Raw genomic sequence first — 109,232 nt, 5'->3', positions numbered from 1 at the left:
CCCCCGAACTTGAGGGCCACATGGCGGTTCTCATGCCCGGCACCGGCTCCGACGACGACTTCATCACCCGGGCGTTCGGCCCCGCGCTCAGCGACGCGGGTGCCGCCCTGATCGCGGTACGTCCGGAGCCGAATGACCTGGTCAACGGCTACCTGCGGGTACTTGATCGGGCAGCCCGCAAAGGCCCGATCGTTGTCGGCGGGATGTCCATCGGCACCGCCGTGGCCCTGACGTGGGCGCTGCAAAACCCCGGGGCCACGGTGGCGGTGCTGGCGGCGATGCCCGCGTGGACGGGCAAGCCGGAAAACTCGCCTGCTTCGGTGTCCGCCCGGGTCACCGCGGAATCGCTGCGCGCCGACGGGTTGGCGGCGGTGACAGCCGCAATGCAGGCCAGCAGCCCCGCCTGGCTGGGCGCTGAGCTCGCCCGCTCATGGGCCGCCCAGTGGCCCGGCCTGCCCAACGCCATGGATGCGGTGTCGGCCTTTGTGAACCCGACTGCCGACGACATCCGCGGATTGGCCGTGCCGCTGGCGGTGGCGGCGGCCACCGATGATCCGATACATCCCCTCGCGGTCGGCCAGGACTGGGCGTCCTGGGCACCGCGCGGCGCACTGCGCACATTCACCCTCGATCAGCTGGGCGCGGACCCGTCCTGCCTGGGGCAGGCCTGCGTCGGTGCGCTGAGCGATATTTGAGTCAGAGTCCTCGTGCCGCCGGGTCGGCCGTGGCCTCGATCTTGAGCACCAGGCCGTCACGCACCGTCAAGGTGACGACCGCGAAGAGCCTGCGCTGCATGAAGGCCAGCAGAACTGGTTGCCCGAACGGCCCACCCACCAGGGTGGCGCCATGACCCAGGTACATGAGCAGATTCGTGGCGACATCGGTGCGTCCGTGGTTGACCTGCGGCGCCGGTGCGGAGTCTCCGATGATGGTGCCGACCCCCCAGACGCTGGAATCCAGCACCCCCATCAGCCCGGACAGATCGCCGTTGGCGCAGGCGGTCACGAACTTTTCGATCAGTTCCCGGTGCTCGGCACCGGTGACATCACCGGTGCGCGATGGGGACTGCTGGAATCTGATCCGGGCGCGCCGGGCAAGCTGACGGCACGTGCCCACCGGGCGGCCCACCGTAGACGCGATCTCCTCGAACGGGACTCCGAATACGTCATGCAAGACGAACGCGACCCGCTCGCCGGGACTGAGCGCTCGTAATACCTCCCAGAGGGCGCCTCGTACCTCGTCGTCCAGAGTGACTCTGTCGACCGGATCTGCGGTCACCGAAAAATACAGCGGTGCACCGGATTCCACTATCGATGTGATACCGGTCTGCTCGCGGCGCATACGTGCCGAACGCAGTTGGTCCAGGCACAACCGACCGGTCACCACCGATAACCACGCGCGCGGCTCGTCGATCTGCGTCTCATCCGCGCGGGCCAACCGCACGAACGCCTCTTGGGCGCAGTCCTCGGCATCGCCGACATCTCCGAGCATCTGATAGGCGAGATTCACCAGGTAGGGGTAATGCTCGCGCCAGGCCGCGGCCACCAGCGCGTCGTGCGTGGACGAGGAACTCATGTCACTACGACGATTCCACGGCCCGGAACGTTACCGATCCCGCCAGTAACTTTCCGCGCTCGCGTCCCGTCGTACTCATGTGGCCGCTTTGGCCGAAACATGCAGAGCCATCCGAACCTCCCGAATTGGAGTATCCGACATGACAATTCTCGTTACCGGCGCAACAGGCAATGTGGGGCGCCCGCTGGTGGACCTACTGGCAAGGGCTGGCGCCGAGGTGCGCGCGGTCACCCGCCACCCCGAGCACGCGGATTTCTCGCCGCAGGTGAAATCCATCGAGTCGGCGCGCGCCGGTATCAGCGGCGCCACCGCCGTCTTCCTGAATTCCCGGGCACTTGGGGAAGATCTCGCCGATTTTGTGGATCAGGCTGTACGCGAGGGAGTTACCCGCCTGGTTGCCCTCTCGGCGATCAACTGCGACGACGACTTCTCCCGGCAACCGTCACGGTTCCGTGGCGACCGAAACAAGGAGGTGGAGCAGTACGCCATCGATTCCGGAGTGGAGTGGGTGAGCTTGCGCCCAACCATCTTTGCATCGAATTTTCTTGGGATGTGGGCGGGCCAGCTCGCAGCGGGCAACGTGGTCCGAGGACCGCATGCGTCCGCCTCAAGTGCCCCGATCGCGGACCGCGACATCTCCGAGATCGCGGCCCACGCGCTGCTCACGGACGATCTCGTCGGGCAGCGCATTTCGCTGACCGGTCCGCAGGCATTCACCAACACCGACCTCGTCGCGGTACTCGGGGATGTTCTGCATCGGCCGTTGGAGTACCTACAGGTTTCCGACGATCTCGTGCGTCAGCACTTCACGGGTCTGGGGTTTGCGACCGAGTTCGCCGACGCGTATTTGGCGATGCAGGCCGCCACGGTCAGGGTGCCGGCGGTGGTCACGCAGGAGGTGAACCGGATACTTGGGCGTCCCGCGGAGACCTTCGCCGCCTGGGCCGACAGATTCCGGGCCGAGTTCACGCACACCGAGTCCGCACCGCGGAACCGGTGACATCCATGACCAGCATCCCGCCGCGGTGGCTCAAACCGATGAACAAGGTGGTGCGGGCATTTCACCGCATCGGCATCCCGACCGGCCCGGCGGTGGTACTGACGGTGCCCGGCCGCACGACGGGCCGTCCCCGTCCCACACCCATCACACCGTTCGAGATGGACGGTCACCTCTACGCGGTCGGGGGCTATCCGGGCTCGGATTGGCCGCGTAATGCCGCCGCGGCCGGCTCAGGAACCCTCACCCGGCGACACCGTGTCCAGCACGTCAGGATCATCAGCGTGCCGCCCGAGATAGCGCGGCGGGCGCTGCGGGTATTCGCCGTGAAGGTTCCCGTGGGCGTGCGGTTCGCGAGAAACGCCGGACTGGTGCGCCACGGAACTCCGGATGAGTTCGAGGCGCTGGCCGGAACGCTGTCGGTGTTCCGGTTCGATCCCGACTAGCCGCCGGTGATCGTGGACCGCAGCTGCTGCATGGCCGATCCCGAGACGCTGCGGCGGGCCGCCGGCGTTGGATCGTCCTGCGGTGCGGGCTCCTGAGCGCCGGACTCGGCTTCGGCCTGGGCCATCGCCTGTGCCTGCGCCGCCTGCAGCTGCTCCAGCATCGGTTCGGGCAGCGCGACCGGCAGTGGGGTCCGCACGGGGTACGGGCTGTCATCGCGACGGACGACGGTATCGGCGACCGCGTCGCGGGCCTCCTGCGCCAGTGCGTCGAAGGTCTCGGCGGGACCCTGCAGCACGCAGCGGATCATCCACCGGTATCCGTCGACGCCGATGAAGCGCACGGAGCCTCCCTCGGCGACTCCGACGACCTCACGGCCCCACGGACCGTCCGCGATGGAGACCTCGGCGGCCTCCTTGCGGAGCGATTCAGCCAACTCGCCCGCGATCTCGCGCCACAGGCCGGCGGATTTCGGTGCGGCGTACGCGGCCACCGAATAGCGCCCGTTGGGCGTGAGCACGAAAACCGCGCCGGGAGTGCCCGCGGCGGTCAGTTCGACCTGAATCTGGCCGGCCTCGGGCACCGGGATGAGTACCGAACCCAGGTCCAGGCGTCCGACTCCGGCGTCCTCAGGGCTGTCGAAATCCTCGATCTCGTATGGGCCGTCCAACGATTCGTCCGACCCCGAAGAGGCGTCGGCCGAATCGTCCAGGTCGTTGAGACCACCACTGCGGTGTAAAGCCATCACAAACTCGCATGTCCGCCGCTGGACCCGTGCCCACCCGTGCCGCGGGTGGTCACCGCCAGACCGGCCTCGTCAAAAGAATCCACTTCAACAAGCTCCGGTAACTCGACCTGCTGAACCAGCAACTGGGCGATCCGGTCGCCACGGGCAATGACGATCGGGGCCTCGGGGTCCAGGTTGATCAGGCTGAGCTTCACCTCGCCACGGTACCCGGCGTCGATGGTGCCGGGACTGTTAACGATCGAAAGACCCACGCGCGCAGCCAGACCCGAGCGGGGGTGCACCAACCCGACCATCCCCGATGGGATAGCCACGGCGATACCGGTACCCACCAGCGCCCGGCGGCCGGGTTCGATCACCAGGTCTTCGGCGCTATAGAGATCTACTCCCGCATCATCGGCATGCGCGCGGGAGGGCAGAGGCAGTTCGCGGTCCAGGCGAACGATGGCCAATCTCGTAGGTGTGGGCACGATCGCCCAGACTACCCTTGGCCGCGTGACGGACTCCCCCAGCGACGCGCCACCCATCCGCTACTCCGAGCGGCTCTGGGTTCCATGGTGGTGGGCGCTGCCCGGCTTCGGCGCGGCAACGCTGCTCGCGCTGGAGATCAACCAGAGCATGCGGCAGCTGCCCAACTGGGTGCCGTACCCAATCCTGTTCGCAATTGTCGCGGGAGTCCTGTTGTGGTTCAGCAGGATCCGCGTAGAGGTGACGACCGGCCCGGACGGCGCACCAGAGTTGCGCGCGGGCTCGGCCCACTTACCGGTCAGCGTCATCGCCAAGTCAGCGGCTATCCCGGCTAGCGCGAAAAGTGCGGCGCTCGGCCGCCAACTCGATCCCGCGGCCTTCGTCGTGCACCGGGCATGGATCGGCCCGCTGGTTTTGGTGGTGCTCGACGATGCCGACGATCCCACCCCCTACTGGCTGGTGAGCAGCCGCCACCCCGATCGGGTACTGGCGGCCCTGCGGAGCTAGTACGCGGCTGGGCCGCGACTAGCGCCGAACCTCAGGCCGCGCAGTCGGTGCAGATCAGCTGGCCGTTCTTCTCACTGGCCAGCCGGCTGCGGTGGTGCACCAGGAAGCAGCTCGAACACGTGAACTCGTCGGCCTGCTTCGGGATGACCCGAACCGAAAGTTCCTCGCCGGACAGGTCGGCACCTGGTAGCTCGAACGATTCGGCGGTTTCCGCCTCATCGACATCGACCACCGCCGACTGTGCTTCGTTACGACGAGCCTTGAGCTCCTCTAACGAGTCCTCTGACACATCGTCGGCGTCGGATCGCCTCGGAGCGTCGTAGTCGGTAGCCATGCGTCCATCCCCTTATCAACATCTCGTCATCAAGCTTCTGCATAGGCGCAGCAAGGCTTTGTACCAGGCTGAAACGGACATCACAAACTATTAGTGCCCGGATCTCGTCGGTTCCTTGTGTGATTTGCATCACACGGTAGTGGACGCCCAGTCTATTTCGTCGTCTGTCGCCGGGAAGTCCGCTGGCCTAGAGTGCCATCCGTGGTCGCAGACATCACCGAGGGCACCTCGGTAGACAAGTACGGGCGCCCGTTCCGCCGCCGGAACTATTTGCCAGCCCTATGTGTGGGGATAGCGCTCCTGGTCGTCACCGTGTTCGTCTGGGCCTCGGCGCTCACCCGGGAGGCGCCGGTCAAAGAGGCGACGGCATGTAACCCGCCCGCTCAGCAGACCGAACCCGGATCCGGAACCATCGGTAAGCCGGTGTCGCGGTCCTCGCTGTCAGGAACCAGCCCCGCCATGCTCAACGACGTCAAGGCGCGCGTCCTGAACGCCAACGGCCAGGCCGGTCAGGCCGGGGACGTATCCGCCACGCTGCGCGACCTGGGATTCCCCTCACCGACCGCCGATAACGACCCGTTCTACCCCAGCGGATCCCGCCTGAACTGCGTCGGGCAGATCCGCTTCGGGGAGTCCGGGTACGCCAACGCGCTGACGCTCTCGCTGGTCGCGCCGTGTGTGGAGTTCATCGAGGACAACCGATCCGACAATTCGGTGGATCTCGCCCTTGGCAGTGAGTTCACCGAGCTTGCCTCAGGCAATGCGGTCACCTCGGCGCTCAACAGCCTCAAATCCGGTAACCAGGCCAACTCTGATTTCATCCTCAAGGCTCGCCAGAGCACCTGTTAGCCGGGAATCGGCGTCATCGCGCCGATATTGGTGAGGAGATGACCGAACTCCTCGGCGATTCCGGGCGCCGCGGCCGAGATGAGCGCGCCGTCGGCGCTCACCGCATCCTTGCCCGGCAACACCAGTACGGCACCGGCCTCGCGTGCGATGAGGGCGCCTCCCGCCCAGTCCCACGGCCCCAGCCCATGTTCGTATTGGGCATCGACGCGCCCCTCGGCCACCGCACACAGATCCAGTGCTGCCGACCCGATCCGCCGTACGTCACGCACCTTGGGCAACACCTGCGCGACCAGCTGCGCCTGACGTTCCCGCCGCACCGCCGAATAGGCGAAGCCCGTGGCCACCAGCGCAAGCCGCGTCTCCCGGATCGGATTGCACTCCAACGGCCACTGCAGGCCATTGGCCTCACGCACAGTGGCACCGTGGCCTGACGCCGCCGAGAAGACGCGATCGGCCGCGATATCGGCCACCGCAGCCGCCACCGTAACTCCGTCGACCTGTGCGGCCACCGACACGGCGTAGGCAGGAATGCCGTAAACGAAGTTCACCGTGCCGTCGATCGGATCGATCACCCAGCGCACGTGCCCCGCGCCCGCCTCCGGCGACGAACCACCGGTCTCGCCGTCCTCCTCCCCCAGGATGGAGTCATCGGGACGCAACGCCGATAGCCGGCGACGCAGCAGCCGTTCGCAGTCGGTGTCCACCAGGGTCACCGGATCGGTGTCGGAGGTCTTGGTCCGTACGGACGTCGCCCAATCGGCGCTTCCACGACGATGCCGCACGAATTCGGCGGCCTCCGAGGCCAGCCGTATCGCCACCGAACGCAGCGCTCCCGCTTCGATTCCCACGCGTCTATCGCAGCACAGGCGCGAGCAACACGCGCGGCGTCCCCCGGGGCATTAGGGTGTCACTCGCATTCCGTGCATTCCGGCTGTGTTCGCGGCCCGCTCCGCGAACCAGGCAGACCCAGAACCAAGGAGCGCCGATGACCGCCACCGAATCCGGACTGGCCGCACCCGCGACGGGAGCCGGCACGTCCGAGCAGCGCGGTTTCGGAATCGACGTCGGCGGCAGCGGTATCAAGGGCGCGATCGTGGACCTGACAACCGGCGAGATGATCGGCGAGCGGGTGAAGTACCCGACTCCTCAGCCCGCCACGCCGAAGGCTGTCGCCGAGACCATCGCCACAGTCGTGCGTGATTTCTCGTGGACCGGACCCGTCGGTGTGACCTACCCGGGTGTGATCGTGCATGGCGAGGCACGCACCGCCGCGAACGTCGACAAATCGTGGCTGGGCGTCAACGTCCACGACATCATTAGCGCCGAATTGGGTGGCCAAACCGTTGCCGTGCTCAATGACGCCGATGCCGCCGGGCTCGCCGAGGATCGGTACGGCGCGGGCAAGGATCAGTCGGGCGTCGTCGTGCTCTTGACGTTCGGAACCGGGATCGGATCCGCGGTCCTGCACAATGGAGTCCTGTTGCCCAACACCGAGTTCGGACACATCGAGGTCGGCGGCATGGAGGCCGAACATCGTGCCGCGTCGTCGGTCAAGGAAAAGAACGACTGGAGCTACAAGCAGTGGGCGCCCGAGGTCACCAAGGTCCTGGAGGCGGTGGAGAACGCACTGTGGCCCGACCTGTTCATCGTGGGTGGGGGCATTAGCCGCAAGGCCGACAAATGGGTGCCGCTGCTGACCAATCGCACCCCGGTGGTGGCGGCTGCTCTGCAGAACACGGCGGGAATCGTCGGCGCGGCGATGGCCGCACACGCTGGCGTTTCACCTTAGCTTTTTCACAGGTTCTGCGGTGTTGTCGTTACAATGGCAGACAGCGATGTAACACCTAGCCGCACGCGGGTCCCCCACGTTCGCGGCGAACATCAAGCAGACAGCCGAATTCTCGATTTTGCATGCCCATGCTCGTCGACGAAGCAGCCAGGAAAGGGCGTCAGTGGCAGCCACGAAAGCAGCAGCTCCGGAAACCGAAGCGGCCAAGAAGGCACCGGTGAAGGCTGCCGTCAAGGCGCCGGCCAAGAAGGCGCCGGCCAAGAAGGCGCCCGCTAAGGCTGCGACCAAGGCCCCCGCCAAGAAGGCGGCGCCCGCGAAGAAGGCCCCCGCCAAGAAGGCACCGGCCAAGAAGGCTGCGGCCAAGGCAGTCGATCCCTCCCTCGAACCGCAGGGCAGCCCCGAGGACGCCGACATCGAGCCCGGCGAGGATCTGGACCCCGACCTCGCCGACGACGTGGACATCGAGGCCGACCTCGCCGAGGTTGCCGCCGATCCCGAGCCCGAGGCTGAGGCCGAAGGTGACGAGCCCTCCGAGAAGGACAAGGCCTCAGGCGATTTCGTCTGGGACGAGGAAGAGTCCGAGGCGCTGCGCCAGGCCCGTAAGGACGCCGAGCTCACCGCTTCCGCGGACTCGGTGCGCGCCTACCTCAAGCAGATCGGCAAGGTGGCCCTGCTCAACGCCGAAGAGGAAGTTGAGCTGGCCAAGCGGATCGAGGCAGGCCTTTACGCCACCCAGATCGTCACCGAGCTGGCCGAAAAGGGCGAGAAGCTTCCGGCCGCACAGCGCCGTGACATGTCCTGGATCTGCCGTGACGGCGATCGCGCCAAGAACCATCTACTGGAGGCCAACCTGCGTCTGGTGGTCTCGCTGGCCAAGCGCTACACCGGCCGCGGCATGGCGTTCCTGGACCTCATCCAGGAAGGCAACCTGGGTCTGATCCGCGCGGTCGAGAAGTTCGACTACACAAAGGGTTACAAGTTCTCGACCTACGCGACCTGGTGGATCCGTCAGGCCATCACCCGCGCGATGGCCGACCAGGCCCGCACCATCCGTATCCCGGTGCACATGGTCGAGGTCATCAACAAGCTCGGCCGCATTCAGCGTGAGCTGCTCCAGGACCTGGGCCGCGAGCCCACGCCCGAAGAGCTGGCCAAGGAAATGGACATCACGCCGGAGAAGGTGCTGGAGATCCAGCAGTACGCGCGTGAGCCCATCTCGCTGGACCAGACCATCGGTGACGAGGGTGACTCGCAGCTCGGTGACTTCATCGAGGATTCCGAAGCCGTGGTCGCGGTGGACGCGGTGTCCTTCACCCTGCTGCAGGATCAGCTGCAGTCGGTGCTGGAGACGCTTTCCGAGCGTGAGGCCGGCGTGGTGCGTCTGCGGTTCGGTCTGACCGACGGCCAGCCGCGCACGCTCGACGAGATCGGGCAGGTGTACGGGGTGACCCGTGAGCGCATCCGGCAGATCGAGTCCAAGACCATGTCGAAGCTGCGCCACCCGAGCCGTTCACAGGTGCTGCGCGACTACCTGGACTAAGCCTTTTCCGCTCCGCACGGGGACGGGATCTGCGGGTCTCACAGTGGGCTGGCAGGACAGTCACAGGTTTCGATCACGGTAAGAACAACCGGCGAATTCGGAACCTGCCACCTCTACTGTCGAAACTCCTGCTAGACGCACAAATACCCGCCAGGAGCATCTCCCGTGATCAAACTTCTCATCTTTACCCTCGTGGGTCTTGGCGCCCAGATCGTCGACGGGACGCTCGGTATGGCGTTCGGGGTCACGGCCACGACGCTGCTGGTATTTACCGGTGTCGGCGCCGCCCACGCCAGTGCCGCCGTGCACTTTGCCGAGGTCGCCACGACGCTGGCCTCGGGTGTCTCCCACTGGCGGTTCGGCAATGTCGACAAGCGGGTCCTGCTGCGGTTGGGCATACCCGGCGGCATCGGCGCGTTCCTCGGGGCCACCGTGCTGTCACGGTTGTCCACAGAATCCGCGGCACCGATCACGGCGGGGATCCTGCTGGCCATCGGCGTCTACCTCATCTACCGATTCAGCACCAACCCGCCGCGTGGGAACTACGCGCCGACGACACCGTTCTCGGCGAGGTTCCTGGCCCCGCTGGGCCTCTTCGGCGGATTCATCGACGCCTCCGGTGGCGGCGGCTGGGGACCCATCACGACAAGCACCTTGCTCACTAGCGGAAAGGCCGCTCCCCGCACGGTGATCGGCTCGGTGAGTGCGTCAGAGTTCATCGTCGCCGTCTCGGCGAGCATCGGCTTCCTGTTCGGCCTCGGCTCCGAGTTCTTCAACAACCTGATCGTGATCGCCGGGCTGGCCCTGGGCGGTGTGATCGCCGCGCCCATCGCGGCCTGGCTCGTCTCGCGCGTCAACTCGGTGGTGCTCGGCACCGCGGTCGGCGGCATCCTGGTGCTCACCAACGCCCGCACCCTACTGCGGTACTTCGATACTCCCGACTCGGTACGTACGCCCATCTACCTGGCGATCGTCATCGCCTGGGTGGCACTGGTCGCGTACACATGGCGCAAGGCCACACTGACCCCCGCCGAAGCCTCGGGAGATCTCAGCGAGATCGCAGCGAGCGCCGAACCCCAAGGGGCGCTGGCAGACACACCCGGCGAGGACATCGCTCCCGCACCCAAGTAGCACAGCCGACAACCAGGCCTGCACAGATCGAAGCGCGAATGGAGTAGCCCGCTACGCATGTCGAGCGGCCCCGCTCAGCCACAGCATGGTGCCACCCCGGTGATAGTCATCGGGCTGGAATCGAAGGACACACCATGACCGCAACACTCGAGAAGGAAGTGACCGCGCCGGCTCCCCTGGACGGCGAGGTCGCCGACCGGCGCAGCAAATTTCGCAAGCTGACCGCCGAGACCGCCAAGGACCCCTATGCAGAACGGGCGTTCCTAGCATCGAAGCTGGCTGTGCTGCAATCACATCCGAAGCTTTCGGCGGCCACCCGCCGCGAGGCCGAGGAAACACTGGCCGAGGCTGCCGGGGTGGCGGACATCGCCGAACTGGCCGCGGGGATAACCCCGCCCCCGGGCGGTGTCGGCTACGGCATGTTCTACACGAACAGCTTTCGCACCCGCTTCGCCCGCGGTACCTCGTTCTACTACGAGATCGTCTGCCCACACCAGCCCGGCGGAAACGTGGCCGACTACCTGTATCTGACCGCCACCAACCGGGCACAAAAGGGTGTCGAGGCGTTCGTCTCCTATCACGCGCAGGACATCGCCCGCTTCAAGGTGTTCGACTGGGCACGCTCGGATCACTGGCAGACCGACATTCCGTTCGCGAACCTGACGGCATACCTGCGCAGCACCTCCTCGCACGGCTGGGGTCTGCAGACCCTGCTCGTCTGGAATCAATCGTTCGAAATCGCACCGAACCGGTGGCGCAACGAGGTGCTGCTGCACAACCGTGCGGCAAACCGCTGGGATCTGGTGTACCGCTTCGATTATCAATCCACGACCGCCGAACAGACCTCCGGATGGGTGGGCAGCTGGGGACCGATCGTCGAGACGTTCCAGAACAGCTACACCAGCACCCGCTGGCTCGGATTCCTCAACACGATGCTGGTGGGCCGCGATGCGGCCGGAACCTGGGGCCAATGGGCGCTGCTGCGCGCGGCCGACTCGACGATTCGCAATGACGGACATGGATTCTCGCCACTATTCCTGGACCCGAATTACTCTTTCGTGGTCAAGAGTTGATCGAGCAGGAGCAGCCGATCATGAGTGATAACGGATCGCCTCCCCCTCCCGGTACCGGCCCCATCGCCGACCGTCGGCAGGAGTTCGAAGAACTCAGTCGCCGGCACCGGGAGAGGGCGGATGAGCGCGCGTTCATCGAGCACAAGATCGAGATCGTCACGAGCGATCCCGATCTCAGCGCCGAGGAAAAGGCTGCCGTGATCGCGGAGCTGCGGCGCGCGCTGGAATGACGGTCGCGACACCCCACGGCGCGGACCCACCGGCGGCGACAACCTGTCGGTGGGTCCGGCCATACTGGGCTGCGTGAGCACTGTCGGCCATTGCTTCTTCGACACCGCCATTGGCGCCTGCGCCATCGCGTGGAGCGACAACGGCATCGTCGCGTTACAGCTGCCCGAGCACGACGATGCGGCCACCCTGGCCAGGATCCGGCGTCCACCGGGAAGTGAACTGGCGCCGCCGCCCTTCGTGGCCGAAGCGATCGACGGCCTGAAGCGTGTCCTTGCCGGTGAGGACGACGATCTGCAATGGGTTCAACTGGACCTTGACGGCATCACCGATTTCGATCGCGAGGTCTACGCGGTGACAAGGGCCATCGGCCCCGGCTCGACCCGCAGCTACGGTGAGGTGGCAGCAGCCGTCGGTGCACCGGGCGCAGCGCAAGCCGTCGGACAGTCATTGGGCCGCAATCCGATTCCGCTACTTGTCCCCTGCCATCGCGTGCTGGCCGCCGATCACAGCCTGCATGGCTTCTCCGCATACGGCGGCGTGGTGACCAAACGGGAACTACTCAAGCTCGAACACACCCCAGGGTTCGACGACCCCACACTGTTCTGACGCGCGCGCAGCGCCACGGGTCTACGCTCTAGCGCATCAAGCTCCAGCTGACGCATCGGGAGAACCCATGACCAGTTTATATATCGCTGCCCTTCTCATCGGAATCGTTGCGGGCCTGCGCGCGATGACTCCTCTCGCCGTGCTGAGCTGGGCCGCCTTTGCCAAATGCCTTCTACTAGAGGGCACCTGGGCTTCTTTTCTGGCAAGCCTGATCGTCGCCATCGTCGCCACTGTCTTGGCCGTCGGTGAGATCGTCAACGACAAGCTGCCCAAGACCCCAAGCCGCAAGGCGCCGCCCGCGTTCGCGGCCAGAGTGGTGCTCGGCGCCTTTTACGGGGCGGTGTTCGGCACGCTGGCGGGCGGAACCTCCCCCGGGCTCATCATCGGACTTCTACTCGGAGCGCTCGGCGCGGTGATCGGCACGCTAGGCGGGGCGTGGGCACGCGGTCAGCTGGCCGCGGTCTTCGGTAAGGATCTACCGGCCGCGCTGACCGAGGACGCGGTCACCGTTGTCGCGGCAGTAGCCATCACCGTCGCGCTCGCCGGATGAGCGCACATTTTGACGCCGTCGTCGTCGGCGCCGGTCAAGCTGGCCCCTCTCTGGCCGCGCGCCTAGGCAACGCGGGGATGACGGTGGCGATCGTGGAACGACATCTCTTCGGTGGCACCTGTGTGAACACCGGCTGTCGCCCCACCAAGGCGCTGGTCGCCAGCGCGCATGCCGCCCACATGGCGCGAGACGCGGCGCGCTGGGGAGTGATCCTGGACGGCTCGGTGAGCATGGACATGGCCCGGGTGCGGGAACGCAAGGATTCGGTGATCTTGCCCTCGCGCAACGGCGGCGAGAAGTGGCTCAAGGACCTTGGCTGCGTCATCTATCACGAGCACGCGCACTTCATCTCCCCCACCGAACTCGCCGTCGGGGACGAGATCATCACCGCCGACAAAGTCTTCCTGAACGTCGGGGGCCGTGCGGTGGTTCCGGACTGGCCGGGTGTCGACGATGTTCCGCTGTTCACCAACAGCTCGCTCATCGAATACGACGGTATACCAGAACATCTCGTCGTCATCGGGGGCAGCTACGTCGGACTGGAGTTCGCGCAGATCTACCGCAGGTTCGGCAGTCAGGTCACCGTCGTACACCGGGGCCCGCGCCTCGTGGAACGCGAGGACCCCGACGCCTCCGCGATCATCCAGGAAGTCCTGGAACGTGAGGGAATCTCCTTCCGCCTCAACGCCTCTTGTATCAGCCTTTCCCGTCAAGACGACGGGGTCGGCGTCGGCGTCGACTGCACCCAGGGTGCGCCCGAAGTGATCGGGTCCCATGTGCTGGTCGCCGTGGGGCGTCGGCCCAACACCGATGACCTCGGCCTGGAGAACGCCGGGGTCGCCACGGACGACCGCGGGTACATCACGGTCGATGACCAGCTGCGCACCAACGTGCCGGGCATCTGGGCGTTGGGCGACTGCAACGGCCGCGGGGCGTTCACACACACCTCCTACAACGACTTCGAGATCGTCGCCGCGAACCTGCTCGACGATGATCCACGCCGAGTCACCGATCGGCTGCCCTGCTATGCCCTGTACACCGATCCGCCGCTGGGCCGAGTCGGTATGACCGAAACGCAGGCGCGTGCCTCCGGACGCACCGTGCTTGCGGGGCGCAAGCCGATGAGTCAAGTGGGTCGCGCCATCGAGAAGGGCGAAATCGACGGCTATATGCAGGTTTTGGTGGACGCCGATACCGACCTCATCCTCGGTGCGACCATCTTGGGCGTGGGCGGCGACGAGGTGGTGCACTGTCTGCTCGACACCATGCAGTACGACGTTCCCGCGCGAGCACTTCAACGCACCGTGCACATCCACCCCACCGTCGCGGAGTTCCTGCCCACGATCCTGGGTGATCTGCAACCGCTCGCTTGATCTCAAGGGCGCTTGAGACCCTAGCCTCGTGTCATGAAGATCCACGATGTGCAGATCACCGCTACCGACGTGCCCGCCGCCGCCCGTTTCTACTCCGAAACCCTGGGATTGCCGGTACAAGTGGATGACGATCGGGCCACGGTCCACGTCGGGGACAGCACGCTGACGATGGTTCCCGGTCCCGCGTATCACGGCGCGCATCACATCGCGTTCACGATTCCCGCCGGGAGCCTCGCAGCCGCAAAGGAATGGCTTTCAGCCCGGGTAACGCTGCAGACCGACGGTCAATGGCACGACGAATTCGGCTGCGCACCCAACTGGCAGGCCCGCAGCATCTACTTCACCGGACCCGATGACGCGGTACTCGAGCTCATCGAGCGCAACATTCTGGATAACCGCATCGACCATCCTTTCGACGTCAACGACATTCGTCATCTCAGCGAGGTCGGCTTCGGCGTATCCGATGTGCTGGAGACCCAGAGGCTCATCCGTGACAAGCTGGGAGTGCTGCCGTTCGGAGAACCAACCCCCGGTTTTGGTCCGGTCGGCGATCACGACGGCCTGTTGATCCTGGTTCCCTCGGATATCACCTGGCGCCCCGAATACCGGGTGCCTCCGGCCGCCGCGCCGACCATTGTCACCGCCGATGTCCGCACCGCACTGGACATCGACGAGCACTACGCGATTCAGCCGCTAGGAGCGTGAGTCCCGCCAGGCCAGCGGTGCATCGAGCACCGAGAGGTCATAGTCGGGGTCCGGGTTGATCCCGAGAGTGAACAACGTGGCCCCCGCGTCGGCATACGCATCCGCTTCCGCAGTGGTCAGGCCCTCCGGACCGAGTCCCCAACTGGTCGAGCGTTCGATCTCGTTGTGGTCCCTGCCGATTCGTTCCGCTTCGGCGATCAAGATGTCGTTCTTACGCCGATAGGTGTCAATATCGGCGAACGCATGCCAAATGTGCGCGTGGCGCGCCACCAACGGAATGGTGCGCCTCTCTCCCCCGCCGCCGATCAGGATGGGGATGGGCCGCACCGGTGGCGGCAACAGCTGGCCCAACCGGTTTTCGATCCGAACTAGGCTTTCCTCGAACAGATCGAAGCGTGAACCTGTCGTGCCGAACTCGTATCCATAGGTGGTGTAGTCCTTTTCGTACCAGCCGGCGCCGACCCCGAGAATCAGCCGGCCATCGCTGATGTGATCGACGGTGCGGGCCATATCGGCCAGCAGATCGGGATTGCGGTAGCCCACTCCCGTCACGAGCAGCCCGATCTCCGCCCGCGAGGTGACCTCTGCCCACGACCCCAGGGCGGTCCAGCCCTCGAAATTGTTGACGTCGGGCTGCACCTCGTCCAGCACCACTCCCTCGCTGCTGAGGGTGCCTGCGGGCCAATGGAAGTGGTCATAGCCGAAGATGACGTCCACTCCCTTGTCTTCGGCGCGCAGCACGGCGTCGCGCCACTGCTTGTAGTTCTGCGCCTTTGCGGGCCGCAGCTGAATTCCGATGCGTATGCGTCCGGTCACATCGCAGTGCAATTAATCGATCGCCGCCGGTATTCCCCGCCGCTTACGCTGCCGCCATGGAACGCGTGAACATTTCGTCAGGCGGCGAATGGGAAGCAGCGGTCGGCTACTCGCGCGCGGTCCGGGTCGGCTCGCACGTCGCCGTCGCCGGCACCACGGCGGCGCGTGAGGGCCAAGCGCCTGTCGGCGGTGACGACATCGCCGAACAGACCCGCGAGGCGCTGCGCCGAATCGAGTCGGCACTTAGCCAAGCGGGCGCCACCCTGGGCGATGTCATACGCACCCGCATCTTCGTCACCGATATCGGGCGGTGGCGTGAGGTCGGTTTGGCCCACGGCGAGTTTTTCGGCGATATCCGCCCGGCAGCCACCATGGTCGAGGTGTCAGCGCTCATCGATCCGGCGCTGCTGGTCGAGATCGAGGCCGATGCCATCACATTAAATTGGTCAGACCACTAGACCTCTTACCAATCGCGGTGCTACCGTGACGGCATGGCACTGCAGCCGATCGCCCGGCAGTCGATACCCGATGAGATATTCAGCCAGCTCGCGGCGCAGGTCCTCACCGGTGACCGCACCCCGGGTGACACGCTGCCCAGCGAGCGCGCCCTCGCCGAAGCCCTCGGGGTGTCTCGCACCGCGGTCCGCGAAGCGCTGGGCCGGTTGGAGCGCTCGGGCCTGATTCACATCCGTCAGGGCGGGTCCACGGTGATCCGGGATTACCGCAGCGACGCCGGATTCGACGTGCTGCCACTACTGCTCGCCTACGGCGGCGATGTGGATCGCCGCACACTGGCAAGCGTCATCGAGGCCCGGGCCATCATCGGCCCCCAGGTGGCGCGCCTGGCCGCTCAACGATCTCACCAGGATCCCGGTGTCGCAGATCGGCTGCGCGCAATGACCGCCGACCTGGAAGCGGAAAACGATCCGCTACAACGCATGTGGCAAGCGCTCGGGTTCTGGGAGCTAGTCATCGACACCGCCGACTCGATTGCCTTCCGGCTGGTGTTCAACACCATGCGCGACTCGTATGTGCGGGCGCTGGACGTGCTCGTCAACGTGATGGCCGCCGAAGTCGGCGACATCGGCCACTACCGCACGCTCGCCGATGCCATCGCCACGCAAGATGCAGACGCCGCGCAAGAGGCTGCCGTTGCCATGCTTGCCTTGGGCACCAAGGCATTTGACGAACTCCTGGAGCAACTTATGGACGAATCGGAGAACCAGAAATGACCCGTGCCGCACGTAAGTCGATGACTCTGCGCGATGCCCTTGTCGAATTCGTCAAGCACCCCACCCCATGGATGCTTGTCGTATGGGCCGCCGCTCTACTGGGCGCCCGACTCTCCGTCGGTGGCTGGACAATTGCCGATGCCATTACACCCGTTGTGCTGGTAGCGATCTCGCCCATCGCCGAGTGGCTGATCCACGTCGGGATCCTGCATTGGCGCCCGCGCTCGGTGGGTCCGGTGAAAATCGACTCGCGGCTCGCCCGTGATCACCGCCTGCATCATCAGGATCCGCGGGACATCCCGCTGGTGTTCATTCCCTGGCCGAGTCTGGTCGTGGTGATCATCGGATTGACTCTGGCCGCGCTCTTTGCGTTCCCGCGCACGGGACTTGGGCTCACCTTCGCACTCACGGTGGCGTTGTTCCTGGTGTTCTACGAGTGGACGCACTACCTCGTCCATACCGACTACAAACCGCGTCACGCGATCTATCGGGCGGTCTGGCGAAACCACCGGTACCACCACTTCAAGAATGAGAACTACTGGTTTACCGTCACCAGCTCGGGAACCGCCGATCGACTGCTCGGAACCTATCCTGATCCACAACAGGTGCAGTCTTCACCGACGGTACGAAATCTGCACGCGTCCAGCATTACTGGCTAGCTCCCGGCGTCCGGGCCGTAGCTGGCACCCGAGTAGCCGGTCTGTTGATGATCCGGGGCATCCGGGTGATTTCGCGGTCGGCTACCCGAATTGGTCACCACCAGGAATCCCAGCCCAACTACCAGCAGCACTGCCACCGTCGCTATGACGATGACAGCGGTCATCATGCCTCGGCCCGCTCCGGCCGTAATGCGAAGTAACGCAGCTTCTTTCCAAAGGCGATCTGAAGTTCCCGCCGCCCGCCGCGACGCACGAGCGCGATCCGGCGAAGACCCTCGGCAACCTCGCGATCCATCATCCAGTCGCGCAGACGCGGCAGCTCGTAGCTGTATGTGCGGAACTCTTTGGCGTCACACAGCACGCAGCACCGCATGGAGTGCAGGCGCGCGTACTGCTCGAATTCGTACTCCCAGTTGGGCAGTTCAGCGAGCCACGGCACCGCATTGGCGACATCGAAACGCCGCTTGCTGCGCAGCTGCACACCGGCGGTCAGCGCCGTGTACTCGTCGAAACCCGACGGGGCATTGCCGGCAAGCAGGTCCGACAGCACCGACAGTTGCCGACGCCGCAAGACCTCGCGGTTGTCAAGCATGAACAACACCGGCCTTGATCGCCTGGCGGACCACCGAAAGGTCAGCGCTCACGCTGGCTTCGTCGATCGACCCATCACGCTCGATCAGCACGCCCAGGCCGCGGCCCGAGGTGAGCACCACGAGCTCGGTGAGCAGATCCGCCACCGGATCGATGATGGTGTCGGAGTGGGTGTCCCAGTACAGGTCGCCCTCGAACCGGCCACCGGCGATGTGCACGTACGCGACACGCTCGATCGGGAAACGGCGCAGCATCGCAACAGGGTCGGTGCCCGAGGCCACCGCTGTCGCATACAGGTTGGGTACGTCGAGCACCAGCCAACAGCCGGTGCGCCGGGACAGTTCCCGCAGGTAGTCGGGCTCGCTCAGCTCGTTCTCGGGCCACTGCAAGGTGGTGGCCACATTCTCCAGCGCCAACGGCACACCGAGGTCGTCTTGCACTCGGGAAACGTTGTCCACCAACACATCCAAAGCCAATGTGGTGCGCGGCGGAGCCACCAGGTGCCCCGCCTCGAGCACCCCGTGCTGGCCCCCACTTTCGAAGCCTGCCCGCACGAACGCCACATGCTCGCTGATCATCGGAGCATTCAGTTCCGCGGCCAGGGCGGCCAGGTGCTTGACGCGCTTGGCGTCAGGCAGATCGGCTCCGGCAAGACCCAATGACACACCGTGCGGCACGACGATGGTGCCCGCCTCACGAAGGCGCATCAGTTCGAGAGGCAGCGCTCCCGGACGAAAGTTCTCGGCGACGATCTCGGTGAAGGCGAGGCTCAGAGCATCGTCCGTGACGGCACCCTGGTTGAACATCGCAGCAAGCTCTGGACGCCACGAGGCGCCAACCGCGGGCTCATCGGCCAGCACGGTCTTAAGCGGGTGATTTGAAGAGGCCACCGCGGTTACCCCCTTATCTCAAGACCGGCGAACTACGCCAGTCTAGCTACCACGTTGATAGCTTAGGAAGTGCTTAGGTGCCAGCGGCTCAAAAAAGCCATCCGATCCCGGCCGGAAGTTCGCCACGGACGTAACTGCGGCGATCGGCAGCGGTCCGTACAGATGAGGGAACAGCATCGATTCGGGGTCGCTAGGCACGCCCGGTTCCCAACGTACCGGAGAGTCCAGCAGATTCAGGGCAACAGACAATACGACCAGATCACACCTTCCGCGATACAAGCGGTTGGCCGGAAGGTGAACCTGGTACGGCTCGGAGAGGTGAATAAATCCCGTTTCGCCCAGTGACGTGGGCCGATGCTCCCCCTGTTCACCCGCCAACGCCCACTCTTCGTCGGAACAGATGTGAACGAGTTCGGGTTCACCCGGCGGCATCGACTGCATCACACCAGCCTGCCTCAACCCTGTAACACCCTCGACGTGAGCCGCGACACACCGGACACACGCGGGGAACAACCGAAACCCCCCAAACGTCTGACAAAGTACATACATAGGCGCCGAGCGGTTCACCGGACCGCAAAGCTCAGGAGAGATACGGAGGAGCCATGAACGCAACTCTGACCAGTCCAGAGCTGACGAAGGCTGACCGCTGCGATCGTTGCGGTGCGGCTGCTCGAGTCCGCGCCACACTCCCGTCGGGAGCGCAGCTGCTCTTTTGCCAGCACCACGCTAACGAGCACTCCGAGAAGCTGAGCGCGATGTCGGCGGTGCTGTACATCAGCGGTCCGGACGAGGATTAGTCACCGCGGTTTCACCCCCGGTAAGTACTGCTGACCATCCCATCAGGAATGCTGGTGTGGCCATGAGTGATAAGCCACGCCATTTCTCGTTCGGTCGAGACGTCTTGCACGTAATGCGCCGCACGGCCGTAAAGAGTTGGGACGACTCGATTTTCGCGCAGTCGGCGCAGGCCGCCTTCTGGCAGGTGTTATCACTACCGCCGCTTCTTTTGGGGATCCTGGGGAGCCTGACGTTCGTCGGGCCGCTGTTCGGACCGGACACGCTGCCCGAGATCCAGGAGCGAATCCTGCGGGTGGCCAACAGTGTTTTCAGCAAGAGCGTGGTCACCGAGATCATCGAGCCCACCATCGTCGACATCATGCGCGACGGGCGCGGTGAGGTGGTGTCCATCGGATTCGTCATCTCACTGTGGGCAGGGTCCTCGGCGATATCTAGCTTTGTGGACTCCGTGGTGGAGGCGCACGACCAGACACCCCTGCGCCATCCCGTGCGCCAGCGGTTCTTTGCGCTGGGCCTGTACGTCGCCGCGCTGGCGATGGCGGTGGTGACCTTGCCGGTCATCGCCCTCGGACCCAAGCGGATCGCCGAGGTGGTACCCGACTCGTGGAATGCGGTGCTGCGTTACGGCTACTTCCCGCTCTTCGGCATCGCACTGGTGGCCCTGGTGACGCTGCTGTACCGGGTATCCCTACCGCGGCCGCTTCCCTCGCACCGACTATGGATCGGTGCGCTGTTGGCGGTGACGTTCTTCGTGATCGCCAGCCTGGGGCTGCGGTTCTACCTGAATTGGATCACCCGCACCGGATACACCTACGGCGCCCTCGCGACCCCCATCGCGTTCTTGCTGTTCGCGTTCATGCTGGGATTCGCGATCGTGCTGGGCGCCGAGCTGAATGCCGCGATCGAGGAGAACTGGCCGGCCGGGGCCACCCACGCCCGGCAGCTGCGGGAATGGCTGAGCCCCCAAAACGGCGAGAACACCGCCGCGAGCAGCCCCGATGAGGCGGCTCCGGAGAAAGCCCCCGAAGGCTGCTAGTCCTTCTTCATCATTTCGTAGATGCGCTTGCAGTCGGGGCACACCGGTGAGCCGGGCTTGGCTGACTTGGTGACCGGAAAAACCTCGCCGCACAGGGCGACCACATGGTTTCCCATGACCGCGCTCTCCACGATCTTGTCCTTCTTGACGTAGTGAAAGACCTTCGGCCTGTCACTGTCGGTGCTCTCGTCGACGGTGGTGTCCGGACGCTCGAGCGTCTGCGTGTCCATTCCTACATTGTGACATCCTGGAGATATGAGAAAAGAGCTGTCGTTCGATGACGACGGCCACCCTGTACTCATCACAGCGGCCGCGGTCTCGGTCGAAGAACAACACCGCGCCCGGGTACGCCGCTATTTGACGCTGATGGCGTTCCGGATCCCGGCACTACTGGGCGCCGCCTGGGCCTACAGCGTGTGGCACAACGGATGGATCTCGCTGGCGATCTTGGCGGCATCGATCCCACTGCCCTGGATGGCGGTGCTCATCGCCAACGACCGTCCTGCCCGCAAGGCCGAGGAACCGCGGCGATACGGGCCCCAGGAACATCGGCACTCGCTGTTTCCCACGGCGGAACGCCGAGCGATTGATCCCGCGCCTCCGCCGCAACCGCGCACCCCGCCGGAAGGCTCCGCTGGCCCGTCTTAGGGACAGCTATGTCAATTCTCAGGACATTCTCAGCTGCTAACTCGAAATCCGCAGGTCAATGACGGCGCCATTTGGGAACCTCAGGAACTTTCTGGGCCACCCGGGCGTTGCAACTCATGAGACCTACGGATCAACTAGGAGGCAGCGATGGCAAACGCCACGACCCGTCCGGCCCGTACTACTGAGTCCGACGATCTGGACACCCAAAGTCCAGCCGCCGACCTCGTGCGGGTGTACTTGAACGGCATCGGCAAGACTGCTCTGCTCACGGCGGAGGACGAAGTCGAGCTGGCCAAACGGATCGAGGCGGGGCTGTACGCCCAGCACCTTCTGGACACCAAGAAACGCCTCGGCGAGGCCCGCAAGAAGGATCTGGCAGCCATCGTGCGGGAAGGTAGCGCCGCGCGCAGCCACCTGCTGGAGGCCAACCTGCGGCTGGTGGTGTCGCTGGCCAAGCGCTACACCGGACGCGGAATGCCGCTGCTGGACCTCATCCAGGAGGGCAACCTGGGCTTGATCCGCGCCATGGAGAAGTTCGACTACGCCAAGGGGTTCAAGTTCTCGACCTACGCCACCTGGTGGATCCGTCAGGCCATCACCCGCGGCATGGCCGATCAGAGCCGCACCATCCGCCTGCCAGTGCACCTGGTGGAGCAGGTGAACAAGCTGGCTCGCATCAAGCGTGAGCTGCACCAGCGGCTTGGCCGCGAGGCCAGCGACGAGGAACTGGCCGAGGAGTCCGGCATTCCCGTGGAGAAGATCGGGGATCTGCTGGACCACAGCCGGGATCCGGTAAGTCTGGACATGCCGGTTGGTACCGACGAGGAAGCGCCTCTTGGCGACTTCATCGAGGACACCGAGGCCATGTCGGCGGAGAACGCCGTCATCGCCGAACTACTGCACTCGGACGTGCGCAGCGTGCTGGCCACTCTCGACGAGCGTGAGCAGCAGGTCATCCGGCTCCGGTACGGACTCGATGACGGACAGGCCCGCACACTCGACCAGATCGGCAAGCTGTTCGGACTGTCTCGCGAGCGGGTGCGTCAGATCGAGCGTGAAGTCATGACGAAGCTGCGCCACGGCGACCGCGCAGAACGCCTGCGTTCGTACGCGAGCTAGTTGACCTACTACCCTGCCCTCGGGGCGCTGCGTTCTGGAAGCGCAGCGCCCCGATTTGCGTTGTAGATCGGTAGACTAAGCACGACCGTAAGGGGCGAGTGGTGAACGATCTTGTCGATACGACAGAGATGTATCTGCGAACGATCTACGACCTTGAAGAAGAGGGCGTGGTGCCGCTGCGTGCCCGCATTGCCGAAAGGCTCGAGCAGAGCGGCCCGACCGTGAGCCAGACGGTGGCGCGGATGGAGCGCGACGGCCTGCTGAACGTCGCCGGCGACCGCCACCTGGAACTCACCGACAAGGGCCGCGCACTGGCGGTCTCGGTGATGCGCAAGCACCGGCTGGCCGAATGCCTGCTGGTCGACATCATCGGGCTGCCCTGGGAAGACGTGCACGCCGAGGCTTGCCGTTGGGAACATGTGATGAGCGAGGATGTCGAGCGCCGACTGCTCACCGTGCTCAACAACCCGACCACTTCCCCGTTCGGTAACCCCATTCCCGGTCTCTCCGAGCTGGGTGTCGCCCCTGACCGGTCCGAGAATGCGAGCGCCGTGCGGCTCACCGAGATTGCCGGGGGCTCACAGGTTGCCGTGGTGGTGCGCCGCCTGGCCGAACACGTGCAGGCCGATACCGATCTGCTGTCGCGCCTCAAGGACGCCGGTGTGGTGCCGAATGCGCGCGTCACCGTGGAGTCCTCCCCCGATGGCGTCATCATCATCATTCCGGGGCATGAGAGCGTCGAGCTGCCGCACGAGATGGCGCACGCCGTCATGGTGGAGAAGGTCTAGCCCACACCTCGGACTTGCCTAGGCGGCAGGCTGATTCCCAGCTCGTGAGCCAGCCGGAAGCCGGTATCGGCCAGGGCACGAATCTCATCGGGGCGCATACCGGAGTGCAGCGCTGACATCAGGAGCTGCCCCAGACGATGGTCCGGCCGGGCCGTCAGCGCGGCATCCAGCGCGACACCAGCCAGTGGACCGTCGCCGCGCACATAGGCACTAAATCCCAATAACACCAACGCTTCCGCACGCCAGGGGTCAGGGAGCAATCGGCTCAGCGCCAGCCACAGCCGTTCCACATCGTCGGACAGCGCACCGACAGCCAACGCACACAACGTGTCTCGAACCCGCACGACCGTCAGGGAGCGAGCCATCGCCAGCAGCTCACGGTTGGACAGTGAATGGAATTCCGCTGTTCGGCACGCCGCCCGCATCACTCGATTCACGGCACGCTGGTCTGCCACGCTGGCCTCGCCTTGTCCCTGAGACGGCCGCCGCAAGGAGACGGCCAGCGCGCAGGTGCGCGCGGTGTCGGAGGGCGCGATCAGCGCCACGAGATCCTCCCTACGGCGATGCACCGTCCTGCCTGCCAAAACCGCCGCCGCGGTCAGCGGAGAGCACTCGGGATCGTCGACGGGCCCGCCCGCGCCGCATCCGTCATAACACCGCCACCAGCCCTGGGGCCCGACACGGTCTACCGTGTGGCCGGCAATTAACGAAATGCCCTGACGTTCTACATGTTTGGCTAGCCGCCGGATGATGTCACCGGCCTCCTGCTCGTCCATGTCCGCACTGATGACCACTGCGATCACCGCATCGGCCGGCCCCGGGCTCAACACCTCGGCCAGCACCTCGAATGCCGCGTAGTCGGTGCCGTCCAGGTCATGAAGGTCCCTGCGCAGTATCGCTTCGATGAGCCCACCGGCGAGTGTGACCACGACAAGGGAATCTTCCGGGATGAACCCCAACATCGCCGGTAGCGCGGCGATCAGGGCAGAGGGCCGATTCAATCGAAAATCGGGACGACCGAGCGGTCCGGGAATCAGTGATGTCATGTCCGCACCGTGACAGCCAGGACCGTCAACCCCGCGACAGCGACCTCGCGTTGTGCCGGCGCCTCCGGGAACCTGTGGATGCCGTCACAATTGTGGACAATGTACCCACGGTCACCGCCGAAAACAGGGCCGCCATTGCCGATCGGGTAGCATCAAGGCGTCGGTAATCTTGCCGACCCTCAGGGCAGACCACTCGCTGGATGTTGGGCTTACCGCCCCACCTCGATCCCGTCGCCTCCTCTGAGACTTCTCAGAGGATTCCATGTCGTCACTCACAAGCGGTACCCCTTTTCTCGATGCGTCCGAACGGAGCGAGGAGGTCCTTGCGGCCGTTCCCTTACCGATGCCTATTGGTTCCACCGCGATCGTCTACTGCGAGGGACAGTTCGGCGAGCAGGACGGCAAGACCGCAAACGGGCTGGTCCGGCACTCTGAGAAGTACGAGATCCTCAGTGTCATCGATAGCCTCCGGGCCGGAGTAGATGCCGGGAGACTCCTCGACGGCACGGCGAACGGCATCCCGGTGCTGGAATCGCTGGCCGAGTCCGTCGCTCACGCCGGCCACGTACCTGACTACCTGATCTGCGGGCTGGCGCCTGCCGACGGCCTACTGTCGAACGAGCAGCGGCTCGTACTGCTAGACGGTATCGCCCGCGGGATGCACATTGTCAACGGCCTGCACGAGTTCCTCAACGATGATGCCGAATTCGTAGCAGCAGCTGTGATCGCCGAAGTCACCATCACCGATGTACGCCAACCGAAGTCCAAGCGCGACCTGCACCTGTTCTCCGGCCGGATCTTCGACGTCACCTGCCCAAGAATCGCGATCCTGGGTACGGACGGGGCGATCGGGAAACGCACCACCGCCACCTTGCTGGTCCAGGCATTGAATGCACGCGGCATCAGGGCGGTCATGGTCGGCACCGGTCAGACCACCCTGATCCAGGGCGGAAAGTACGGCGTCGCGCTGGACGCGCTGGTCCCCCAGTTCTGCTCGGGTGAAGTCGAGCACCAGGTCGTCGCCGCGTTCGAGGGTGAAGCCCCTGATGTGATCGTGGTCGAGGGCCAGGGCGCGCTGAGCCACCCCGCGTACATCACGTCGGCCCACATCCTGCGGGGCAGCCGCCCGGCCGGCGTGATCGTGCAGCACGCACCAAAACGTAAGGTGCTCGGCGACTTCCCCATGGTGCCGATGCCGACCGTAGCCAGCGAGATCGCACTGATCGAGGCGTTCGCCGATACTCGCGTCATCGGGGTCACGATCAACCACGAGGAAATGACCGGTGACGAGCTGAACGATGCGATCTCCGAGCATCATTCGGAGCTCGGCCTCCCGGTCACCGACCCGCTGACACGCCCAGCTTCGGAACTGGTCGAGATGGTGCTGTCGGCTTTCCCTGTCCTCGCTGGGAAAGCCGACACGACCACCCCTGTGTGACACTTCGGCTCGAGACCGATCTCGACAAGGTCGAGCAGAACACGCGGATCCTGGTTGACCGGCTTACCGGGGTAGGCATCCGGGTCACCGGCATCACCAAGGCAGTGTTGGGCTCGCCGGGTGTCGGTGCGGCGATGCTGCGCGGCGGCGCCCGCGGACTCGGTGACTCACGGATACCGAACCTCGCTCGGCTGGCCAGCCTCGACTGCCTACCGCTGCGCACGTTAATCCGCTCACCCATGCTCAGCCAAGTGGCACAGATCGTTGACGTCGCCGATGTCAGTCTGAACACCGAGGCCGTCGTCCTGGCTGCGCTTGATAAGGCCGCGTCCCAACAGAACCGGGTACATGCCGTCGTGCTCATGGTTGAACTGGGCGACCTGCGTGAGGGCATCGCGCTGGACGACGCCCCCGACGCTGCGCGGGCCGTTCTTGGTCACTCCTCGTTGCGGCTCGCCGGGCTCGGTGCCAACCTCGCTTGTCAGAGCGGCGTCGTGCCCGACGACCGGAACATGGGCGTCCTTACGGGGCTCGCGAACGACATCGAAGCACTGCACGGGATCTCGCTCGAGGTTGTCTCAGGCGGCAACTCTGCGAACCTGAACTGGGCGCTACACACACACGACGTCGGCCGGATCGACGAACTCCGGCTCGGTGAAGCCATTCTTCTCGGCGTCGACCCGCTGTACCGAACGCCGATCCCCGGCCTGCACACGAATGCCTTCACCTTGAGTGCAGAAGTCATCGAGGTCGCGATGAAACCCGCTCAACCCTGGGGGCATCGTGCTCAGGCGGCATTCGGCGAAGCACCGGCCCGCACCGGCAGTGCGACTGTGCGCCAGGCAATCCTGGCCCTCGGCCGCCAGGACGTGGACCCGGATGGCCTGCAGCCACCCGAGGGCATCACGGTCCTCGGGATGAGCAGCGACCATCTGGTGGTTGACGTCGGTGATTACCAGGTGGTTGTCGGAGACGAGATCGCCTTCGGTATTGGCTACGGCACGCTCATGCGGGCGATGACATCGCCCTTCGTCGCCAAGATCGAGCACCTGGGCCGTTCCATCGCACCCCACGGGATACGGTCACTCCGGTAGCCCGCGATCAGTGGAAGCTGTCGTGCACCTTGAGTACAGCTGCGGTGAAGGCCTGATCCAGGAGCACCGCATCGGGCTCGGTGCCCTGAAAAGTCATGTAGGTGGCCTGGATTCGTATATCGGCGATCTGCGCGATGAGCGACAGGGTGGTTTGTGTACCGTTGCCTGCCCCGGACGGCGACACCGTTTGGTTGACCGCCACCGAGTCATCGGCGTTGATGGGCGGAGCCACTGCTTGGGAAGCCGTCACCGTGCTCGTGACCTGGTCCGGGTCGGTGAAGGTATACGAAGTACAGCGCTCCAGTTGCGTCTTGTAGGTGGCAAGCGGTTGCGGCACGCGAAGTACCGCCACCGTGATGGTCGAATTGTCGGACTCGTTGGTGCCCACCGCCACCGCTGCGTCCTGCGGCACTGCCGGAACGGGTTCCGGTGTGCATGTGGTGGGGGCGACGGTAGCCGCATCGGGCACGCCCCGGATGTCGCGGAGCGCCAGACCGGCGGCACCAGGATCCAGCGTGGTGGCCGGATATTGATGCGGGAAGTCCGTCGGCGCCAGCAGGAGCGCCCCCACCGGGCCCGCCGGTGCCCGCAGCGGCGCGGTGGTGGTGGTCAACGGGGACGATGCGCCACCGGATGACTCCATGGGCGTTCCGTCGATTGCCCGCGTGCATGCGGGCGATGTCGCGGCGCAGCATCCAGCCACAACCATCGTCGCTACCAGCCGCGATGCCGTCACGGTCACATGCTGCCATCGGCACGGCCCGGGTCCCCGGAGGCGCGCGCGAGATTCGGGAGGGACAACTGTTCATGTCACCGTGACACGGACGGCATGCACGGTTAGACGAATCGGCGTATTGAGTACACCCATGACCAACGGCCTTCGCGCAAGCGGCTCATCCACGGCAGCAGAAACCCCCACCTACGACCTCGTCGTCATCGGATCGGGCCCTGGCGGCCAGAAAGCCGCCATCGCCGCGGCCAAGCTGGGCAAGTCGGTGGCCGTGGTCGAACGCGACAACATGCTCGGCGGTGTCTGCACCAACACCGGAACCATTCCGTCCAAGACGCTGCGCGAGGCCGTCCTCTACCTGACCGGCATGAACCAGCGCGAGCTCTACGGCGCGAGCTACCGGGTGAAAGCGAACATCACTCCCGAGGATCTGCTGGCCCGCACCGAACACGTCATCCGTAAGGAAATCGAGGTGGTGCGTTCCCAGCTCCTGCGCAATCGGATCGACCTGATCAGCGGCATCGGACGGTTCGCCGATGAGCACACCGTCGTAGTGGAAGAACCCTCCCGGGGCGAGCGCACCACACTGCATGCCGAGTACGTCGTGCTGGCCACCGGCACCAAGCCCGCCCGGCCCGCCGGTGTGGCGTTCGACGAACGCCGCGTCCTGGATTCGGACGGCATCCTGGATCTGCGCTTCATCCCCGGATCCATGGTGGTGGTCGGTGCGGGCGTCATCGGAATCGAGTACGCCTCCATGTTCGCCGCCCTGGGCACCAAGGTGACCGTGGTGGAGAAACGCGACTCGATGCTGGACTTCTGCGATCCCGAAGTCGTTGAGGCCCTTCGCTTTCACCTGCGCGACTTGGCCGTGACCTTCCGTTTCGGCGAGGAGGTCACCGCCGTCGACGTCAATGATTCGGGCACCATGACCACATTGGCCAGCGGCAAACAGATCCCCGCCGACACCGTGATGTACTCCGCGGGACGACAGGGGCAGACAGATCAGCTCGACCTCGCCCGGGCCGGGCTGGAGGCCGACAACCGAGGCCGGATCTGGGTTGACGCGAACTTTCAGACCAAGGTCGACCACATCTACGCGGTGGGTGATGTGATCGGCTTCCCCGCGCTGGCGGCCACCTCGATGGATCAGGGCCGCCTCGCGGCCTACCACGCGTTTGGCGAGCCCTCCAAAGGCATGACCGATCTGCAACCGATCGGCATCTACTCCATCCCCGAAGTGTCCTATGTGGGCGCCACCGAGGTTGAACTCACCAAGAACGCGATTCCCTACGAGGTGGGTGTCTCGCGTTATCGCGAGCTGGCGCGCGGACAGATCGCCGGAGATTCCTACGGAATGCTCAAGCTGCTGGTGTCCACCGAGGACCTCAGGCTGCTCGGAGTGCACATCTTCGGCTCCGATGCCACCGACCTGGTCCACATCGGACAGGCGGTGATGGGCTGCGGCGGCACCGTCGAATACCTGGTCGACGCAGTTTTCAACTACCCGACGTTCTCCGAGGCCTACAAGGTCGCCGCACTCGACGTGATGAACAAGATCCGCGCGCTCAATCAGTTCAAGGCCTGAAGGATTTCGCGCTGGGCGAATGCCGCCCACATCCGGAATTTGCATCCCGCCTGGGCCGTTGAGGCCATAGGTACATTCGCCGTTTGCCTGCCAGTAAGGGACACTGGTGGGACGAGGACGCGAAGGGAGGCGAATCATGACAAGCAGTAACGACGGGGAGCAGCAGCCGTACAGACCCGATCAGAGTGGCATGTACGAGCTGGAATTCCCGGGTCCACAGCTGGCATCCGCCGATGGGCGCGGTCCGGTTCTGGTGCATGCGTTGCAGGGCTTCTCCGACTCCGGTCACGCCGTGAAGCTGGCGGCCGCGCACCTGCGTGACACGCTCGAAAGCGAATTGGTCGCGTCATTCGCCATCGACGATCTGCTCGACTACCGGTCTCGCCGTCCGGTGATGACGTTCAAGAGCGATCACTTCACCGAGTACGCCACGCCAGAACTCAACCTGTATGCGCTCAAAGACACCAAGGGCACACCGTTCCTGCTGCTGGCCGGGCTTGAGCCAGATCTGAAGTGGGAGCGTTTCGTCACCGCGATCCGGCTGCTGGCCGATCAACTCGGCGTACGCAAGACCATTGGACTGGGCGCGATTCCGATGGCGGTGCCGCATACCCGCCCGATCACCCTGACCGCACACGGAAACGACCGCAAGACCCTCGACGAGCACCCGGGCTGGATCGATGAGGTCCAGGTCCCGGGCAGCGCCTCCAACCTGCTGGAGTTCCGTCTGGCCCAGCACGGCCACGATGTGGTCGGCTTCGCCGTCCACGTTCCCCATTACCTGGCACAGACCGACTACCCGGAGGCCTCGCAACGCCTGCTGGAGGAAGTCGCCAGGACCGGCGATCTGGATCTGGATCTGCAGGCGCTTACCGAGGCAGCCGGCAAGGTGCGCAACCAGATCAACGAGCAGGTGGAAGGCAGCGAAGAAGTCGCTCAGGTGGTCCATGCGCTGGAACGCCAGTACGACGCCTTCGTCGCGGCGCAGGAGAATCGCTCGTTGCTGGCACGGGACGAGGAGCTTCCCAGCGGTGACGAACTGGCCGGAGAATTCGAGCGTTTCCTCGCTGAACAGGCCAAGTTCGGCGAGGATCCGTCCGGCGATGGGCCTGTTCTCTAAGCCTGTTGTCCGCTCGCCGCGCCAAATTTGCGGCGAAGGGTCAAAATACTTGACATGAATCCTCCGCCGCGGCTCCTGCATCCGGTGCCGGATACCGAGCACACCGAGGGTGCCGATGTCGGCGACAATGCTGAATCGGCCACCGACGCATCGACGCGTCCGCGGATGGCGTTCCGCACCATCCACGGGTACCGGCGCGCCTTTCGAATCGCGGGATCGGGACCCGCACTTCTGCTCATCCACGGTATCGGCGACAACTCCGCGACATGGGACAGCGTGCACGCGCAGCTCGCCGAGCATTTCACTGTGATCGCCCCGGATCTGCTGGGGCACGGCCAGTCGGATAAACCACGCGCCGACTACTCGGTGGCGGCCTACGCCAATGGCATGCGGGACTTGCTGGCCGTGCTGGACATCGAGAAGGTCACCGTCGTCGGGCATTCGCTAGGCGGCGGCGTTGCGATGCAGTTCACCTACCAGTTCCCCCACCTGGTGGAGCGCCTGATCCTGGTTGCGCCAGGCGGGGTGACCAAAGACGTCAACATCGTATTGCGTTGTGCGTCAATGCCCGTCATCGGAGATGCGATCGGCCTGCTCAGACTACCGCTGGCGATGCCGATGATCCGGCTGACCGGCGCAATAGCCGGCGCGACGTTGGGACGGGCCGGAATGGGCCGCGACATCCCCGACGTCCTGCGGGTTCTCGCCGACCTGCCCGAGCCCCGGGCCTCGGCCGCGTTCACCCGGACGCTGCGTGCCGTGGTTGATTGGCGCGGCCAGGTGGTCACCATGCTCGACCGATGTTATTTGACCGAGTCCGTTCCCGTGCAGCTGATTTGGGGTAGCGACGACCTGGTGATCCCGGTTAGCCACGGCCATTTCGCCCATGCGGCGATGCCCGGCTCGACACTAGAGATCTTCGAGCACTCCGGGCATTTCCCCTTCCACGACGACCCCGATCGATTCATCAGCATCGTGCGCCAATTCATCGACTCCACCGAGCCCGCCGAATACGACGAGAATGAGTTGCGCCGACTGTTGCGCACCGGCATCACCGAGCACACGATCAGTGGGGCCGCACGGACCCGGATGGCGGTGCTCGATGCCATGGGCACCGACGAGCGCAGCGCCACCTAGCCACGAGAGCTCAAGCGGTACCGAAGGATTGCGCAGTTCACGGGGTATCCCGGTGCGCGGCGTGCGCGAGACGTAGAGTCGACGCATGAGTGTTGATGTCGCGGTTGTCCGCGTATTCACCGATGAGACAGGCAACTTCGGCAATCCCCTAGGGATCGTTAATGGCGCCGACGTTCCAGCGTCGGCACGCCAGGAGGTCGCTACCCGGCTGGGTTTCAGCGAAACAGTTTTCGTCGATCTTCCCGCCGAAGGATCCAACACCGCACATCTGCGGATCTTCACCCCGGCCGCCGAGCTGCCCTTCGCCGGACATCCGACCGTCGGATTGGCGTGGTGGCTGCGTGAACGCGGGACACCGGTCAACACCCTGCAGGTTCCCGCAGGCGTGCTCCAGGTGAGCTATGACGACCGCACGTGGATACGCGCTCGGTCCGAGTGGTCACCCGAGACCGATTTCCACGAGCTGGACTCCCCCAGCGATGTGGATGCTGCCGATCCTTCCGACTACGCCGACGAACTACTGCATTGCGTCTGGGCGTGGCAGGACCGCAATACGAGTCTGGTGCGATCGCGGGTATTCGCGTTCGACCTGGGTGTCAACGAGGACGAAGCAACCGGGTCGGTGGCGGCGCGGATGACCGATCTGTTGAGCCGTGATCTGATCGTCAATCAGGGCAAGGGTTCACAAATTCTCACGCAATGGAGCCCGGAGGGCTGGGTGACGATCGGTGGCCATGTCGTCGCCGATCAATCATTGACGCTGGACTAGTGACGCGCGACACCGCCACCTGGGTCTAGGACCCGGTCGGTGCGTCCCGATGCGCGCGCAACGCGGCGATCTCGCGTTCGAAGTCCTCGGCAGAGCTGAATCCGCGGTACACCGAGGCGAAACGCAGGTACGCGACCTCGTCCAGGTCGCGAAGTGGGCCAAGGATGGCCAGGCCCACCTCATTGCTGGGAATTTCCGGAGATCCGGCCGCCCTGACGGCGTCCTCGACTTGCTGAGCAAGCAGATTCAGCGCGTCGTCATCGACATCGCGGCCCTGGCAGGCACGGCGTACGCCCTTGATGACCTTGTCGCGGCTGAACGGCTCGGTGACACCGCTGCGCTTCACAACGGCGAGCACAGCGGTCTCGACAGTGGTGAAACGACGGCCACATTCCGGGCACGATCGACGTCGCCGTATCGCCTGACCCTCATCCGCCTCACGGGAATCGACTACGCGCGAGTCTGGATGCCGGCAGAACGGACAGTGCATTACTGCTCCTTCGCCGGTTCTGGACTCCAAGTCGTTGGGCTGGGTGAGCTGACGCACAGCACAACGCGCCCAGACCGGTGTCGAGGATACCCGTGCTCCCGCACGTTCGAAGGTCACGCCCGTTCGCCGATCAGCCGACCGGAGAAACCAGCGTCTGACCGGCTTGCACTGTCGCCGAGTCGAGTTCATTGAGTTCACGGATCTTGGACACCACAGCCGAGCGCGGCGCACCCGGTGCGACACGCGAGGCCACATCGGCCAGGGTCTCTCCCGGAGCGACCTGGACAACCGCCACACGGTCCGGCACGTCAACTCCCCCGATTCCGGCAGCGCTGACCTGGCCGAGCATCAACAGCCACATGGTCGCCACGGCAGCACCCACCGAGACAACGATGGTGGCCTTAAGGCTCACCGGGCTACGACGGTGCACCCGATGTGGCACCGACGAGACTCGGATGCCGTTACCCCGGTACGCAACCGGCCGTCCGGAAGGCCTCCGGTAGGCGACGGTGCGCACCGGCAGTGCCCGGCGCTGGGTCAGCGGGTACTGGGCGCTGTACGCACGCGCCTGCGGGGCGCACTCGCGTGATGCGTGCTCGGCGGTGCGAAGACGCGGCGTGGTGAGAACGTTTGTGCTCATCGGTATGCCCTTCCTGTCCTGTCGATCGGTAAGCCCGTTCGCTCTTATGTTCGAATGTACTCGATCATGTGTTCGATGTCCGAACATGTGATCGATTTGTAGCATCCGCCACCGACAAGTGGTTCTGACCAGCATCGACACTCCAGATGGCCGGGCCAGCGACCGTCATTGACGACACGCATCGAACACATGTTTGATAAATGTCGTCGACAGGTCTAGATTCGGGTCCATGAGCGATACACCCAGCAAGGGACCCGCCACCGGTTCACTGACCGAGCGCCAGCGGACCATCCTGGAGGTCATCCGCGCATCGGTGAATGAACGGGGCTACCCCCCGAGCATCCGCGAAATCGGAGACGCCGTCGGGCTTACCTCGACGTCGTCGGTCGCCCATCAACTACGCACCCTCGAACAGAAGGGCTTCCTGCGGCGTGATCCGAACCGTCCACGCGCCGTTGATGTTCGGGGTATCGATGACACCCACACCCCGTCTGCCACCACCGATGTGGTGGGTTCGGGCGATCTGCCGGAGCCCACGTTCGTGCCCGTGCTGGGACGGATCGCCGCCGGTGGCCCGATCCTGGCCGAGGAGGCCGTTGAGGATGTGTTCCCGCTCCCCCGCGAACTTGTCGGCGAGGGATCGCTGTTCCTGCTCAAGGTCGTCGGCGAATCGATGATCGACGCCGCGATCTGCGATGGCGACTGGGTGGTGGTCCGCCAGCAGAACGTCGCCGACAACGGCGACATCGTGGCGGCGATGATCGATGGTGAGGCGACCGTCAAAACATTCAAGCGGACGACGGGTCAGGTGTGGCTGATGCCGCACAACCCGCTCTTCGAGCCCATCCCCGGTAACGACGCCGCCATCCTCGGCAAGGTCGTCACCGTTATCCGCAAGGTCTAGGCCGACCCGGGCGGCGGCCCGGGCGCAGAAGCATCCTCGACGGACGTTAAGAAGAGCTGGAAGTGCGCCACGTCGTGCCAGCTACCCAGCTTGTAACCGATGCGTCGATACAGCGCCACCTGTTCGAATCCCATTGCCAGGTGTAGTTTTTCGCTCGCCAGATTAGGCACTACGACAACGGCCAGCACGGTGCGATAGCCGAGAGAGCGCAAACGCTCCAACAGCGCCGCGTACAACTGACGACCCGCTCCGCGCTGCCGGCGCGCACCGTCTACATACACACTCACCTCGCAAGCCCACTGATAGGCCGTGCGAGACTTCCATGGCACCGCATAGGCGTACCCGAGAATCTCTCCGGCGTCCTCGGCGACTAGCCAGGCATGGCGGTGGGCCGCCGTCTGGATGCGTTCGGCAAGAACGACATCCGACGGCGGCACCTCCTCGAACGAAATAGCCGTCTCGGTGACATACGGCGCATAGATCGCTGCGCACGCGGCCGCGTCGGCGGCCGTGGCGTCACGAATACGCATCCGCGACTAGAGCGAACGCCCGATGATCTCCTTCATGATCTCGGTGGTTCCGCCGTAGATCGTCTGGATACGAGAGTCCATGTAGGCACGCGCCACCGGGTATTCACGCATGAAGCCGTAACCGCCGTGCAGCTGCAGGCAGCGGTCGATCAGGTGAACCTGCTTCTCGGTGCTGTACCACTTGGCCATCGCGGCCTGCTCGACGCTCAGTTCTTTCTTGTTGAGCAGCGTGATGAATTCGTCGACCATGATTCGGATCATGGTCGCGTCGGTGGCGAGCTCGGCCAGCACAAAGCGGCTGTTCTGGAAGCTCTTGATCGGCTTGCCGAACGCCTTGCGCTCGGATGTGTACTCGATGGTCGCCTCGAGCATGGTTTCCATCGCCGCAGCCGCGACGACCGCAATCGACATGCGTTCCTGCGGCAGGTTCTGCATGAGGTAGATGAAGCCCTGGCCCTCTTCGCCCAGCAGGTTGGCGGCGGGCACGCGAACGTCGGTGAAGGACAGCTCGGCGGTGTCCTGGGCGTCCAGACCCATCTTGTCGAGCTTGCGGCCGCGCTCAAAGCCCTCCATGCCGCGCTCGACGACGATCAGGCTGAAGCCCAGCGCACCCTTTTCGGGGTCGGTCTGTGCGACCACGATCACCAGGTCGGCGTTGATGCCGTTGGTGATGAAGGTCTTCGCGCCATTGAGAATGTAATGATCGCCGTCCTTGACCGCGCGGGTCTTGATGCCCTGCAAGTCGCTGCCGGTCCCCGGCTCGGTCATGGCGATGGCGCTGATCAGCTCGCCGGAACAGAATCCCGGGAACCAGCGTGCCTTCTGCTCGTCGTTGGCCAGATCCCGGAAGTACGGGCCCGCGACATCGTTGTGCAGGGTGAAACCGATACCCGACTGACGGGCCTTGGTGATCTCTTCACCGATGATCGCGTTGTAGCGGAAATCCACGAGCCCGCCGCCACCGAACTCCTCGGGCATATCGGTGCCCAAAAAGCCCTGCTTGCCGGCCTCGACCCACAGCGAGCGGTCGACGATCTTGTTCTCGTCCCACTCCTCGCGGTAAGGCTCTGCATGCCGTTCCAGGAAGGTCTTGAACGACTCGCGGAACAGTTCGTGCTCGGGTTCGAAGATGGTGCGTTTGAACTTAACGGCGCCGGCCATGATCACCTTCCGGTTTGGATTTACGTACTTGGCAGAATGTATACCAACCCACTGGTCGGTTGGTACTCGCCTACCCGGTTTCGACGGACAGAAAGCCTAGGCTGATTGAGGTGACCAGGCTGGCGCTTTCACATACCCACTGGGGTGCATTCACGCCCGAGGTCCGCGACGGCGAAGTGATCGGTGTCACGCCCATCCCGACGGATCTGGACCCCTCCCCGCTGCTGCAGAACATTCCTGGTTCGATCCGCCACCAGGCCCGGGTTACCGCACCGTCTGTGCGGCGCGGCTGGCTGCGGGACGGGCCCGGCCCCAGTACTGCCCGCGGCTCGGACGAGTACGTGGAGGTGTCCTGGGATGAGCTCACCGAACTACTGGCCGATGAACTGCGACGCATCGTCGACACCCACGGCAACCAAGCCATCTACGGCGGCTCGTACGGCTGGGCCAGCGCGGGACGATTCCATCACGCTCAGAGTCAGGTGCACCGGTTCCTGAAACTGCTCGGCGGGTATACCTTTTCGCGCCATTCCTACAGCCTGGGCGCCACCGGCGTCATCATGCCGCACGTCGTCGGCACCCACGATGGGCTCTTCAAGAGGTCGACGTCATGGGATGTCATCGTCGAGAACACCGATCTGCTGGTGGCATTCGGCGGCATCGCTCTCAAGAACACGGGGGTGAACCACGGCGGCACCACCGCGCATCCGGCCCGCGATGCCCTCGACAGGTTCCGTGCCCGTGGAGGGCGCATCGTCTCGTTCAGTCCGCTGCGCGATGACATCGACGGCGAGTGCGAATGGCATGCACCCGTTCCCGGGACAGACGTCGCGGTCATGCTCGCACTGGCCCATGTGTTGGCCACCGAGGGTCTTGCAGATCTCACGTTCCTGAACGCCTATTGCACCGGTTATGAACGATTCGAACGGTATCTGCTGGGCGCGGAGGACGGCGTGCCCAAGAGCCCCGAATGGGCGGCAAGCATCAGCGGCCTGAATCCTGACCAATTGCGCACCCTGGCCCGGCGCATGGCGGCCGGTCGGACCCTGGTGACGGTCAGCTGGTCGCTGCAGCGAGTGCGGTACGGCGAGCAGGCCCCATGGATGGGACTGACCCTGGCGGCAATGCTGGGTCAGATCGGCATTCCCGGAGGTGGCTTCGGCCACGGCTATGGCTCGATGAACGAGGCGGGACTCGCGCCGGTCAGCTGCTGCCTGCCTACCTTCCCGCAGGGACCCAACCCCGTCGAGAGCTTCATTCCAGTGGCGGCCATCAGTGAGCTGCTGCTGCGCCCCGGCGAAACACTCGCCTACAACGGCCAGACGCTCACCCTGCCCGACATCAAATGCGTTTACTGGGCGGGTGGCAACCCGTTCCACCACCACCAGAATCTGCCGCGGTTGCGCCGGGGCCTGGCCCGCGTCGACACGGTCGTCGTACATGATCCGGTATGGACGGCGATGGCCAAGCACGCCGACATCGTGGTGCCGTCCACCACCAGCCTCGAACGCGACGATTTCTCCGGAAGCCGCAATGACCCGCTTTTAGTGGCGATGAAGGCCGTCGCACCGCCGTATGCCAACTCTCGCGACGATTTCACCACGTTCTCAGCCCTGTCCGATCGGCTCGGATTCGGCGAGCAATTCGCCGAAGGGCGCACCGCCGCGCAATGGCTGCGCCACATCTACACCGAATGGGCGGGCGCTCTGGACTTCCCGGTGCCGACGTTCGAGGAGTTCTGGGAACAGGGGTACCTGCGGCTGCCCACCGACCCGGGTCTGACGCTGCTATCGGATTTCCGCGAGAACCCCGACGCACACCCGCTGCACACCCCGAGCGGACGCATCGAGATCTTCTCGGAAACCATCGATGGCTTCGGGTATGCCGACTGCGGCGGACATCCACAGTGGTACGAACCCACCGAATGGCTGAACGGCGAACGTGCCCAAAGCTTCCCGTTACATCTGATCGCGAACCAGCCCCGTACCCGGCTGCACAGCCAGCTCGATTTCGGCGGCACCAGCCAACGCTCGAAGGTTCAGAGACGCGAACCCATCCGCATGCACCCGACCGACGCCACCGAACGCGGTATCGCCGATGGTGACGTGGTGCGGGTGTTCAACGACCGGGGCACCTGCCTGGCGGGCGCTGTTCTCGACGAGGGCCTGCGGCGCCACGTGGTGCAGCTGTCCACCGGGGCATGGTTCGATCCGATCGATCCGGCCGACCCTGATTCGCCCTGCGCACACGGGAACCCGAACGTACTCACCGACGACGCAGGCACCTCGTCGTTGGCTCAGGGCTGCACCGGTCAGCACGTACTCGTGCAGATCGAACGGTTCGAGGGCACACCGCCGCCCGTGCGCGCGTACATCCCGCCACGTCTTGTCGAGCGCGACTAGAGCCGCTACTTCAGTTCCAGCAGGCTGGCGGCCAGCGCCTGCGGCACTCTGGCGATCACCCGCGTGCCGGCCGCGAGGTGCTCGGTGGATTGCACATGCCCGTCGGTATGGATCCGGGCCACCAAGTCACCACGCTCATAAGGGACGACCACGTCGACGGGCACATCGCCACGGGGCACCGTCTCGGCGAGCGCGTCGCGCAGCTTGGCAATGCCGTCGCCGGTGTGCGCCGACACGAACAGCGCTTTGGGCAGCGCACGACGCAACTGCGCCAGGGCAAGATCACTGGCCGCGTCGATCTTGTTGATCACCAACAGCTCCGGTGCCGCCGACGAATCGTGATCCGCGACGACGTCGCTGATGACCGCACGCACCGCTTCGATCTGGGCCAGCGGCGCCACGTCCGAGCCGTCCACCACATGGACCAGCAGGTCGGCGTCGGCCACCTCCTCCAGAGTGGACCGGAAGGCCTCGACCAACTGGGTGGGCAGGTGCCGTACGAAACCGACGGTGTCCGTGATGACGAATTCGCGTCCGTCGTCAAACGTTCCGCGGCGGGTTGTCGGTTCGAGTGTTGCGAACAGTGCGTCCTGGACCAGCACCCCGGCTCCGGTGATCGCGTTCAGCAGGCTCGACTTACCGGCATTGGTGTAACCGACGATGGCGATCGAGGGCACATCGCTTTCGAGCCGACGGCTGCGCTTGGTGTCACGCACCTTCTTCATGTCGCGGATCTCGCGACGCAGCTTGGACATGCGCTCACGGATTCGGCGCCGATCGGTCTCGATCTTCGTCTCACCGGGGCCGCGGGTACCCACGCCGCCACCGGCGCCTCCGGCACGACCACCGGCCTGACGAGACATGGATTCACCCCAGCCGCGCAGTCGCGGCAGCATGTATTCCATCTGCGCCAAAGACACCTGGGCCTTGCCTTCGCGGCTGGTGGCGTGTTGGGCGAAGATATCCAGAATCAGCGCGGTGCGATCGATGACCTTGACCTTCACCGCTTTCTCCAAGGCCACCAGCTGCGCCGGGCTGAGCTCGCCGTCGCAGATCACGGTGTCGGCACCGGTGGCCAGCACGATCTCCCGTAGCTCTATCGCCTTGCCAGAGCCGATATATGTTGCCGGATCGGGCTTTTGGCGACGTTGAATCAAACCTTCGAGCACCTCGGATCCTGCGGTTTCGGCCAGCGCGGCGAGTTCGGCCATGCTGGCGTCGGCCTCCTGGGACGTCCCGTCGGTCCAGACACCCACCAGCACAACCCGTTCCAGGCGCAGCTGCCGGTACTCGACCTCGGTGACGTCGGCAAGTTCGGTGGAGAGCCCCGCCACACGTTTGAGTGCCGCGCGGTCTTCGAGGGCGAGTTCGCCATCGGTGGGTGTCTGATAGGTCGTCGAATTCATGTCTCTGCTGTCTGCTCTTCGCGCGAGTCGCTCGTCGCGCACCGATGCTCCCACCGGTGGCTCATCGATCGCATCCGAATTATCCGCAGGAGCCAATGCCGCCCCACCATTCGTCGGAAATCTCACCGTCGGCCAACAGCATCGAAGGCCCGCGCAGGAAGCTGGACTCTGCGGTGACCGTCACCCGGACCTGTCCGCCCGGGATGTTGACGACGATCTCGCCGGTCGACTGCCCCAGGTGGCGCAGCGCCGCATAGGCGGCCGCCACGGTTCCCGTTCCGCAGGAACGTGTCTCACCGACACCGCGCTCGTGGACCCGCATGTGTACCGCACCGACGGCAGCGTCCGTGCCGTTCACGGGGGCCGTGAGCACCTCGATGTTCACCCCGTCGGGAAACAGGACCTCGTCAAAGCTGACCTGGGCACCCACGTCGAGTATGCGGAGATCCTCAACGGTCAGATCCGGGTCCGCACACGCCAGATGCGGATTGCCGACGTCGATGGCGAGGCCGGAGAACCGCCGACCGCCAACACTTGCCTCGCCGGCGCCGAATTCCTTCACCGGCCCCATGTCGACGGTCACATCGGCCGTGAGCTGGCTCCACGAGTTGATACGTACCGGCCGGGGCCCGGCCAGGGATGCGACCACGAACTCGTCCCGGTGTTCCAGCCCCACCGAACGCAGGTAGTGCGCGAACACCCGCACGCCGTTACCGCACATCTCCGCGATGGAACCGTCCGCATTGCGGTAGTCCATGAACCAGTCTTCGCTGCTCACTCCGGCAGGCTTCTCGTCCAGCACCCCACCCTCGAGGGCAGCGCCCACGGTGGTCACGCGCAGCACGCCATCGGCCCCAAGGCCGCGTTGCCGATCGCATAACGCCTGAACGGCGGGCACCGTCAGATCCCGCTTGGTGTGGATGTCGGGCAACACCACGAAGTCGTTCTGGGTGCCGTGGCCCTTGGTGAACTTCACGTATTCGAGGATAGGCGCCACCGCGACTCAATTTCGCCGCAGAGTGCTCCTGCATCGCCGCCGTCGCCCGCGAGCCACATGATGCGGTGATCGCGGCCGAACCACGATCGCTGACGACGCACGTAGCGCCGGGTGCCGATGAATGTCAGTTCCCGCGCCTGCGACAGATCATCGGAGCCTCCCCCGGCGTCCAAAGCCGCGATCACCTGGGCATATCCGATGGCCCGTGACGCGGTCACGCCCTCGCGCAATCCGGCGTCCAGCAGCTGCTCGACCTCCGCGACAAACCCCTGCTCGAACATCAGGTCGGTGCGCCGCGCGATCCGCTCATCGAGTTTCGAGGTCTCCCAGTCCAATCCGACGATCAGGGTGTCCCAGCGCGGGGCCCCGATGGTGGGTGCCGACGCCGCGAACGGCTGCCCGGTGAGCTCGATCACCTCCAGTGCCCGCACCGTGCGGCGCCCGTCGGTGGGCAAGATGATGGCTGCCGCCGCCGGGTCGCGCACCGCAAGTTCGGCGTGCAGCGCGGCGACTCCGATCTCCGCCAGCCGCTGCTCCCAGCGGGCCCGCACCTGCGCATCGGTGGCCGGAAACGCCCAATCATCAAGCAAGGCTTGGATGTACATCATCGATCCGCCGACGATCACGGGCACATGCCCGCTCGCCAACAAAGTGTCGATGGCCGCGACGGCCTTCTGCTGATAGGTCGCGACGGTGGCGGTCTCGGTCACCTCGAGCACATCGAGCATGTGATGGGGAATGCCCCGGCGGTCAGCCGTAGGCACCTTGGCCGTACCGATATCCATGCCGCGGTACAGCTGCATCGCGTCGGCGTTGACGATCTCGCCACCCAGTCGCTCGGCGATATCCAATGCGAGTGCCGATTTGCCTGTAGCCGTGGGGCCGATGACCGCGATGGGCCGCATCACGACACCTGCCAGGTGCCCGCGAAGTACCCGACCCCGTACGGGGAGCCCTGGTAGAGACACTGAGCTTGGACCTGATCGGACCCCACCAATCCGCCGAGCACCTGGTAGACGGAGCCCCCGGTGATGACATCCGATACGCGGTGCAACGCGGCCGCGTCCCCCTGGGTGAGCGCATCGACAAGGTCCTGCTGCGCGGCACCGGACTCGGGCCGGTATCCCCCGGGCGCCTTGTCGGTGAGGGTGTTGGCGCCGTCGGCGATGACGAGCACACCCGGAGGCGTCGGCATCGCGTGGATCTCGTCGCGCAATGCCCGCCCGATGGCGGCGCCATCCGTGCCCGAGACCAGTCGCGCCTCCACCGCAGCGGCTGGCACCTGCGCCCGCAGCCATCCGGCGATGAGCACCGGCAGTGGGAGTTGGGTGGGTCCGGATATCGTCGAAGACAGCGAAACACGCACGTCAACCCCGTATCCGGCGAATGTGCCCGATACTTCGCTGCCATACCGTCCGTCCCCCGCCCCAATGGCTATCCACTGTGTGGGCAGACTTCGCACCGCGATGATGGCGGCCTCGCGCAGCTCGGCGGTTTCCTGGGCAGCCTCTCCGCCCAGCTCGGGCACCAGCAGCGGGGTCGACGGGCAGATCGCTATCGAAAGAGCCACGGCGTTAGGAAACCTTCGGGGTCGTCGGTGGCGTATTTCCGGTCGTTTCACTGACCCGCGCCTGCAGGACCGCCTCGCTGCGCGCCAGTGCCGCCGTCGCAGCAACCATGATCACCACTGCGAACACGAGCATCATGGCGCCAAAGGTATTGGTGCGAAACGATTCACCTAGTACCAAGATGCCCAGCAACGAGGCGACCACGGGCTCGGTCACCGTCATCGTGGGTAGCGAGGCCACCAAAGTCCCAGCGTGGAAGGCGGACTGCTGGAGCGCCACCCCGGTAATGCCGACCGCCGCCAGCGCGTAGCTTTCCGGGTTGATCAACAGGCGGACAATGCCGTGGCCAAGCGAATCGACAACACCTTTGGTGAGAACGGCCATCAGTCCCCACATGATCCCCGACGCCACCGCCAGCAGCACCGCCCGGCGCGGCCCGGGCCACCGCCGGGCGCCCTCCAGACACAGCAGCGTGACGGGTCCGATGACGGCGGCAACCTGCATCCACAACTGCGGTGTGGCATGTGGCATGCCGGCCACCGGGTTGCCCACCGACACCACCACGGAGATGGCGCCGGCAAGCAGAATCGCGGCTCCCCACTGGTATCCGGTGACCCTGCGTTTGGCCCACCGCGACTCGATGACCAGCGCGAACAGCAACGAGGAAACCATGATCGTCTGCACCAGCACAACCGAGCCCACACCTAGCGCGGCAGCCTGCAGCCCGAAGCCCACCAGGCTGATCAGCGTGCCCAGCCACCAGGGCCAATGCCGCAATAACGTGGTGATGGGACCCAATGCGCCGATATCATCGGCGGGCACGGCGTGGGCAGTGCGCTGGTGGATGACATCGCCGAACGCGACAGCCGCGGCGGCTCCGACGGCGAGTGCCGACGCGATATCCGCCTGGGACATCGCGGCCTCCTTGCGGAATCATCTGGCATATGTTCGCCCGTGCGGCGATGACACCTGTTTGAATGAACGGTGTAGTGAGCTTAGGGCGCCGTGTTGCGCGGCAACAATTGTAGGAAGAGGTTTCATGTCCGATCAGACCCAGCCGGAACTCTCAACACAGCAAGAGAGCGTTGCCCCCGTCCCCCGGCCGGGGCCGAAACCTCATCCGATGCCGCGGCGTCCCGCGGCATCGGCGCCCACCCCTGCTGCTCACCACGGTGACCCGCACAAGTTCGGCCGCGTAGATGACGACGGCACCGTCTGGCTGATCACCTCCGCCGGCGAGCGTCAGATCGGGTCGTGGCAGGCCGGGGATGCCGACGCGGCGTACTCGCATTTCGGCCGCCGATTCGAAGACCTGGAGACGGAGATCCAGCTGCTGGAACTGCGGCTCGGCTCGGGTTCCGGCGATGCACGCAAGATCAAGACCGCTGCCGAGCACTTGGCGCAGACCCTGCCCACCGCCGCTGTCCTCGGCGATGTGGACTCGCTCTCGGCACGGCTGTCGGCGCTCGTGGAGTCCGCAGATACCCAGGCGGCAGCAGCACGCGCACAGCGCGATGAGGCGCGTTCAGCGAGCATCTCCCGCAAGGAGGAGCTTGCCGCCGAAGCCGAGGAACTGGCGACCAACTCCACCCAGTGGAAGGCTGCCGGCGACCGGATCCGCGCCATTCTCGACGAGTGGAAATCCATCCACGGCGTCGACCGCAAGACCGACGACGCCCTGTGGAAGCGGTACTCGACGGCACGCGAGACGTTCAACCGCAGGCGCGGCGCACACTTCGCCGAGCTCGATCGCGAACGCGCCGGGGCACGGGAGAAGAAGGAAGACCTGTGCAAGCAGGCCGAGGCACTCTCGGATTCCACCGACTGGGGTGCCACCGCGGCCGCGTTCCGGAACCTGCTGAATGACTGGAAGGCCGCCGGGCGGGCTCCCCGGGAGACCGACGACAACCTGTGGCACCGTTTCAAGGCTGCTCAGGACAAGTTCTTCTCGGCGCGCAATGCCGAGTCCGCCTCCCGCGATGCCGAATTCGTGGCCAATGCCGACGCCAAGCGCGCGTTGCTGGTCGAGGCCGAGAAGATCGATCCGGAGACCGATGTGGATGCTGCTCGGGCGGCGCTGCGGGCCATCGGCGACAAATGGGATGCCATCGGAAAAGTGCCGCGCGAGCAGCAGACCGATCTGGAACGGCGGCTGCGCGCGGTGGAGAAGAAGGTGCGCGAAGCCGGCGAGTCCGGCTGGGGCGACCCGGAGGCAGAAGCCCGTGCCGAGCAGTTCCGTGATCGCGCACGCCAGTTCGAGGAGCAGGCCGCCAAGGCGGAGGCTGCGGGCAAAGCCAAGGATGCCGAGAAGGCCCGTGCCAGCGCCAAACAGTGGCAGGAATGGGCCGATGCGGCGGTGGCCGCGGTCAAGAGCCGCTCGCGCTAGTTACTGCGCGCCCTCGTCGTCCTCGAAAGCGTCATCGAGGAACGTGCGCTGATCGCGTTTAGCGGCCTCGCGGCGCTGCTGCTCGGCCGCCAGCTGCACGGCGGTACGCGACCACACCACACGCGCCCAGTGGAAGGTCAACAGGATGACGGCGATCCAGGCGACCACCAAACCGATGCCCGGCCCGGGATGTCCGGCTCCGGCGGTCTGACGGGTCCAAATCGCAAGCATGCCAATCACACTGGCGACAAACGAGCCTGCCAGTGCGATCCAGGACAGCACCCAGCGGCGTGTCAGTAATGCCAGCATGGAAAACCCGACACCGAAGACCATGGCAAGCCAGACGAAGATCCTGGACGGCACCCGCACCGATTCCTGGTCTGCGATCGCGCCGTTGACCAGAACGTCGAACCCTCTGGCGTGTCCGGTATGCGGCAGTACGAAGGTCAGCAGCAAGGCGAAGACCAGGACAGCCACCACCATGGCGCGGGCGCCCGGATCGATCTCACCGGCGACTTTTTTCTCGGCCGCATCGATGTCCCTGCGGAACTCCTCGAATTCGGCGTCTTTTCCGGATTCCGCGTCACTCATAGCCCGCACCCTGCAACCTCAATCTGCTCTGCCGCCTTCGGGACTCCGATGGCCGGCATGCCCAAGCCAATTCCCGATGTGGACGGCTTCTTGCCGGTTTCGTGTGCATTACCCGCCTGGGTGCGCCGATGACTGAGCACTCCCCCGTCGGCGATCAGGTGATGCGGTGCCGCGCCGGTCACGTCGACGGTGATGACGTCTCCGGGCCGCAGTTCCCCATCGATGTGCCCCTGCGGCCGGAAGTGCACCAGCCGGCCGTCGCGGGCGCGCCCGCTCATCCGCGCGGTCTCACCGTCCTTGCGCCCTTCCCCGGTGGCGATCAGCACCTCGATCTGTCGACCGATCTGCTTTTGATTCTCTTCCAGCGTGATGGACTCCTGTAACAGGATGAGCCGGTCATAGCGTTCCTGCACAACGGCTTTCGGCAGCTGGTCGGGAAGATCGGCAGCAGGGGTACCGGGCCTGATCGAGTACTGGAACGTGAACGCGCTAGAAAAACGTGCCCGCCGCACGACCTCGAGTGTCTGCTCGAAGTCTTCTTCGGTCTCCCCGGGGAAGCCGACGATGATGTCGGTGGTGATCGCGGCGTCCGGCATGACCGCACGCACCTTGTCGATGATCGACAGGAAGCGCTCGGAGCGGTAAGAACGGCGCATCGCCTTCAGGACGCGGTCTGAACCGGACTGCAGCGGCATATGCAGCTGCGGACACACATTGGGTGTCTGCGCCATGGCTTCGATGACGTCGTCGGTGAATTCGGCGGGATGTGGTGAGGTGAAACGCACCCGTTCCAGCCCCTCGATGCGGCCACAGGCACGCAGCAGGTCGGCGAAAGCGCCACGATCACGGGCGATGTCGGGATCGGCGAAGTTGATGCCGTAGGCGTTGACGTTCTGCCCGAGCAGCGTCACCTCCAGCACACCCTGGTCCACCAGAGCCTGCACCTCGGCGAGGATGTCACCGGGACGACGATCGATCTCCTTGCCGCGCAACGAGGGCACGATGCAGAAGGTGCAGGTGTTGTTGCAGCCCACCGAGATCGACACCCAGGCCGCATAGGCCGATTCGCGCGTCGCGGGCAGCGCGGACGGAAAGTGCTCAAGGGCCTCGACAATCTCAACCTGGGCCTCGTTGTTGTGGCGCGCGCGTTCCAGCAGCGTGGGCAACGAACCGATGTTGTGGGTGCCGAAGACGACGTCGACCCATGGCGCCTTCTTGAGCATGCCCTCGCGATCCTTCTGCGCGAGGCAGCCGCCGACAGCGATCTGCATGTTCGGGTTGGCGGCCTTACGGGGCGCCAGGTGGCTGATGTTTCCGTACAGCTTGTTGTCGGCGTTCTCGCGTACCGCGCAGGTGTTGAAGATGATGATGTCGGCGTCGGTGCCGTCGGGGGCCTTGACGTATCCGGCCGCATCCAGGAGGCCCGACACCCGCTCGGAGTCGTGCACATTCATCTGGCAGCCGTAGGTGCGGACCTGGTACGTCCGGACCGCCGATTGATCGGAAGTCACGGTACTGGTCACGGACTTATGGTACGTGCCCGCGTTCAGGCCGTTTCTCGCGCCGATGGGCGGCGGTTCCGCCACCGCGGCGTCATCGCACCCCGCGCTCCGGAACATGCCAGCCCTGCCACCAATCGTCGATGCTGCAGACGGCGTTCACACCTATCCACATCCACCAGCCGGCCCATATCCACGACTCCGGGTGCCCGGGCGCGGCGAATGCTTCGAGAACACCGAGCACGACGACCATCACGATCAGCGCGGCGACGACCGCGAAGGAGATATCTCGCCGCGGCCGGGGCCGCTCGAGAATCTCGCTGTCGCGCAGATGCCGCCCCGCATCGACGGTCACCTGCCTCGATGGCGTGACCAAACGCATTAGCGAGCTGGGCAGCAGAAATAATCCGCAGACCAGCCCGAAACTCGCCGCGATCCAGCCCCAGGTCGTTGCCCCGTTGATCACCGCGACCGGAAAAGACGCTATGAACAGAACAGATGCGAGGACTCTTGCGGACGCCTTGATTCGCGGGCCTTCGACGGAAGACCGCCGTCGCGTCCACATGGCCCCAGTATTGCAGATGTTTGCTGACGTCGGTCAGGCGAGGTGCCGGATCGCGGACCGTCCTATTCGCGGACCCCGGCGTTCCACGCTGCAAAAGTGTGGGGAACCCGTATTGTCTGACCATGCCGGTGAGCACCGACACCTCAACGAGCGGGGAAAACGCCCCCGCAACAAGCATCCCGATGATCTCCCTTGAGCATGTCGACAAGCACTTCGGCGACTTGCACGTCCTCAAGGACATCACCCTGGAAATCCCACGCGGTCAGGTCGTTGTCATCCTCGGGCCTTCCGGCTCGGGCAAGTCGACCTTGTGTCGCACCATCAATCGCCTCGAACCCATCGACACCGGCACCATCCGAATCGACGGCAAGGCCCTTCCCGAAGAGGGACGCGCGCTGGCCAACCTGCGCGCGGAGGTAGGGATGGTCTTCCAGTCCTTCAACCTCTTCTCACACAAGACAATTCTCGACAACGTGACGCTCGCGCCCATGAAGGTGCGCAAGAAGGACAAGGAATCCGCGCGCAAGCACGCCATCGAGCTGCTGGAACGCGTGGGCATCGCCAGTCAGAAGGACAAGTACCCCGCACAACTGTCCGGCGGGCAGCAGCAACGCGTCGCGATCGCCAGATCGCTGGCCATGGGCCCCAAGGTCATGCTGTTCGATGAGCCCACCTCCGCGCTGGACCCCGAGATGGTCAACGAGGTTCTCGATGTCATGGTGTCGCTGGCCAAAGAGGGCATGACCATGCTGGTGGTGACCCATGAGATGGGATTCGCCCGTAAGGCCGCAGACCGCATCATCTTCATGGCCGACGGTGCCATCGTCGAAGACACGGACCCGGAAAGCTTCTTCACCAATCCCAAGTCCGAACGCGCCAAGGACTTCCTCGGAAAGATCCTCGGCCATTGATCGGCCGCTTACGCGAAGAAGCTCAAGCACTGATGCGACGGCACATCGCGCTGGTGGCGGCAGTTGCCTTGGTGACCGCCCTCGTCAGTTCCTGCGGCAGTACCGAGCCACGTCAGCTGCTTGGATCGATCCGGGGCGGAACCGTCGTCCTCGGTACGAAATTCGATCAGCCCGGGGTGGGCTTGCAGCACCCCGACAAAAAGATGAGCGGATTCGACGTCAAGATCTCCGAGTACGTCGTCAACGCCATCGCCGACGAACTCGGTGTCAAGCACCCGGCCATCCGCTGGTATGAGACGCCGTCGGCGCAGCGCGAGCAGCTCATCGACAACGGCACGGTGGACATGATCGCGGGGAGTTACTCGATCAACTACAGCCGCGCGCAGAAGGTGTCGTTCGCGGGCCCCTATCTCATTACCTACCAAGGGCTCCTGGTACGCAAGGCCGATGACTCGCTGACCACATTGGATGACCTCAACCGGGGCAAGAAGCTGTGTTCGGTGTCCGGATCGACGCCCGCACAGAACGTCAAGAATCTGCTGACCGGCACACAGCTGCAGGAGTTCGATTCGTACTCCTCGTGCGTAGAAGCACTGCGGCGGGGCAAGGTCGATGCACTCACCACCGACGAGACCATCCTGGCCGGGTACGCCAAGCGGTACGAGGGTGAGTTCAAGCTGATTCAGATGAACTACGAGCTGAGCAAGCCGTTGTGCATCGGGAAACCCAAGAAACAGAAGAAAAACGGTGACCCGTTCTCCAGGGAGGTGTACGGGATCGGTCTGGCCAAGGGCGATACCGCAGCCATCGAGGCCATCGACCGCGCACTCGACAAGATGATCGCCAGCGGAACCTGGGATGCCGATCTGCGGGAAGCTCTCGGCGACAGCACTATCGATGATTGGGAGAAGCGCGCCACCGGCGGCACCTACGCGCTGCGGCCCGATCCCTCACCGGCTGCGGTCGAGAAGATCACCGGTGTGAAGCCCGTCGCCGACAAGGCGTGTGAGGCCGCATGAACGCGCTGTGGGCGAACATGGGGCCGCAGCTATGGCCGGCGTTCTGGACGACGCTCAAGCTGACATTCTTTTCTGCGATAGGCGCCCTGGTGTGGGGCACACTGCTGGCCGAATGCCGGGTCTCACCGGTGCCGATCATGCGAATCTTCGGCACCTGGTACGTCAACCTGGTCCGCAATACCCCGCTGACCCTGATCATCTTGTTCTGTTCGGTGGGGCTATACCAGAACCTCGGCATCGCGCTGGCGCCCGAGAACTCCAACTTCATCAGGAACAACAACTTCTGGCTGTCTGTTCTCGGCTTCTCTTTGTACACGGCAACTTTCGTATGCGAGACGCTGCGCTCCGGCTTCAACACCGTTCCGTTGGGCCAGGCCGAGGCAGCCCGGTCCCTCGGATTGCCGTTCTGGAAGGTCTTGACGCTCATCGTGTTACCGCAGGCCATGCGGTCGGTCCTGGCCCCCATGGGCAGCGTGCTGATCGCGCTGGTGAAGAACACCTCGATCGCCTCGGCGATCGGGGTGGCCGAGGCGGCCCTGCTGATGCGGTCGGAGATCGAGCTGTTCGCCGATCAGATCGTCTGGATCTTCCTCATCATCGCGGCGGGATACATGGTGATCACGTTGACGATCGGACTGACCTTCGGATACTTCGCGAAGCGATTGGCGGTGAAGCGATGACCGGCAGCGCCACCGTCATGTACGACGCGCCCGGCCCAAAGGCCAGGGCGGTCAATCGGATCATCGCCGTCGTGTTCACCGCGCTGGTGGTCGCCGTCGGCGCGTGGGTGATCTGGACACTTATCGCCAATGAGCAGCTGACCGCCGAAAAGTGGTCGCCCTTCCTGCAGCCCGACACGTGGACGACCTACATCCTGCCCGGCCTGGTGGGCACCATCAGCGCGGCGGCGCTGTCGATCATCTTCGCGCTGGTCCTCGGCGCGGTGCTCGGCATCGGCCGGCTCTCCGAGCACCGGACGGTGCGCTGGATTTCCAGCGCCCTCGTCGAGTTCTTCCGGGCGATCCCCGTGCTCATTCTGATGGTGTTCTCGTACTACCTGTACGGGCAGCAGGCAGTGTTCCCGTCCGAATACCTGGCGTTCGCTGCCGTGGTGACGGGACTGTCCCTCTACAACGGCTCGGTCATCGCCGAGATCCTGCGCTCGGGCATTCAATCGCTTCCCAAGGGGCAGTCCGAGGCCGCGGTGGCGCTGGGCATGCGCAAGTCGCAGATGATGCGACTGATCCTGCTCCCCCAATCGATCGCGGCAATGCTGCCCGCATTGATCTCTCAGATGGTCATCGCGCTCAAAGACTCCGCGCTGGGCTATGCCTTCGGTTACATCGAGGTGGTGCGGTCGGGCATCCGGTCGGCGTCGTACTACGGAAACTATCTGCCGGCGCTCGTCGTGGTGGCGATCATCATGATCATCATCAACTTCGCACTCTCGTCGCTGGCCACCAACATCGAGCGGCAGCTGCGTGAAGGCCGAAAGAAGAAGAGTCTCTTAGAGGTTCCGCACGCACAGCCCGAGCCGGGATTGGTCACCAAGGACCTGTTGGAGACCCGCGGCGTGGATCCCGCTCATCAGGATCTACGCCGGGATTACGGGGAGTAACTACCGGATCGGCAGTGGCGACTCGTCACCGGCCGGGCGCGGACCGAAGATGCGGCGTTCCGTCTCGGCGATCGGGGTGTCGTTGATGCTGGCCTCTCGCCGTGACATCAGCCCTTCGGCGGTGAACTCCCATAACTCGTTGCCGTAGCTGCGCCACCACTGCCCGGCCTCGTCGTGCCATTCGTATTGAAAGCGCACCGCCATCCGGTTCTCCCGGAATCCCCACAGCTCCTTGCGCAGCGCGTACCCGTTCTCCCTGGCCCATTTGCGGGTCAGGAAGGCGACGATTTCAGCGTGTCCGGTAATGAACTCGTCGCGGTTTCGCCATACCGAATCTTCGGTGTAGGCGGTGGCGACGATCTCGGGATCACGTGTGTTCCAGGCATTCTCGGCGGCCCTGACTTTCTGGTGGGCAGATTCGATGTCGAACGGCGGCAGCGGTGGACGCATGATGTGTCTTTCTTTGTCAGAGAGGTGGGTTGGCGGGCGAGGGATCGGCTTCACCCCACCGTAAGGGGCTGGCGTTGACGGTCTCGATGGCCTCGTCGATGGTGAAGTCGACGGAGCACTGCGCACCGGGGGCGAAGGTGCTCTCATCCCAGTTGAGGCGTGCGGTTCCCGTGAGCTGCAGGGTTGATCCGTTGCGCCAGTTCGGTATCAGCAGACCGCACCGGGGATCGACGTGCAGGTTCCCCAGCGTCATGAACATGGAGTTGCCGAGGTAATCGGGCCACCGCAGCTCCTGTGGTGAGAGCACCCGCAGGAACCCTGAATTGCCCCCACGGTGTGACGCGTCGGCATTGCCTTCCTTATCGGCGGTGCCGATGATGAAGGTATCCGTTGCAGAGATCAGTTGCTGCTGTTCGTCGTTCAGGGCAGTCGCGTGGCGCGGCTCTCCGGGCAGTGCCGAGCCGATCCCAAGTACATCGCGTCGCGCGATGTACTTGGGGCAGTTCGAATACACCTGATCAGTGGTGACGATAAGACCCCGCCCTGACGGCACGGCGGTGCCGTTCACACGCATCCGGCGTCGGCGCTGCGGCTGCAACGCGATCATGCCGATCTTGCGCTCCGATTGCAGTGGCTCGGCCAGCGGGTCGTCGGGGTCCGGCACACCGTCAATCGCGATGGTCTGGGCATCGGTGGCATGCGCGAAACCCGGTGGCCCGACGATCTGGCTCGCCCACATCCGGCCAGCGTCATCGCGTGCCGACACGAAGACCAGGGGCTGGGCGGCCAGAAAGGCCGCCGCAAGCTCCGGTATCTGCGCCGAAATGATCCGCCCGACTCTAATAGCGCTGTCGGACTGCCCCATTCGGCGCTGTACGGCAAGCTCGCCGAAGTGGTACGTCATCTCAGAAGAATCCGCATGTCGGCGCGTCGCCGGCTGGCGCCCCATGCTGCTCGACGCCCGCCGACGCGAATACCTCGAGACGAATCCCATCGGGGTCGGTGAAGAAGATTCCACCCGAGGATGCGCCCTCCTGGTGCGCCACCACGCCCTCATGCACGAAAATCGTCGACAGTTCCTTCAAGACCGCCTCCACCTCACGCACCTGCTGCACCGAATCCACTTGGAACGACAAATGGTGCAAGCCCGGTGTGGCCGCCGAGAATTCCCCGTCGCTTTGCTCCCAGAGGGTGAGCACGGGTCCGTCATCAAATCCGAGGAAGGCGAACCGCTGTGCGCCGTCCTCGTTGGCCGCAAGTTGCTCGAATCCGAACGCCTGCCGATAGAACGCGACCGACCGCTCCAGATCACTGACGTTCAATCCGATATGACCGGTGGCCACACGAGGCGCGATGACAGTGCCCATAAGAGATCCTCTCTAACCAATAAAATTCTGTTACCGGTTAGACCGTAAGCGCGAAGCATCCCCAGTGTCAACCACCTATCAAGTTTTATCGGTTAGAATTCATGCAACACACTCCCCCAGAGAGGAGGCGGCTAGCCTCAGGCCATGTCCGATCCACGTCCCCATCTCGGCGAACCGCTCGCACTGGACCTGTTGAACACCCGGTGGATGAGCGGCGACGGACTGCAGGATCTGCTCAGCACGCTTGACGGCGTACGAATCTGGCTGCGTACCAACAATCTTCATGATCGATGCACCGCCAACGAGAAGACCCAGGAGGCGTTGCTCTTTGCGCGCGACGCCATTTATCGCGCGGTGAAGGATGATCAGGGCGACGAGATCAACGCGGTGCTCTCCCACGGCGCGATCCGCCGCTCACTGACCCCCGACGGGCCGGTAAACACCGCCGAGGTGCCCGAATCGCATTGGCTTCCGGGTTGGCTGGCGGCCGACAACCTATTGACCCTGCTATCCGACTCCTCCGATCGGATCAAGCAATGCGCTCACCCACACTGCGTTCTGTTCTTCTATGACACATCCAAGAACGGCGCGCGCCGATGGCATTCCATGGCGACCTGCGGAAACAGGGCGAAGGCCGCACGGCATTACGCCAAGAACACCTAAATAGCCTTCACAGCTGCATCACAGGACCGATTCTTACTCAACTATCACAATCGGAGTATTACGTAACAGGTATCACTTCGTTACCATAACCCTCATGCGAAACATCGTATTGGCCGTTGGCGTGTCCGCCGTTTTCGGAGCGGCGTGCGCAGGGGCTGCACTCACGGGTGCGCCGGTGGCCTACGGAGCTCCGTTGAACTTCGATTGCCTGCAGGTCGCGACACCGGTTGGAATGAATCTCACCTGCGTGAACCCGACTCCGTTCACCATGGACGCGCACTTCAAGGGGAATTGTGGTCCGCTCCCCATGCTCAATGAAGACACCGAGATCGGGCCATTCAAGACGATCTCCCGCCAGGTCCCGTGCCTGCCGGGCGTGCAGTCACCGTCGGCCGAAGCGTCGATGAGCATGAGATCCAACGCGCCGGACGAAGGCAACCCACCGCCCGAGGCCCCGGCACGTCCATTCGGTCTATAAGCAGTCTGCGCGCGCCACTACCCGACGTCGCGTCGGTCTTGTTCGGAAGCAAGGGCGTTCTTCACCACGTCATAGGCCATGGATTGGCCGTATCCGCGGCGCGCGAGCATGGCGACCAATCGCCGCGCGGCTTTGATACCCCCGTCGTCGAGATTTTCTGACCGGAGTTTTTTGGCGACAAGCTGTGCCGCACGTGACCGCTCGGCGTCCCCGTCGATCTGCGCAAGGGCCGCGGCCGCATTCTCGGCCGACACTCCCTTGGTCCGAAGCTCCGCGGCCAAGGCGCGCTTGCCTTTTCCTGCGTAGGTATGCCGGGACTGCACCCATTGAGTGGCAAAGTCGGCGTCATTGATCAGGCCGGCGGTCGCCAACCGTTGCATGATTCGCGTGGAAACCTCATCGGGGTACCCGCGCCGAGTGAGCCTTTCGGTCAACTCGGCGCGGGTACGCGCGCGACTTGTCAACAGGCGAAGGCAGTATGACCACGCCTGCTCGTCCCGCGAGTCAACCGGTTCACGCGTCGGGGCTTCGGGTACCGACGCGACCCGGGCTCGCAGTTCGTCTAGGGATTCCCTGGAAGGAGAATCAGAAATCGACTGGGGCCGGGACGACTTCGTCATCGGTCAGCACCGCTCCGATACCAAGCTTTTCCTTGATCTTCTTCTCGATCTCGTTGGCGACATCGACGTTCTCCAACAGGAAGTTGCGGGCATTTTCCTTGCCCTGACCCAACTGCTCACCCTCGTAGGTGAACCAGGAACCGGACTTGCGGATGAAGCCCTGCTCCACGCCCATGTCGATGAGCGACCCCTCCTTGGAGATGCCCTTGCCGTAGAGGATGTCGAACTCGGCCTGCTTGAACGGCGGCGACACCTTGTTCTTGACCACCTTGACGCGAGTGCGGTTACCCACCGCATCGGTGCCGTCCTTGAGGGTCTCGATACGGCGCACATCAAGACGCACCGACGAGTAGAACTTCAAAGCCTTACCACCGGTGGTGGTTTCGGGCGAACCAAACATCACACCGATCTTCTCGCGGAGCTGGTTGATGAAGATCGCGGTGGTACCCGAGTTGTTGAGTGCACCGGTCATCTTGCGCAGGGCCTGGCTCATCAGACGAGCCTGCAGACCGACATGGCTGTCACCCATCTCACCCTCGATTTCGGCACGAGGCACCAAAGCCGCCACCGAGTCGATCACGATAAGAGAGATGGCGCCGGAACGCACCAGCATGTCGGCGATTTCCAGAGCCTGCTCACCGGTATCCGGCTGAGAGACGAGCAGCGAGTCGGTATCGACACCGAGCTTCTTGGCGTATTCGGGGTCGAGCGCATGCTCGGCGTCGATGAACGCAGCGATACCGCCGGCGGCTTGCGCGTTGGCGACCGCGTGCAGCGCGACGGTGGTCTTACCCGAGGATTCCGGTCCATAGATCTCGACCACGCGGCCACGAGGCAGGCCACCGATACCAAGCGCCACATCCAGCGCGATGGATCCGGTCGGGATCACGGAGATGGGCTGACGCACCTCGTCACCCAGCCGCATGACCGAGCCCTTACCGAAGCTCTTGTCGATTTGTGCGAGCGCGAGTTCAAGCGCCTTCTCGCGATCCGGTGCCTGCGCCATGGTGTTCTCCATTTCGTCTCGGTGTTCGAAGATCGGTCCGATTCGGTTGCCGATCGGTTGAGGTGGACGCTAACCGACCCCACCGACAAGCGATCTACCTGCACGGATCGTCTCTTCGACTGCAATCAGAGTAAGGCGAACATCTGTTCGAATCAAGCAGGCGCGCCGATGCGGCGTGTCATCGAGTCATCACCACTGATCGCGTGGGACATCGAAATCGGCACATAGCGCCCGCCACACATCCCGCGGCTCCACCCCGTCTTCGACTGCCTGCGACGCCGTCCGTCCACCGAGGGCGGTCAACACATGGTCGACCAGTACCGACGAGCCGTAGACCCGACCGAATCGACCGGTGACAAGCTCATGAAACTCCGTCAGACGCACACGGTCACCTTAGGGCCGCCACCACGTCCTGGCACACCCGTACCGGATCTGTGACGTCCGCGGCACCGGCAGCAGCCCGGCGTGCTGCCTCGGTGTAGCGCTGCTCACCCAGCACCTTGCCGATCGCCGCCGCCATAGCCTCGCAGGTCAGCGGTCGCACCAGCTCAGCACTACCTTGCCGCACAACACGATTCGCCAACTCCCACTGGTCGCCGCCGCCAGGAACAACCACCGCAGGCACCCCGGCCAGCAATGCCTTGCTCAGAAAGCCGTGTCCCCCACCGCAAATGGCCAAATCGGCACAGGCGAGCAAAAGATCCTGACGCGCCAGCCCGGCAATCGCCCACGAAGGCAGGCCCGACGCGGGCGGATCCAGCGCGGACACAACCACGCGCGCACCCACTGAATCCAAAGCCCGTATCGCCAGTTCGGACATCCCTTCAGCTCCGGTGAAGGCCGTCGACGGTGCGATCACCACCACCGGTCCCGTACCCAACGGCGGCTGCAGCGCAGCGTCGGTGGGCTCCCAATGCAGGGGGCCCACCAGGACCGCCTCATCCGGCCAATCGGGACGCGGCACTTCCAGCGCGGGCAATGTCGCGATCAGCCGTCGGACGGGTCCGGGGTCGCGGGCGGGCAATCCGATCTCTACCCGCGCCTGCGAGCGCTGCCGCAAGCCTTCATCGATCGACCTTTGCGTCAACCGACGCATCAACCCGTCACGCAGCCTGCCACGCAAGCCCTCACCAGGAGCCAGTCCACTTCCCAATGGCGGCAATCCTTTTGACGGCAGGTACAGCGGATGCGGGTTGAGTTCCACCCACGGCACACCGAGCAACTCACCGGCCATGCCTCCGCAGGCGGTGATCACATCGGATACGATGAGATCCGGCGCCAGTTGCCCCAACTGATCGAGATTGGCCAACGCCATATGGGCCGCCCGCTGATGGATCTTGGCGCCCGCGTCTGCGTCGTCATCGGCAACCCGGGGCTGCAGCCCCAGAAGCTCTACCGACTCGAGTCCGGCGGCACGGGCCTGATCGAGCCAGCGCGTTCCCGTCAACAACACGGGGTCGTGCCCGGCCGCCGCGAATTTCAGGCACAACGCGATGGCGGGAAAGGCATGCCCGGGATCCGGACCGGCGACCACGGCAACACGCACCGCCCTACCCTGCCACAGCGATTCGGGCTAGGTTGAAACGCATGACTGACGCCACGCTGGCTCCTTCCACGTTGACTCCAGCCGAGACCGTCACCCGATTCCTGGAATCCCTGCAAACCGAGGACATCGACTTCGCGGGATCGGTGCTGGCCGAGGACCTCGTCTATCAGAACGTAGGTCTGCCCACCATCTATGGCCGGCGCGCGACTCTTAAGGTCTTCGAACCACTCACCAAGCCGCAGTTCGGATTCGAAGTACAAATCCACCGCACCACCACCAACGGGAACAGTGTGATGAACGAGCGCCACGACGCCATCGTCATCGGACCACTTCGTCTGCAGTTCTGGGTATGCGGAGTCTTCGAGGTGTCGGACGACGGAAAGATCACCCTGTGGCGCGACTACTTCGACATGTTCGACATGTTCAAGGCCACGGTGCGCGGCCTTGTCGGCATCGCCATCCCCGCCCTGCGGCCGCGCTTCTAAGTCTGGTTCAGCCCCCTATCCAAAGCCTTCGACAGCCGCTAGCGTCGGGCGCATGACGGACACTCTCACCACCATCAACCCAACGGAGATCGTCGAGGGTCTCTGGGACGCCATGCGGCTCGGCGATCTGGCGTCCATCGACACCGTCCTGGATGAGAACGTCAGCTGGGAAAACGTCGGCTTGCCTGCGATTCGCGGGCGGTCTTCGGTGATGCGTGCCTTATCCGGGCTCAACCTCCCCGGCGTTGGTTTCGATGTGAAGATTCACCGGATCACCGCCACCGGCAATACGGTGATGACCGAGCGCACCGACGTCCTCATCGTCGGTCGCCTGCACGTCGGATTCTGGGTCTGCGGAGTGTTCGAAGTGACGCCGCGCGGCACCATAGCTCTGTGGCGCGACTACGCGGATGTCCTGAACATCACGGTCGGCTTCGCGCGCGGCCTGCTCGGCATCGCCATTCCCGCACTGCGACCGACTCTGGCGCACTGAGATTATCTAACATAAATTAGTCTCATGGTTACCGCGGGATCGCCCACCAGACTGGACCCCGGAGCGATTGTCACCCGATTTCTCGAGGCCGTACAGAACGACGACATCGACTTCGCACGAGACGTACTGGACGAGAACATCGTCTATCAGAATGTCGGGCTCCCCACCATCCACGGCAAACAGGCTGTACTTCGATTGTTCGGGGCGCTGGAGAACACGTCGTTCGGTTTCGAGGTCGATGTTCAGCGCACCACCACCAACGGATACACCGTGATGAACGAGCGCTACGACGCCCTCAGCTTCGGCCCCTTACGCACACAGTTCTGGGTGTGCGGTGTCTTCGAGGTGAGCGAGCGCGGCACCATCACCCTGTGGCGCGATTACTTCGACTTCGCGGCGGTGTCTCGCGCTTTCCTGCGGGGCCTCATCGGCATCGTGGTGCCGTCGCTGCGGGCGCGGTTCTGAAAACCGTCGTACGAATCCGCTGGCCGGACCTGGGGCCACACCCCGATATCTGATCGCGCCCCTTCTCCCCCGCGACGGTGCTCGCTAGCGTTGGCTGATGACCGACATTCTGGCAAGAACCGACCCCACTGCCGCCGTCGAAACCCTTTGGAGCGCTGCCGGTCTAGGCGATTTGGCAGTGCTCGAGTCCGTCCTCGCCGACGATGTCCGATGGGAGAATGTGGGCCTGCCCGCGGTGCGTGGGCGCAAGGCTGTGTTGCGCGTGTTATCCGCCGTGAACTGGCCCGGGGCAGGATTTGGCGTCAAGATTCACCGAATCACCGCCACCGGAAACACCGTGATGACCGAGCGCACCGACGTGATCATCGTGGGCCCGCTACACATCGGCTTCTGGGTCGTCGGAGTCACCGAGCACTCGAATGATGGAAAGATCACGCTCTGGCGTGACTACGGCGACGTTCTCAACGTCACTCTCGGTTTCCTGAGGGGCCTGCTGGGGATAGTTTTCCCGTCTGTACGTCCGCGGCTCTAGGGCAGCCGGGATTTGTCCGCGTCGGTGACCGCGCGGTACAGCATGACACCCCCGAGAATCACCACACCGGCCACCAGCATCGGTACCACGAGCTTGAAGATGGCGCCCACGACCAGAAACGCCAGCCACACGCTCAGCAGCACGCCAATGATCTTCCACAACACCGGTACCCACCGTTCTCTCGACTGCGATAGAGCAAGCCTGGCAGTCGGATCGGCACCTGAGGAACCCCGGATCGCGAAGATCAGGGAAAGATCGGGGATTACCCTGACAGCTGGCCGAGTTCGTCGAGGGCACCCGCCCACCCGGTGAGCCGGTCGGTTGCCGACACCAGGTCATCGAGTAGCGGACCGCGTGACATCGGCGAGGCGAGGACCGCCCCGCCATTTCCGGCCGACACCAACTGCGCTGCCGCGGTGACCAACTCGTTGTATTGACGCACACCAGTGTCGAGTTGCGCAGTGAACGCACTAATGGTCGGTTGCAGATACTCACGGGTGTGTGGCGCCGCGACAGCGGCGCGCTCCATGGACACCACTTCCTTGGCGGTCGCGGCCATCACATACGCAGCCTGATTGGCCGCAGTAAGAATCTGCCGCCCCTCGCTGTCGGGAATCATGTTGCCGCGCTCCACCACTCCGAGAAGAGAGAACAGCGAGCGCTCGGCGGCATCCAGCGCCGCCATGGGCGGACGCGCCATCGAACCTATTGGCGGCAGCCGTCGTTCCACTCCGGGCCGCGGCGGCGGCAACGGCTCAGCCTTGAGGTACCGATACCGCACAAACAGATACGTGGCCGGAATCGCACAACCGGCGGTGAGCAGCGCCGGGATGATCAGCAGCCAGGGGGGTGCGCCGGTAGTCGCAAGCACCGTCGTGACAAGCAGCCCGGCCGCGCAGGCCAGCGCCCAGCGGATACTCCACCGCTTGGCTCGTAGACGCCTCCGCAGCAGTTTCTCGCGTTTGTCAGACATCACCCGCATGCGTGCGGCGAGTTCCTCGCCCAGATCGTTGACGTTGTTGACCACACGGCGCAGCAGCTGCTCCCAGCCTCCTTGCACCGCGGTGCGACGGGGCGGCTGGGGGGTCATGTTCACATTGTGCCCGAAAATTCGGCGGTCGCCGAGGACGAATTGTCCATGCGACAAATCCGCCGAGTGGGCGCGGCTGCGTCCCCACTCGGCGGATTGAAGCGAAAGAAGAGAGAAAACTACTGCTGGCCCAGCGGGTTAGCGGGATTAGCCTGCTCTGGTGCCGTCGCCGGTGCCGGGGTCGCCGTGCCACCGCTGGGCAGGGCCTCACCCTTCATGGAGGCGCGGATCTGCTCCAGACGCGAATGTCCGGCCATCTGCACACTGGCCTGCTGTACCTCAATCATGCGGCCCTGCACAGAGTTCTGCGCCAGCTCGGCCTGACCAAGGGCGTTGGCGTAACGGCGCTCGATCTTGTCGCGCACCTCGTCCAGACTCGGGGTGTTGCCTGGGGCGGCAAGCTCGCTCATCGACCGAAGCGAGGCGGACACCTGCTCCTGCATCTTGGCCTGCTCCAGCTGGCTCAGCAGCTTGGTCCGCTCGGCGATCCGCTGCTGCAGCATCATCGCGTTCTGCTCGACGGCCTTCTTGGCCTGGGCGGCCGCGGCAAGCGCCTGGTCGTGCAGCGCCTTGAGGTCCTCGACGCTCTGCTCGGCGGTAACCAGTTGGGCGGCGAACGCCTCGGCGGCGTTGTTGTACTCGGTCGCCTTGGATGCATCTCCCGAGCCGGTGGCCTGATCGGCCAAGGTCAGCGCCTGACGAACGTTGACCTGAAGTTTCTCGACGTCGGCGAGCTGACGGTTGAGGCGCATCTCCAGCTGGCGCTGATTCCCGATTACCGAGGCGGCCTGCTGCGAAAGCGCCTGGTGGTTCCGCTGGGCCTCCTCGATGGCCTGCTGAATCTGCACCTTGGGGTCTGCGTTCTCGTCAATCTTCGCGTTGAACAGTGCCATCAAGTACTTCCACGCCTTGACGAACGGGTTAGCCATGAGATCGATCCGCCTTCTGCTTGGATGCCGGTAGTCGTCGCTACCTACGACTGCGTGGGTCCCAACTTATCTGTTGCATGCCGATCCCCACACCCCCTACGGGGCGCAAAACAATGCGACCGCCACAGTAGTTAGGCGGCCGCCATTGCGCGAACCTGCGGAATGACCACCTTGGTCGCGACATCGATCCCGCTGAGCGAGCCGGCCGCTGTCGTCACTGCGGGCTGCGGAGCCGCGACGGCAGCCTCGCGATGCGCCAGCCTCGCGCTGACCTCGGATAACACCTCCGACAGCGGGACATCGAGCGCACCGCAGATCGCGGCCAGCAGCTCGCTGGAGGCTTCCTTGCGGCCACGTTCCACCTCGGACAGATATCCCAGGCTGACGCGTGCCGAGTCCGATACCTCGCGCAATGTCCTGCCCTGCCCGGATCGGGCGTTCCGCAGGGTGTCGCCGATGGCCTCTCTAAGCAACAGCGCCATGTCTTTCTCCTTTGCGTCCTGAACGTCGGTGTCCGTACCGCGTGTTAGTTGAGTCTGCCTTGCTCAACGTTGCCACGCAGCGCGAGGTTCCCGACGTGTTCATGTGGATTTTGACTCGTGCGCCACATTCGGCGTCATAGAAAGTCGGTGATCACGGTCAGCAAGGGGTTCGCCGACGCCCGGCTTATTCGGCCTTCGGCCGGGGCCGCAGCGCCTGCACCAGGTAGTCGACACCGGTGATGACGGTGAGTGCCACCGCCAGCCCCATCAGGACCGCAGCGGCGGTGTGCCAATGCCCCGTCAATGGCAGCAGATACCCGGCGATCGCCAGTGACTGCACCGTGGTCTTGAGCTTGCCGCCCCGGTTGGCGGGGATCACCCCATGGCGGAGCACCGAGAAACGCAGCACCGTGATCCCGATCTCGCGCACCAGGATGACCGCGGTAACCCACCACGCGAGATCTCCGAGCACGCTGAGCCCCACCAGTGCCGCACCGACAAGCGCCTTGTCGGCAATCGGGTCGGCAAGCTGGCCGAACGGGGTGACCAGACCATACCGGCGGGCCAGCACGCCGTCGTAGCGGTCGGTGGCGATGGCTAATGCGAACACCCCGAAAGCGGCAATGCGCCAGGAGGATTGGTGCCCGCCCGCGGTGAACAGGACAGCGATGAACACCGGTACGAGCACGATGCGCAGCACCGTCAGGATGTTGGCAATGTTCACCACCGGCACCGGCGCAGCCGAAGCCTCGGAATCAGGCTGGGTTTCCGGTGGCATCGGCACGTCAAACACCCTATCTGTTCTAGAGCTAGCTACTGTTCACGCATGAGCGCTGAAGGTATATCCGGCATCTCGACTAACACGGCTCCCGCGGTGACCGTTCGTCGTGCCCGTACCTCCGATGTGCCCGCTATCAAGGCGCTCGTCGACGTCTACGCCGGACGCATCCTGCTGGAAAAGAACCTTGTGACGCTGTACGAGGCGGTTCAGGAGTTCTGGGTGGCCGAGCTCGACGGGGACGTCGTGGGCTGCGGAGCCCTGCATGTGCTGTGGTCCGATCTCGGTGAGGTGCGCACCATCGCGGTGCACCCCCGGCTCAAGGGCTCGGGGGTTGGGCACGCGATTGTCAGCCGCCTGCTCGATGTCGCCAGGGAACTCGAACTCAAAAGAGTCTTCGTACTGACCTTCGAGGTCGACTTCTTCACCAAACACGGATTCCGCGAGATCGATGGCACCCCGGTGACGGCCGAGGTCTACGAGGAGATGTGCCGGTCCTACGACACCGGCGTGGCCGAGTTCCTCGACTTGAGCTACGTGAAGCCGAACACCCTGGGCAACACCCGCATGCTCGCCCACCTCTGATTTCTGCGCATCGGGCATTCTGGGCGCGATCGTCGGCCATGATCGAGGCATGCCAAGACTGCGCCAGGTCTCCCGCGCCGAAACCGACGACCTCCTTGTCCATCGCATGTATGACCAGATCTTCGGTGATCGCGATCCGGTCTCCGATCCCGGGACCACCACGGGCACACCCGGTGACTGGTGGACGGTCTTCGCGCTCGTACCCGAGGCGCTGAAGCATTCGGTTCAGGGTTTCGCGTTCTACCGCAGTCCCGATCGCAAGCTGGACCCGGTCCTGCGGGAGCTTGGCCAAACACGCGCCGGTTGGGCTCGTCGCAGCCAGTTCGTGTTCTCCCAGCATTGCAAGTCGTGCCGCATGGTGGGTATGTCCGAGGAAATGATCGCCGCGATCCCGTCGTGGAGTACCGCTGATTGCTTCACCGCGGCGCAGCGGGCCGTGCTGGCCTACACGGACTGCCTGGTTCTCGACGGGGGCCGGGTGCCCGACGGGATCTTCGCCGCGCTGAAAGCCCACCTCTCCGACGAAGAGATCCTGGAACTCACCTACATCACCGCGATGTATGAAATGCACGCGGTGATGAGCACGGCCTTACGCCTGGAGTGGGACAACCGCGACGAGCCGATCGTGGAGATCGCCGCCCCCGAGGGATTCACATCCTTCGATGTGGGCGACGCCATCGCACTGCGGCGCGACGAGAACGCTTAGAAGTCTTCGGGCACCGCGCCGTCGTCTTCGTCTTCCTCGTCGGCTCCCCCGCCGCCGCGGATCGATGCCATCACACTGCCGAGGTCCTCGGGCTTCACCATGACCTCGCGCGCCTTGGATCCCTCACTGGGGCCGACGATTCCGCGCGTCTCCATCAGGTCCATGAGGCGACCCGCCTTGGCGAAGCCGACCCGCAGCTTGCGCTGCAGCATTGAGGTCGAGCCGAATTGACTCGACACCACGAGCTCGACGGCCTGCAAGAAGGCGTCCATGTCGTCACCGATGTCGGGATCGACGTCTTCTTTACCGGGACCGCCGCCGACCTTGGTCGCGGTGACACCCTCGGTGTAGTCGGGCTCGGCCTGTTCCTTGGCCGCCGCCACCACGGCGCTGATCTCCTCGTCGGTGATGAAGGCGCCCTGCATGCGAATCGGCCGCCCGGCGCCCATCGGCAGGAACAGTCCGTCACCCATGCCGATGAGCTTCTCGGCGCCGGGTTGGTCCAGGATGACGCGGCTGTCGGTCAGCGATGAGGTCGCAAAGGCAAGGCGCGAAGGCACATTCGTCTTGATGAGGCCGGTGACCACGTCCACCGACGGACGCTGGGTGGCGAGCACCAGGTGGATACCGGCCGCTCGCGCCTTCTGGGTGATACGCACGATGGCGTCCTCGACGTCACGAGGCGCGGTCATCATGAGGTCAGCCAACTCGTCGACGACGGCGAGAATGAAGGGGTACGGACGGTACTCACGCTGGCTACCCAGCGGGGTGGTGATCTCGCCGGAGCGCACCTTCGCGTTGAAGTCGTTGATGTGCCGGACCCGGCTGGCCTGCATGTCCTGGTATCGCTGCTCCATCTCTTCCACCAGCCAGGCCAGGGCGGCCGCAGCCTTCTTCGGCGAGGTGATGATCGGGGTGATCAGGTGCGGAATGCCTTCGTAGGGTGTCAGTTCCACCATCTTGGGGTCGATCAGGATCATCCTGACCTCCTCCGGGGTGGCGCGGGCCAGCAGCGAAACGAGCATCGAGTTGACGAAGCTCGACTTGCCCGAACCGGTGGAACCGGCAACCAGCAAGTGCGGCATCTTGGCCAGGTTGGCGGAGATGAAGTCGCCCTCGATGTCCTTGCCCAGGCCGATCAACAGCGGATGGTGATCGGTGCGGGTTTCGGGTGCGGTCAGCACGTCGGCCAGCCGCACCATCTCTCGGTCGGTGTTTGGCACCTCAATGCCGACCGCTGACTTGCCGGGGATCGGCGCGAGCAGACGCACGCTGTCGGTAGCCACCGCGTACGCGATATTGCGTTGCAGGGCGGTGATTTTCTCCACCTTGACGCCGGGGCCGAGCTCAACCTCGTAGCGGGTGACGGTGGGACCACGGTTGAAGCCGGTGACCGCCGCATCGACCTTGAACTGTTCGAGCACTCCGGTGATCGCGGCGATCATGTCGTCGTTCGCCGCGCTGCTTTCCTTCGGGGGATCTCCCGCGATGAGCAGATCCAGCGAGGGCAGCACGTAGGGGCCCTCGACCACCCGATCGACAACGGGCATCTGCGGTTTCGGCTTGGACTTCTTGGTCGACTTGACCACGGGCGCCGGCTTGGGAGCCGGTGCAGCGGGCGGCTCTGGCGCCGCCGCCTCTTCCTCAAGCGGGTAGTTGTCCATCGGGGTGGCGCCGCGCGTGAATTCACGCGTCGCCTCGTAGTCGTCTTCGGGCTCGTAGTCCTCTACGTAGTCTTCGTCGTCCCACTCCTCATCCCATTCGTCGTAGTCCCTGGGCGAGAACATGTTCCGAAGGGTGTCCGGGATGTCGCGGATCGTGGTGCCGGTCAGTAGCAGCACCCCGAAGACGATCGCCATCACGAGTAGCGGCGCGGCGATCCACGCGGTGAGGCCTTGTGCGAGCGGCCCACCGATCACGAAGCCGACAAATCCTCCCGCGTCCGCTCGCCCCTCTGGGGAATCGGGGGAACCCGCGAACAGATGCCACAGCCCCAGGATCGGCAGCGCGACCATGGCGAAGCCGAGCAGTAGGCGCGGACGCTCCTCCGGGTTCGGCTCGGTGCGCATCAAGAACACCGCGATGACGACGGCGATGATCGGCACCAGTGCGACACCGGATCCCACGACCGCGCGGAAGACATCGTCGATCCAGCCGCCTACCGGTTTGGCGGCGTGGAACCATGAGCTCGCGCCCACCACGAAGGCCAGGCCCAGCAACGCCAGCGCTACACCGTCGCGCCGGTGACCGTGCTCGATGTCGTGAGCCCTGCCCACCGACCGGAACAACGACCCCACGCCGTGGGCGCAGGCGTGCCACCCGCTACGCGCCCCTCGGCCCAATGCCACCAGCGGCGTCGTCCAATGCTGGTTACGACGCTGATTACGCCGGCGCGGTGCCGGACGACGGGTCGGCGCGGTGTTGCGCGACCGGGGTCCCGATTTGGTGTTCCGGCCACGCGAACGGCTGACAGTCTTACTCGCCATGGCGACAGCCTAGTCGCAACAGTCACATCTGCACCATCTGCAACACGGCTAAAACCGCTAGTAAGCAAATGTTTTGTCACCTACGCGAGGCCATCCCGAGACAGTCTCGTGACCTGCGAAACCCGGCTCAGCGTGCGGGGCGGGGCTTGGTCTCACCCAGCCAGGACTGATTCGCCGCGATATAGAACTGATCGCCGTTGAAGCTGCTCGCGGAATGACCCCGGAAGCAGTAGACGCCCTGATCCTTGGTGACTGCGCATTTGACGGCGCGGTAGTTGAAGTAGTTACCGGGCGTGAGCACCGGCGGACGCGTCGCCGGCGTGAACAGCGCGTCATTGGTGGTGTCGAAATGAGCACGCCAATCACCCGGGAACCAGGCGACTTGGTTCGTACTGGCAGGCGCCCCAGGGAACGAGCCGTTGCAGCCGAAGCTTCCGTCGATCCAGATCGCACAAGTCAACCCGCGCGGCGTCGAAAACCATGCCCCATCGGTGTCGTCACGCAAGAACTGCTCGAAGTCGGCCTGCTTGAACTTGGTGGCGTTATTGACGTCGGGATAGGGATTTGGGTCCCCGGGGATGTCTGGGTCCGCCATCGCGAAGGCCAGCGATCCGGCACTTAGTCCCAGCATCAGCGCGATAGGTGCCACTATCCGAGCCAGCAGCCGCATTCCAAGCCCTCCCGATATTCGTGGTTACTGAGTCAGCAAAATAGCGAGGCCGATTGTATTGACGCCGTCGATCCGGCGCGGGAAAACCGGCCAGACACTTGACAATGAGTGTTGCCAACATGCCTGTGTGCTCGCTAGCCTTTCCCCATGAGTGGCAACGGCGCCCTATCGACGGTCAGCACACATCCCAACGACTACTACTGGCGGGCAGGTATGAACCTGCGCCCCGCACCTGCCCGGCTGCGCTTCGATGCCATGTGGACCCAATCCCGCAGGGACATCCTGGCGCCGTGGATGGACTTCCAGGAGATCCCCAGGGAAACGGCGCGTACCCGGCTGCTCGCCGATCACCTCTGGCAGGGCGACGAGCTGATGGATGCGGTCGTGGACCGCATCCGGAAGATGCCCGCGCGCCAGGGACGGGCGATGCTTACCCGGGCCCTTGACCACGGCATCGAATCGATAGAAAACCCGCCGGCAGAGTTTGTCGCGCTGTTCGCGCAGCTCGATAATCCGCCCCCGTGGTACGACCCCGCGCTCTGGGAGCGGGGCCGCCAGCTATGGAACAACTCGTCGTTGGCGGCGAAGTTCGGCATGGGGTTCGGCGACACCTTCGGCACCTTTGTGGGCGATGAAGTCGCCTATGCAACCGGGGCTACCGGCAGATTCGTCAACGACACCCTGCGGAGAAATCTGGAGACCACCGCGTGGTTCCGCAAGATGACCTATCGCGGAGCCCTGGAACGCTTTTCGCAACCTTTCAAGGACACCGTCCTGGTTCGGCTGATGCACGCACAAGTGCGCGCCGGGCTCCGGCGCTCCTGGGGCGACGAACAGTTCGCTCATCACGGCAACCCGATCTCCAATTCGATGATGATGGGTGCCGCGATGACCTTCGGGCTCATCCCGCCACTGATCGACCATCAGCACGGGCGCACCCGCAGCATGGCCGATCTTGAAGCAGCAGTGATGTATTGGGCATACATCGCCTACGTATTCGGTGTCGCCGAGGAGCTGATCCCGAAATCCGTGGCCGAGGGCATGGAGACGATGGACTATATGGTCGCCTACGCCGGCGGCCCCTCGGAATGGACTGACGTCATGATGACCGCGGCATTCGGCTTCGTGGACAAGGGAATTGCCGGGAGGATCGGCCGACTGGTATTCACCCCGGTTCTGGGTGTCGCCGCCTACTACGGCGGCGAGGACCTTGTCCGCGCACTTGTGCGCGCAACTCCCCTACGCGACGCGCGTCTTCAACCGTGGACCACGCTAACCGGCATCGCGGTGCACGCCAATGTCCAGATGCGGCGACTCACGGACAGGCTGCCGGGCGCCAAACGCCGTGCACAACAACGCAATGGCGAACTGCTGTGGTGGTCCGCGACGATGATCAACCAGGCACTGGCCAGGCTCGGCGACATGCACGACACCTCATACACCCACCATGACGCGACGGCGGCGACACCGGCAGGGTGCCCGGTGCCGCACGCCCCACGCAATTAGCGGCTACTGCTCGTTGCCCAACCAGGTCTTGCCCGGCGTAACGAGGAACCGGGCACCCGAATAGCCGCCCTTACCGGAACCCGCTCCGCCGCAGTACAGATGATTCTCGGGCGTTGTCGCGCAACGAACATTGCGATACTCGATGTAGTTATTGGCCGGCAGTACCCTCTGCGCTTCTCCGGACGTGAATCGAATCTGCTCGGTGTTATCGAAATGCGCGGACCCTTCACCGGAGAACCAGCCCACCTGATTGGTGCCAGCTGGAGCTCCTGGGATAACGCCATTGCAGCCGAAGCTGCCGTCGTCCCAAATGCCGCAACTCAGTCCGGACGTGGATGAAAACCACACGCCAGGCTTGTCGGCGATCCGGAACCCCTCGAAGTCGAACTTCGCGTACTTGCTGGTATCCGGGTACGGGTCCTTCGGTGGGTCTGCCGCAGCGGGCAGCGCCGTTCCCACCGACATCGCCAAACCTGCTACCGCGCCCACCATCGCAAACCAATTTTGCGACATCGCTAGTACCTCCCCTGTTTCCCAGTATCACTGCACTACGCATTTCGCGTGCATTACCACGTGATAAATCATACACAAATTGTTAACTGAAACATCCACCCAAATAGACACAGCTACCTTTCAGATTCGACTTCCCTCATACATAGATTCATCTATGGTGAGAGCATGACCGAGAAGGTCTCTCGCCACGACTACTTCACTGCCGCGTTCGAACTACTGGCGGCTGGCGGCAAGCCCGCACTCACCACGACGGCGGTATGCCGCCGAATCGGCGTGACCACGGGCTCGCTGTACCACCACTTCGGCAGTGGGGCGGGCTTCTACCGAGCAGTCATCGATTACTGGGAGAACGACATCACTACCGCGCAGCGCCGCCGCGTGGACGAAGTATCCGATCCGCAGGAACGGCTGGTCGTGCTGGAGCAAGCAGCGCGTGAGGCCGACCATGAGGTGGAGAAGGCCATTCGCGCCTGGGCGATGGCGGACCGCTACGTGACGGCGGCGCAGCACCGCGTGGACCAGGTACGACATCAACATCTCACCAAGCACTACATCGAAGCCGGCTTCGCTCCGGATCGGGCGGACACGATGGCACGCATTGGTTTCAGCATCTTGATTGGCGCTCAGCAGTTCGGCACCCAGGTAGACCGCAAGCGTCTCAATGCCGCACTCGATGAATACTCCGTCTGGATCAACTCGCTGGTGCCTACGGAGGCGACCACGTCCCGCTGACCTTGGTGTAGCGAGACATCAGCGCCAGGGCCTGGTCAGGAAAGAGTTCACGGGGGAAGGCTTCACGCATTCCCGGCCGCGCGGAAAACAAGATCCCCACGGCGTTGTCGTTCACCACAACGTTCTTGATCTCGGCGTAGTCCCGCAAAACCATCAGCCGAGTGGTCAGAAATGATTGCCCGAGTAAGGCATTCGTCGTTGGGCGCAGTACCCAGAACGTGAACTCTGACGCCCCGAACTCGGCACGCTGCACCGTCCCGACAGGTATCGCCTGCATGGACAGCTGGGTACGAGAACGGATTCTCGACGCGATCAGCGCCGCCGCCGCAATCACAACGATCAGGATCACCACACCGGCGCCAGCCGCCACAAACACAAAGAAGAACGCGACGTACAACACGGCCCCGACGAGCAGAATCCAGACGCCCCGGGAACGTGCAACCGTCTGAAGCGCGCCCTTTGCAAGTTTGCCTCGCCCCTCTTCGGTGAGGACAACCTCGGTTCGGATGGGCGACCCGCTCGCCAGGTCGTGATCGGTCATATCCCTCCCTCGATATCCCCCACAGCGTATCGACCGCAGGGCGCCCCAGCTGGCTTCGGTACGGTGGAATTCGATCCACTCCCAACGACGAGAGGTGTTCCATGCCCACTGTGGTGGCGTTCCTGTATCCCCAGCCCGACAAGCGCGACGAAGTTCGTGCCGCACTCCTGGAGACCATTCCCCAGGTCCACGACGAGGCGGGCTGCAATCTCTACTCCCTGCACGAGGCACACGATCGCTTCGTCTTCGTCGAGTCGTGGGCGAGTAACGAAGCACTCGCGGAGCATGGGAAAGCGCCGGCCGTCACCGCGATGTTCGGCAAGGTAGGACCGCTACTCAGTCAGGCGCCGGAAATCGTTGTCGCCGAAGCGCTTCCCGCAGGCGATCCGGCCAAGGGCGATCTGACCCACTGACATGGGCAAGCTGGATGGCAAGGTCGCGTTCATCACCGGGGCGGCCCGCGGCCAGGGCCGCGCCCACGCCATCAAGCTGGCGTCCGAGGGAGCCAACGTCATCGCGGTGGACATCTGCGCACAGATACCCTCCGTGGAGTACCCGATGGCCACCGCGGAAGATCTCGATCTCACGGTCAAGGAAGTCGATGCCCTGGGGCGTGCCATCTCGGCACACGAGGCCGATGTGCGCGATCGGCAGGCATTGCAAAGCGCCTTCGACGCCGGTGTCCAGGCCCTTGGGCCGGTCGACATCGTGATTGCGAACGCCGGTATCGCCACCCTCACTCCAGAAAGCGGCGAGGATGGCTGGACCGATGTGCTCGATGTCAATCTCACCGGGGTGTATCACACGATCGAGGTGGCCCGGCCGTCGATGGTCGAGCGCGGCGCGGGCGGATCGATCGTGCTGACCAGCTCGGTGGCCGGCCTGACCGGCATGGTGATGAATACTCCCGGTGGACTGGCCTATACCGCCGCTAAACACGGGCTGGTCGGGCTCATGCGGTCCTATGCCAACATGCTTGCGCCACACAGTATCCGGGTGAACACGATTCACCCGGGCGGTGTCGCGACCCCCATGCTGGTGAACCCGGTGACAGAAGAGCTGTTCGCCAACGGCGCGCCCGAAGGCATGTCCGATACCGGCCATGCCTTGCCGGTGGTTCTCATGCCCGCCGAGGACATGGCCAACGCCGTGGCCTGGCTGGTGTCCGAGGATGCGCGGTACGTCACCGGCGTCGCACTCCCCGTCGATGCCGGGTTCACCAACAGGCGCTAGACATGTCACGGAAAAATCCCGCCGCGCAGACTGCGTACGGCCCCATGGCCATCGCAGCCATCGAGCAGCATGAGCCGCCCGGGTCCCGGATCGTCGACGACGACCTGGCGGCCCGGATCCTGCCCACCGCGTCACGGTGGTTTGTCCGCCTCACCGCGTGGACGACGCTGCGGAACCTGTTGATCACGCTGGCGGAGAGAAGCGGCCAAGGCGCCTGGTCCATCTTTGTGTGCCGTAAGCGTTACATCGATGATCAGTTGGCCTCGTGGGCAGACATTGCGGAAGCGGTCGTCAATTTGGGTGCGGGAATGGACAGCCGGGGATGCCGACTGTCCCGAACCTCATCGATACCGGTCTTCGAAGTCGATCAGCCGGTGAACATCGCGGCCAAACGACGTGCGATCCAGCAGGCGGTGGGCGTTCTACCGCCGTCGGTGCACCTGGTGGCCGTCCACTTCCAGCATGACAATCTGTCCGACGCACTGCTGCGGGCCGGGCACGATCGCACCTCACGCACCTTCTTCATCTGGGAGGGCGTCACGCAGTACCTCTCCGAGCCCGCGGTTCGGGCGACGCTGGACTATCTGAGCACCGCTGCACCAGGCAGTCGCCTCGCCTTCACCTACGTGCAACGCGATTTCATAGACGGTTCGAACCTGTACGGGAACACCATGCTGTACAAACGTTTTCGGATGCGCAGCCAGGTATGGATGTTCGGTCTCTCCCCTGCCGCGGTGGCGCCACTGCTCGCCGAGTACGGCTGGCGGGTGCTCGAGGATGTCAGCGGGCCCGAATTCCAGACGCGTTATCTGGCGCCCGCTGGACGCAGGCTCTCGACCACCGAGCTCGAACGGACCGTGCTCGCGGAAAAGTCTTAGTCGACCGTCAGCACGGTCGGCACGATCATGGGCTGGCGGCGATAGGTCTCGCCAACCCACTTGCCCACCACGCGCCGCACCGACTGCGCGATGCGGCCGGTATCGGTGACCGACTGTTCGGCAAGTGAATTCAACTCGGTGATCACCATTTCGGTCACCGGGTCCAGGGCCTTGGCGTCATCGGAGAATCCGCGCGAGAACAGCTCCGGCCTGCCGACCGGGCGTCCGTTGCTACGCACCACGACGGTGACCGCGATGAATCCGCCATTGCTCAAAACCAGACGCTCGCCGACGGTGGCATCGGATACGTCGCCATCGACCAGGCCGTGGACAAACATCTTGCCCACCGGCACCCGTCCCGCAATGCGCGCCCGCTCGTTGTGCAGGTCGACGCTCACGCCGTTCTCCGCCAACACGATCCGGTCTTCGTCGACGCCGGTCTTGACCGCAAGGTCGGCGTTGGCACGCAGATGCCGCCAGGTGCCGTGCACCGGCATGACATTGCGCGGGCGTACCGCGTTGTAGAGGTAAAGCAGCTCCCCGGCATAGGCATGTCCTGAAACATGGACCCGCGCATGGGTGTTTGTCACAACCCGGGTGCCCACCTTCGCAAGCGAGTCGATAATGCCGTAGACGGCTTCCTCATTGCCCGGCACCAGCGATGACGACAAGATGACCAAATCGTCAGGAGTCAGGGTGATTTGGCGATGATCGCCACGGGCCATGCGTGATAGCGCAGCCATTGGCTCGCCCTGTGTGCCGGTGGTAACCATCACAACGCGTTGCGGTGCCAGCTCGTTCGCGGCCTCCACGTTGATCAGGTCGCGGTCCTCGACGTCGAGAAAGCCCAGATCGCGTGCGATACCCATGTTGCGCACCATCGATCGGCCCACGAGCGCGACACGGCGTCCGTGCGCGACCGAGGCATCGATGATCTGTTGCACCCGTGCCACATTGCTGGCGAAACACGCAATGATCACCCGGCCGCGCGCGGTCTCGATGAGCCGGTTCAGGGTGGGAGCGATCTCACTCTCCGATGGACCTACTCCCGGCACCTCGGAGTTCGTGGAGTCGACGAGGAACAGATCGACACCCCGATCACCCAGTCCGGACAGCCCGGGCAAGTCGGTGGGACGCCGGTCCGGAGGCAGCGGATCAAGCTTGATATCGCCGGTATGCAGGATGGTCCCGGCCTCGGTGTGTACGGCGATGGCAAGTGCATCGGGAATGGAGTGGTTGACCGCGAAGTACTCGCATTCAAAGGCGCCGTGAGTGGACCGCTCGCCCTCCTTCACCTTGATGAACCGGGGGGTGATGCGGTGCTCGCGGCACTTGGCCTCGACCAACGCGAGGGTGAAAGCCGAACCCACCACTGGGATATCGGGGCGCATCTTGAGCAGGAAGGGGATGGCTCCGATGTGATCCTCGTGCGCATGCGTCAAGACCAGCGCCTCGACATCGTCGAGACGATCCTCGATGTGGCGGATGTCCGGAAGGATCAGGTCCACGCCGGGCTCGTCATGACCGGGGAAAAGCACTCCGCAGTCGATGATCAGGAGGCGCCCACGCAGTTCGAAAACCGTCATGTTGCGGCCGATCTCGCTGATACCGCCGAGTGCGGTGACGCGCAACGCGCCATCGGCGAGCGGACCGGGCGCACGCAGATCTTCGGGTGGCGTTATCGGCACCTACAGCACCCCGGCGGCGCGCATATCCGCGGCCAATCCCTCGATCTGCTCCGGGCTCGGCGGAACGTTGGGCAGGCGGGGGTCGCCAACATCGATGCCCTGCAACCGAAGCCCGGCCTTCACTGCTCCCACCGCTCCCAGCCGCCGGCACGCCTCTGTCACGGGCGCGATCTGCGCATTGAGCTTGCGGGCCGTTTCCACGTCGCCGGCGTTGTAGGCAACCAGCAGCTCACGCAACGGTCCGGCGACGAAATGCGATATGACGCTGACGAATCCGACCGCTCCCACCGACAACCAGGGCAGGTTCAGCGGGTCGTCGCCCGAGTAGTAGACGAGATCGGTGCCCGCGATGATCTGGGCACCGCCATGCAGGTCCCCCTTGGCATCCTTGACAGCCACGATGTTCGGGTGTGCCGCCAGCTCGCGGATGACGTGAAAGTCGATGGGGATGACCGAGCGCGGCGGAATGTCGTACAAGATGACGGGGACGTTCACCGCATCCGCGACCGCGGTGAAGTGGGCAAGCAGCCCTGCCTGCGAGGGCCGCGAGTAGTACGGGGTGACGACGAGCAGGCCATCGGCTCCGGCAGCCTCGCACTCACGGGAGAGCTTGATGCTGTGCGCGGTGTCGTAGGTGCCGGACCCGGCGATGATGCGCGCGCGGTCGCCCACCGCGGCCACCACCTCACGCAGCAGGGTCAGCTTTTCGGCGTCGGACGTCACGGGAGACTCTCCGGTGGTACCGGAGAGCACGAGGCCATCGCACCCGGCGTCGACCAGGTGCGCGGCCAACCGGACCGCGGTGTCGACATCAAGGGCGCCATCGGCATCGAAAGGAGTCACCATCGCGGTGAGCACGGTGCCGAGCCGCGCCACTGTTTCACCTGCTGTCACGGCACGAGAATACCCGCCGCGACCAAGCGGTTATCCCCCGGCGGCTGTGTTGTATCCCTCGGTTCTATCCCTCGTAGACCAGCGGAGAGATCGCGACCTCCGTGCCGTCGGCCAGGGTCGCGATGTCGAAGTCACCAAAGATCGACGGCGCCAGGTCGGTGAGCTGGCGCAGACAAGCAATCGCGAGCCGGCGAATCTCCACGTCGGCATGCTCGCTGGCGCGCATCGCGATGAAGTGGCGCCACGCCCGGTAGTTGCCGGTGACGACAATGCGGGTCTCGGTGGCGTTGGGCAGCACAGACCGGGCAGCCTGTCGCGCCTGCTTACGCCGCAACACGGCATTGGGAACGTCGGCGAGCTTGGATTCCAGCTTGTCCAGCAGTTCGACGTAGGCAGCACGGCTCGCGTCGGTGGCCTTGCGAACCAGCTCGACCAGCTCCGGGTCGTCCGCGACGGCGGGCGGCAGCACCACATTGGAGTCCGCTTCGGGCACGAACCGCTGGGAAAGCTGCGAGTACGAGAAGTGCCGGTGCCGGATCAGCTCGTGCGTGCAGGACCGGGAGATACCGGTGATGTAGAAGGTGACCGTCGCGTGCTCCAGCAGCGACAGATGCCCCACCTCGATGACGTGACGCAGGTAGCTCTCATTGGTGGCTGTGCGTGGATTGGGCTTGGACCAGCTCTGGTAGCAGGCCCGGCCGGCGAATTCGACGAGTGCCGGGCCACCATCGGCATCGGTGCTCCAGTCGATGTCTTCCGGCGCGATGAAGTCGGTCTTAGCTATCAGCTGCACGCGCAGCGGCACGATCTCAGCCACGCGCAACACCCTATCGGCGGTCGCGGCCGGTCAGTCACCAGAGCACTCCCGCCATCATCTCGGCATGCATTCCGCAACTCCCACCGCTACCTTTGACATGTGCGCATCCTTGAATGGCAAACCGGAGATCGGGCTGAGCTGCGGGCGTTCATCCGCCCATACCTCGTAGCCGGGTTCTGGTCACGGGACGAGGTCGAAGAATCCGTCGCCGAATGGGTAGACGATTCCGGCCAGATCGATCCCGAGGAGGCCGCCGCACTGGTCCACGAGATGTGGACCGAACGGCTGGCCGAGCAGACGACATGGGCCGACACCGGCGACTATGGCCGACTTCACTACACCTTCACTCAGCTGGAATCCGAGGGCATCCTCGCGCGCATGTGCTTCGCCTGCTGCACAACCTGCGCCACCTCCGAGATCGACTTCGAGCGCACCGTCAATCCCGACCCACCCGACTGGTACCGCTACGACCAGTGGGCGTACACCTACTTCCACGAACAAGATGCGCTGCGCCTTGCCTCGGATAATCCGACTCTTTACTTGGGGTTCAGCGCGTTTCGTGCTCACCCCGAGTTACCGGCAGCGCTACTGGAGGCGTACCACCGGAACGACCCGGACGCGCAGGCCGAGGTACACGCACGCACCGATACGTTCGTCGGCCGGCGAATTGTGCAGTTGGCGCAGCATTTCGGCCTGAACACATCGTGGTCGGGCTCGGGAAAGACCAGGATCGAGGTGCACGCCGATCAGTGGCGCAAACCGTTGCCGACCGGTTCCCAGCCAGCGCGATAGATGACACCCTTACGATCGGCCCCGTGAGCTCCTGGACGCTTGGACCCGAGAACGGCACCCTGATCCTGCGCACCGGCGTAGCCGGACCCGCCGCACGGATGGGACATCGATTGACGCTCACCATGAGGACGTGGACCGTCACGGTCGACGGACCCGATGACCAGCCGTCGTCGGCCAGTGTCGTCGTCGAGGTGGACTCACTGCAGGTCGAAAGTGGCGAAGGTGGACTCACACCACTTTCGGCACCGGAGAAGATCATCGTGCGATCCAATGCGCTGAAGACTCTGAACGCCAAACGTTTTCCCCTCATCGAGTTCCACGCGGAGACGATCACCAAAAAGACCGCGAACTACCGCATGCATGGTCCGCTGACGATCCATGGCGTGACGCAGAGTGTCGAGCTGGACCTCGCGGTGACCGAGGACGGCGACGACCAGCTGCTGCACCTCACCACGGAGATATCGCAGCGGGCGTACCAGGTGAAACCGTTCTCGATGGCGATGGAATCTCTGAAGGTCGCCGACCTCGTCACCGTGTCGTTCGAAGCGCGCCGCCCAGCGCTCTGACCAAGTCGCCGCGCCTGCCGACAGCGACGGAATCCAGACCCAACCACGACGCCATACCGGTCAGCTGTTCGGCAAGCGGCCCCGCGATGCGCGCCGGGTCCTGTCCCTGCTCGGCAAACGCACCGATGACATTGAGTGTCCCGGCCGCGCGGTCGGCCTTCAGATCGACCCTGCCCACCAGACGCCCGTCGAGCAGAAACGGCCAGACGTAGTAGCCGTACTGCCGCTTGGGTGCCGGCGTGTAGATCTCGATGCGATAGTGAAAGTCGAAGAGCCGCTCGACCCTGGGACGGAAGAAGATCAGCGGATCGAACGGGCACAACAACGCCGTGCCCCGGTCGGCACGTGGAATCGTCTGCCCGGCAGCCAGATACGCTGGTGCGCTCCAGCCCTCGACGGTTACCCTCTCGACTTCCCCCGCATCCGCGAGCGCGGCCAGTGCCGGTTTGATCTGCCCCGCCGAGAGCCGGAAGTAGTCGCGGATATCAGCCTCGGTTCCCATGCCTAGCGCACGCACCGCGCGGCGTGCCAGTTCCAGTACGGCCTCCTCATCGGAGATTTCGCGTTGGTAGATGTCGGCAGGAATCACCTTGTGCGCCAGCTGATAATGCCGCGAGAACCCGACGCGCTTGTCGGTGGTCAGCTCGCCCGAAGAGAACAGGGCTTCCGCGATCCACTTGGTCTCACTGCGATCCCACCATGGGCCCTTGCGGCCCGGCGCTTCCTTTTCCAGGTATGCCTCGATCTGCCCGGCGGTGCACGGCCCGAGTTCGGCGACGGCAGCCAGCACCTCATCAACAAGGCCCGGGTTCTCCTCGACGAACTTTCGCGCCCATCGCCCGTGCCGGTACTCGCGCATGCGCCAGCGCATCAGCGGCCAGTCCTGGATGGACATCAGCGCCGCTTCGTGCGCCCAATACTCGATGAGCAGCCGAGGCGTACGCGCGCTGTGGCTCCAGGCGGCGTCATCAAGAAGCGAGCGGTCGTAGGGCCCGAGCCTGCTGAACACCGGGGCGTAGTGGGCACGCACCGCCACGGATACCGAATCCAGTTGTAGTACCTGAATTCTGGAGATGAGTTTACGCAAGTGAGCACGGGTGACCGAAGTCGCGGGCACGTCGGTGAAGCCCTGCGCCGCAATCGCGATGCGACGCGCCTGCACGATGCTCAACCCCGCCCGGCTCACCGGGCTCCCACGAGGCGGGCCAACCAATCGGCGTCGGACGGGTCGACCATCTCCCCCGAACTGTCAATGATGCCGGGGACACCGCCCAGGCCGTGGTCCGTCAGCTGCTGCTCATTGCCCGCCGTCCGCTGCCGATCGGCATCGGTGATCTGAAGAGACGAAATCTCGTGCAAGACATCGCCCGTCACTCCGGCACCGGCGGCAATCTCGCTGATCTGCAGATTGGTGAGGTTCCCCACGCCTTCGACCGGTTGCCTCCGGAACATCTCCCCGATGAAGCCCAGGATCACGGCATCGGCCGCACCCGCCTTGTCGATCAGGAACAGCGCGGCCGATGCCCGCGATGAGTAGTCACCGCTGGCCGAGATCGGGTCCAGAAAGCTCACCGGCCTATAGGTCACCTGCAAGCGCCCCTCGGTGACGTACTTCGTGATCTCCTCGCCGTACTCGGCTTCGAATCGCTGACAGAACGGGCATTGGAAGTCGACGAACACCGTGATCCCGGCTGCGACGTCGCCCGCGCCGCCCACCGTCACACCGGCACCTTGGCTACTGCCCCAGCCTGCGGCGGCAGCGGGGGCCGACGCGGTTCCGTCAACGACGCGGGTACAGCCGGTAAGTGCCAGCACCGCGGCGGCCATCACGATGACCACTCGGAGGAGCGCAGGCCTCACACGTCGACCTTCCGGTAACTCAGGAACTGGTATCGCAACCCGGATTCACTTGTCTGCCAATCATTTCCCTCTGCCAGCCAGCTCTCGTCGAGCTCCGGAGCAAGGGCATCACCCGGCACATCGGCGTCCACCACCGTCACCTCGCATCGCTGTGCCAAGGGCAGGAACAGCCGGTAGATCTCGCCGCCTCCGATGACCCACGGCGCCTCATCAGAGGCGGCCAGCGCGGCGTCGGCACACCCGACGGCCAACGCTCCGTCTGGTTCGAACAACGCATCCCGGGTCAACACGATGTTGGGCCGCCCCGGCAACGGCCGGACACTGGAGGGCAGCGACTCCCAGGTCCTGCGGCCCATGATCACCGTGTGCCCCATAGTGATTCGCTTGAAGCGTGCTTGATCCTCCGGCAGCCGCCACGGGATGGCGCCATCCGCACCGATGACGCCGTCGCGGGATTGTGCCCAGATCAGCCCGATGGTCCCCGTCATACCGCGACAGGCGCCTTGATGGCCGGATGGTGCTGATAGTTCTCGACCGTGACATCTTCGTATTCGTAGTCGAATATCGAATCACGCTGCGCCAGAACAAGCCGGGGATACGGATACGGATCGCGACTGAGCTGCTCGGTGACCTGCTCGATGTGATTGTCGTAGATATGGCAGTCGCCACCGGTCCACACGAAATCGCCCACGCCCAGCCCTGCTTGCGCCGCCATCATATGGGTGAGTAGTGCATAGCTGGCGATGTTGAACGGAACGCCGAGAAACAGGTCGGCACTGCGCTGATACAGCTGACAGCTCAGCTTGCCGTCGGCAACATAGAACTGAAAGAACGCGTGACACGGCGGCAACGCCATCTGCGGGATCTCGCCCACGTTCCAGGCCGAGACGATGTTGCGGCGCGAATCGGGGTCGGTGCGCAGCAGGTCGAGCGCGGCACTGATCTGGTCGATGTGATCACCCGAGGGGGTGGGCCACGATCGCCACTGCACCCCGTACACCGGACCCAGCTCCCCCGTCTCCGATGCCCACTCATCCCAGATGGTGACCCCGCGCTCTTGGAGCCAGCGGACGTTGGATTCGCCGCGCAGGAACCACAGCAGCTCGTAGATCACCGACTTCAGATGGACTCGCTTGGTGGTGATCAAGGGGAAGCCCTCATCCAGGCGGTAGCGCAGCTGGTGGCCGAAGACGCTGCGGGTGCCGGTGCCGGTGCGATCCGACTTCGGCGTGCCGTGGTCGAGCACGAGACGCAACAGATCCTCGTAAGGAGTGGGAACGGGCACGCAGCTAGCTTACGGTGCGGCCATGGCGATCCCCGGCCTCCGACGCACGGAGAGCGCAGCGCCCTTTACCGGTTCGCGAGCCCGTGGACCCGCGCGACGATATCTGTGCGCAGCGCGGCCGCCTGGTCGTCGGTGAGCGACGCCTCGGGAAATTTGCACACGATGGTGAACTCATCGCCGATCGAGTAGACCTCATAACGGGACGCCTGCGGCGCGAGCACTCCGCCCGCGATGGTGGCCGGTGGCGTGGTCAGCTGGGCGTCGAAGTCTTCCAGGATCACGTCCTGCGGCAAGGGCGGGATGGGCAGCACACCGGGGTTGGTAATCCGGATGAACGGTCCAAAACCGCCCGTCAAAACGCCGTCAGCGATGTGGTGCACGCTTTGCACAAGAAAACCCGTGTCAATGTCCTCATGAATTTGACGCGCCACCTCAGCGCCGATCTGCACGGGATCGTCATTCCCGCGAACCAAGACTTGGCTTCGCGCGATCATGATTCCGTTGGCGATCTCACCGAGCTCGGCGGGCGGCGTCAGATGGCGGCGATAGTCGACGAGCGATTCGAAGCCCAGGTTCACCGGCTCGTCGGTGTCCACGAAGATCAACGCGCGCTCCGCGAGCGCGATCACACCGGTAATCAGTGTGTTCACGGTGGTCTGACGTTGCCGCGCCGCGGTCCGCAATGCGGCGGAGGTCTCCGGACCGAAGCGCTGCTTCCATCCCAGCACGGGGGCTGAGGCGGCGGAAGATACTTGCTGCCGGCCACCCCAGGACGTAGCACCGAACCAATGTTTGTCCGGGAGAGCGGTGCGCATGAGCCCCCGGCTCTCCATCGCGGACTCCGGCGACACCGGAATCGGTTGGCGCGGTGGATGTGGAATCTCACCTGTCGTGACGATCTGGGTATAGAGCTCCCACAGTTCGTAGAAGTAGACATAGCTCAGGCGCGCATCGGCGATCGAATGATCGACTCCTACCGCGACGGCGTGACCCGCTTCTCTGGGATGCACCAGGATCGCGAAGGTTCCGTCGTCGAGCGACAACACCGGAAGTGTCGCGACATCGTCCAGCGGCTCAGTCCGCAGGGCCACCACGTCCTTCACGGGCTCGGTGGTTACCCGAAAACGGCGGCCGACCGGGTCGACTCGGGCCGCGAGAAACGGATGCTTGTGCTGCAGAGCCGTCGCCGCCGCACGCAGTGCGGATCTATCCAGATCGCCCCGCAACCAGGCCACATACCAAATGGTTGTGTACTTGCGCAGATGGTTCAATTCCGATTCTGCCACCGAGAGCATCCGGTGAATATCGACAGTATCGGTTGCGCGTAGCGTGGCGTTCAAGGCTGTTTCCGATTTCATGTGGGCTGAATAGATAAGCCACAATCTATGTCCATTGCGTGGATGCCCGGCGCTACCAGAGATTCCATTCGATTAACATCGCGTAATCTCTGAAGCCCGAGATAACAGACTATCTCGAATATGACAGATTCGAATTTGCCACGGAATTATCAGAGTGCGTTATGACGAACCCCGGGACCGGTGCCTCAACCTGCCGCTCAGTCCGTGCAGCGAACGCAATAGCGAGCGCAGCGCGTAGAAACCGGCCACCAGCGTCAGCGCCAGCATGACCAGGAACATGACCAGCCAGTTGCTCCGGGTGTGCTCGACGTTCCACCAGATCACCGTGAACAGAACAGCACCGATGAACACCAAAACGTCGCGCCAACCACCGCCGTAGGAGAGCGCGGCCTCACGCAGCGACCGGCCGCGATCGGTACTGGCGATCAGATCGTCGATCCGCTGATCGATCGTACGTTGAAACGCGGCGCGACGCTCCGTCTGCTCTTGCGGGATGCGGTCGAGTAGATCCAAGTCTTTAGCGATTAACGACCGGAAATCCGGCGGCTTCAGATTGCCTGCGACGGCACCCAGCAGGGCACCCCCGGCGATAGGCGCGGCTCCCAGGGCAAGTTCGGCAAGTCCGGGCATGCCAGTCTCCTCAATGCATCAAGATCGCGGCGAGCGTGCCGCCAAGGTTATAGGCCTGCTCGCGCACGGATGCGTCGATCGGCCCGACCACCTCAAGCGCATCGGCCGCTTTCTCCAGTGCGAGCCCGGTCGCGATCTTGTCCACCGCCGACACCGCACCGACGGTGTCGTTGTTGCCGTGCACCCATAGTCCGTAGGGACGTGTGGCGACATGATCCAGGCTCGGGTAGTAGACGGTGTCGAAGAAATGTTTGAGGGCGCCGGACATGTATCCGAAATTCGCGGTGGTGCCAAACAGGTAGCCGTCAGCACCCAGCATGTCGGTAATCGTGGCGGCAAGAGCGGGCCTGATCACGACCTCAACTCCAGAGATGTCAGGGTCCTTCACGCCCGCCAACACCGCTTCCAGCAGTTCTCGCGTGGCCGGCGACGGCGTGTGATGAACGAGCAGCAGACGACTCATACTGCCCCGTCCTGCTGCATCTGCACGGCGGTGCGCATCGTCTCGCGGGCGCGGCCCCGATCCCCCGCATAGTCATATGCGCGCGCCAGCCGATACCACCCCACCCAGTCGTCGGGTTCGGCCTCAACCTCTGCTTTGACCGTCGCGAAGAGGGCGTCGGCGTCCTCGCGATTGATGCGCCCTGACGGAGTCCTACGCAGGGCACTCACGTCGAGATCGCGCCCTAACTCCGAGGCCAGACCTGCGAGCCGTTGATGCGCGAAGCCCGCGCGAAGGGTGGCGACCATCGCCCATAGGCCGATGAACGGAAGGATGAGCACGGCAAGACCCAGCCCGATCGCCGCCGGTTTCCCGGTGCCGATCAATGTGACGCCCATCCGGCCCAGGATCAGGAAGTACCCGACCATCGCCGCGCACATGAACGCGATGAGGATCTTGACCCGGGCTGCGGCGGACACTACAGCTCCAGCAGGGGCTCGATGCCGATCGTGAGGCCAGGCCGGGCGGCGACATTGCGCACGGCCAGCAGCACACCCGGCGCGAACGACGACCGGTCGATGCTGTCGTGGCGGATTGTCAATGTCTCGCCGGTGGTTCCGAACAACACTTCCTGATGGGCGACGAGTCCGGCGACACGCACCGCATGCACCCGCACCCCGTCGACATCGGCGCCACGCGCCCCCTCGATCCCCGTGCTGGTGGCATCGGGGCTCGGCGGCAATCCCCTGCGGGCCTCGGCAATCAGTCGTGCGGTGCGCGTGGCTGTCCCGGAGGGGGCGTCTGCCTTGTTGGGGTGGTGCAGCTCGATGACCTCGACCGACTCGAAGAATCGGGCGGCCTGCTGAGCGAACTTCATCGACAGAACGGCGCCGATCGCGAAGTTCGGAGCGATCAGCACCGCCGTGCCCGGGCTGTCGGCCAGCCAGGCCCGCACCTGATCCAGGCGTTCGTCGGTGAAACCCGTGGTACCGACAACGGCATGAATACCGTTGCTTATCAAGAATTTCAGATTATCCATGACGACATCGGGATGGGTGAAGTCGATGACCACGCGGGCCGCGGTAAGCGCCTCCAGCGGGTCGTCTTTGTCGACGGCGGCCACCAGGTCAAGATCCCCGGCGGCCTCAACGGCCTGACACATGGCCTGGCCAACCTTGCCCTGCGCTCCGAGCACTCCGGTCGCGATATTAGTCACGCCGGTCACCCTAATCCCCGGTGCCGAGAGGGCACAGATGACGCCCGACTACGAGCGGCACAGTCACCCGTCCGGGCAATGGCGATGTTGCCGCACCAAGGAAAGTTCACCGGGGCGACACCGGGCGTCTACCCGAGCTACGCTATGTCTATCGGTCGATCGATTTGCCAGGCGATGATGTCAACTCCTGGTTGAGCCTTTTTTTGACGGGGCGGCCGGGTGTAATTTTGCCCGGTCGAGCAACCAACTGTGACGGTAGTCACGACTCTGGCAACCATTTGCCGGGGTCACGCGGCGCTCTCAGGTTCCTCTCAGAAACATATCCCTAGCTGCGATCCCTCCAGTTTGAGGCCCGCACTGGTACTCTTAAGCCCATGTCGGGCCGCAAGCGATACATGCGCGCAGGGGGCGTCGCGATCGCCCTCCTTGCGGCCCTGTGCTTCCTTGGCCCTGGCACACATGGGCAGATGTTCGGGTGGCGCGCAGCCATCATCGGAACTTCGCCAGCATCGAACCTGCTGCCCGAGGAAGTCCACGAGCACGTCAAGAGCCCTATCAGCGCGACCGCTACACGGATCCGCCAGCAACCCGGCTCGATACCCGTTCCGGCTGCTTTCGTGATGACAGCACTGTTGGGCGCCACCCTCTTGGCGCTCTTGGTGTCACGCGGCTTCGTGTTCTCACGAGCGCCCGATAATTTGGGACGACAACGCCTTATCACCATGGGAATAGATCGACGCTGAGCAGTCGCCGTGACGGCAAAAAGCCGCCATACGCGTCTCACCCACCCATCTATCCACTCTGTCGCGCACGCGTATCTAGTCGCAGCTGCAGCGACCCCTCTTCCCGATAGGGCTTACTGTCATGACGACTTCCGTCACCGAGCAGGCTTCGAAGCCGTCGTTACTGCAGAATCTGCGGCACGACCTCCCTGCCTCCCTCGTCGTTTTTCTCGTCGCGCTGCCGCTTTCTTTGGGTATCGCGATCGCTTCTGGTGCCCCGCTGATGGCGGGTCTGATCGCTGCGGTGGTCGGTGGCATTGTCGCCGGTGCCATCGGCGGATCACCATTGCAGGTCAGCGGCCCGGCGGCCGGCCTGACCGTGGTGGTGGCCGAGATCATCAACAAGTTCGGCTGGCAGATGACCTGCCTGATCACCATTGGTGCGGGCTTGCTGCAGATCCTGTTCGGCCTGAGCCGGATCGCTCGTGCCGCGCTGGCCATCGCGCCGGTGGTGGTGCACGCCATGCTCGCCGGTATCGGTGTGACCATCGCTTTGCAACAGGTCCATGTCCTCATGGGCGGCACTTCGCAGAGCTCTGCCTGGCAGAACCTCAAGGCGCTGCCCCAGGGGGTCCTGAATCACCATCTGCCCGATGTGATCATCGGCGTCATGGTCATTGCGATCCTGCTGCTGTGGCCCAAGCTGCCGCCCAAGATTCGGATGATCCCCGGCGCCCTGGTGGCCATCGTGGCCGCGACCGCCTTCGCCGTCCTGACTAACTCCCCGGCCGAGCGGATCTCCTTGTCGGGCGACTTCTTTGACGCGATCAGTTTCCCTACGCTGATCGGTCCGGCCGACGGAGACTGGGCCGGAGTGCTTTTGGGCGTGTTGACCATCGCCTTGATTGCCAGTGTCGAGTCGCTGTTGTCCGCGGTCGCCGTCGACAAACTGCACACCGGTCCGCGCACCAACTTCGATCGCGAAATGATCGGTCAGGGCAGCGCCAACGTGGCCTCGGGTTTTCTGGGCGGTTTGCCTATCACCGGCGTGATCGTGCGCAGCTCGACCAACGTGGCCGCGGGCGCCAAGACTCGTGCCTCATCGATCCTGCACGGGGTGTGGGTGTTGCTATTCGCCTCGCTGTTCAGCAGTGTGGTGCAGCTCATTCCCAAGGCCGCCCTGGCCGGTCTGCTGATCATCATCGGTGTCCAGTTGGTCAAGTTGGCCCACATGAAACTGGCTTGGCGCACAGGCGATCTGGCCGTCTACGCGGTGACCATCGTCTCGGTCGTCTTCCTCAATCTGCTCGAAGGCGTGGGCATCGGACTCGTGGTGGCCATCGGCATCTTGGTGGGCCGGGTCATGCGGGCACACATGGACGCCCGCCCGTTCGGCACCGAAGGGTCGCGGCAGTGGCATGTCGAGCTCGACGGCACCCTGAGCTTCCTGTCGCTGCCCCGACTGACCAAGACGCTCAGCACGGTTCCCCCCGGCGCGCATGTCACGCTCGCGATCAACGCCGACTACGTCGATCACGCCATCTCCGAGGCCATCTCGGACTGGAAGCGTGCCCATGAGGCTGCCGGCGGCACCGTCATGATCGTGGAGTCTTCGCACGCCAAGTTGCACCACGCCCACACCACCCGACCGCAGCGGCATTTCGTTTCCCGCGCTGTCGGTCTAGTGCCGTGGCGGTCGTGGCGACGCAGCGACAACGACGGTGTGGGCGCATCGATCATCGATGGCATCAACGAGTACAACAGCCGCGGCTCGGGTGCGCTGCGACCGCACGTATCGGAACTGGCCGACTACCAGGATCCCGATGCACTCTTCCTGACCTGCGGTGATTCGCGCATCCTGCCCAATGTGATCACGGCTAGTGGACCCGGTGACCTGTTCACGATCCGCAATGTCGGAAATGTGGTGCCCACCGATCCCGCCGATGGCTCGGTAGACGCATCGCTGGACTTCGCTATCAACCAACTCAATGTGAGTTCGGTTGTGGTGTGCGGACATTCCTCATGTGGCGCGATGAAGGCACTGCTGTCCGAGTCGACCGATACCCCGACCACTCCAGTGGGACGCTGGCTCGACTATGCCCGCGACAGCCTCATCGCCTTCCAGGAACACCACCCCGCACGCGCCAGCGCGGAGGCACACGGGTTCAACGAAGTCGACCAGCTCGGTGTCGTGAATGTGGCGATCCAGGTCGAACGCCTCATCCACCACCCGATCCTGGCCGGGGCTGTGGTGTCCGGGCGGGTTCGCGTGGTCGGCACGTTCTTCAACATCGCCGAAGCGCACGTCTACGAGGTGGACGAGAACGGGATCGTGGGCCAGGACGGCAACACGAGCGACATCGTGGAGGACCCGGCGCCGGCAACCAGCTGAGCGGCGACGCCTACAAAGGGGCTCCCCCACGTAGGTGCTCGAAGATCAATGACGTCTGCGTGCCCGCGACATCGGGCTGTGCGTTGAGTTTCTCAACCACGAAGGACCTGAGGTCCTCGGTGTCGCGGGCCGCCACGTGCAGGATGTAGTCGTCGGCGCCCGCCAGGAAGTACACGTCGATGACCTGTGGCAGCTGACGTATGTCCCGGATGAAGGTACGGATCTTTCCGCGCGCGTTGGCTTGCAGACTGACCGAAATCATCGCCTGCAGAGGCCGTCCGACGGCGGCCGGGTCGACATCGGTGAAGAATCCACGGATCACCCCGGTTTCCTGCAGGCGCCGGACCCGCCCGTGACACGTCGACGCCGCGATCCCCACGGCCTCGGCAAGCGCACTGTTGGGTATACGTGCATCGTCATGCAGTTCCCTCAGAATGCGGCGGTCGACGTCATCAAGATCCACCCGCCGAACATCATTCGGCGCGGTTGGCATGTCGTACCGAGATTCCGGTGATTTCGCGGTCATTGATGGAATGTACCGAATCTTCCACATAATTATTGCGCCTTTCCCGACGCTTCTTCACACTTGAACACGAGACTTAGTTCCGAAACAGGAGAAGCATCATGCGTGTAGGTATCCCTACCGAGATCAAGAACAACGAGTACCGCGTAGCCACCACCCCTGCCGGTGTGGCCGAGCTGACCCGCCGTGGCCACGAGGTGATCATCCAGGCCGGCGCGGGTGAGGGCTCTTCGATATCCGATGTGGACTTCAAAGCCGCGGGCGCGCAGGTTATCAACGGTGCCGAACAGGTCTGGGCCGAAGCCGATCTGCTCCTCAAGGTCAAGGAACCCATCGAGCCCGAGTACGCCCTGATGCGTCGCGGCCAGACTCTCTTCACCTACCTGCACCTGGCCGCATCCCTGCCCTGCACCGAGGCGCTGCTGAAGTCCGAAACCACGTCGATCGCCTACGAGACCGTGCAGACCGCCGACGGCGCACTCCCCCTGTTGGCCCCGATGAGTGAGGTGGCGGGGCGGCTCTCCGCACAGGTCGGGGCCTACCATCTGATGACCCCGGTAGGCGGCCGCGGCGTGGTGATGGGAGGCGTTCCGGGCGTCGGCCCCGCCGATGTGGTCGTCATCGGTGGAGGTGTCGCTGGGTACAACGCCGCGCGGATTGCCGCCGGAATGGGCGCACATGTCACGGTTTTCGATGTCAACCTCAACAAGCTGCGCGAGCTGGATGCCGAATTCGGTGGCACGATCCGGACCCGCTACTCGTCCACCATGGACCTCGAGGGGGCCGTCAAGCGGGCCGACCTCGTGATCGGCGCGGTGCTCATCCCCGGCGCCAAGGCGCCCAAGCTCGTGTCGAATTCACTTGTAGCCCAGATGAAGCCCGGCTCGGTACTCGTCGACATCGCCATCGACCAGGGCGGTTGCTTCGCCGACTCGCGGCCCACCACCCACGACGAGCCGACCTACTCCGTGCATGACAGCGTGTTCTACTGCGTGGCGAACATGCCCGGCGCCGTACCCCGCACATCCACCTTCGCCTTGACCAACGCCACCATGCCGTACGTCTTGGCGTTGGCGGACAAGGGCTGGCAGCAGGCCTGCCGACAGGATGCCGCACTGGCCAAGGGGCTCTCGACACACGAGGGTGCCCTGCTCAACGCCCACGTCGCCGAGGATCTCGAGCTGCCCTTCACCGATCCCGCAGACCTCCTCGCCTAGCGCAGCTCGCCCTGCTCGTAGCTGACAAACGAGATAACGTTGCCGTCCAGGTCACGGACATGAAAATCCGTTCCACCCCAGGGTTGTTTGGCCGGGGCCTGGACGACCAGCGCACCACGGCTGCTGAATTCGTCGAAGAGTGGCCAGACGTCTGGCCCTTCGATCCCACCCAGGATCAAGGAATGTTCCGAGGCCGCAAGCTCGGCGAAGTTCGGTCGGCGAACAAAACGTAGGTGCAGGCACACCTAGTCTCGCGACACACCGCCATAGAACGGCGGCGTCCCGTGCAGGAAGTCGACGGCGAATCCGAGTGCCGTTCCGAAGTACTCCGCACTCGCAGAGACGTCGCGGACGAACACGACCGGAACAAAGGACTTCAGGTCCATCTGGTCCTTCAGAGCCCCTCCTCTGCCGGTCGGGTCCGTCCTACACCGCGGTCTCCGCGGTGAGGTCGTTGGTCCACGTCGGTGTCTTGATCTTCTTGCGGTACGGCACTTTGTCGTTGAACTTGTTCACCGCACGACCCACCTTATGCAGAGGATGATCGAAGTCGGTGAAGTAGGTGCTGTTGACGATGGGGTAACGCAGCACCCGGAAGACAGGCAACCGGCTGGCATTGCTGCTCTTACGACCGCCTGATTCGGCATAGCGATCGAACGCACGCTGAATCAGAATCGTGTCGATACCCATGTTTCGCATCGCGTCACCCACCCGGGTCAGAAAGCCCGCGAAGCGGATAACGTGAGGATTGGCCAAGCCAACTGCGCGCACGATCGTCACCGGCTTGAGCAGCGGCGCCACATCCTCCACCAGCATCCGGGAGAACTTGCGGGTGCCCAGCATGTCCATCACCGCGAAACCAATTGCCAAATGCCGTGATTCGTCGGAGTTGATCTTGGCGAACACCTCATGGAACAGCGGATCCTCGACCTCGCCGGACAAGAATTTCAGGACGGCGCCGTCGAGCCCGACCTCGAAGAACGGGATGACAGTGGCCATGTAGACGAATGGCAGTCGGCGGTCACCGAGGTTGTCGAACCCGCGCAGCGCCTGCAACAGGGCCTTGATATCGCCGGACTGCGGCGGAACTTCGCCCTCCTCGAGCATGCCCCACCGGCGCATCAGCGCGATCTCGGCATTGGCGTGCCGCTGCTCCTCGGCATGAAAGTAGCTGTAGATCTCCCGCAACGTGTCGCTGGGCGCGGTAATACCCAGCGTGCCCATCATCCGGCCACCGATGTGCTCGATCCACACCAGATCCGACATGAACTGCTTGAGGTCGTCGAACTGCTCCGGGTTGATGGTCTCGGCCCCAGGCTTGTCCCAGTCGAAATCCGCCAGGGTCCACTGCCTGGCCTTGATCTTGACCAGGACATTCTCAAAGAACTCGTCGTTCTTCGAGATGTCCTTGGTGTTCTCTCTGGTCAGCTCGTCCGGGAGCACTGCGGTCATTGGGCTACCCCTAACTTCGTCGAATGGGCGGAAATGAGTTCCTGCTGGGTAAGAATCTTGTAGTCGGCGGCATCCAGATCGGCCAGCGCACGCCGGAATTCGCTTGTCGTACCAGGGAAAAGCTCACTACCGACAGTTTCAGTGGGCTTGTACCAGCGGAACGCACCATCGCGCCAGGTGGTTCGATCGAATCGCCGTATCGCGCGCGCCTGCTCACGCTCCAGGGGCTCTCGGCGCACCTCGATGGAGACGAAAGCCAACGAATCAACCAGAGCCAGTGACGCTGTCACATAATCGATTTGCGCCTCGATATGCGACAGGCCCGCCAACGCGTTGGAACCGGAACCCGGACCGGTGAGCAGAAACAGATTGGGGAACCCGGGCACGTTCACGCCGCGGAAGGCCTTCGGCTGGGAACCCCATTGCTCGTCCAGCGTGGAGCCGTCCACCCCCTTGATGGAGAACGGCGCTTCGATCAGCACCTCGGGGGTATCGAGCGCGAAGACCAGACAGTCGGCCTTGTGAGTCATGGCATCGGCCGATCGCACTCCAATGGCGCTCACTCCGGTGACGGGCCACGGAACCAGCTTGCAATTGTCTTGCTGCAGAGCCGAATAGAACTCATCGGAGAACAGAATCCGGCGGCTGCCCGCACGATAGGCCGGAAGCAGGTTGCGACGTAACCAAGGATCCTTCACATTGCGGTTGAGGTGATTCTCGGCCACCGCCTCGACGAACCGGGTGCCAACTCCCCGCCACACCAAACCCCGGCGCAGCGCCTCATGCGAACGGCCGGCCACCCGTCCCGCAATGGATCCCGATGCACGCGAAAGCAGCCGCCCGGCCGTGCTCGACGATTCTCCGCCCCAGCGTGGCAGCACCCAGTCCGGAGTGCGCTGAAACACCCGCACCCGTGCCGCCTTCTTGACCAGTTCGGGCACCACATGCACGGTGCTGGCGCCCGCCGCGATCACCGCCACATTACGGCCGGTGAAATCGAAGTCCGGGTCCCAGTCCGCCGTGCTGAGCACGGGGCCGTCGAACTGCTCGATACCGTCGAGTTGCGGTGGTACCGGCGATGTTCCAGCGCCAACCGCCACGATGACGCGTCGCGCGAAGATCGATTTCTTACCCGCCACCGTGATCCGCCAGGTGGCCTTCGCGGGTTCGTACGCAAGCGCCGTCACCCGATGCCGCAGTCGCAGTACCGGCTCGAGGTTATGCCGCGCGATGAGGTCACGGTGATAGGACAGGACATTGTCACGCGTGGCCCACACCGAACGGGCGGATGTGTTGGGCGAAAACGCATACGACTGCTGCACCGCCAACTCATCACCGGCGACGGAAGCGAACGTGTTGCGCCGCCAGTAGCCGCCGACCTCGGGCGCTTGCTCGAGAACCAGCAGACTTTCCACCCGGGCCTGGCGCAATCGAGCGGCCATCCCCAGTCCGGCCATGCCGGCTCCGATGACCACTACGTCAACAGGGTTATCGACTGCCATGTGCGCGGTTACCACCCTCATCTTCGTTGACGAATTGCTAACTTACGTCAACGCTAGCAGGTCGGGGGTGCGATACGACAAGAGCTGAGTTAGTCACACAAATCATGAACGTGTGATTTGCATCACACATTTATGTGAGTGCTCCGACTACGAGGACTTGACCTGCTCTTCGAGTACGCCCTGGTAGCGACGCATGCCGGCAATCCACCGGTCGTAATCGGCGCCCTTCTGCCGGTACATGTCGAGCACCTGCGGGTGCGGTAGCACCAGGAAGGTCTCGGCACGTACCGCATCCAGCGTGATCCTCGCGACGGCCTCGGGTTGCAGTACCTCCCCGGCGGCCGTGATCGAGCTACCGGCCACCTTGGTCGCGGGATCATCGGATTGCGTGAGACCGTCAAGCAAGGGGGTCTTCACCCCCATCGGGCATAGACAGCTCACCCCGATCCCCTTGTCGCCATATGTGATCGACAGCCATTCGGCAAAACCGACGGCCGCGTGCTTGGTCACCGAATAGGCCGGCGAACCGAGCTGGGTGAGCAGCCCGGCAGCAGAAGCGACCGACACAAAATAGCCGCGCCCGCGCTCCACCCATTTCGGCGTCAGCAAGGTTGCCGCCCGGATATGTGCGCGCAGATTCACATCGAAGGCGAGGTCCCAAGCGGCCTCGCCGATATCCAGTCCCAGCCCACAGCCAATGCCTGCGTTGGCCGCGTAGAGATCGACGGGGCCAAATTCCTTCTCCGCCAAGGCGATAAGGGCCTCGATATCGGTGCTCGAGCTGGCATCTGCACGCTGTCCGATGATGCGGCCCGCCCGCGCCGCGGCAGTGGCCGCCACAGCATCGGCATCGATGTCCGCGGCCACGACCCTGGCTCCGTCATCCGCCAGACCCCAGGCGAGGGCCTGTCCAATTCCCGAACCGGCTCCGGTGACGATGGCGACGCTGCCGTTGATGTCCATGCCCGAACCCTATTGGATGGCGAAAACCCCGACCGCAGCAGCCGCGACGACGAACAGGCCCGCGAGAAGCCATGCCGTTCGGCGCGGATACCGGGTGAATCGCTCCCAGGTGACCGCGGCGGTCAATCCCACCATCCACGCCAGGTGCGCCGAGGGCGCGACGGCCATCGTCAGCATCATCGCCCAGCAGGAACGGATGCACGCCCACCCGCTGATTGCTCCGAATCGCATGAGGCCCTTGGCCGCCGGCCAGCCGTCCGGGGGCAGTGGTAGCGAGCGGTGGCATTCGCCGAGCGCCCGACACTTCATCGGAGTGAGCTGCCACATCGCCGTCAGCAGGAGCACCCCCGCGAGCAACCACCACCGGTTGAAGTTGCCGGCGGCAAGGAGCGCCAGGGTGATGATCAGCCCGACCACCGTCCACATTGCGAGCCAGACCGCCGCATAGAGAATCAGCGCACGCCAACGGCCCCGTGGCACGTTCTGCTCGACGTACCGGACCGCGGGAAGTGTGGCCGGTCCCATCATCGCGATGGTCATGACAATCCAGGAGACGATGGCAATCCACAACGCGGGCTGATGCACCACCGGCGTGGCCATCGGCGCCATGTTCGCGTGATCCATGCCGTGCATATGCTCGGCCATGGGCGCTTGCTTGTGGGCGGTGGCGTGCTGCGGGAGGAACGCGAAACCCAACCACGACAACAGAATTATCGCGGTCGCGATCCCGGTGTATCTGCCAGCCGCCAGTTCTCTGACGCGCTGGATCGCGTTGGCGGCCATCAGTAAGAGAATATCTTGCCGACGCGCACCTAGCTCGCGGATTCGATCATCGTTCGCAGTGCGCGCGGCAGCGTCCGCTTGGATCGGTACGGACCGACTACGGCCGCACCGGCTCGGCCGCTGAGCAACTGCCGGGCGATGCCATTGACTTCGTCGACCGTCACCGCCTCGATCTTGTCCAGGGTCGCCGAAATCGTGCGGTGCTTACCGTTGTTCAGTTCGCTGCGGCCCATTCTGTTCATACGAGACGCCGAATCCTCAAGCCCTAGAACAAGTCCTCCAGAAAGCGCACCCTTGGCCCGTTCGATCTCCGCCGCGGTGAATCCGCCCTCGACGACCGACCCCAGTACCTGCGAGGTCACCTTGGCCACCTCGTCGAAGCGCTCCGGTGAGCAGCCCGCGTACACCGACAACGCTCCGGTATCGGAGAAGGTGTCCACCGTCGAATAGACCGCGTACACCAGTCCACGCTGCTCGCGAATCTCTTGGAACAGGCGGGAACTGAGCCCGCCACCCAACGCACTGTTGAGCACCGACAACGCCCAGCGGTACTGCCAGCCACGTCCGGGGGTACGCACGCCCAGCGACAGGTGTACCTGCTCGCCGTCCCGCGACACCAATTCCAGCCCCGGTGTCGCGGTGACTCGACCGCTCCCCTTACGGGGCGCCACCGTCTTCACCGAAGAATCCAGATGCGACTTGAAGTACTTGCGCGCCAAGCGCACTACGCGATCGTGCTCGATGTTCCCGGCCACGGCCAACACCATGCGCTCGGGCCGATACCGGCGGACGTGAAACGAATGCAGCTGGGACCGCGTCATCGTCGATATGGATTCCGAGCTGCCGAGCACACTGCGGCCTATCGGATGATCTCCGAACAGAGCCCCGAGGAATGCCTCCCCCAACAGGTCCTCGGGGTCGTCGTCGCGCATCGCGATTTCTTCGAGCACGACATCGCGCTCGACCTCGACATCCTCACTGGCGCATCGGCCGCGCAGCACCACATCGGCCACCAGGTCGATCGCCAGCTCCAGATCGGAGTCCAGCACGTGTGCGTAGTAGCAGGTCTGCTCGCGCGCGGTGAATGCGTTCAGCTCACCGCCGACGGCGTCAATCGACTGTGCGATATCGGCCGCCGACCGTGTGGGCGTCGACTTGAACAGCAGGTGTTCGAGGAAGTGTGCCGCACCGGCGACACTGCGCCCCTCATCGCGTGAGCCGACGTCGACCCACACGCCGACGGACGCCGAGCGCACCGAGGGCATCGCCTCGGTGACTACTCGGAGACCACCTGGAAGGACCGTGCGACGTACGGCGCTCGGAACGCTACTCCGCGACGGCATCTGCCGGCTTGGCCTCGGCCGCACCGTTACTGTCGGCGGAAGCATCCGCGGCCTCGTCGTCGCCGACGGGGACCAGCGAGATCTTGCCGCGGTTGTCGATGTCGGCGATCTCGACCTGAATCTTGTCGCCGACCTTGACCACGTCCTCGACCTTGGCGATCCGCTTGCCCTTGCCGAGCTTGCTGATGTGCACCAGTCCGTCGCGGCCCGGAAGCAGCGACACGAACGCACCGAAATCAGTTGTCTTGACCACGGTTCCGAGGAAACGCTCACCGATCTTGGGCAGCTGCGGGTTGGCAATGGCGTTGATCTTGTCGATCGCGGCCTGCGCCGCCTCACCGTTGGAGGCGCCCACGAAGACGGTGCCGTCATCCTCGATGGAGATGCTGGCGCCGGTCTCCTCGGTGATCGAGTTGATCATCTTGCCCTTGGGCCCGATCACCTCACCGATCTTGTCGACCGGCACCTTGATGGTCGTGATGCGCGGCGCGTACGGGCTCATCTCGTCGGGTGCGTCGATGGCTTCTGCCATCACCTCGAGGATGGTGGCGCGGGCGTCCTTGGCCTGCGACAGGGCGGCGGCCAGCACCTGCGACGGGATGCCGTCGAGCTTGGTGTCGAGCTGCAGCGCCGTGACGAAGTCCTTGGTGCCGGCGACCTTGAAGTCCATGTCACCGAAGGCATCTTCGGCGCCCAGGATGTCGGTGAGCGCAACGAAGCGACGCTCGGTGGTGCCGTCGGCCAGTTCGATGTCATCGGACACCAGGCCCATGGCGATACCGGCGACGGGAGCCTTCAGCGGCACACCGGCGTTCAGCAGCGACAGTGTCGAGGCGCAGACCGAACCCATCGAGGTGGATCCGTTGGATCCCAACGCTTCGGAGACCTGACGGATGGCGTACGGGAACTCCTCGACGCTCGGCAGCACCGGCATGAGCGCACGCTCGGCCAGAGCGCCGTGACCGATCTCGCGACGCTTGGGCGAGCCGACGCGACCGGTCTCACCGGTCGAGAACGGCGGGAAGTTGTAGTGGTGCATGTAGCGCTTCGAGGTCTCCGGCCCCAGCGAGTCGATCTGCTGGGCCATCTTGACCATGTCAAGGGTGGTGACGCCCATGATCTGGGTCTCGCCACGCTCGAAGAGCGCGCTGCCGTGTGCCCGCGGGATCACAGCCACCTCGGCCGACAGTGCGCGGATGTCGGTGACACCGCGGCCGTCGATACGGAACTGGTCCTTCAGGATGCGCTGGCGCACCAGCTTCTTGGTGAGCGAACGAAATGCCGCGCCGATCTCCTTCTCGCGGCCATCGAAGCCCTCCTGCAGACGCCCCAGAACCTCGACCTTGATTTCATCGGTCTTCTCGTCGCGCTCGGCCTTGCCCGCGATGGACAGCGCCTGCGACAGCGGCTCGGTGGCCACGGCAGCGACGGCGGCGAATGCGTCGTCCTGGTAGTCGGGGAACAAGGGGTACTCGCCGACGGGCTTGGCGGCCTTCTCGGCCAGCTCCTGCTGCGCGGTGCACAGCGCGGCGATGAACGGCTTGGCGGCCTCAAGGCCCTCGGCGACGACGGCTTCCGTGGGAGCGCCGGCTCCGCCTTCCACGAGTGCGATGACGTTGTCGGTGGCCTCGGCCTCGACCATCATGATCGCGACATCGTCGGCGGTCTTACGACCGGCGACGACCATGTCGAACACGGCCGTCTCCAGCTGCTCGATCGTCGGGAACGCAACCCACTGGCCCTCGATCAGGGCGACCCGGACACCGCCGACGGGGCCGGTGAAGGGCAGCCCGGCGATCTGCGTGGACGCCGACGCGGCGTTGATGGCCAGCACGTCGTACAGGTCGGCGGGGTTCAGGCTCAGCACCGTCACCACGACCTGGATTTCGTTGCGGAGCCCGCTGACGAAAGTCGGGCGCAGCGGCCGGTCGATGAGACGACAGGTCAGGATGGCGTCGGTGGAGGGACGTCCCTCACGGCGGAAGAACGATCCGGGAATCCGGCCCGCCGCATACATCCGCTCCTCGACGTCAATGGTCAGCGGGAAGAAGTCGAAATGATCCTTGGGGCTCTTACTGGCGGTCGTGGCCGACAGCAGCATGGTCTCGTCATCCAGGTAGGCGACGACAGAGCCGGCGGCCTGCTGGGCCAGCCGTCCGGTCTCGAACCGGATGGTGCGGGTGCCGAAGGTCCCGTTGTCGATGGTCGCGGTGGACTCGAAAACGCCTTCTTCAATTTCTGTAACAGACATAGGTTCTGGAATACCTCTCATACATTCTCAGTGAGCAGCACATAGCTGCATTGGGCATGCGTGCCATCACGCGGTCAGCGCGCGGACGTACCAGCGCGAAGTGGACCCGGAAGGTGATCGGCCACGGCCGTTCGATCGAAGCCGCCGGGGAATCGATGAGCACAAACGTCGAACCCGGCAGCCACTACCGAAGACCGCCCGTTACCCGGCGGGACCAGCATGACAACCCAGACACCCTATCACCTGCGGCGTTTGCGGCCATGCACCTTGATCAGGGCAGTTCCTCCACGCATACGGTGAAGTTGCGATCGACGTACGGGTAGCCAAGCCCGGTGATGCATTCGTCGGCGGTCGAGACTTCCTGTAGGACTTGAGTGACGCGCTTCTTGTTCTGAGCGTTGACGTCGTTGCAGTCGACCCGCACCGGGTCACCGTCCCATTTGTCGGGGACGCTCATGCAGCTGCCAACCACCCAGTCGATGTCCAGGCACAGAGCCTGACTCTTGCGACCGAATCCGCGCTTGGCGTAGTAGGAGGAGTCGGCGTCGCGGGGACAGTCCGCATCGGTCGCCGCCTTGGCGAAGACCTTGAAATTGGACTGAGGACTACCGCACGGTTCCTTGACCAGCTTGGCGTGCTGATCGGTGCCGCTGAGATTGACGCAGTCACCAACGGCCAGGCCATCGGTGGCCGGTGCCATCGAACACGCCGACAACACGACCGCACCGACAACGACAAGAGCGACAGATACCGCGCCTCGGATTCCAGAACGACCCAGCCGAGGAGAAGACAAAGTCAGCGGCGCAGACCCAGGCGCTCGATCAGCGAGCGGTAACGCGCGACGTCGACCTTGGCGATGTACTTGAGCAGCCGGCGGCGACGGCCGACCAGCAGCAGCAGACCACGACGGCTGTGGTGATCGTGCTTGTGAGTCTTCAGGTGCTCAGTCAGATCGACGATGCGCTTGGTCAGCATCGCGACCTGGGCCTCGGGAGAACCGGTGTCGGTCTCGTGCAGCCCGTACTGGGTGAGGATTTCTTTCTTCTGCTCGGTAGTCAATGCCACGGCAAGCTTCTCCATCACTGGGGTTCGCGTCGAATGTTTCTGGCGGGCCACCGCGAACTGCAGCTCACACCGGTGTTGGAGTGTACCGGCGGGCTAGCCTCGCGCCAAAATCGTGCGAGCTTTCTGGGCATCGCGCCCCATCTCGTCCACGAGTGCGTCGACCGAATCGAACTTCTCCATGCTGCGGACCCGCGCCACGAAATCCACGGCGACATGCTGGCCATAGAGATCCGCTGCGGTGTCCATGATGAACGCCTCGACGGTGCGCGCCTTGCCGGAGAACGTGGGGTTGCTGCCCACCGAGACGGCCGCCTGATAGCGCTCACCCGGCACGACGGTTCCCATGGTGGGACCGTGCCCGAGCAGCGTGAACCAGGCCGCATACACCCCGTCGGCGGGAATGGCGGCGAACATCGGCGGCGCCACGTTGGCCGTCGGGAAGCCCAGTTCCCGCCCACGACCGTCACCTCGGACCACGACGCCTTCGACGCGGTGTGGACGGCCCAATGCTTCGGTGGCCGCCACCATGTCTCCGGCGTCGACGCAGGATCTGATGTACGTCGAGGAGAACGTGACCGCATGCTCGGTGACAAGAGAGACAGCGTCGACCTTGAAGCCGAATCGCTCGCCCGCCTTCTTGAGCATGTGGACATTCCCGGCGGCCTTCTTGCCGAAGGTGAAGTTCTCCCCGACCACCACCTCGGCCACGTGCAGACGCTCGACCAGCAGCTCGTGCACGTATCGCTCGGGCGAGAGCTTCATGAATTCAGGGGTGAACGGCACCACCAGGAAGACATCGACACCCAGTTCCTCGGCCAGTTCGGCGCGCCGGGTCAGGGTTGTGAGCTGGGCCGGATGGGTTCCCGGGAACACCACTTCCATCGGGTGGGGATCGAAGGTCATCAGGACGCTCTTGAGATTGAGCTCGCGCGCCGCCTTCACCGCACGCCCGATCAGCTCGGCGTGACCTCGGTGTACACCATCGAATACGCCGATCGTCAGAACGCACCGACCCCAATCGGACGGGATTTCGTCTTGCCCGCGCCAGCGTTGCACGGCATAAAGCCTACTTCGGAAGATGCGAGAAGGCCGACTTGGCTTTCGGGACGCGGCGGCTGGTTAGGCTGAGCATCCCTTGGCGCCTGGTTAGGCTAAGCATCGTGAGCCCCACTCGATCCGACCGACCCGCCGGATCCGCCGACACCGACCTGACGACGGTTGCCCAGGATTACCTCAAGGTGATCTGGACCGCGCAGGAGTGGTCGCGCGAGAAGGTAAGCACCAAGATGCTGGCCGAACGCATGGGCGTGTCGGCGAGCACCGCCTCCGAGTCGATCCGCAAGCTCGCCGACCAAGGTCTGGTGGATCACGAGAAGTACGGCGCCGTGACGTTGACGAGCCAGGGCCGCAAGGCCGCGGTACTCATGGTCCGCAGACATCGGCTGCTGGAGACCTATCTGGTCAACGAACTCGGCTACGGGTGGGACGAGGTACACGACGAGGCTGAGGTGCTCGAGCACGCCGTCTCGGATCTGCTGCTGGCCAAGATCGACGCGAAGCTCGGTCACCCGCAGCGCGATCCGCACGGCGACCCGATTCCCGGCCCCGACGGGCAGGTGCCCACTCCCCCGGCTCGCCAGCTGTCGGACTGCGCCAACGGTGACACCGGCGTAGTGGCCCGGATCTCCGACTCAGATCCTGAAATGCTGCGCTACTTCGACACGGTCGGCGTGGCATTGGATGCCCGGGTGACGGTCGACGAACGACGGGACTTCGCCGGAACCATCTCGGTGTCGATTGACAGCGCCGGACCAGACAGCGGCGAGAAGAAGCTGGAGCTGGGAAACCCTGCAGCTCAATCGATTTGGGTCGTACTCGACTGAAATGACCGACCACGCGGCGTGTGAGTGCCTCCTGTGTGTCGACTACGGCGACCGCCACGACTACAACGACAGCGATCGCGACATCATCGGCAGCGTCACCGAATACGGTTGGAGCGCACTGGGAATCGGCCCCACCTCGACGGAGGAAAGCCCACCGTTCGCCTACACCGTGGGACTGTGGCACACCATGCGCCTACCCGAGCTGGCAATCTACGGCGTCAACGACATCACCATGATGCAGCGTGCTCTCAACGCAGTCGCCAAGCAGGCACAGGAAGGCCGGGTGCTGCAGGTCGGCGAGACGTTCGAGGATGTGCTCGCCCTGCCCGCCGTGGACGACTACCAGGTCAAGCTCTCGCCCATCGATCCGAGTTGGTATGACAACGAGTTCGGGTTCGGGCTGTGGTTCAACCGGACGAACCGCGTGCGGTACCTGCAGATCCTCTGGCCCGATGGCGAGGGCCGGTTCCCCGGGAACCCCGAGCTCGACCCGCATTTCGCCGACCGGCAGCCGCTGATGTGGATGCCCAGGGAGTTGCACCCGCCAAGCCGGTGGATCCGCCCGCCCGACTGACCTGTCTTTTGGGGGTATGAACATCCGTGAAAAAGGCGGAACCGAATCGCCGCGGGCCGCGTCAGACCCATAAAAGACCGCATCGAACCCAGGGAGGGCGAGGCAATGACATCAGCCGGCAATCCGCCGCTGCAGGTGGTAATCGACGAGGTCGGTGCGCTCAGTAAGTTCGCCGCAGGCCTTGCCGACCAAATGAGAGCGGGGTCAAGTTCACTGGATCGCGACGTCCAGTCGTTGTTCGGCGTCTGGAAGGGCAGCGCCGCCGATGCCTACCGGTCCGGATGGGACGAAATGCAAGACGGCGCAACAAAAGTATGGAACGCGCTGGCGGATATCGCCTCTACGCTGGACTCAAATGCTGCGGCATTCCACGCGCAGGAGACCTCCACCGCCTCGTCCATCACGTCGACACAGGCGGGCTGAGGGAATGGCCGCTCACGTGGAATCGGAGTTCTCCTTCGATCTTGACCACATCGAGCAGGTGACGTCGCGCGCTCGGGGTTTCAAGGAGTTTGTCACCGAGAACCTCGACCAGCTGGAGTCGCGCGCTCAGACACTTGTGCAAAGCGGGCAGTGGACCGGTGCCGCTGCTGCCGCCTACTCCGAAGCCCACAAGGAATGGATGGATGCGGCGCGTGAGCTTGTCGAGGGGCTGAACCAGATGGAAGAGGCCGCGCGAACCGCTCACGGCGCCTACTCGGAGGCACAAGAAGCCAATCTTCGAATGACGCGGGGTTGATATGCCCGTTGTCGTCGAATCAGCGGCGTACTACGCGGCCGCCAACACCTGCTACAAACTCTCGAGCGACGTCCAAGCCGCGTTCAAACCTCTTTCCCGTGCTCTCACCCTGGAAACCAGCGGAATGGCCGGCGGCTATCAAGCCGTCAAAGCCTGGTCTTCGGGGTACGACAATCGTGCCGCTGCTCTCACCACGGCGAGCACCGAATATGCACGAGCGCTGCAACGCCTGGGCGACATCCTGACCGCAGCGGGTTACAACTGGGCCATCGCCGATTGGAGAGCGAACCGCGATCCCAACAAGGGAACGGGCCCGGCTTGCCCCCGGACGATCCCGTCCGAATTGCCTTATGGGGCAGACGTCGTCGTCGGTGTGGCATCGTCAAAACACAACGGCCCGGGTCTTGAGTCTGATGTGCCCGACCTGTACAAGAAAGTCGTTGCTCAGGTGGCGGGCGGTGAGATCCCGGACGGTGATACCGACAAGCTCGACAGTGCGGCCAAGGCGTGGAAGACCTTTGCCGATAATGACGCGATCTCACGGGGCGAATCCGATCTGAGGCTCGCGGCTAGCGCATTGAGCAATTTTCATGCTCCGGATATCCCGAACCTCAGCGAGCACCTCACGACGCTCTCGACAAGTGCGGGCAGAATCAAGCTGGCGGCAACCGATCTCGCGACCTCGACAACCGCCCACCACGCGGCGCTTAATCAGCTGCGCTCAGATATGCAGTTCGCCATCGCCACCACTCTCGGTGTTGGACTGGCCGCCATCGCCGCGATCGCTGTTATCACTCGTGGCCGTGCTACCGCAGGTGGCGCCGAGATTGCAGCCACGGCGGTGGACGCCTGCGCGTCATCGCTTGCGGCATGCATCCGCCCATTCCTTACGACGTTGGGCGGTATCACTTTTAGCGCAGAAGCGGTCACCGCTGCGGGCCTCGGTGCGATCATAGGGTTGTCGATCGCAACGATTACCGGGGAAACGGTCGTCTACTCGAACTACAAACCACCTGGTGACGCGTTCGACAAGACCGGCGCAAAGGCACCTGGCCAGCCAGGCACAGCGGAAGGCTTCGTGCCACCCAAAGCCGGAGACAGGTGGGTGCCAAACCCCAGCGCCAGGGGCAAGAATCGCTTCGGATGGGAGGACGCCGATGGGAACGTTTGGGTACCTACTGGACCGGGCTCGCCAGCTCGCCCTGGAGATGCACACGGCGGTCCCCACTGGGACGTGATCGACAAGAACGGCAAAAAGATCAAAGATGCCTACCCAGGAGGACATACACGATGAATGACGTCAACAATGTGGTGCTCGAAGCCACAGGCGTTCAGTATCAGATGTCTTTCGACGAAGCCGCGTTCTTCGAATGGCTTAACAAGATCCCCAGTGTCGACTCCTACCAAGGGCAGCGATTCACGTTGTACATCAAGGTAATCGTCGACGCCTTGGACGAAGACGCACTACACGAGCTTGCCGCGCTATACCGTCGGTATCGCATCGATCCGAGAGAGCTGCGTGTTCTAAACACAGGGCGGCTTGGCTATTGGTTCAGCAGCCCCGACCGATGGTGGCACAACGAAGTATTCGGCACAGACTCAACCGCGACGGACGGGCCGAACCTGGGTGAGAAACATGCGCTTTCGGACAATGCCGACCACGAGTGGGCGGTAGGAGACGCGGGTACTCATGCAAACATGTGGCCGCCAGTCGAAATAGCCGAGTTTATGAAGGAGGGCAATGCTGTCCTCAAGGCTACGGGTGTGCGTTACTACTCCGAACTCGATGAAGCCGCGTTCTTCGAATGGCTGGATAAGAACCCCCAAGTCGACTCCTATCGGGGCCGAGGCGACACTCTCTACATCAGTGTGAACGTCAACATCGGCGACGAATCAGAGTTGTCCGAGTTCCCCGCACTGTACGAGCGATACAACATCGACATGACCGAACTACGAGTTCTGAAGTCGGGCAACTTCGGCTCGTGGTTCAGCGATCCCAAATGGTGGTGGCACAAGGCGGTTTTCGGATAGTCTTTACAAATTCGCCGGACGCAGCACCACCACCGACGTGGTGCGAGAACCCTTATCGGCCAACAACGCGATGACGCGATTATCGGCATCCACCGCCGCGTAGGTCCCCTCGATGCCGGCCGCCGCTAACGGACGCCCATTGCGCACCGAATCAACCTCCGCCGCATCCAAGTCACGTCGGGGGAATCCATCCCGGCAAGCGGTGTCCAGATCCAGTGTCAACGTCGCATCGTCGGCGAGCTCGTCGAGTGTGCGCGCCCTCTCCAGCGAGAAATCACCAACCCTGGTGCGCCGCAATGCCGTCAGATGCCCACCAACACCCAGCGCGGCCCCCGCATCACGGGCCAGCGCCCGAATGTAGGTCCCCGAGGAGCAGTCGACTTCCACGTCCACATCGACATAGCCATCGCCCGGCCGCCGCACCGCCAACACATCGAACCGCGAGATGCGCACGGGCCTGGCCGCCAGCTCGACAGACTGCCCCTCCCGCGCGAGCTTGTACGCGCGTTGCCCATCCACTTTGATAGCGCTCACCGAGGACGGCACCTGCTCGATATCCCCGCGCAGCCGGGCCACGGCCGCCTCGATATCCGTATCGGTCAGATGAGAAGCCGATACCGTTTGCAGCACCTCACCTTCGGCGTCATCAGTGCTGGTGCTCTGCCCAAAACGGATGGTGGCCGCGTACGACTTGGTGGTCAACGTCAGCAATCCCATGATCTTGGTGGCTCGTTCGATACCGATCACGAGGACCCCCGTGGCCATCGGATCGAGAGTGCCCGCATGCCCGACCTTGCGCGTGGAAAACAGCCTTCGGCAGCGGGAAACCACGTCATGGCTCGTCATCCCGGCGGGCTTATCGACAATTACGAGGCCCGCACGACTCAAGGGATCGGTCACGGCACCACGATGGCGGTCAAGATCAGACCCTTGTCGATGATCCACCGGCCGTCGAACGTCGAGAGCACGCTGCCGTCGTTGGCCTTGCCGTCCACCAGGATTCGTGAGGTGAAGGTCCCGTCCGGGTCGAGCGTGATGTGGGCGTCCTCGAAACCGAGCCACCGCGTTGTCAGCGGGAACCACGCCTTATACGTCGTCTCCTTGGCGCAGAACAGCAATCGATCCCAATGCGTGCCCCCTGGCAAGGCAGCGAGTTCATCGCGTTCGACCGGAAGGGTGATCGATTTGAGCACTCCGTTGGGCAAGACGTCATGCGGTTCGGCATCGATCCCCACCGAACGCACTTCGCCTACGCGGCCCACCACCGCGCCGCGAAATCCCTCGGTGTGCGTCATGCTGCCCACCACACCGTGGGGCCACAATGGCTGCCCCTTGTCCCCCTTGAGGATCGGGACCTCGGGCACGCCAAGAACGGACAAGGCCTGCCGCGCGCAGTACCGCACGGTGATGAATTCATTGCGCCGCTTGGCCACCGACTTGGCGATCAGCGGCTCCTCCTCCGGCAGCGGTGTCAACCCCGGTGGATCCTCGTACAACTCGGCCGAGGACAGCACATCGGGAACCACCGACGCGATCAACTCATCAGTCACTGGCGCGCTCCTTGGCAAGCCGTTCACGGAATCGCTTGGCCGACACCCTCATCTGTTCGGTGATCTCAAAATGACCGCCGAACTCGTTGAGGTATCCGGGTGGATAGTGCGGGACGGGAAGGATCTGCCTGAGCCACGAATACGGTTTGCGCTGGGCCCATTCCCGCGGATAGCCAACCGATACCTCCTCGAACCGGACATCGTCATACCAGGTGGTCCTCGGGATGTGCAGATGTCCGTACACCGAGCAGACCGCGTTGTAGCGGGTATGCCAGTCCGCGGTCTCGGTAGTTCCGCACCACAACGAAAACTCCGGATAGAACAGCGCATCACAGGGTTCACGCACCAGAGGAAAGTGGTTCACCAGGACTGTCGGCGTCATCCAGTCCAGATCTTCCAGTCGCTTCCTGGTGTACCGCAACCGATCCCGGCACCATGCATCGCGCGTCGCGAAAGGCTCACTGGAGAGCAGGAACTCGTCGGTCGCCACGACATTGCGATCGCGGGCGATCTTGAGACCCTCGGCCTTGGAGTTGGCCCCCTCCGGCAGAAACGTGTAGTCGTACAACACGAACATCGGCACGATGGTCGCGGGACCACCCTGTTCCACCCACACCGGATACGGATGCTCGGGGGTGACGACGCCCATCTCATCGCACATATTGACCAGATAGTCATAGCGAGACTGCCCGAAGATCTGCATGGGATCACGCGCGGTCGTCCATAGTTCATGGTTACCCGGCACCCAGATCACCTTGGCGAACCTGCGCCGCAACAGATCCAGCGCGCCCCGGATGTCATCACTACGCTCGGCCACATCACCGGCGACGATCAGCCAGTCCTCAGGCGAGGCCGGATGCAGTTCCTCGAGAACAGACTTGTTGGCCGACTGCCCGACATGCAGGTCGCTGATCGCCCACAGCCTGGGCTCCCGTTCCTGCGTCATCCGGCCAATGTACCTACAGGTTTATCTTGCAACTCTGTCCCACGTCGAGAACTCGCAACGCACGTCCGCTTCCCACCCAGAATGCGCAGGACAGCGCCAGGTCCGTCAAGAGCCCGTCATCGAGGTGCTCGTGGGCTCGCGCCCAGAACTCGTCGTCCTCCCGTAATCCGACATGATCGGTCGCGAAGCGATGCGCGAATTCGGCCGCGATCCGCTCGGCGTCGCTGTATCGCGGCGAAGTGCGCCACTGGTCGGCGTCCGCATAGAAGTCGGCGTCCAACTCTCCGCTCTGAACGAAACGGGTGTTCTGGCAGACGGAGCATTCGTTCGCAAAGGCCACAGCCATACGTGCGAGTTCTCGTACCCCGATCGGAAGCCGGCTGCGGTTGTAGACCGCATCCGAAAATCCGGCGAAGCCGGGCGCCATCTCGGGCGAACCCATCAACCAGCCGGCCACATCGTCGTCCGCGTAATTCCCAATTCGTGCCATGGCGTCACGATACTCCCGGACTAGAACGTGTTCTAGTGTTTTCGATGTTCCGTATGAGATAGACACGCGGCTAGACTTCGGCGCACCGCGGCCGATCAGATTGAGGTGAATTCGCATGGCCCAACGGGCAGGCGTAGTCCGAGCTGGATTCTGCGTTGCCCTGATGGCGCTGACGCTGGGCGGCTTCGTGGTCTGGCGTACCGCACCGTCAGAGCACACCACCAGCGCACCCTTCCAGCTGCGGTTCTCTACGGCACCGATGACCGGACCCGCGAGCACGGGGGCCGCTACCACCACGATCAAATGGCCGGTTGTCCCGGTCACCGATCCGCGCCCCTTTGATCCCTGTTACGAGATCCCCAGCTCGGTCATCGCTGCCGCGGGCCTTGACCAGACGCCACCCGCGCCCGAAGAGGGGCTGCGCTGCCGGTACGACTCGCGCAACAACTATCAATTGGCCGTCGAGGCGGTCGTGTGGCGCACGTATGAGGACTCACTGCCGGCCGACGGCGTGGAGACAACCATTCAGGGTCACCGCGCCGCCGAGTACAACATCATGAAACCCACAGACTGGAACAACCAGTGGTGGGTGTCCTGCATGATCACCTTCAAGACCAGCTATGGCGTGGTCCAGCAGTCGCTGTACTACGCATCGCAGAAGTACTCCCCCGACGGCCCCGGTTGCCTCGTGGAAAATCGCCGGGTCGCAAACATTCTCGCGCCCGCCTACAAGTTCTGAGATCAGATCGGTCAGCCGCGCGCCGCGATGCGTGCCTGTACCTCGGGTCGCCGCAACGGGGGCACCGTCTTGGGTGGCTGACGCCGCGCAGGCAGCACGGCGAGCAGCCGCATCGTCGTGGCCGTCACCTCCGCCACCGCATGCTCGAACGCTTCCCGGTTGGCATCGGAGGTCTTCTGAATCCCGCTGATCTTGCGGATGTACTGCCGCGCCGCCGCCTCGATCTCCTGGTCGGTCGCAGCAGGTTCCAACCCGCGTAGTTCGGTGATGTTCCTGCACATACCTACGACAGTAGAAAGACAATTCCGATGACGCCATGCCCCACCCACCGGTTAGTTCACATGCGCGTGTATACGTAAGTCATGCCAGTGACGTCATCGGAGCCGTCTAGCGCGCTACGCGAACGCATCGCGGCCGCCGCGCACGAGGTTCTCGCCAGCCATCCCCCCGCTTCCACCCCTGTTACCGAGCTGCTGGGCGCCGTCTATGACGCGGGCCTGGCCTGGGTTCAGTTCCCGGTCGGCCTCGGCGGCCTCGACGCGCCTCCTGCGCTCCAGTCCGTTTCCGACACCATCCTGCGCGCGGCGGGCATGCCAGACCCGTTGTTTATCAACGTGATCGGCTACGGCATGGCGGCACCCACGGTGCTCGCGCACGGGCAACCCGAGCTGACCCAGCGGATTCTGCGCCCGCTGTTCACCGGTGAGGAGCTCTGGTGTCAGCTGTTCAGTGAGCCCGGGGCCGGTTCCGACCTCGCGGGCCTGGCCACCCGCGCGATACGAGACGGCGACGAATGGGTCATCAACGGCCAGAAGGTGTGGACCTCTGGCGCCCATCAGGCACGCTGGGCACTGTTGGTGGCTCGCAGCAATCCCGACGTGCCCAAGCACCGCGGCCTGACTTATTTCGTAGTCGATATGACCGATCCGGGCGTCGAGGTCCGTCCGCTGCGCCAAATGACCGGAGATGCCGAGTTCAACGAGGTGTACCTCACCGATGTTCGCATCCCGGATGCACATCGGCTGGGCAACGAGGGCGACGGCTGGCGAGTCTCGATGACAACGCTGATGAACGAGCGCAGCGCGCTGGGCGGGGCGTTCGACCACGGTCGCGCCGGCGGATCCATCGGCAACGCACTGAATCTGTGGAAGCAACGCCCCGACCTACACACCCCCGAGCTGCGGGCCAAGCTGACCAACCTGTTCGTGCGCTCAGAGGGAAACCGCTATGGCACCCAGATGAGGATCGCCGCCCAGGGCGATGCGCCCATGGGTCCGGAGGGGTCGATCGGCAAGCTGATGGGCGCGGAGCTCAACCAGCAGATCTACGACTTCTGTGTCGAACTGCTAGGCATCGAGGCGACTCTGTACGCCTCTTACGACATGCGGCGCGTCGTCGAGGATGACCGCCGCGCCGACACCATGTGGGCCTTCCTGCGGTCCAAAGCCAACACCATCGAGGGCGGCACCTCCGACGTGATGCGCAACATCATCGGGGAGCGCGTTCTCGGGTTACCGGGCGATATCCGGGTCGACACCGACAAAGCATGGAAAGAGGTGCCCCGTGGCTGAATTCGAGTTCACCGAAGAGCACGGCGACCTGCGTTCGCTGGTGCGTAGTTGGTGCGAACGGGTCTGGACACCCGAGCATGTACGCCAGATCGCCGATGCCGGAACCACCGACCTGGAGGCCTGGCACGCCCTCGGGTCCGAGCTGGGTGTCGTGGGACTGAGCCTGCCCGAAGAATATGGCGGCGGAGGCCTGGGCGTAATCGAATTAGCCATCGTCGCAGAGGAATTGGGACGAGCGCTGGCGTGTCTACCGTGGATATCGAGCGCAGCACTCGGCGCCGCCGCGCTGGTGGCCAGCGGCGACGGCGACGCCCTTACCGAATGGGTACCCGCATTGGCCTCCGGCGCCAAGACGATCACGCTGGCCGGAGGGCGAACCCGGCTCGCCGACGCCATCACAGTGTCCGCTGAATCCGACGACGACGGATGGAAGCTCACCGGCGACGCCGAGCACGTTCCAGACGGCGCCACCGCGGACGTGATTCTGGTGCTGGCCGATACCGACTCGGGCCCAACACTTTTCGCGGTCGACGGGAACGCGCCGGGCGTTGATCGGCATGCCCTGGCCACCCTGGATCTGACCCGGCGCCAGGCCAACATCCACTTCGACT

Annotated in this window: 132 protein-coding genes (1 of these 132 only partly in view); 62 read left to right on the top strand and 70 right to left on the bottom strand. The window is 64.2% G+C overall.

The genetic code is table 11. The features are described from left to right. Positions 1-32 precede the first annotated feature (32 nt). Complete coding sequence (locus tag AOT87_RS13820) at positions 33-695, top strand: hypothetical protein (protein WP_057966742.1); 663 nt, start codon at positions 33-35, stop codon at positions 693-695. A gap of 1 nt (position 696) precedes the next feature. Here the strand turns inward: AOT87_RS13820 and sigI are convergent, their stop codons facing one another. After that, a complete protein-coding gene (gene sigI, locus AOT87_RS13815; protein ID WP_057966728.1) occupies positions 697-1,575 on the bottom strand; it encodes an RNA polymerase sigma factor SigI in 879 nt (292 codons plus the stop codon). Positions 1,576-1,714: 139 nt separating this feature from the next. Between sigI and AOT87_RS13810 the strand changes: the two genes are divergently transcribed. Together AOT87_RS13810 and AOT87_RS13805 are read left to right on the top strand one after the other, a co-directional pair. Continuing rightward, the gene (locus AOT87_RS13810; protein ID WP_057966729.1) at positions 1,715-2,575 is read left to right on the top strand and encodes an NAD(P)H-binding protein; all 861 of its coding nucleotides are present in this window, start codon (positions 1,715-1,717) and stop codon (positions 2,573-2,575) included. Positions 2,576-2,613: 38 nt separating this feature from the next. Beyond that, complete coding sequence (locus AOT87_RS13805; RefSeq protein WP_078322207.1) at positions 2,614-3,018, top strand: nitroreductase/quinone reductase family protein; 405 nt, start codon at positions 2,614-2,616, stop codon at positions 3,016-3,018. Here the strand turns inward: AOT87_RS13805 and AOT87_RS13800 are convergent. Further along, a complete protein-coding gene (locus AOT87_RS13800; protein WP_030093779.1) occupies positions 3,015-3,761 on the bottom strand; it encodes a DUF3710 domain-containing protein in 747 nt (248 codons plus the stop codon). The genes AOT87_RS13805 and AOT87_RS13800 overlap by 4 nt on opposite strands. Next, the gene (dut, locus tag AOT87_RS13795) at positions 3,761-4,213 is read right to left on the bottom strand and encodes a dUTP diphosphatase (protein WP_030093780.1); all 453 of its coding nucleotides are present in this window, start codon (positions 4,211-4,213) and stop codon (positions 3,761-3,763) included. Before dut ends, AOT87_RS13800 begins: the two co-directional genes overlap by 1 nt. 10 nt (positions 4,214-4,223) lie before the next feature. On the opposite strand from dut, the gene AOT87_RS13790 reads away from it, so the two are divergent. After that, positions 4,224-4,736, top strand: coding sequence for a DUF3093 domain-containing protein (locus AOT87_RS13790; protein WP_030093781.1), 513 nt, complete (start codon positions 4,224-4,226; stop codon positions 4,734-4,736). Between the two features lie 31 nt (positions 4,737-4,767). On the opposite strand, the gene AOT87_RS13785 is transcribed toward AOT87_RS13790, so the two are convergent. Beyond that, the gene (locus AOT87_RS13785; protein ID WP_005057245.1) at positions 4,768-5,070 is read right to left on the bottom strand and encodes a DUF4193 domain-containing protein; all 303 of its coding nucleotides are present in this window, start codon (positions 5,068-5,070) and stop codon (positions 4,768-4,770) included. A 201-nt stretch (positions 5,071-5,271) separates the two neighbouring features. On the opposite strand from AOT87_RS13785, the gene cei reads away from it, so the two are divergent. Beyond that, positions 5,272-5,919: an envelope integrity protein Cei gene (gene cei / locus AOT87_RS13780; protein WP_030093782.1), complete on the top strand. Its 648-nt coding sequence runs from the start codon at positions 5,272-5,274 to the stop codon at positions 5,917-5,919. On the opposite strand, the gene AOT87_RS13775 is transcribed toward cei, so the two are convergent. After that, positions 5,916-6,746 carry an inositol monophosphatase family protein gene (locus AOT87_RS13775; RefSeq protein ID WP_057966744.1) on the bottom strand — a complete coding sequence of 277 codons (831 nt, stop codon included), beginning with the start codon at positions 6,744-6,746 and terminating at the stop codon, positions 5,916-5,918. The genes cei and AOT87_RS13775 overlap by 4 nt on opposite strands. Positions 6,747-6,904: 158 nt before the next feature. Here AOT87_RS13775 and ppgK point away from each other — a divergent pair, with 158 nt between their 5' ends. From ppgK to AOT87_RS13730, 9 genes are all read left to right on the top strand, one after another. Beyond that, positions 6,905-7,708 (top strand): polyphosphate--glucose phosphotransferase, encoded by an 804-nt coding sequence (gene ppgK / locus AOT87_RS13770; protein ID WP_030093784.1) that lies wholly within the window; start codon positions 6,905-6,907, stop codon positions 7,706-7,708. A 118-nt stretch (positions 7,709-7,826) separates the two neighbouring features. After that, positions 7,827-9,248 carry an RNA polymerase sigma factor gene (locus AOT87_RS13765; RefSeq protein WP_078322134.1) on the top strand — a complete coding sequence of 474 codons (1,422 nt, stop codon included), beginning with the start codon at positions 7,827-7,829 and terminating at the stop codon, positions 9,246-9,248. A 165-nt stretch (positions 9,249-9,413) separates the two neighbouring features. Next, a complete protein-coding gene (locus AOT87_RS13760) occupies positions 9,414-10,379 on the top strand; it encodes a sulfite exporter TauE/SafE family protein (protein ID WP_057966731.1) in 966 nt (321 codons plus the stop codon). Positions 10,380-10,513: 134 nt separating this feature from the next. Further along, entirely contained in the window at positions 10,514-11,452 is a 939-nt protein-coding gene (locus AOT87_RS13755) for a hypothetical protein (RefSeq protein WP_057966732.1), read from the top strand. Between the two features lie 20 nt (positions 11,453-11,472). Then, the gene (locus AOT87_RS13750; RefSeq protein ID WP_057966745.1) at positions 11,473-11,682 is read left to right on the top strand and encodes a hypothetical protein; all 210 of its coding nucleotides are present in this window, start codon (positions 11,473-11,475) and stop codon (positions 11,680-11,682) included. Between the two features lie 49 nt (positions 11,683-11,731). Next, on the top strand, positions 11,732-12,289 hold the full coding sequence (locus AOT87_RS13745) for a methylated-DNA--[protein]-cysteine S-methyltransferase (protein ID WP_057966733.1): 558 nt from the start codon (positions 11,732-11,734) through the stop codon (positions 12,287-12,289). A 67-nt stretch (positions 12,290-12,356) separates the two neighbouring features. Beyond that, positions 12,357-12,839, top strand: a complete 483-nt coding sequence (locus AOT87_RS13740; RefSeq protein ID WP_057966090.1) for a hypothetical protein — start codon at positions 12,357-12,359, stop codon at positions 12,837-12,839. Further along, the gene (locus AOT87_RS13735; protein ID WP_057966734.1) at positions 12,836-14,212 is read left to right on the top strand and encodes an FAD-containing oxidoreductase; all 1,377 of its coding nucleotides are present in this window, start codon (positions 12,836-12,838) and stop codon (positions 14,210-14,212) included. Before AOT87_RS13740 ends, AOT87_RS13735 begins: the two co-directional genes overlap by 4 nt. Positions 14,213-14,245: 33 nt before the next feature. Next, positions 14,246-14,917, top strand: a complete 672-nt coding sequence (locus AOT87_RS13730) for a VOC family protein (protein ID WP_057966735.1) — start codon at positions 14,246-14,248, stop codon at positions 14,915-14,917. Here AOT87_RS13730 and AOT87_RS13725 read toward each other — a convergent pair. After that, a complete protein-coding gene (locus AOT87_RS13725; RefSeq protein ID WP_057966736.1) occupies positions 14,906-15,733 on the bottom strand; it encodes an LLM class F420-dependent oxidoreductase in 828 nt (275 codons plus the stop codon). The two genes, AOT87_RS13730 and AOT87_RS13725, sit on opposite strands and share 12 nt — an antisense overlap. Before the next feature lie 56 nt (positions 15,734-15,789). On the opposite strand from AOT87_RS13725, the gene AOT87_RS13720 reads away from it, so the two are divergent. Genes AOT87_RS13720 through AOT87_RS13710 form a run of 3 tightly spaced genes read left to right on the top strand, consistent with a single transcriptional unit; the run spans position 15,790 to position 17,624 of the window. Further along, entirely contained in the window at positions 15,790-16,191 is a 402-nt protein-coding gene (locus tag AOT87_RS13720; protein WP_030093794.1) for a RidA family protein, read from the top strand. A gap of 33 nt (positions 16,192-16,224) precedes the next feature. Continuing rightward, the gene (locus AOT87_RS13715) at positions 16,225-16,965 is read left to right on the top strand and encodes a GntR family transcriptional regulator (RefSeq protein ID WP_057966737.1); all 741 of its coding nucleotides are present in this window, start codon (positions 16,225-16,227) and stop codon (positions 16,963-16,965) included. Then, positions 16,962-17,624 carry a sterol desaturase family protein gene (locus tag AOT87_RS13710; RefSeq protein WP_057966738.1) on the top strand — a complete coding sequence of 221 codons (663 nt, stop codon included), beginning with the start codon at positions 16,962-16,964 and terminating at the stop codon, positions 17,622-17,624. The genes AOT87_RS13715 and AOT87_RS13710 overlap by 4 nt, the downstream gene beginning before the upstream one ends. On the opposite strand, the gene AOT87_RS28845 is transcribed toward AOT87_RS13710, so the two are convergent. Genes AOT87_RS28845 through AOT87_RS13695 form a run of 4 tightly spaced genes read right to left on the bottom strand, consistent with a single transcriptional unit; the run spans position 17,621 to position 19,546 of the window. Continuing rightward, entirely contained in the window at positions 17,621-17,791 is a 171-nt protein-coding gene (locus AOT87_RS28845; protein WP_157858390.1) for a hypothetical protein, read from the bottom strand. The two genes, AOT87_RS13710 and AOT87_RS28845, sit on opposite strands and share 4 nt — an antisense overlap. Then, entirely contained in the window at positions 17,788-18,216 is a 429-nt protein-coding gene (locus AOT87_RS13705; RefSeq protein ID WP_030093797.1) for a hypothetical protein, read from the bottom strand. The genes AOT87_RS28845 and AOT87_RS13705 overlap by 4 nt, the downstream gene beginning before the upstream one ends. After that, positions 18,209-19,105: a DUF692 family multinuclear iron-containing protein gene (locus AOT87_RS13700; protein WP_057966739.1), complete on the bottom strand. Its 897-nt coding sequence runs from the start codon at positions 19,103-19,105 to the stop codon at positions 18,209-18,211. Before AOT87_RS13700 ends, AOT87_RS13705 begins: the two co-directional genes overlap by 8 nt. A 42-nt stretch (positions 19,106-19,147) precedes the next feature. Then, a complete protein-coding gene (locus tag AOT87_RS13695) occupies positions 19,148-19,546 on the bottom strand; it encodes a DUF952 domain-containing protein (protein ID WP_057966740.1) in 399 nt (132 codons plus the stop codon). 161 nt (positions 19,547-19,707) lie between these two features. On the opposite strand from AOT87_RS13695, the gene AOT87_RS13690 reads away from it, so the two are divergent. Together AOT87_RS13690 and AOT87_RS13685 are read left to right on the top strand one after the other, a co-directional pair. Next, positions 19,708-19,902 carry a hypothetical protein gene (locus AOT87_RS13690; RefSeq protein WP_030093800.1) on the top strand — a complete coding sequence of 65 codons (195 nt, stop codon included), beginning with the start codon at positions 19,708-19,710 and terminating at the stop codon, positions 19,900-19,902. A gap of 62 nt (positions 19,903-19,964) precedes the next feature. After that, a complete protein-coding gene (locus AOT87_RS13685; protein ID WP_057966099.1) occupies positions 19,965-20,939 on the top strand; it encodes a YihY/virulence factor BrkB family protein in 975 nt (324 codons plus the stop codon). Here AOT87_RS13685 and AOT87_RS13680 read toward each other — a convergent pair. Next, positions 20,936-21,169: a DUF3039 domain-containing protein gene (locus tag AOT87_RS13680; protein WP_030093802.1), complete on the bottom strand. Its 234-nt coding sequence runs from the start codon at positions 21,167-21,169 to the stop codon at positions 20,936-20,938. The two genes, AOT87_RS13685 and AOT87_RS13680, sit on opposite strands and share 4 nt — an antisense overlap. Positions 21,170-21,194: 25 nt before the next feature. Here AOT87_RS13680 and AOT87_RS13675 point away from each other — a divergent pair, with 25 nt between their 5' ends. From AOT87_RS13675 to AOT87_RS13665, 3 genes are all read left to right on the top strand, one after another. Continuing rightward, complete coding sequence (locus AOT87_RS13675; protein WP_030093803.1) at positions 21,195-21,587, top strand: DUF3099 domain-containing protein; 393 nt, start codon at positions 21,195-21,197, stop codon at positions 21,585-21,587. A gap of 147 nt (positions 21,588-21,734) precedes the next feature. Then, positions 21,735-22,706 (top strand): sigma-70 family RNA polymerase sigma factor, encoded by a 972-nt coding sequence (locus tag AOT87_RS13670; RefSeq protein ID WP_046254064.1) that lies wholly within the window; start codon positions 21,735-21,737, stop codon positions 22,704-22,706. 101 nt (positions 22,707-22,807) lie between these two features. Continuing rightward, on the top strand, positions 22,808-23,494 hold the full coding sequence (locus AOT87_RS13665; RefSeq protein WP_057966746.1) for a metal-dependent transcriptional regulator: 687 nt from the start codon (positions 22,808-22,810) through the stop codon (positions 23,492-23,494). Here AOT87_RS13665 and AOT87_RS13660 read toward each other — a convergent pair. After that, positions 23,491-24,540, bottom strand: coding sequence for a DUF4192 domain-containing protein (locus AOT87_RS13660; protein ID WP_057966741.1), 1,050 nt, complete (start codon positions 24,538-24,540; stop codon positions 23,491-23,493). The genes AOT87_RS13665 and AOT87_RS13660 overlap by 4 nt on opposite strands. A 262-nt stretch (positions 24,541-24,802) precedes the next feature. Between AOT87_RS13660 and AOT87_RS13655 the strand changes: the two genes are divergently transcribed. Further along, on the top strand, positions 24,803-25,978 hold the full coding sequence (locus tag AOT87_RS13655; protein WP_198528393.1) for a DUF1611 domain-containing protein: 1,176 nt from the start codon (positions 24,803-24,805) through the stop codon (positions 25,976-25,978). Beyond that, entirely contained in the window at positions 25,975-27,072 is a 1,098-nt protein-coding gene (locus tag AOT87_RS13650; RefSeq protein WP_057969613.1) for an alanine/ornithine racemase family PLP-dependent enzyme, read from the top strand. Before AOT87_RS13655 ends, AOT87_RS13650 begins: the two co-directional genes overlap by 4 nt. Positions 27,073-27,079: 7 nt before the next feature. Here AOT87_RS13650 and AOT87_RS13645 read toward each other — a convergent pair whose 3' ends face one another. Beyond that, positions 27,080-27,814, bottom strand: a complete 735-nt coding sequence (locus AOT87_RS13645; protein ID WP_057968335.1) for a hypothetical protein — start codon at positions 27,812-27,814, stop codon at positions 27,080-27,082. A gap of 124 nt (positions 27,815-27,938) precedes the next feature. Here AOT87_RS13645 and sthA point away from each other — a divergent pair, with 124 nt between their 5' ends. The 4 genes from sthA to AOT87_RS13625 all read left to right on the top strand — a co-directional run bounded on the left by sthA (position 27,939) and on the right by AOT87_RS13625 (position 32,416). Continuing rightward, complete coding sequence (gene sthA / locus AOT87_RS13640) at positions 27,939-29,390, top strand: Si-specific NAD(P)(+) transhydrogenase (protein ID WP_046254068.1); 1,452 nt, start codon at positions 27,939-27,941, stop codon at positions 29,388-29,390. Positions 29,391-29,526: 136 nt separating this feature from the next. Next, complete coding sequence (locus AOT87_RS13635; protein ID WP_030093811.1) at positions 29,527-30,510, top strand: PAC2 family protein; 984 nt, start codon at positions 29,527-29,529, stop codon at positions 30,508-30,510. Positions 30,511-30,564: 54 nt separating this feature from the next. After that, positions 30,565-31,647 carry an alpha/beta hydrolase gene (locus AOT87_RS13630; protein WP_078285429.1) on the top strand — a complete coding sequence of 361 codons (1,083 nt, stop codon included), beginning with the start codon at positions 30,565-30,567 and terminating at the stop codon, positions 31,645-31,647. A gap of 85 nt (positions 31,648-31,732) precedes the next feature. Continuing rightward, complete coding sequence (locus AOT87_RS13625; protein ID WP_057968336.1) at positions 31,733-32,416, top strand: PhzF family phenazine biosynthesis protein; 684 nt, start codon at positions 31,733-31,735, stop codon at positions 32,414-32,416. A gap of 25 nt (positions 32,417-32,441) precedes the next feature. Here the strand turns inward: AOT87_RS13625 and nrdR are convergent, their stop codons facing one another. Together nrdR and AOT87_RS13615 are read right to left on the bottom strand one after the other, a co-directional pair. Continuing rightward, entirely contained in the window at positions 32,442-32,906 is a 465-nt protein-coding gene (gene nrdR / locus AOT87_RS13620; protein WP_030093814.1) for a transcriptional regulator NrdR, read from the bottom strand. A gap of 130 nt (positions 32,907-33,036) precedes the next feature. Next, positions 33,037-33,546 carry a LysM peptidoglycan-binding domain-containing protein gene (locus AOT87_RS13615; RefSeq protein WP_046254071.1) on the bottom strand — a complete coding sequence of 170 codons (510 nt, stop codon included), beginning with the start codon at positions 33,544-33,546 and terminating at the stop codon, positions 33,037-33,039. A 229-nt stretch (positions 33,547-33,775) separates the two neighbouring features. Between AOT87_RS13615 and lexA the strand changes: the two genes are divergently transcribed. Then, positions 33,776-34,450 (top strand): transcriptional repressor LexA, encoded by a 675-nt coding sequence (gene lexA, locus AOT87_RS13610; RefSeq protein WP_057968337.1) that lies wholly within the window; start codon positions 33,776-33,778, stop codon positions 34,448-34,450. Here lexA and AOT87_RS13605 read toward each other — a convergent pair. Together AOT87_RS13605 and AOT87_RS13600 are read right to left on the bottom strand one after the other, a co-directional pair. Next, positions 34,447-34,980: a GNAT family N-acetyltransferase gene (locus AOT87_RS13605; RefSeq protein ID WP_057968338.1), complete on the bottom strand. Its 534-nt coding sequence runs from the start codon at positions 34,978-34,980 to the stop codon at positions 34,447-34,449. The genes lexA and AOT87_RS13605 overlap by 4 nt on opposite strands. Positions 34,981-34,986: 6 nt before the next feature. Then, a complete protein-coding gene (locus AOT87_RS13600; protein ID WP_030093818.1) occupies positions 34,987-36,141 on the bottom strand; it encodes an acyl-CoA dehydrogenase family protein in 1,155 nt (384 codons plus the stop codon). Between the two features lie 110 nt (positions 36,142-36,251). On the opposite strand from AOT87_RS13600, the gene AOT87_RS13595 reads away from it, so the two are divergent. Continuing rightward, positions 36,252-38,543: a molybdopterin-dependent oxidoreductase gene (locus AOT87_RS13595; protein WP_057968339.1), complete on the top strand. Its 2,292-nt coding sequence runs from the start codon at positions 36,252-36,254 to the stop codon at positions 38,541-38,543. A 5-nt stretch (positions 38,544-38,548) separates the two neighbouring features. Here AOT87_RS13595 and hflX read toward each other — a convergent pair whose 3' ends face one another. The 5 genes from hflX to AOT87_RS13570 form a co-directional block, all read right to left on the bottom strand. Further along, positions 38,549-39,949 carry a GTPase HflX gene (gene hflX / locus AOT87_RS13590; protein ID WP_057968340.1) on the bottom strand — a complete coding sequence of 467 codons (1,401 nt, stop codon included), beginning with the start codon at positions 39,947-39,949 and terminating at the stop codon, positions 38,549-38,551. Between the two features lie 79 nt (positions 39,950-40,028). Then, the gene (dapF, locus tag AOT87_RS13585) at positions 40,029-40,925 is read right to left on the bottom strand and encodes a diaminopimelate epimerase (RefSeq protein WP_057968341.1); all 897 of its coding nucleotides are present in this window, start codon (positions 40,923-40,925) and stop codon (positions 40,029-40,031) included. Further along, complete coding sequence (gene miaA, locus AOT87_RS13580; RefSeq protein WP_057968342.1) at positions 40,922-41,851, bottom strand: tRNA (adenosine(37)-N6)-dimethylallyltransferase MiaA; 930 nt, start codon at positions 41,849-41,851, stop codon at positions 40,922-40,924. The genes dapF and miaA overlap by 4 nt, the downstream gene beginning before the upstream one ends. Then, positions 41,851-42,516, bottom strand: coding sequence for a hypothetical protein (locus tag AOT87_RS13575; RefSeq protein WP_057968343.1), 666 nt, complete (start codon positions 42,514-42,516; stop codon positions 41,851-41,853). The genes miaA and AOT87_RS13575 overlap by 1 nt, the downstream gene beginning before the upstream one ends. 4 nt (positions 42,517-42,520) lie before the next feature. Further along, complete coding sequence (locus AOT87_RS13570) at positions 42,521-43,429, bottom strand: DMT family transporter (protein WP_057968344.1); 909 nt, start codon at positions 43,427-43,429, stop codon at positions 42,521-42,523. Positions 43,430-43,553: 124 nt separating this feature from the next. Here AOT87_RS13570 and AOT87_RS13565 point away from each other — a divergent pair, with 124 nt between their 5' ends. After that, complete coding sequence (locus AOT87_RS13565) at positions 43,554-44,900, top strand: DUF349 domain-containing protein (protein ID WP_078322147.1); 1,347 nt, start codon at positions 43,554-43,556, stop codon at positions 44,898-44,900. Here AOT87_RS13565 and AOT87_RS13560 read toward each other — a convergent pair whose 3' ends face one another. The 3 genes from AOT87_RS13560 to AOT87_RS13550 all read right to left on the bottom strand — a co-directional run bounded on the left by AOT87_RS13560 (position 44,901) and on the right by AOT87_RS13550 (position 47,555). Continuing rightward, positions 44,901-45,491 carry a hypothetical protein gene (locus AOT87_RS13560; protein ID WP_057968346.1) on the bottom strand — a complete coding sequence of 197 codons (591 nt, stop codon included), beginning with the start codon at positions 45,489-45,491 and terminating at the stop codon, positions 44,901-44,903. After that, a complete protein-coding gene (gene miaB, locus AOT87_RS13555) occupies positions 45,488-47,014 on the bottom strand; it encodes a tRNA (N6-isopentenyl adenosine(37)-C2)-methylthiotransferase MiaB (RefSeq protein WP_057968351.1) in 1,527 nt (508 codons plus the stop codon). The genes AOT87_RS13560 and miaB overlap by 4 nt, the downstream gene beginning before the upstream one ends. Positions 47,015-47,084: 70 nt before the next feature. Continuing rightward, positions 47,085-47,555: a hypothetical protein gene (locus tag AOT87_RS13550; RefSeq protein ID WP_057968347.1), complete on the bottom strand. Its 471-nt coding sequence runs from the start codon at positions 47,553-47,555 to the stop codon at positions 47,085-47,087. Positions 47,556-47,737: 182 nt separating this feature from the next. On the opposite strand from AOT87_RS13550, the gene gluA reads away from it, so the two are divergent. The 4 genes from gluA to AOT87_RS13530 are packed head-to-tail and all read left to right on the top strand — an operon-like array spanning position 47,738 to position 51,103. Beyond that, the gene (gene gluA / locus AOT87_RS13545) at positions 47,738-48,466 is read left to right on the top strand and encodes a glutamate ABC transporter ATP-binding protein GluA (RefSeq protein ID WP_030093828.1); all 729 of its coding nucleotides are present in this window, start codon (positions 47,738-47,740) and stop codon (positions 48,464-48,466) included. Continuing rightward, entirely contained in the window at positions 48,466-49,485 is a 1,020-nt protein-coding gene (locus AOT87_RS13540) for a glutamate ABC transporter substrate-binding protein (protein WP_078322211.1), read from the top strand. Before gluA ends, AOT87_RS13540 begins: the two co-directional genes overlap by 1 nt. Further along, entirely contained in the window at positions 49,482-50,165 is a 684-nt protein-coding gene (locus AOT87_RS13535) for an amino acid ABC transporter permease (RefSeq protein WP_030093830.1), read from the top strand. Before AOT87_RS13540 ends, AOT87_RS13535 begins: the two co-directional genes overlap by 4 nt. Then, the gene (locus AOT87_RS13530; protein WP_078313547.1) at positions 50,162-51,103 is read left to right on the top strand and encodes an amino acid ABC transporter permease; all 942 of its coding nucleotides are present in this window, start codon (positions 50,162-50,164) and stop codon (positions 51,101-51,103) included. The genes AOT87_RS13535 and AOT87_RS13530 overlap by 4 nt, the downstream gene beginning before the upstream one ends. Here the strand turns inward: AOT87_RS13530 and AOT87_RS13525 are convergent, their stop codons facing one another. From AOT87_RS13525 to AOT87_RS13515, 3 genes are read right to left on the bottom strand one after another with little or no spacing between them, the layout of a single operon-like run. Further along, positions 51,104-51,556 (bottom strand): nuclear transport factor 2 family protein, encoded by a 453-nt coding sequence (locus AOT87_RS13525; RefSeq protein WP_030093832.1) that lies wholly within the window; start codon positions 51,554-51,556, stop codon positions 51,104-51,106. Positions 51,557-51,569: 13 nt separating this feature from the next. Then, complete coding sequence (locus AOT87_RS13520) at positions 51,570-52,457, bottom strand: pyridoxamine 5'-phosphate oxidase family protein (RefSeq protein ID WP_057968349.1); 888 nt, start codon at positions 52,455-52,457, stop codon at positions 51,570-51,572. A 1-nt stretch (position 52,458) separates the two neighbouring features. Next, positions 52,459-52,920 (bottom strand): VOC family protein, encoded by a 462-nt coding sequence (locus tag AOT87_RS13515; RefSeq protein ID WP_057968350.1) that lies wholly within the window; start codon positions 52,918-52,920, stop codon positions 52,459-52,461. A 144-nt stretch (positions 52,921-53,064) separates the two neighbouring features. Here AOT87_RS13515 and AOT87_RS13510 point away from each other — a divergent pair, with 144 nt between their 5' ends. Together AOT87_RS13510 and AOT87_RS13505 are read left to right on the top strand one after the other, a co-directional pair. Continuing rightward, a complete protein-coding gene (locus AOT87_RS13510) occupies positions 53,065-53,583 on the top strand; it encodes a CGNR zinc finger domain-containing protein (protein ID WP_057969612.1) in 519 nt (172 codons plus the stop codon). A gap of 94 nt (positions 53,584-53,677) precedes the next feature. Continuing rightward, complete coding sequence (locus AOT87_RS13505; protein ID WP_046254088.1) at positions 53,678-54,061, top strand: hypothetical protein; 384 nt, start codon at positions 53,678-53,680, stop codon at positions 54,059-54,061. 17 nt (positions 54,062-54,078) lie between these two features. Here the strand turns inward: AOT87_RS13505 and recX are convergent, their stop codons facing one another. The 4 genes from recX to AOT87_RS13485 form a co-directional block, all read right to left on the bottom strand. Then, a complete protein-coding gene (gene recX / locus AOT87_RS27870) occupies positions 54,079-54,681 on the bottom strand; it encodes a recombination regulator RecX (RefSeq protein WP_078322150.1) in 603 nt (200 codons plus the stop codon). Then, on the bottom strand, positions 54,647-55,687 hold the full coding sequence (gene recA, locus AOT87_RS13495; RefSeq protein WP_046255862.1) for a recombinase RecA: 1,041 nt from the start codon (positions 55,685-55,687) through the stop codon (positions 54,647-54,649). Before recA ends, recX begins: the two co-directional genes overlap by 35 nt. Positions 55,688-55,876: 189 nt before the next feature. Continuing rightward, positions 55,877-56,071, bottom strand: coding sequence for a DUF3046 domain-containing protein (locus tag AOT87_RS27865; RefSeq protein ID WP_030093842.1), 195 nt, complete (start codon positions 56,069-56,071; stop codon positions 55,877-55,879). Positions 56,072-56,075: 4 nt separating this feature from the next. Beyond that, entirely contained in the window at positions 56,076-57,233 is a 1,158-nt protein-coding gene (locus AOT87_RS13485; RefSeq protein WP_057969346.1) for a nucleotide disphospho-sugar-binding domain-containing protein, read from the bottom strand. A gap of 41 nt (positions 57,234-57,274) precedes the next feature. Here AOT87_RS13485 and AOT87_RS13480 point away from each other — a divergent pair, with 41 nt between their 5' ends. From AOT87_RS13480 to AOT87_RS13465, 4 genes are all read left to right on the top strand, one after another. Further along, positions 57,275-57,718 (top strand): limonene-1,2-epoxide hydrolase family protein, encoded by a 444-nt coding sequence (locus AOT87_RS13480; RefSeq protein ID WP_030093844.1) that lies wholly within the window; start codon positions 57,275-57,277, stop codon positions 57,716-57,718. A gap of 52 nt (positions 57,719-57,770) precedes the next feature. After that, a complete protein-coding gene (locus AOT87_RS13475) occupies positions 57,771-58,211 on the top strand; it encodes a limonene-1,2-epoxide hydrolase family protein (RefSeq protein WP_046254092.1) in 441 nt (146 codons plus the stop codon). Positions 58,212-58,235: 24 nt separating this feature from the next. Continuing rightward, positions 58,236-58,676 carry a limonene-1,2-epoxide hydrolase family protein gene (locus AOT87_RS13470; protein ID WP_057969345.1) on the top strand — a complete coding sequence of 147 codons (441 nt, stop codon included), beginning with the start codon at positions 58,236-58,238 and terminating at the stop codon, positions 58,674-58,676. Between the two features lie 97 nt (positions 58,677-58,773). Further along, the gene (locus tag AOT87_RS13465) at positions 58,774-59,208 is read left to right on the top strand and encodes a limonene-1,2-epoxide hydrolase family protein (protein ID WP_057969610.1); all 435 of its coding nucleotides are present in this window, start codon (positions 58,774-58,776) and stop codon (positions 59,206-59,208) included. Here AOT87_RS13465 and AOT87_RS28385 read toward each other — a convergent pair. The 5 genes from AOT87_RS28385 to pgsA form a co-directional block, all read right to left on the bottom strand. Then, complete coding sequence (locus AOT87_RS28385; RefSeq protein WP_165589972.1) at positions 59,205-59,372, bottom strand: hypothetical protein; 168 nt, start codon at positions 59,370-59,372, stop codon at positions 59,205-59,207. The genes AOT87_RS13465 and AOT87_RS28385 overlap by 4 nt on opposite strands. A gap of 98 nt (positions 59,373-59,470) precedes the next feature. Further along, positions 59,471-60,298: a hypothetical protein gene (locus tag AOT87_RS13460; protein WP_057968251.1), complete on the bottom strand. Its 828-nt coding sequence runs from the start codon at positions 60,296-60,298 to the stop codon at positions 59,471-59,473. Between the two features lie 119 nt (positions 60,299-60,417). After that, positions 60,418-61,227, bottom strand: a complete 810-nt coding sequence (gene pspA / locus AOT87_RS13455; protein WP_057968250.1) for a phage shock protein PspA — start codon at positions 61,225-61,227, stop codon at positions 60,418-60,420. Positions 61,228-61,358: 131 nt separating this feature from the next. Next, positions 61,359-61,709 (bottom strand): transcriptional regulator ClgR, encoded by a 351-nt coding sequence (gene clgR / locus AOT87_RS13450; RefSeq protein ID WP_057968249.1) that lies wholly within the window; start codon positions 61,707-61,709, stop codon positions 61,359-61,361. Between the two features lie 184 nt (positions 61,710-61,893). Beyond that, positions 61,894-62,493, bottom strand: a complete 600-nt coding sequence (pgsA, locus tag AOT87_RS13445; RefSeq protein ID WP_057969318.1) for a CDP-diacylglycerol--glycerol-3-phosphate 3-phosphatidyltransferase — start codon at positions 62,491-62,493, stop codon at positions 61,894-61,896. A gap of 42 nt (positions 62,494-62,535) precedes the next feature. Between pgsA and AOT87_RS13440 the strand changes: the two genes are divergently transcribed. Both AOT87_RS13440 and AOT87_RS13435 read left to right on the top strand, forming a co-directional pair. Then, positions 62,536-63,072: an amino-acid N-acetyltransferase gene (locus tag AOT87_RS13440; protein WP_057969317.1), complete on the top strand. Its 537-nt coding sequence runs from the start codon at positions 62,536-62,538 to the stop codon at positions 63,070-63,072. 49 nt (positions 63,073-63,121) lie between these two features. After that, positions 63,122-63,778, top strand: a complete 657-nt coding sequence (locus AOT87_RS13435) for a carboxymuconolactone decarboxylase family protein (protein WP_057969316.1) — start codon at positions 63,122-63,124, stop codon at positions 63,776-63,778. On the opposite strand, the gene AOT87_RS13430 is transcribed toward AOT87_RS13435, so the two are convergent. Both AOT87_RS13430 and AOT87_RS13425 read right to left on the bottom strand, forming a co-directional pair. Next, positions 63,775-66,264 carry a DNA translocase FtsK gene (locus AOT87_RS13430; RefSeq protein WP_057969315.1) on the bottom strand — a complete coding sequence of 830 codons (2,490 nt, stop codon included), beginning with the start codon at positions 66,262-66,264 and terminating at the stop codon, positions 63,775-63,777. The two genes, AOT87_RS13435 and AOT87_RS13430, sit on opposite strands and share 4 nt — an antisense overlap. 127 nt (positions 66,265-66,391) lie before the next feature. Further along, positions 66,392-66,934, bottom strand: a complete 543-nt coding sequence (locus AOT87_RS13425; RefSeq protein ID WP_057969314.1) for a hypothetical protein — start codon at positions 66,932-66,934, stop codon at positions 66,392-66,394. A 147-nt stretch (positions 66,935-67,081) separates the two neighbouring features. On the opposite strand from AOT87_RS13425, the gene AOT87_RS13420 reads away from it, so the two are divergent. After that, positions 67,082-68,440, top strand: coding sequence for an oxygenase MpaB family protein (locus AOT87_RS13420; protein WP_057969313.1), 1,359 nt, complete (start codon positions 67,082-67,084; stop codon positions 68,438-68,440). Positions 68,441-68,443: 3 nt separating this feature from the next. On the opposite strand, the gene AOT87_RS13415 is transcribed toward AOT87_RS13420, so the two are convergent. After that, the gene (locus tag AOT87_RS13415; RefSeq protein WP_057969609.1) at positions 68,444-68,953 is read right to left on the bottom strand and encodes a hypothetical protein; all 510 of its coding nucleotides are present in this window, start codon (positions 68,951-68,953) and stop codon (positions 68,444-68,446) included. Between the two features lie 165 nt (positions 68,954-69,118). On the opposite strand from AOT87_RS13415, the gene AOT87_RS13410 reads away from it, so the two are divergent. Beyond that, positions 69,119-69,685: a TetR/AcrR family transcriptional regulator gene (locus AOT87_RS13410; RefSeq protein WP_057966691.1), complete on the top strand. Its 567-nt coding sequence runs from the start codon at positions 69,119-69,121 to the stop codon at positions 69,683-69,685. Here AOT87_RS13410 and AOT87_RS13405 read toward each other — a convergent pair. Then, the gene (locus AOT87_RS13405; RefSeq protein ID WP_057966690.1) at positions 69,660-70,226 is read right to left on the bottom strand and encodes a hypothetical protein; all 567 of its coding nucleotides are present in this window, start codon (positions 70,224-70,226) and stop codon (positions 69,660-69,662) included. The two genes, AOT87_RS13410 and AOT87_RS13405, sit on opposite strands and share 26 nt — an antisense overlap. Before the next feature lie 101 nt (positions 70,227-70,327). Between AOT87_RS13405 and AOT87_RS13400 the strand changes: the two genes are divergently transcribed. From AOT87_RS13400 to AOT87_RS13390, 3 genes are read left to right on the top strand one after another with little or no spacing between them, the layout of a single operon-like run. Next, complete coding sequence (locus AOT87_RS13400; protein ID WP_030093874.1) at positions 70,328-70,639, top strand: putative quinol monooxygenase; 312 nt, start codon at positions 70,328-70,330, stop codon at positions 70,637-70,639. 1 nt (position 70,640) lies between these two features. Then, positions 70,641-71,459, top strand: a complete 819-nt coding sequence (locus AOT87_RS13395) for a mycofactocin-coupled SDR family oxidoreductase (protein ID WP_030093875.1) — start codon at positions 70,641-70,643, stop codon at positions 71,457-71,459. Between the two features lie 2 nt (positions 71,460-71,461). Beyond that, positions 71,462-72,337, top strand: a complete 876-nt coding sequence (locus tag AOT87_RS13390; RefSeq protein ID WP_057966689.1) for an SAM-dependent methyltransferase — start codon at positions 71,462-71,464, stop codon at positions 72,335-72,337. Here the strand turns inward: AOT87_RS13390 and AOT87_RS13385 are convergent. The 3 genes from AOT87_RS13385 to thyX form a co-directional block, all read right to left on the bottom strand. Next, a complete protein-coding gene (locus AOT87_RS13385; RefSeq protein ID WP_057966688.1) occupies positions 72,334-74,025 on the bottom strand; it encodes a ribonuclease J in 1,692 nt (563 codons plus the stop codon). The two genes, AOT87_RS13390 and AOT87_RS13385, sit on opposite strands and share 4 nt — an antisense overlap. Beyond that, positions 74,026-74,901 (bottom strand): 4-hydroxy-tetrahydrodipicolinate synthase, encoded by an 876-nt coding sequence (dapA, locus tag AOT87_RS13380; protein WP_075874262.1) that lies wholly within the window; start codon positions 74,899-74,901, stop codon positions 74,026-74,028. 82 nt (positions 74,902-74,983) lie between these two features. Beyond that, a complete protein-coding gene (thyX, locus tag AOT87_RS13375) occupies positions 74,984-75,736 on the bottom strand; it encodes an FAD-dependent thymidylate synthase (protein ID WP_030093879.1) in 753 nt (250 codons plus the stop codon). A gap of 99 nt (positions 75,737-75,835) precedes the next feature. Between thyX and AOT87_RS13370 the strand changes: the two genes are divergently transcribed. Continuing rightward, positions 75,836-76,528: a hypothetical protein gene (locus AOT87_RS13370; protein WP_057966687.1), complete on the top strand. Its 693-nt coding sequence runs from the start codon at positions 75,836-75,838 to the stop codon at positions 76,526-76,528. Positions 76,529-76,551: 23 nt separating this feature from the next. Beyond that, on the top strand, positions 76,552-77,094 hold the full coding sequence (locus AOT87_RS13365) for a YceI family protein (protein WP_057966686.1): 543 nt from the start codon (positions 76,552-76,554) through the stop codon (positions 77,092-77,094). On the opposite strand, the gene AOT87_RS13360 is transcribed toward AOT87_RS13365, so the two are convergent. From AOT87_RS13360 to dapB, 9 genes are all read right to left on the bottom strand, one after another. Then, positions 77,057-78,280, bottom strand: a complete 1,224-nt coding sequence (locus AOT87_RS13360) for a crosslink repair DNA glycosylase YcaQ family protein (RefSeq protein ID WP_109398765.1) — start codon at positions 78,278-78,280, stop codon at positions 77,057-77,059. The two genes, AOT87_RS13365 and AOT87_RS13360, sit on opposite strands and share 38 nt — an antisense overlap. Next, the gene (locus tag AOT87_RS13355) at positions 78,277-78,921 is read right to left on the bottom strand and encodes a thioredoxin domain-containing protein (protein WP_057966699.1); all 645 of its coding nucleotides are present in this window, start codon (positions 78,919-78,921) and stop codon (positions 78,277-78,279) included. The genes AOT87_RS13360 and AOT87_RS13355 overlap by 4 nt, the downstream gene beginning before the upstream one ends. A gap of 29 nt (positions 78,922-78,950) precedes the next feature. After that, complete coding sequence (locus AOT87_RS13350; RefSeq protein ID WP_057966685.1) at positions 78,951-79,442, bottom strand: dihydrofolate reductase; 492 nt, start codon at positions 79,440-79,442, stop codon at positions 78,951-78,953. Then, positions 79,439-80,239 (bottom strand): thymidylate synthase, encoded by an 801-nt coding sequence (locus AOT87_RS13345; protein ID WP_057966684.1) that lies wholly within the window; start codon positions 80,237-80,239, stop codon positions 79,439-79,441. Before AOT87_RS13345 ends, AOT87_RS13350 begins: the two co-directional genes overlap by 4 nt. A 65-nt stretch (positions 80,240-80,304) precedes the next feature. Then, the gene (locus AOT87_RS13340; RefSeq protein WP_057966698.1) at positions 80,305-81,579 is read right to left on the bottom strand and encodes an acyltransferase; all 1,275 of its coding nucleotides are present in this window, start codon (positions 81,577-81,579) and stop codon (positions 80,305-80,307) included. A 177-nt stretch (positions 81,580-81,756) separates the two neighbouring features. After that, positions 81,757-82,227 (bottom strand): hypothetical protein, encoded by a 471-nt coding sequence (locus tag AOT87_RS13335; RefSeq protein ID WP_057966683.1) that lies wholly within the window; start codon positions 82,225-82,227, stop codon positions 81,757-81,759. A gap of 10 nt (positions 82,228-82,237) precedes the next feature. After that, positions 82,238-82,690 (bottom strand): flavodoxin family protein, encoded by a 453-nt coding sequence (locus AOT87_RS13330; protein ID WP_057966682.1) that lies wholly within the window; start codon positions 82,688-82,690, stop codon positions 82,238-82,240. Then, the gene (locus AOT87_RS13325; protein ID WP_057966681.1) at positions 82,687-83,148 is read right to left on the bottom strand and encodes a hypothetical protein; all 462 of its coding nucleotides are present in this window, start codon (positions 83,146-83,148) and stop codon (positions 82,687-82,689) included. Before AOT87_RS13325 ends, AOT87_RS13330 begins: the two co-directional genes overlap by 4 nt. Continuing rightward, positions 83,148-83,876 (bottom strand): 4-hydroxy-tetrahydrodipicolinate reductase, encoded by a 729-nt coding sequence (gene dapB / locus AOT87_RS13320; RefSeq protein WP_165589976.1) that lies wholly within the window; start codon positions 83,874-83,876, stop codon positions 83,148-83,150. The genes AOT87_RS13325 and dapB overlap by 1 nt, the downstream gene beginning before the upstream one ends. A gap of 476 nt (positions 83,877-84,352) precedes the next feature. Here dapB and AOT87_RS13315 point away from each other — a divergent pair, with 476 nt between their 5' ends. Beyond that, on the top strand, positions 84,353-84,628 hold the full coding sequence (locus tag AOT87_RS13315) for a hypothetical protein (protein WP_057966696.1): 276 nt from the start codon (positions 84,353-84,355) through the stop codon (positions 84,626-84,628). Positions 84,629-84,749: 121 nt separating this feature from the next. Further along, a complete protein-coding gene (locus AOT87_RS13310) occupies positions 84,750-86,999 on the top strand; it encodes a SulP family inorganic anion transporter (RefSeq protein WP_057966680.1) in 2,250 nt (749 codons plus the stop codon). A gap of 10 nt (positions 87,000-87,009) precedes the next feature. Here AOT87_RS13310 and AOT87_RS13305 read toward each other — a convergent pair whose 3' ends face one another. Further along, positions 87,010-87,525 (bottom strand): Lrp/AsnC family transcriptional regulator, encoded by a 516-nt coding sequence (locus tag AOT87_RS13305; RefSeq protein WP_046254118.1) that lies wholly within the window; start codon positions 87,523-87,525, stop codon positions 87,010-87,012. A gap of 98 nt (positions 87,526-87,623) precedes the next feature. Between AOT87_RS13305 and ald the strand changes: the two genes are divergently transcribed. Then, positions 87,624-88,739, top strand: a complete 1,116-nt coding sequence (gene ald / locus AOT87_RS13300; protein ID WP_057966679.1) for an alanine dehydrogenase — start codon at positions 87,624-87,626, stop codon at positions 88,737-88,739. Here the strand turns inward: ald and AOT87_RS13295 are convergent. The 11 genes from AOT87_RS13295 to AOT87_RS13250 form a co-directional block, all read right to left on the bottom strand. Beyond that, positions 88,736-88,918 carry a VOC family protein gene (locus tag AOT87_RS13295; RefSeq protein ID WP_131727279.1) on the bottom strand — a complete coding sequence of 61 codons (183 nt, stop codon included), beginning with the start codon at positions 88,916-88,918 and terminating at the stop codon, positions 88,736-88,738. The two genes, ald and AOT87_RS13295, sit on opposite strands and share 4 nt — an antisense overlap. A gap of 66 nt (positions 88,919-88,984) precedes the next feature. Next, the gene (locus AOT87_RS28840; protein WP_157859014.1) at positions 88,985-89,125 is read right to left on the bottom strand and encodes a hypothetical protein; all 141 of its coding nucleotides are present in this window, start codon (positions 89,123-89,125) and stop codon (positions 88,985-88,987) included. A gap of 40 nt (positions 89,126-89,165) precedes the next feature. Beyond that, positions 89,166-90,191, bottom strand: coding sequence for a hypothetical protein (locus AOT87_RS13290; protein WP_030093915.1), 1,026 nt, complete (start codon positions 90,189-90,191; stop codon positions 89,166-89,168). Further along, positions 90,188-91,708 (bottom strand): NAD(P)/FAD-dependent oxidoreductase, encoded by a 1,521-nt coding sequence (locus AOT87_RS13285; RefSeq protein WP_057966695.1) that lies wholly within the window; start codon positions 91,706-91,708, stop codon positions 90,188-90,190. The genes AOT87_RS13290 and AOT87_RS13285 overlap by 4 nt, the downstream gene beginning before the upstream one ends. 132 nt (positions 91,709-91,840) lie before the next feature. Next, a complete protein-coding gene (locus AOT87_RS13280) occupies positions 91,841-92,656 on the bottom strand; it encodes an SDR family oxidoreductase (protein WP_057966677.1) in 816 nt (271 codons plus the stop codon). Positions 92,657-92,665: 9 nt separating this feature from the next. Next, a complete protein-coding gene (locus AOT87_RS13275; RefSeq protein ID WP_081343337.1) occupies positions 92,666-93,439 on the bottom strand; it encodes a DUF2182 domain-containing protein in 774 nt (257 codons plus the stop codon). Positions 93,440-93,468: 29 nt separating this feature from the next. Then, positions 93,469-94,782 carry a pitrilysin family protein gene (locus tag AOT87_RS13270; RefSeq protein ID WP_078322164.1) on the bottom strand — a complete coding sequence of 438 codons (1,314 nt, stop codon included), beginning with the start codon at positions 94,780-94,782 and terminating at the stop codon, positions 93,469-93,471. Further along, positions 94,766-97,033 (bottom strand): polyribonucleotide nucleotidyltransferase, encoded by a 2,268-nt coding sequence (locus AOT87_RS13265; protein ID WP_030093920.1) that lies wholly within the window; start codon positions 97,031-97,033, stop codon positions 94,766-94,768. The genes AOT87_RS13270 and AOT87_RS13265 overlap by 17 nt, the downstream gene beginning before the upstream one ends. A 271-nt stretch (positions 97,034-97,304) precedes the next feature. Further along, a complete protein-coding gene (locus AOT87_RS13260; RefSeq protein WP_081343338.1) occupies positions 97,305-97,733 on the bottom strand; it encodes a hypothetical protein in 429 nt (142 codons plus the stop codon). A gap of 95 nt (positions 97,734-97,828) precedes the next feature. After that, on the bottom strand, positions 97,829-98,098 hold the full coding sequence (gene rpsO, locus AOT87_RS13255) for a 30S ribosomal protein S15 (RefSeq protein ID WP_030093922.1): 270 nt from the start codon (positions 98,096-98,098) through the stop codon (positions 97,829-97,831). 93 nt (positions 98,099-98,191) lie between these two features. Further along, positions 98,192-99,154 carry a bifunctional riboflavin kinase/FAD synthetase gene (locus tag AOT87_RS13250; RefSeq protein ID WP_030093923.1) on the bottom strand — a complete coding sequence of 321 codons (963 nt, stop codon included), beginning with the start codon at positions 99,152-99,154 and terminating at the stop codon, positions 98,192-98,194. Positions 99,155-99,258: 104 nt separating this feature from the next. On the opposite strand from AOT87_RS13250, the gene mntR reads away from it, so the two are divergent. The 6 genes from mntR to AOT87_RS13220 all read left to right on the top strand — a co-directional run bounded on the left by mntR (position 99,259) and on the right by AOT87_RS13220 (position 103,325). Next, complete coding sequence (gene mntR / locus AOT87_RS13245) at positions 99,259-99,981, top strand: manganese-binding transcriptional regulator MntR (RefSeq protein ID WP_030093924.1); 723 nt, start codon at positions 99,259-99,261, stop codon at positions 99,979-99,981. 1 nt (position 99,982) lies between these two features. Next, the gene (locus AOT87_RS13240; RefSeq protein WP_057966675.1) at positions 99,983-100,555 is read left to right on the top strand and encodes a DUF4262 domain-containing protein; all 573 of its coding nucleotides are present in this window, start codon (positions 99,983-99,985) and stop codon (positions 100,553-100,555) included. A 105-nt stretch (positions 100,556-100,660) separates the two neighbouring features. After that, entirely contained in the window at positions 100,661-100,978 is a 318-nt protein-coding gene (locus tag AOT87_RS13235; RefSeq protein ID WP_057966674.1) for a WXG100 family type VII secretion target, read from the top strand. Between the two features lie 4 nt (positions 100,979-100,982). Beyond that, the gene (locus tag AOT87_RS13230; protein ID WP_030093927.1) at positions 100,983-101,294 is read left to right on the top strand and encodes a WXG100 family type VII secretion target; all 312 of its coding nucleotides are present in this window, start codon (positions 100,983-100,985) and stop codon (positions 101,292-101,294) included. A gap of 1 nt (position 101,295) precedes the next feature. Continuing rightward, positions 101,296-102,588, top strand: a complete 1,293-nt coding sequence (locus AOT87_RS13225) for a polymorphic toxin type 37 domain-containing protein (RefSeq protein WP_057969608.1) — start codon at positions 101,296-101,298, stop codon at positions 102,586-102,588. Further along, positions 102,585-103,325 carry a hypothetical protein gene (locus AOT87_RS13220; protein ID WP_057969607.1) on the top strand — a complete coding sequence of 247 codons (741 nt, stop codon included), beginning with the start codon at positions 102,585-102,587 and terminating at the stop codon, positions 103,323-103,325. The genes AOT87_RS13225 and AOT87_RS13220 overlap by 4 nt, the downstream gene beginning before the upstream one ends. Positions 103,326-103,328: 3 nt before the next feature. On the opposite strand, the gene truB is transcribed toward AOT87_RS13220, so the two are convergent. From truB to AOT87_RS13200, 4 genes are read right to left on the bottom strand one after another with little or no spacing between them, the layout of a single operon-like run. Continuing rightward, a complete protein-coding gene (gene truB, locus AOT87_RS13215; protein ID WP_081342869.1) occupies positions 103,329-104,225 on the bottom strand; it encodes a tRNA pseudouridine(55) synthase TruB in 897 nt (298 codons plus the stop codon). Further along, positions 104,222-104,863, bottom strand: coding sequence for a 4'-phosphopantetheinyl transferase (locus tag AOT87_RS13210; protein ID WP_030093931.1), 642 nt, complete (start codon positions 104,861-104,863; stop codon positions 104,222-104,224). The genes truB and AOT87_RS13210 overlap by 4 nt, the downstream gene beginning before the upstream one ends. A gap of 4 nt (positions 104,864-104,867) precedes the next feature. Further along, positions 104,868-105,821: a metallophosphoesterase gene (locus tag AOT87_RS13205; RefSeq protein ID WP_057968892.1), complete on the bottom strand. Its 954-nt coding sequence runs from the start codon at positions 105,819-105,821 to the stop codon at positions 104,868-104,870. Between the two features lie 13 nt (positions 105,822-105,834). Next, complete coding sequence (locus tag AOT87_RS13200; protein WP_057966146.1) at positions 105,835-106,311, bottom strand: hypothetical protein; 477 nt, start codon at positions 106,309-106,311, stop codon at positions 105,835-105,837. A gap of 115 nt (positions 106,312-106,426) precedes the next feature. On the opposite strand from AOT87_RS13200, the gene AOT87_RS13195 reads away from it, so the two are divergent. Beyond that, entirely contained in the window at positions 106,427-107,050 is a 624-nt protein-coding gene (locus AOT87_RS13195; RefSeq protein WP_057966147.1) for a DUF3558 family protein, read from the top strand. An 11-nt stretch (positions 107,051-107,061) separates the two neighbouring features. Here the strand turns inward: AOT87_RS13195 and AOT87_RS13190 are convergent, their stop codons facing one another. Next, positions 107,062-107,331 (bottom strand): DUF2277 domain-containing protein, encoded by a 270-nt coding sequence (locus AOT87_RS13190; RefSeq protein WP_057966148.1) that lies wholly within the window; start codon positions 107,329-107,331, stop codon positions 107,062-107,064. An 81-nt stretch (positions 107,332-107,412) separates the two neighbouring features. Between AOT87_RS13190 and AOT87_RS13185 the strand changes: the two genes are divergently transcribed. After that, on the top strand, positions 107,413-108,621 hold the full coding sequence (locus AOT87_RS13185; protein WP_044103981.1) for an acyl-CoA dehydrogenase family protein: 1,209 nt from the start codon (positions 107,413-107,415) through the stop codon (positions 108,619-108,621). Then, positions 108,614-109,232 carry the 5' portion of an acyl-CoA dehydrogenase family protein gene (locus tag AOT87_RS13180; RefSeq protein WP_109398763.1) on the top strand. 494 nt of this gene lie beyond the right edge of the window, so the window shows 619 of its 1,113 coding nt (coding positions 1-619); it begins with the start codon at positions 108,614-108,616; the stop codon falls past the right edge of the window. Before AOT87_RS13185 ends, AOT87_RS13180 begins: the two co-directional genes overlap by 8 nt.

Source organism: Mycobacteroides sp. H003, assembly GCF_001440135.1.
Classification (GTDB): Bacteria; Actinomycetota; Actinomycetes; order Mycobacteriales; family Mycobacteriaceae; genus Mycobacterium; species Mycobacterium gwanakae.
This window is presented reverse-complemented; position numbering and strand designations above follow the sequence as displayed.

What these genes read in the sequence shown, in the direction of transcription:
- AOT87_RS13710 (WP_057966738.1), top strand. Translation starts at nt 16,962, where the DNA reads ATGACCCGTGCCGCACGTAAGTCGATGACTCTGCGCGATGCCCTTGTC.
- AOT87_RS13680 (WP_030093802.1), bottom strand. Translation starts at nt 21,169, where the DNA reads ATGGACACGCAGACGCTCGAGCGTCCGGACACCACCGTCGACGAGAGC.
- AOT87_RS13740 (WP_057966090.1), top strand. Translation starts at nt 12,357, where the DNA reads ATGACCAGTTTATATATCGCTGCCCTTCTCATCGGAATCGTTGCGGGC.
- AOT87_RS13420 (WP_057969313.1), top strand. Translation starts at nt 67,082, where the DNA reads ATGAGTGGCAACGGCGCCCTATCGACGGTCAGCACACATCCCAACGAC.
- AOT87_RS28840 (WP_157859014.1), bottom strand. Translation starts at nt 89,125, where the DNA reads ATGGACCTGAAGTCCTTTGTTCCGGTCGTGTTCGTCCGCGACGTCTCT.
- AOT87_RS13715 (WP_057966737.1), top strand. Translation starts at nt 16,225, where the DNA reads ATGGCACTGCAGCCGATCGCCCGGCAGTCGATACCCGATGAGATATTC.
- AOT87_RS13225 (WP_057969608.1), top strand. Translation starts at nt 101,296, where the DNA reads ATGCCCGTTGTCGTCGAATCAGCGGCGTACTACGCGGCCGCCAACACC.
- AOT87_RS13270 (WP_078322164.1), bottom strand. Translation starts at nt 94,782, where the DNA reads ATGCCGTCGCGGAGTAGCGTTCCGAGCGCCGTACGTCGCACGGTCCTT.
- AOT87_RS13415 (WP_057969609.1), bottom strand. Translation starts at nt 68,953, where the DNA reads ATGTCGCAAAATTGGTTTGCGATGGTGGGCGCGGTAGCAGGTTTGGCG.
- AOT87_RS13605 (WP_057968338.1), bottom strand. Translation starts at nt 34,980, where the DNA reads ATGCGTATTCGTGACGCCACGGCCGCCGACGCGGCCGCGTGCGCAGCG.
- AOT87_RS13720 (WP_030093794.1), top strand. Translation starts at nt 15,790, where the DNA reads ATGGAACGCGTGAACATTTCGTCAGGCGGCGAATGGGAAGCAGCGGTC.
- AOT87_RS13310 (WP_057966680.1), top strand. Translation starts at nt 84,750, where the DNA reads ATGACGACTTCCGTCACCGAGCAGGCTTCGAAGCCGTCGTTACTGCAG.
- nrdR (WP_030093814.1), bottom strand. Translation starts at nt 32,906, where the DNA reads ATGCACTGTCCGTTCTGCCGGCATCCAGACTCGCGCGTAGTCGATTCC.
- AOT87_RS13735 (WP_057966734.1), top strand. Translation starts at nt 12,836, where the DNA reads ATGAGCGCACATTTTGACGCCGTCGTCGTCGGCGCCGGTCAAGCTGGC.
- AOT87_RS13630 (WP_078285429.1), top strand. Translation starts at nt 30,565, where the DNA reads ATGAATCCTCCGCCGCGGCTCCTGCATCCGGTGCCGGATACCGAGCAC.
- AOT87_RS13335 (WP_057966683.1), bottom strand. Translation starts at nt 82,227, where the DNA reads ATGCCCGGACTTGCCGAACTTGCCCTGGGAGCCGCGCCTATCGCCGGG.
- AOT87_RS13430 (WP_057969315.1), bottom strand. Translation starts at nt 66,264, where the DNA reads ATGGCGAGTAAGACTGTCAGCCGTTCGCGTGGCCGGAACACCAAATCG.
- ppgK (WP_030093784.1), top strand. Translation starts at nt 6,905, where the DNA reads ATGACCGCCACCGAATCCGGACTGGCCGCACCCGCGACGGGAGCCGGC.
- AOT87_RS13685 (WP_057966099.1), top strand. Translation starts at nt 19,965, where the DNA reads ATGAGTGATAAGCCACGCCATTTCTCGTTCGGTCGAGACGTCTTGCAC.
- recA (WP_046255862.1), bottom strand. Translation starts at nt 55,687, where the DNA reads ATGGCGCAGGCACCGGATCGCGAGAAGGCGCTTGAACTCGCGCTCGCA.
- AOT87_RS28845 (WP_157858390.1), bottom strand. Translation starts at nt 17,791, where the DNA reads ATGATGACCGCTGTCATCGTCATAGCGACGGTGGCAGTGCTGCTGGTA.
- clgR (WP_057968249.1), bottom strand. Translation starts at nt 61,709, where the DNA reads ATGGCGCTGTTGCTTAGAGAGGCCATCGGCGACACCCTGCGGAACGCC.
- AOT87_RS13220 (WP_057969607.1), top strand. Translation starts at nt 102,585, where the DNA reads ATGAATGACGTCAACAATGTGGTGCTCGAAGCCACAGGCGTTCAGTAT.
- AOT87_RS13600 (WP_030093818.1), bottom strand. Translation starts at nt 36,141, where the DNA reads ATGGCCGGCGCCGTTAAGTTCAAACGCACCATCTTCGAACCCGAGCAC.
- AOT87_RS13305 (WP_046254118.1), bottom strand. Translation starts at nt 87,525, where the DNA reads ATGACCGCGAAATCACCGGAATCTCGGTACGACATGCCAACCGCGCCG.
- sthA (WP_046254068.1), top strand. Translation starts at nt 27,939, where the DNA reads ATGACCAACGGCCTTCGCGCAAGCGGCTCATCCACGGCAGCAGAAACC.
- AOT87_RS13435 (WP_057969316.1), top strand. Translation starts at nt 63,122, where the DNA reads ATGCCAAGACTGCGCCAGGTCTCCCGCGCCGAAACCGACGACCTCCTT.
- AOT87_RS13560 (WP_057968346.1), bottom strand. Translation starts at nt 45,491, where the DNA reads ATGAGTGACGCGGAATCCGGAAAAGACGCCGAATTCGAGGAGTTCCGC.
- AOT87_RS13535 (WP_030093830.1), top strand. Translation starts at nt 49,482, where the DNA reads ATGAACGCGCTGTGGGCGAACATGGGGCCGCAGCTATGGCCGGCGTTC.
- AOT87_RS13705 (WP_030093797.1), bottom strand. Translation starts at nt 18,216, where the DNA reads ATGCTTGACAACCGCGAGGTCTTGCGGCGTCGGCAACTGTCGGTGCTG.
- AOT87_RS13290 (WP_030093915.1), bottom strand. Translation starts at nt 90,191, where the DNA reads ATGACCGCAGTGCTCCCGGACGAGCTGACCAGAGAGAACACCAAGGAC.
- AOT87_RS13800 (WP_030093779.1), bottom strand. Translation starts at nt 3,761, where the DNA reads ATGGCTTTACACCGCAGTGGTGGTCTCAACGACCTGGACGATTCGGCC.
- AOT87_RS13330 (WP_057966682.1), bottom strand. Translation starts at nt 82,690, where the DNA reads ATGAGTCGTCTGCTGCTCGTTCATCACACGCCGTCGCCGGCCACGCGA.
- AOT87_RS13475 (WP_046254092.1), top strand. Translation starts at nt 57,771, where the DNA reads ATGACGGACACTCTCACCACCATCAACCCAACGGAGATCGTCGAGGGT.
- AOT87_RS13625 (WP_057968336.1), top strand. Translation starts at nt 31,733, where the DNA reads ATGAGTGTTGATGTCGCGGTTGTCCGCGTATTCACCGATGAGACAGGC.
- AOT87_RS13660 (WP_057966741.1), bottom strand. Translation starts at nt 24,540, where the DNA reads ATGACATCACTGATTCCCGGACCGCTCGGTCGTCCCGATTTTCGATTG.
- sigI (WP_057966728.1), bottom strand. Translation starts at nt 1,575, where the DNA reads ATGAGTTCCTCGTCCACGCACGACGCGCTGGTGGCCGCGGCCTGGCGC.
- AOT87_RS13515 (WP_057968350.1), bottom strand. Translation starts at nt 52,920, where the DNA reads ATGGGCACTGTCATCGCGCCTCGTGTGGCCACCGGTCATATCGGATTG.
- AOT87_RS13480 (WP_030093844.1), top strand. Translation starts at nt 57,275, where the DNA reads ATGACTGACGCCACGCTGGCTCCTTCCACGTTGACTCCAGCCGAGACC.
- AOT87_RS13730 (WP_057966735.1), top strand. Translation starts at nt 14,246, where the DNA reads ATGAAGATCCACGATGTGCAGATCACCGCTACCGACGTGCCCGCCGCC.
- AOT87_RS13550 (WP_057968347.1), bottom strand. Translation starts at nt 47,555, where the DNA reads ATGTGGACGCGACGGCGGTCTTCCGTCGAAGGCCCGCGAATCAAGGCG.
- AOT87_RS13240 (WP_057966675.1), top strand. Translation starts at nt 99,983, where the DNA reads ATGACCGACCACGCGGCGTGTGAGTGCCTCCTGTGTGTCGACTACGGC.
- AOT87_RS13470 (WP_057969345.1), top strand. Translation starts at nt 58,236, where the DNA reads ATGGTTACCGCGGGATCGCCCACCAGACTGGACCCCGGAGCGATTGTC.
- recX (WP_078322150.1), bottom strand. Translation starts at nt 54,681, where the DNA reads ATGACGAAGTCGTCCCGGCCCCAGTCGATTTCTGATTCTCCTTCCAGG.
- AOT87_RS13235 (WP_057966674.1), top strand. Translation starts at nt 100,661, where the DNA reads ATGACATCAGCCGGCAATCCGCCGCTGCAGGTGGTAATCGACGAGGTC.
- AOT87_RS13260 (WP_081343338.1), bottom strand. Translation starts at nt 97,733, where the DNA reads ATGGCACCGGCCACCGATGGCCTGGCCGTTGGTGACTGCGTCAATCTC.
- ald (WP_057966679.1), top strand. Translation starts at nt 87,624, where the DNA reads ATGCGTGTAGGTATCCCTACCGAGATCAAGAACAACGAGTACCGCGTA.
- AOT87_RS13520 (WP_057968349.1), bottom strand. Translation starts at nt 52,457, where the DNA reads ATGACGTACCACTTCGGCGAGCTTGCCGTACAGCGCCGAATGGGGCAG.
- AOT87_RS13750 (WP_057966745.1), top strand. Translation starts at nt 11,473, where the DNA reads ATGAGTGATAACGGATCGCCTCCCCCTCCCGGTACCGGCCCCATCGCC.
- AOT87_RS13510 (WP_057969612.1), top strand. Translation starts at nt 53,065, where the DNA reads ATGTCCGATCCACGTCCCCATCTCGGCGAACCGCTCGCACTGGACCTG.
- AOT87_RS13635 (WP_030093811.1), top strand. Translation starts at nt 29,527, where the DNA reads ATGACAAGCAGTAACGACGGGGAGCAGCAGCCGTACAGACCCGATCAG.
- AOT87_RS13205 (WP_057968892.1), bottom strand. Translation starts at nt 105,821, where the DNA reads ATGACGCAGGAACGGGAGCCCAGGCTGTGGGCGATCAGCGACCTGCAT.
- AOT87_RS13395 (WP_030093875.1), top strand. Translation starts at nt 70,641, where the DNA reads ATGGGCAAGCTGGATGGCAAGGTCGCGTTCATCACCGGGGCGGCCCGC.
- AOT87_RS13675 (WP_030093803.1), top strand. Translation starts at nt 21,195, where the DNA reads ATGAGAAAAGAGCTGTCGTTCGATGACGACGGCCACCCTGTACTCATC.
- AOT87_RS13190 (WP_057966148.1), bottom strand. Translation starts at nt 107,331, where the DNA reads ATGTGCAGGAACATCACCGAACTACGCGGGTTGGAACCTGCTGCGACC.
- AOT87_RS13185 (WP_044103981.1), top strand. Translation starts at nt 107,413, where the DNA reads ATGCCAGTGACGTCATCGGAGCCGTCTAGCGCGCTACGCGAACGCATC.
- AOT87_RS13275 (WP_081343337.1), bottom strand. Translation starts at nt 93,439, where the DNA reads ATGGCCGCCAACGCGATCCAGCGCGTCAGAGAACTGGCGGCTGGCAGA.
- pspA (WP_057968250.1), bottom strand. Translation starts at nt 61,227, where the DNA reads ATGGCTAACCCGTTCGTCAAGGCGTGGAAGTACTTGATGGCACTGTTC.
- AOT87_RS13570 (WP_057968344.1), bottom strand. Translation starts at nt 43,429, where the DNA reads ATGTCCCAGGCGGATATCGCGTCGGCACTCGCCGTCGGAGCCGCCGCG.
- AOT87_RS13810 (WP_057966729.1), top strand. Translation starts at nt 1,715, where the DNA reads ATGACAATTCTCGTTACCGGCGCAACAGGCAATGTGGGGCGCCCGCTG.
- AOT87_RS13460 (WP_057968251.1), bottom strand. Translation starts at nt 60,298, where the DNA reads ATGACCCCCCAGCCGCCCCGTCGCACCGCGGTGCAAGGAGGCTGGGAG.
- AOT87_RS13230 (WP_030093927.1), top strand. Translation starts at nt 100,983, where the DNA reads ATGGCCGCTCACGTGGAATCGGAGTTCTCCTTCGATCTTGACCACATC.
- AOT87_RS13315 (WP_057966696.1), top strand. Translation starts at nt 84,353, where the DNA reads ATGTTCGGGTGGCGCGCAGCCATCATCGGAACTTCGCCAGCATCGAAC.
- AOT87_RS13200 (WP_057966146.1), bottom strand. Translation starts at nt 106,311, where the DNA reads ATGGCACGAATTGGGAATTACGCGGACGACGATGTGGCCGGCTGGTTG.
- AOT87_RS13505 (WP_046254088.1), top strand. Translation starts at nt 53,678, where the DNA reads ATGCGAAACATCGTATTGGCCGTTGGCGTGTCCGCCGTTTTCGGAGCG.
- gluA (WP_030093828.1), top strand. Translation starts at nt 47,738, where the DNA reads ATGATCTCCCTTGAGCATGTCGACAAGCACTTCGGCGACTTGCACGTC.
- AOT87_RS13615 (WP_046254071.1), bottom strand. Translation starts at nt 33,546, where the DNA reads ATGAGCACAAACGTTCTCACCACGCCGCGTCTTCGCACCGCCGAGCAC.
- AOT87_RS13390 (WP_057966689.1), top strand. Translation starts at nt 71,462, where the DNA reads ATGTCACGGAAAAATCCCGCCGCGCAGACTGCGTACGGCCCCATGGCC.
- AOT87_RS13280 (WP_057966677.1), bottom strand. Translation starts at nt 92,656, where the DNA reads ATGGACATCAACGGCAGCGTCGCCATCGTCACCGGAGCCGGTTCGGGA.
- AOT87_RS13440 (WP_057969317.1), top strand. Translation starts at nt 62,536, where the DNA reads ATGAGCGCTGAAGGTATATCCGGCATCTCGACTAACACGGCTCCCGCG.
- AOT87_RS13465 (WP_057969610.1), top strand. Translation starts at nt 58,774, where the DNA reads ATGACCGACATTCTGGCAAGAACCGACCCCACTGCCGCCGTCGAAACC.
- AOT87_RS13265 (WP_030093920.1), bottom strand. Translation starts at nt 97,033, where the DNA reads ATGTCTGTTACAGAAATTGAAGAAGGCGTTTTCGAGTCCACCGCGACC.
- AOT87_RS13350 (WP_057966685.1), bottom strand. Translation starts at nt 79,442, where the DNA reads ATGACGGGGACCATCGGGCTGATCTGGGCACAATCCCGCGACGGCGTC.
- AOT87_RS13755 (WP_057966732.1), top strand. Translation starts at nt 10,514, where the DNA reads ATGACCGCAACACTCGAGAAGGAAGTGACCGCGCCGGCTCCCCTGGAC.
- AOT87_RS13655 (WP_198528393.1), top strand. Translation starts at nt 24,803, where the DNA reads ATGTCGTCACTCACAAGCGGTACCCCTTTTCTCGATGCGTCCGAACGG.
- AOT87_RS13805 (WP_078322207.1), top strand. Translation starts at nt 2,614, where the DNA reads ATGAACAAGGTGGTGCGGGCATTTCACCGCATCGGCATCCCGACCGGC.
- AOT87_RS13690 (WP_030093800.1), top strand. Translation starts at nt 19,708, where the DNA reads ATGAACGCAACTCTGACCAGTCCAGAGCTGACGAAGGCTGACCGCTGC.
- AOT87_RS13785 (WP_005057245.1), bottom strand. Translation starts at nt 5,070, where the DNA reads ATGGCTACCGACTACGACGCTCCGAGGCGATCCGACGCCGACGATGTG.
- AOT87_RS13355 (WP_057966699.1), bottom strand. Translation starts at nt 78,921, where the DNA reads ATGGCCGCCGCGGTGCTGGCACTTACCGGCTGTACCCGCGTCGTTGAC.
- lexA (WP_057968337.1), top strand. Translation starts at nt 33,776, where the DNA reads ATGAGCGATACACCCAGCAAGGGACCCGCCACCGGTTCACTGACCGAG.
- AOT87_RS13425 (WP_057969314.1), bottom strand. Translation starts at nt 66,934, where the DNA reads ATGCGGCTGCTGGCTCGGATAGTGGCACCTATCGCGCTGATGCTGGGA.
- miaA (WP_057968342.1), bottom strand. Translation starts at nt 41,851, where the DNA reads ATGCGGCCCATCGCGGTCATCGGCCCCACGGCTACAGGCAAATCGGCA.
- AOT87_RS13410 (WP_057966691.1), top strand. Translation starts at nt 69,119, where the DNA reads ATGACCGAGAAGGTCTCTCGCCACGACTACTTCACTGCCGCGTTCGAA.
- AOT87_RS13670 (WP_046254064.1), top strand. Translation starts at nt 21,735, where the DNA reads ATGGCAAACGCCACGACCCGTCCGGCCCGTACTACTGAGTCCGACGAT.
- AOT87_RS13400 (WP_030093874.1), top strand. Translation starts at nt 70,328, where the DNA reads ATGCCCACTGTGGTGGCGTTCCTGTATCCCCAGCCCGACAAGCGCGAC.
- AOT87_RS13405 (WP_057966690.1), bottom strand. Translation starts at nt 70,226, where the DNA reads ATGACCGATCACGACCTGGCGAGCGGGTCGCCCATCCGAACCGAGGTT.
- AOT87_RS13195 (WP_057966147.1), top strand. Translation starts at nt 106,427, where the DNA reads ATGGCCCAACGGGCAGGCGTAGTCCGAGCTGGATTCTGCGTTGCCCTG.
- AOT87_RS13530 (WP_078313547.1), top strand. Translation starts at nt 50,162, where the DNA reads ATGACCGGCAGCGCCACCGTCATGTACGACGCGCCCGGCCCAAAGGCC.
- hflX (WP_057968340.1), bottom strand. Translation starts at nt 39,949, where the DNA reads ATGAATTCGACGACCTATCAGACACCCACCGATGGCGAACTCGCCCTC.
- AOT87_RS13820 (WP_057966742.1), top strand. Translation starts at nt 33, where the DNA reads ATGCCCGGCACCGGCTCCGACGACGACTTCATCACCCGGGCGTTCGGC.
- AOT87_RS13565 (WP_078322147.1), top strand. Translation starts at nt 43,554, where the DNA reads ATGTCCGATCAGACCCAGCCGGAACTCTCAACACAGCAAGAGAGCGTT.
- AOT87_RS13695 (WP_057966740.1), bottom strand. Translation starts at nt 19,546, where the DNA reads ATGCAGTCGATGCCGCCGGGTGAACCCGAACTCGTTCACATCTGTTCC.